The sequence below is a fragment of the Ruegeria sp. CDSA241 genome, assembly GCF_059611265.1.
The window spans coordinates 1-113,290 of sequence record NZ_JBXWPF010000015.1 but is presented as its reverse complement, the minus strand read 5'-3'; the positions used below and the strand labels follow the sequence as shown (position 1 = coordinate 113,290).

General features: G+C 57.3%; 111 protein-coding genes, 1 pseudogene and 1 riboswitch (1 of these 113 cut by a window edge). Of the genes and pseudogenes, 41 read left to right on the top strand and 71 right to left on the bottom strand.

Annotated elements, in window-relative coordinates:
• From AC2FJV_RS14550 to AC2FJV_RS14525, 6 genes are all read right to left on the bottom strand, one after another.
• On the bottom strand, positions 1–49 hold the start of the coding sequence (locus AC2FJV_RS14550) for a D-lyxose/D-mannose family sugar isomerase (protein WP_496694342.1). It extends 638 nt beyond the left edge of the window; 49 of the gene's 687 nt are visible here — the first part of the coding sequence; it begins with the start codon at positions 47–49; its stop codon lies beyond the left edge, outside the window.
• Positions 46–1,323, bottom strand: coding sequence for an MGH1-like glycoside hydrolase domain-containing protein (locus tag AC2FJV_RS14545; RefSeq protein ID WP_142640341.1), 1,278 nt, complete (start codon positions 1,321–1,323; stop codon positions 46–48). The genes AC2FJV_RS14550 and AC2FJV_RS14545 overlap by 4 nt, the downstream gene beginning before the upstream one ends.
• A gap of 12 nt (positions 1,324–1,335) precedes the next feature.
• Entirely contained in the window at positions 1,336–2,376 is a 1,041-nt protein-coding gene (locus AC2FJV_RS14540; protein ID WP_142640342.1) for an ABC transporter ATP-binding protein, read from the bottom strand.
• Positions 2,377–2,399: 23 nt separating this feature from the next.
• Positions 2,400–3,236 (bottom strand): carbohydrate ABC transporter permease, encoded by an 837-nt coding sequence (locus AC2FJV_RS14535; protein ID WP_221929508.1) that lies wholly within the window; start codon positions 3,234–3,236, stop codon positions 2,400–2,402.
• Entirely contained in the window at positions 3,233–4,078 is an 846-nt protein-coding gene (locus AC2FJV_RS14530; protein WP_142640343.1) for a carbohydrate ABC transporter permease, read from the bottom strand. Before AC2FJV_RS14530 ends, AC2FJV_RS14535 begins: the two co-directional genes overlap by 4 nt.
• 77 nt (positions 4,079–4,155) lie before the next feature.
• The gene (locus AC2FJV_RS14525) at positions 4,156–5,424 is read right to left on the bottom strand and encodes an ABC transporter substrate-binding protein (protein ID WP_496690237.1); all 1,269 of its coding nucleotides are present in this window, start codon (positions 5,422–5,424) and stop codon (positions 4,156–4,158) included.
• A gap of 210 nt (positions 5,425–5,634) precedes the next feature.
• Here AC2FJV_RS14525 and AC2FJV_RS14520 point away from each other — a divergent pair, with 210 nt between their 5' ends.
• Positions 5,635–6,645 (top strand): LacI family DNA-binding transcriptional regulator, encoded by a 1,011-nt coding sequence (locus tag AC2FJV_RS14520; RefSeq protein ID WP_142640345.1) that lies wholly within the window; start codon positions 5,635–5,637, stop codon positions 6,643–6,645.
• Positions 6,646–7,259: 614 nt separating this feature from the next.
• Here the strand turns inward: AC2FJV_RS14520 and AC2FJV_RS14515 are convergent.
• The 5 genes from AC2FJV_RS14515 to AC2FJV_RS14495 all read right to left on the bottom strand — a co-directional run bounded on the left by AC2FJV_RS14515 (position 7,260) and on the right by AC2FJV_RS14495 (position 11,774).
• Positions 7,260–8,279, bottom strand: a complete 1,020-nt coding sequence (locus AC2FJV_RS14515; protein WP_496713990.1) for an alpha/beta fold hydrolase — start codon at positions 8,277–8,279, stop codon at positions 7,260–7,262.
• A gap of 3 nt (positions 8,280–8,282) precedes the next feature.
• A complete protein-coding gene (locus tag AC2FJV_RS14510) occupies positions 8,283–9,722 on the bottom strand; it encodes a glutamine synthetase family protein (RefSeq protein WP_496713989.1) in 1,440 nt (479 codons plus the stop codon).
• Between the two features lie 103 nt (positions 9,723–9,825).
• A complete protein-coding gene (locus AC2FJV_RS14505; RefSeq protein WP_108859955.1) occupies positions 9,826–10,224 on the bottom strand; it encodes a cupin domain-containing protein in 399 nt (132 codons plus the stop codon).
• A 4-nt stretch (positions 10,225–10,228) separates the two neighbouring features.
• Positions 10,229–10,663: a lactoylglutathione lyase gene (gloA, locus tag AC2FJV_RS14500; RefSeq protein ID WP_085823161.1), complete on the bottom strand. Its 435-nt coding sequence runs from the start codon at positions 10,661–10,663 to the stop codon at positions 10,229–10,231.
• 19 nt (positions 10,664–10,682) lie between these two features.
• Positions 10,683–11,774, bottom strand: coding sequence for an aromatic ring-hydroxylating oxygenase subunit alpha (locus AC2FJV_RS14495; RefSeq protein ID WP_142637313.1), 1,092 nt, complete (start codon positions 11,772–11,774; stop codon positions 10,683–10,685).
• A 434-nt stretch (positions 11,775–12,208) separates the two neighbouring features.
• Between AC2FJV_RS14495 and AC2FJV_RS14490 the strand changes: the two genes are divergently transcribed.
• Positions 12,209–12,745 (top strand): Lrp/AsnC family transcriptional regulator, encoded by a 537-nt coding sequence (locus tag AC2FJV_RS14490; RefSeq protein WP_282027507.1) that lies wholly within the window; start codon positions 12,209–12,211, stop codon positions 12,743–12,745.
• Between the two features lie 196 nt (positions 12,746–12,941).
• On the opposite strand, the gene AC2FJV_RS14485 is transcribed toward AC2FJV_RS14490, so the two are convergent.
• The 5 genes from AC2FJV_RS14485 to AC2FJV_RS14465 all read right to left on the bottom strand — a co-directional run bounded on the left by AC2FJV_RS14485 (position 12,942) and on the right by AC2FJV_RS14465 (position 16,895).
• Positions 12,942–13,460 carry a tyrosine-type recombinase/integrase gene (locus AC2FJV_RS14485; RefSeq protein WP_496713988.1) on the bottom strand — a complete coding sequence of 173 codons (519 nt, stop codon included), beginning with the start codon at positions 13,458–13,460 and terminating at the stop codon, positions 12,942–12,944.
• 225 nt (positions 13,461–13,685) lie between these two features.
• Entirely contained in the window at positions 13,686–14,132 is a 447-nt protein-coding gene (locus AC2FJV_RS14480) for an Arm DNA-binding domain-containing protein (protein WP_496713987.1), read from the bottom strand.
• Between the two features lie 288 nt (positions 14,133–14,420).
• On the bottom strand, positions 14,421–14,819 hold the full coding sequence (locus tag AC2FJV_RS14475) for a (deoxy)nucleoside triphosphate pyrophosphohydrolase (protein ID WP_142637315.1): 399 nt from the start codon (positions 14,817–14,819) through the stop codon (positions 14,421–14,423).
• On the bottom strand, positions 14,816–16,042 hold the full coding sequence (argJ, locus tag AC2FJV_RS14470) for a bifunctional glutamate N-acetyltransferase/amino-acid acetyltransferase ArgJ (RefSeq protein ID WP_496713986.1): 1,227 nt from the start codon (positions 16,040–16,042) through the stop codon (positions 14,816–14,818). The genes AC2FJV_RS14475 and argJ overlap by 4 nt, the downstream gene beginning before the upstream one ends.
• Positions 16,043–16,046: 4 nt before the next feature.
• Complete coding sequence (locus AC2FJV_RS14465) at positions 16,047–16,895, bottom strand: peptidylprolyl isomerase (RefSeq protein WP_496713985.1); 849 nt, start codon at positions 16,893–16,895, stop codon at positions 16,047–16,049.
• Positions 16,896–17,071: 176 nt separating this feature from the next.
• Between AC2FJV_RS14465 and secA the strand changes: the two genes are divergently transcribed.
• The 3 genes from secA (at position 17,072) to AC2FJV_RS14450 (ending at position 22,398) form a co-directional block, all read left to right on the top strand.
• Positions 17,072–19,789: a preprotein translocase subunit SecA gene (secA, locus tag AC2FJV_RS14460; RefSeq protein ID WP_496713984.1), complete on the top strand. Its 2,718-nt coding sequence runs from the start codon at positions 17,072–17,074 to the stop codon at positions 19,787–19,789.
• 100 nt (positions 19,790–19,889) lie between these two features.
• Complete coding sequence (locus tag AC2FJV_RS14455) at positions 19,890–20,816, top strand: hypothetical protein (RefSeq protein WP_496713983.1); 927 nt, start codon at positions 19,890–19,892, stop codon at positions 20,814–20,816.
• Positions 20,817–20,841: 25 nt separating this feature from the next.
• Positions 20,842–22,398, top strand: coding sequence for a phosphate ABC transporter substrate-binding/OmpA family protein (locus AC2FJV_RS14450; RefSeq protein WP_496713982.1), 1,557 nt, complete (start codon positions 20,842–20,844; stop codon positions 22,396–22,398).
• A 3-nt stretch (positions 22,399–22,401) separates the two neighbouring features.
• Here the strand turns inward: AC2FJV_RS14450 and radC are convergent, their stop codons facing one another.
• The 13 genes from radC to dnaK all read right to left on the bottom strand — a co-directional run bounded on the left by radC (position 22,402) and on the right by dnaK (position 34,002).
• Positions 22,402–23,157, bottom strand: a complete 756-nt coding sequence (radC, locus tag AC2FJV_RS14445) for a RadC family protein (RefSeq protein ID WP_271950544.1) — start codon at positions 23,155–23,157, stop codon at positions 22,402–22,404.
• A gap of 35 nt (positions 23,158–23,192) precedes the next feature.
• Positions 23,193–23,927, bottom strand: a complete 735-nt coding sequence (locus AC2FJV_RS14440; RefSeq protein ID WP_271950546.1) for an ABC transporter permease — start codon at positions 23,925–23,927, stop codon at positions 23,193–23,195.
• Positions 23,924–24,652 (bottom strand): ABC transporter ATP-binding protein, encoded by a 729-nt coding sequence (locus AC2FJV_RS14435; protein ID WP_281995836.1) that lies wholly within the window; start codon positions 24,650–24,652, stop codon positions 23,924–23,926. Before AC2FJV_RS14435 ends, AC2FJV_RS14440 begins: the two co-directional genes overlap by 4 nt.
• Positions 24,649–25,323, bottom strand: coding sequence for a thiaminase II (gene tenA / locus AC2FJV_RS14430; protein WP_281995835.1), 675 nt, complete (start codon positions 25,321–25,323; stop codon positions 24,649–24,651). The genes AC2FJV_RS14435 and tenA overlap by 4 nt, the downstream gene beginning before the upstream one ends.
• Complete coding sequence (locus tag AC2FJV_RS14425) at positions 25,320–26,255, bottom strand: ABC transporter substrate-binding protein (protein ID WP_142637333.1); 936 nt, start codon at positions 26,253–26,255, stop codon at positions 25,320–25,322. Before AC2FJV_RS14425 ends, tenA begins: the two co-directional genes overlap by 4 nt.
• A gap of 19 nt (positions 26,256–26,274) precedes the next feature.
• The gene (locus tag AC2FJV_RS14420) at positions 26,275–27,240 is read right to left on the bottom strand and encodes a ThiF family adenylyltransferase (RefSeq protein WP_496713981.1); all 966 of its coding nucleotides are present in this window, start codon (positions 27,238–27,240) and stop codon (positions 26,275–26,277) included.
• On the bottom strand, positions 27,237–27,833 hold the full coding sequence (locus tag AC2FJV_RS14415; protein ID WP_496713980.1) for a thiamine phosphate synthase: 597 nt from the start codon (positions 27,831–27,833) through the stop codon (positions 27,237–27,239). Before AC2FJV_RS14415 ends, AC2FJV_RS14420 begins: the two co-directional genes overlap by 4 nt.
• Entirely contained in the window at positions 27,830–28,594 is a 765-nt protein-coding gene (locus tag AC2FJV_RS14410) for a thiazole synthase (RefSeq protein WP_142637339.1), read from the bottom strand. Before AC2FJV_RS14410 ends, AC2FJV_RS14415 begins: the two co-directional genes overlap by 4 nt.
• A gap of 2 nt (positions 28,595–28,596) precedes the next feature.
• Complete coding sequence (gene thiS, locus AC2FJV_RS14405) at positions 28,597–28,791, bottom strand: sulfur carrier protein ThiS (protein ID WP_496713979.1); 195 nt, start codon at positions 28,789–28,791, stop codon at positions 28,597–28,599.
• Complete coding sequence (locus tag AC2FJV_RS14400) at positions 28,775–29,752, bottom strand: FAD-dependent oxidoreductase (RefSeq protein WP_281995830.1); 978 nt, start codon at positions 29,750–29,752, stop codon at positions 28,775–28,777. Before AC2FJV_RS14400 ends, thiS begins: the two co-directional genes overlap by 17 nt.
• Positions 29,749–30,552 (bottom strand): bifunctional hydroxymethylpyrimidine kinase/phosphomethylpyrimidine kinase, encoded by an 804-nt coding sequence (gene thiD, locus AC2FJV_RS14395; RefSeq protein ID WP_281995829.1) that lies wholly within the window; start codon positions 30,550–30,552, stop codon positions 29,749–29,751. The genes AC2FJV_RS14400 and thiD overlap by 4 nt, the downstream gene beginning before the upstream one ends.
• Before the next feature lie 47 nt (positions 30,553–30,599).
• Positions 30,600–30,706: riboswitch (TPP riboswitch) on the bottom strand.
• 165 nt (positions 30,707–30,871) lie between these two features.
• Positions 30,872–32,020 (bottom strand): molecular chaperone DnaJ, encoded by a 1,149-nt coding sequence (dnaJ, locus tag AC2FJV_RS14390; protein ID WP_142637347.1) that lies wholly within the window; start codon positions 32,018–32,020, stop codon positions 30,872–30,874.
• 74 nt (positions 32,021–32,094) lie between these two features.
• Positions 32,095–34,002, bottom strand: coding sequence for a molecular chaperone DnaK (dnaK, locus tag AC2FJV_RS14385; protein ID WP_281973405.1), 1,908 nt, complete (start codon positions 34,000–34,002; stop codon positions 32,095–32,097).
• 211 nt (positions 34,003–34,213) lie between these two features.
• Here dnaK and AC2FJV_RS14380 point away from each other — a divergent pair, with 211 nt between their 5' ends.
• The gene (locus AC2FJV_RS14380; protein ID WP_142637351.1) at positions 34,214–34,816 is read left to right on the top strand and encodes an alpha-ketoglutarate-dependent dioxygenase AlkB family protein; all 603 of its coding nucleotides are present in this window, start codon (positions 34,214–34,216) and stop codon (positions 34,814–34,816) included.
• Here AC2FJV_RS14380 and AC2FJV_RS14375 read toward each other — a convergent pair.
• Positions 34,813–35,634 (bottom strand): ABC transporter permease, encoded by an 822-nt coding sequence (locus tag AC2FJV_RS14375; protein WP_142637353.1) that lies wholly within the window; start codon positions 35,632–35,634, stop codon positions 34,813–34,815. The genes AC2FJV_RS14380 and AC2FJV_RS14375 overlap by 4 nt on opposite strands.
• A 122-nt stretch (positions 35,635–35,756) precedes the next feature.
• On the opposite strand from AC2FJV_RS14375, the gene cysQ reads away from it, so the two are divergent.
• From cysQ to AC2FJV_RS14340, 7 genes are all read left to right on the top strand, one after another.
• On the top strand, positions 35,757–36,554 hold the full coding sequence (cysQ, locus tag AC2FJV_RS14370) for a 3'(2'),5'-bisphosphate nucleotidase CysQ (protein WP_281995827.1): 798 nt from the start codon (positions 35,757–35,759) through the stop codon (positions 36,552–36,554).
• Positions 36,554–37,354 (top strand): 3-deoxy-manno-octulosonate cytidylyltransferase family protein, encoded by an 801-nt coding sequence (locus AC2FJV_RS14365; protein WP_281973403.1) that lies wholly within the window; start codon positions 36,554–36,556, stop codon positions 37,352–37,354. Before cysQ ends, AC2FJV_RS14365 begins: the two co-directional genes overlap by 1 nt.
• A gap of 48 nt (positions 37,355–37,402) precedes the next feature.
• Positions 37,403–38,386 (top strand): UDP-glucose 4-epimerase GalE, encoded by a 984-nt coding sequence (gene galE / locus AC2FJV_RS14360; RefSeq protein ID WP_496690223.1) that lies wholly within the window; start codon positions 37,403–37,405, stop codon positions 38,384–38,386.
• On the top strand, positions 38,346–39,440 hold the full coding sequence (locus AC2FJV_RS14355) for a glycosyltransferase family 2 protein (RefSeq protein WP_496713978.1): 1,095 nt from the start codon (positions 38,346–38,348) through the stop codon (positions 39,438–39,440). The genes galE and AC2FJV_RS14355 overlap by 41 nt, the downstream gene beginning before the upstream one ends.
• A 146-nt stretch (positions 39,441–39,586) precedes the next feature.
• Positions 39,587–40,573: a glycosyltransferase family 2 protein gene (locus AC2FJV_RS14350; RefSeq protein WP_142637363.1), complete on the top strand. Its 987-nt coding sequence runs from the start codon at positions 39,587–39,589 to the stop codon at positions 40,571–40,573.
• Entirely contained in the window at positions 40,570–42,270 is a 1,701-nt protein-coding gene (locus AC2FJV_RS14345) for a DUF5927 domain-containing protein (protein WP_496713977.1), read from the top strand. Before AC2FJV_RS14350 ends, AC2FJV_RS14345 begins: the two co-directional genes overlap by 4 nt.
• A gap of 6 nt (positions 42,271–42,276) precedes the next feature.
• Positions 42,277–43,722 (top strand): nodulation protein NodH, encoded by a 1,446-nt coding sequence (locus AC2FJV_RS14340; RefSeq protein ID WP_496713976.1) that lies wholly within the window; start codon positions 42,277–42,279, stop codon positions 43,720–43,722.
• On the opposite strand, the gene AC2FJV_RS14335 is transcribed toward AC2FJV_RS14340, so the two are convergent.
• The 8 genes from AC2FJV_RS14335 to hslO form a co-directional block, all read right to left on the bottom strand.
• Positions 43,706–44,224, bottom strand: a complete 519-nt coding sequence (locus AC2FJV_RS14335; protein ID WP_142637369.1) for a L,D-transpeptidase family protein — start codon at positions 44,222–44,224, stop codon at positions 43,706–43,708. The genes AC2FJV_RS14340 and AC2FJV_RS14335 overlap by 17 nt on opposite strands.
• A 57-nt stretch (positions 44,225–44,281) precedes the next feature.
• Entirely contained in the window at positions 44,282–45,067 is a 786-nt protein-coding gene (locus AC2FJV_RS14330; protein ID WP_271950705.1) for an ion transporter, read from the bottom strand.
• Positions 45,068–45,087: 20 nt separating this feature from the next.
• The gene (locus AC2FJV_RS14325) at positions 45,088–46,317 is read right to left on the bottom strand and encodes a class I SAM-dependent RNA methyltransferase (protein WP_271950581.1); all 1,230 of its coding nucleotides are present in this window, start codon (positions 46,315–46,317) and stop codon (positions 45,088–45,090) included.
• 38 nt (positions 46,318–46,355) lie between these two features.
• Positions 46,356–48,188 (bottom strand): ABC transporter ATP-binding protein, encoded by a 1,833-nt coding sequence (locus AC2FJV_RS14320; protein WP_496713975.1) that lies wholly within the window; start codon positions 48,186–48,188, stop codon positions 46,356–46,358.
• Entirely contained in the window at positions 48,185–50,023 is a 1,839-nt protein-coding gene (locus AC2FJV_RS14315) for an ABC transporter ATP-binding protein (RefSeq protein ID WP_281973395.1), read from the bottom strand. The genes AC2FJV_RS14320 and AC2FJV_RS14315 overlap by 4 nt, the downstream gene beginning before the upstream one ends.
• 190 nt (positions 50,024–50,213) lie before the next feature.
• Positions 50,214–51,365 carry a CCA tRNA nucleotidyltransferase gene (locus AC2FJV_RS14310; RefSeq protein WP_496713993.1) on the bottom strand — a complete coding sequence of 384 codons (1,152 nt, stop codon included), beginning with the start codon at positions 51,363–51,365 and terminating at the stop codon, positions 50,214–50,216.
• Entirely contained in the window at positions 51,365–51,970 is a 606-nt protein-coding gene (locus tag AC2FJV_RS14305) for a CoA pyrophosphatase (RefSeq protein WP_496690243.1), read from the bottom strand. Before AC2FJV_RS14305 ends, AC2FJV_RS14310 begins: the two co-directional genes overlap by 1 nt.
• Complete coding sequence (hslO, locus tag AC2FJV_RS14300) at positions 51,954–52,931, bottom strand: Hsp33 family molecular chaperone HslO (RefSeq protein WP_142637378.1); 978 nt, start codon at positions 52,929–52,931, stop codon at positions 51,954–51,956. The genes AC2FJV_RS14305 and hslO overlap by 17 nt, the downstream gene beginning before the upstream one ends.
• 76 nt (positions 52,932–53,007) lie before the next feature.
• On the opposite strand from hslO, the gene AC2FJV_RS14295 reads away from it, so the two are divergent.
• Positions 53,008–53,451 (top strand): NUDIX hydrolase, encoded by a 444-nt coding sequence (locus tag AC2FJV_RS14295; protein WP_496713974.1) that lies wholly within the window; start codon positions 53,008–53,010, stop codon positions 53,449–53,451.
• Here AC2FJV_RS14295 and AC2FJV_RS14290 read toward each other — a convergent pair.
• On the bottom strand, positions 53,448–54,719 hold the full coding sequence (locus AC2FJV_RS14290) for a PP2C family protein-serine/threonine phosphatase (RefSeq protein WP_246097238.1): 1,272 nt from the start codon (positions 54,717–54,719) through the stop codon (positions 53,448–53,450). The two genes, AC2FJV_RS14295 and AC2FJV_RS14290, sit on opposite strands and share 4 nt — an antisense overlap.
• Positions 54,720–54,875: 156 nt before the next feature.
• Here AC2FJV_RS14290 and AC2FJV_RS14285 point away from each other — a divergent pair, with 156 nt between their 5' ends.
• Positions 54,876–55,199, top strand: coding sequence for an Hpt domain-containing protein (locus tag AC2FJV_RS14285; protein ID WP_496694365.1), 324 nt, complete (start codon positions 54,876–54,878; stop codon positions 55,197–55,199).
• A 125-nt stretch (positions 55,200–55,324) separates the two neighbouring features.
• On the opposite strand, the gene ilvA is transcribed toward AC2FJV_RS14285, so the two are convergent.
• Both ilvA and AC2FJV_RS14275 read right to left on the bottom strand, forming a co-directional pair.
• Positions 55,325–56,551: a threonine ammonia-lyase IlvA gene (gene ilvA, locus AC2FJV_RS14280; protein WP_142637386.1), complete on the bottom strand. Its 1,227-nt coding sequence runs from the start codon at positions 56,549–56,551 to the stop codon at positions 55,325–55,327.
• A gap of 57 nt (positions 56,552–56,608) precedes the next feature.
• A complete protein-coding gene (locus tag AC2FJV_RS14275; RefSeq protein WP_496692608.1) occupies positions 56,609–57,370 on the bottom strand; it encodes a hypothetical protein in 762 nt (253 codons plus the stop codon).
• A gap of 141 nt (positions 57,371–57,511) precedes the next feature.
• Here AC2FJV_RS14275 and AC2FJV_RS14270 point away from each other — a divergent pair, with 141 nt between their 5' ends.
• From AC2FJV_RS14270 to msrA, 3 genes are all read left to right on the top strand, one after another.
• Positions 57,512–58,738, top strand: coding sequence for an argininosuccinate synthase (locus tag AC2FJV_RS14270; protein ID WP_496713973.1), 1,227 nt, complete (start codon positions 57,512–57,514; stop codon positions 58,736–58,738).
• A gap of 147 nt (positions 58,739–58,885) precedes the next feature.
• The gene (locus AC2FJV_RS14265) at positions 58,886–59,167 is read left to right on the top strand and encodes an SCP2 sterol-binding domain-containing protein (RefSeq protein WP_496703247.1); all 282 of its coding nucleotides are present in this window, start codon (positions 58,886–58,888) and stop codon (positions 59,165–59,167) included.
• A 96-nt stretch (positions 59,168–59,263) separates the two neighbouring features.
• The gene (msrA, locus tag AC2FJV_RS14260; protein ID WP_496713972.1) at positions 59,264–59,935 is read left to right on the top strand and encodes a peptide-methionine (S)-S-oxide reductase MsrA; all 672 of its coding nucleotides are present in this window, start codon (positions 59,264–59,266) and stop codon (positions 59,933–59,935) included.
• On the opposite strand, the gene AC2FJV_RS14255 is transcribed toward msrA, so the two are convergent.
• Both AC2FJV_RS14255 and AC2FJV_RS14250 read right to left on the bottom strand, forming a co-directional pair.
• Positions 59,932–60,801 (bottom strand): ribokinase, encoded by an 870-nt coding sequence (locus AC2FJV_RS14255; RefSeq protein ID WP_496713971.1) that lies wholly within the window; start codon positions 60,799–60,801, stop codon positions 59,932–59,934. The two genes, msrA and AC2FJV_RS14255, sit on opposite strands and share 4 nt — an antisense overlap.
• Positions 60,802–60,804: 3 nt before the next feature.
• Complete coding sequence (locus tag AC2FJV_RS14250; RefSeq protein ID WP_142637398.1) at positions 60,805–63,060, bottom strand: NADP-dependent malic enzyme; 2,256 nt, start codon at positions 63,058–63,060, stop codon at positions 60,805–60,807.
• A gap of 160 nt (positions 63,061–63,220) precedes the next feature.
• On the opposite strand from AC2FJV_RS14250, the gene mutS reads away from it, so the two are divergent.
• A complete protein-coding gene (gene mutS / locus AC2FJV_RS14245) occupies positions 63,221–65,833 on the top strand; it encodes a DNA mismatch repair protein MutS (protein WP_496713992.1) in 2,613 nt (870 codons plus the stop codon).
• Between the two features lie 32 nt (positions 65,834–65,865).
• Here the strand turns inward: mutS and AC2FJV_RS14240 are convergent, their stop codons facing one another.
• Both AC2FJV_RS14240 and hrcA read right to left on the bottom strand, forming a co-directional pair.
• A complete protein-coding gene (locus AC2FJV_RS14240) occupies positions 65,866–66,429 on the bottom strand; it encodes a nucleotide exchange factor GrpE (protein WP_142637400.1) in 564 nt (187 codons plus the stop codon).
• A gap of 10 nt (positions 66,430–66,439) precedes the next feature.
• On the bottom strand, positions 66,440–67,504 hold the full coding sequence (hrcA, locus tag AC2FJV_RS14235; protein ID WP_281995819.1) for a heat-inducible transcriptional repressor HrcA: 1,065 nt from the start codon (positions 67,502–67,504) through the stop codon (positions 66,440–66,442).
• A 112-nt stretch (positions 67,505–67,616) separates the two neighbouring features.
• Here hrcA and rph point away from each other — a divergent pair, with 112 nt between their 5' ends.
• Genes rph through AC2FJV_RS14215 form a run of 4 tightly spaced genes read left to right on the top strand, consistent with a single transcriptional unit; the run spans position 67,617 to position 70,442 of the window.
• Positions 67,617–68,330 carry a ribonuclease PH gene (rph, locus tag AC2FJV_RS14230; RefSeq protein WP_496692602.1) on the top strand — a complete coding sequence of 238 codons (714 nt, stop codon included), beginning with the start codon at positions 67,617–67,619 and terminating at the stop codon, positions 68,328–68,330.
• On the top strand, positions 68,327–68,941 hold the full coding sequence (gene rdgB / locus AC2FJV_RS14225; RefSeq protein WP_496713970.1) for an RdgB/HAM1 family non-canonical purine NTP pyrophosphatase: 615 nt from the start codon (positions 68,327–68,329) through the stop codon (positions 68,939–68,941). Before rph ends, rdgB begins: the two co-directional genes overlap by 4 nt.
• Positions 68,931–70,085, top strand: a complete 1,155-nt coding sequence (hemW, locus tag AC2FJV_RS14220) for a radical SAM family heme chaperone HemW (RefSeq protein WP_496690204.1) — start codon at positions 68,931–68,933, stop codon at positions 70,083–70,085. The genes rdgB and hemW overlap by 11 nt, the downstream gene beginning before the upstream one ends.
• Before the next feature lie 3 nt (positions 70,086–70,088).
• A complete protein-coding gene (locus tag AC2FJV_RS14215; RefSeq protein ID WP_142637410.1) occupies positions 70,089–70,442 on the top strand; it encodes a YbaN family protein in 354 nt (117 codons plus the stop codon).
• Here the strand turns inward: AC2FJV_RS14215 and AC2FJV_RS14210 are convergent.
• The 7 genes from AC2FJV_RS14210 to AC2FJV_RS14180 all read right to left on the bottom strand — a co-directional run bounded on the left by AC2FJV_RS14210 (position 70,432) and on the right by AC2FJV_RS14180 (position 77,799).
• Positions 70,432–71,328, bottom strand: a complete 897-nt coding sequence (locus tag AC2FJV_RS14210; RefSeq protein WP_496713969.1) for a ParB/RepB/Spo0J family partition protein — start codon at positions 71,326–71,328, stop codon at positions 70,432–70,434. The genes AC2FJV_RS14215 and AC2FJV_RS14210 overlap by 11 nt on opposite strands.
• Before the next feature lie 19 nt (positions 71,329–71,347).
• On the bottom strand, positions 71,348–72,151 hold the full coding sequence (locus AC2FJV_RS14205) for a ParA family protein (protein ID WP_142637414.1): 804 nt from the start codon (positions 72,149–72,151) through the stop codon (positions 71,348–71,350).
• Positions 72,144–72,758: a 16S rRNA (guanine(527)-N(7))-methyltransferase RsmG gene (gene rsmG, locus AC2FJV_RS14200; protein ID WP_142637416.1), complete on the bottom strand. Its 615-nt coding sequence runs from the start codon at positions 72,756–72,758 to the stop codon at positions 72,144–72,146. The genes AC2FJV_RS14205 and rsmG overlap by 8 nt, the downstream gene beginning before the upstream one ends.
• On the bottom strand, positions 72,755–74,623 hold the full coding sequence (mnmG, locus tag AC2FJV_RS14195; protein ID WP_281973387.1) for a tRNA uridine-5-carboxymethylaminomethyl(34) synthesis enzyme MnmG: 1,869 nt from the start codon (positions 74,621–74,623) through the stop codon (positions 72,755–72,757). Before mnmG ends, rsmG begins: the two co-directional genes overlap by 4 nt.
• A gap of 12 nt (positions 74,624–74,635) precedes the next feature.
• Positions 74,636–75,922, bottom strand: coding sequence for a tRNA uridine-5-carboxymethylaminomethyl(34) synthesis GTPase MnmE (gene mnmE / locus AC2FJV_RS14190; RefSeq protein WP_496713968.1), 1,287 nt, complete (start codon positions 75,920–75,922; stop codon positions 74,636–74,638).
• A gap of 31 nt (positions 75,923–75,953) precedes the next feature.
• Entirely contained in the window at positions 75,954–77,225 is a 1,272-nt protein-coding gene (gene rho, locus AC2FJV_RS14185) for a transcription termination factor Rho (RefSeq protein ID WP_142637421.1), read from the bottom strand.
• Positions 77,226–77,349: 124 nt separating this feature from the next.
• A complete protein-coding gene (locus tag AC2FJV_RS14180) occupies positions 77,350–77,799 on the bottom strand; it encodes a CopD family protein (RefSeq protein ID WP_496713967.1) in 450 nt (149 codons plus the stop codon).
• Between the two features lie 404 nt (positions 77,800–78,203).
• On the opposite strand from AC2FJV_RS14180, the gene AC2FJV_RS14175 reads away from it, so the two are divergent.
• The 4 genes from AC2FJV_RS14175 to dnaQ are packed head-to-tail and all read left to right on the top strand — an operon-like array spanning position 78,204 to position 80,938.
• Positions 78,204–78,803, top strand: a complete 600-nt coding sequence (locus AC2FJV_RS14175; protein WP_142637605.1) for a Maf family protein — start codon at positions 78,204–78,206, stop codon at positions 78,801–78,803.
• The gene (locus tag AC2FJV_RS14170) at positions 78,800–79,633 is read left to right on the top strand and encodes a shikimate dehydrogenase (RefSeq protein WP_271950622.1); all 834 of its coding nucleotides are present in this window, start codon (positions 78,800–78,802) and stop codon (positions 79,631–79,633) included. Before AC2FJV_RS14175 ends, AC2FJV_RS14170 begins: the two co-directional genes overlap by 4 nt.
• The gene (gene coaE, locus AC2FJV_RS14165; protein WP_496713966.1) at positions 79,630–80,223 is read left to right on the top strand and encodes a dephospho-CoA kinase; all 594 of its coding nucleotides are present in this window, start codon (positions 79,630–79,632) and stop codon (positions 80,221–80,223) included. Before AC2FJV_RS14170 ends, coaE begins: the two co-directional genes overlap by 4 nt.
• Positions 80,216–80,938: a DNA polymerase III subunit epsilon gene (gene dnaQ / locus AC2FJV_RS14160; protein ID WP_496713965.1), complete on the top strand. Its 723-nt coding sequence runs from the start codon at positions 80,216–80,218 to the stop codon at positions 80,936–80,938. The genes coaE and dnaQ overlap by 8 nt, the downstream gene beginning before the upstream one ends.
• A 26-nt stretch (positions 80,939–80,964) precedes the next feature.
• On the opposite strand, the gene secB is transcribed toward dnaQ, so the two are convergent.
• Together secB and AC2FJV_RS14150 are read right to left on the bottom strand one after the other, a co-directional pair.
• A complete protein-coding gene (gene secB / locus AC2FJV_RS14155; RefSeq protein ID WP_142637430.1) occupies positions 80,965–81,462 on the bottom strand; it encodes a protein-export chaperone SecB in 498 nt (165 codons plus the stop codon).
• A gap of 54 nt (positions 81,463–81,516) precedes the next feature.
• Positions 81,517–82,017, bottom strand: a complete 501-nt coding sequence (locus AC2FJV_RS14150; RefSeq protein WP_496713964.1) for an FxsA family protein — start codon at positions 82,015–82,017, stop codon at positions 81,517–81,519.
• Positions 82,018–82,125: 108 nt separating this feature from the next.
• Between AC2FJV_RS14150 and AC2FJV_RS14145 the strand changes: the two genes are divergently transcribed.
• The 3 genes from AC2FJV_RS14145 to AC2FJV_RS14135 are packed head-to-tail and all read left to right on the top strand — an operon-like array spanning position 82,126 to position 84,403.
• Positions 82,126–82,785 (top strand): Tim44/TimA family putative adaptor protein, encoded by a 660-nt coding sequence (locus AC2FJV_RS14145; RefSeq protein WP_496713963.1) that lies wholly within the window; start codon positions 82,126–82,128, stop codon positions 82,783–82,785.
• A complete protein-coding gene (mltA, locus tag AC2FJV_RS14140) occupies positions 82,782–83,816 on the top strand; it encodes a murein transglycosylase A (RefSeq protein ID WP_496694370.1) in 1,035 nt (344 codons plus the stop codon). The genes AC2FJV_RS14145 and mltA overlap by 4 nt, the downstream gene beginning before the upstream one ends.
• Positions 83,816–84,403 (top strand): Smr/MutS family protein, encoded by a 588-nt coding sequence (locus AC2FJV_RS14135; RefSeq protein WP_271950630.1) that lies wholly within the window; start codon positions 83,816–83,818, stop codon positions 84,401–84,403. Before mltA ends, AC2FJV_RS14135 begins: the two co-directional genes overlap by 1 nt.
• Here AC2FJV_RS14135 and AC2FJV_RS14130 read toward each other — a convergent pair.
• The 3 genes from AC2FJV_RS14130 to hslU form a co-directional block, all read right to left on the bottom strand.
• Entirely contained in the window at positions 84,400–85,617 is a 1,218-nt protein-coding gene (locus AC2FJV_RS14130; RefSeq protein WP_496713962.1) for an MFS transporter, read from the bottom strand. The genes AC2FJV_RS14135 and AC2FJV_RS14130 overlap by 4 nt on opposite strands.
• Positions 85,617–86,711 (bottom strand): alpha/beta hydrolase, encoded by a 1,095-nt coding sequence (locus tag AC2FJV_RS14125; protein ID WP_142637442.1) that lies wholly within the window; start codon positions 86,709–86,711, stop codon positions 85,617–85,619. Before AC2FJV_RS14125 ends, AC2FJV_RS14130 begins: the two co-directional genes overlap by 1 nt.
• A gap of 97 nt (positions 86,712–86,808) precedes the next feature.
• The gene (gene hslU, locus AC2FJV_RS14120; protein WP_142637444.1) at positions 86,809–88,116 is read right to left on the bottom strand and encodes an ATP-dependent protease ATPase subunit HslU; all 1,308 of its coding nucleotides are present in this window, start codon (positions 88,114–88,116) and stop codon (positions 86,809–86,811) included.
• A gap of 180 nt (positions 88,117–88,296) precedes the next feature.
• Here hslU and AC2FJV_RS14115 point away from each other — a divergent pair, with 180 nt between their 5' ends.
• Positions 88,297–89,538 carry an MFS transporter gene (locus AC2FJV_RS14115; RefSeq protein ID WP_496713961.1) on the top strand — a complete coding sequence of 414 codons (1,242 nt, stop codon included), beginning with the start codon at positions 88,297–88,299 and terminating at the stop codon, positions 89,536–89,538.
• A gap of 14 nt (positions 89,539–89,552) precedes the next feature.
• Here the strand turns inward: AC2FJV_RS14115 and hslV are convergent, their stop codons facing one another.
• Positions 89,553–90,104, bottom strand: a complete 552-nt coding sequence (hslV, locus tag AC2FJV_RS14110; RefSeq protein WP_142637447.1) for an ATP-dependent protease subunit HslV — start codon at positions 90,102–90,104, stop codon at positions 89,553–89,555.
• Positions 90,105–90,302: 198 nt separating this feature from the next.
• Between hslV and AC2FJV_RS14105 the strand changes: the two genes are divergently transcribed.
• Complete coding sequence (locus AC2FJV_RS14105; protein ID WP_142637449.1) at positions 90,303–90,497, top strand: DUF1127 domain-containing protein; 195 nt, start codon at positions 90,303–90,305, stop codon at positions 90,495–90,497.
• Between the two features lie 160 nt (positions 90,498–90,657).
• Here the strand turns inward: AC2FJV_RS14105 and trxA are convergent, their stop codons facing one another.
• From trxA to regB, 8 genes are all read right to left on the bottom strand, one after another.
• Positions 90,658–90,978: a thioredoxin gene (gene trxA / locus AC2FJV_RS14100; protein WP_271950641.1), complete on the bottom strand. Its 321-nt coding sequence runs from the start codon at positions 90,976–90,978 to the stop codon at positions 90,658–90,660.
• 60 nt (positions 90,979–91,038) lie between these two features.
• A complete protein-coding gene (gene addA, locus AC2FJV_RS14095; protein ID WP_496713960.1) occupies positions 91,039–94,398 on the bottom strand; it encodes a double-strand break repair helicase AddA in 3,360 nt (1,119 codons plus the stop codon).
• The gene (gene addB / locus AC2FJV_RS14090; protein ID WP_496713959.1) at positions 94,395–97,322 is read right to left on the bottom strand and encodes a double-strand break repair protein AddB; all 2,928 of its coding nucleotides are present in this window, start codon (positions 97,320–97,322) and stop codon (positions 94,395–94,397) included. The genes addA and addB overlap by 4 nt, the downstream gene beginning before the upstream one ends.
• Positions 97,315–98,001 carry a nucleotidyltransferase family protein gene (locus AC2FJV_RS14085; protein ID WP_496713958.1) on the bottom strand — a complete coding sequence of 229 codons (687 nt, stop codon included), beginning with the start codon at positions 97,999–98,001 and terminating at the stop codon, positions 97,315–97,317. Before AC2FJV_RS14085 ends, addB begins: the two co-directional genes overlap by 8 nt.
• Complete coding sequence (locus AC2FJV_RS14080; RefSeq protein ID WP_496694375.1) at positions 97,998–99,002, bottom strand: aminoglycoside phosphotransferase family protein; 1,005 nt, start codon at positions 99,000–99,002, stop codon at positions 97,998–98,000. Before AC2FJV_RS14080 ends, AC2FJV_RS14085 begins: the two co-directional genes overlap by 4 nt.
• Positions 98,999–99,472 carry a tRNA (adenosine(37)-N6)-threonylcarbamoyltransferase complex ATPase subunit type 1 TsaE gene (tsaE, locus tag AC2FJV_RS14075; RefSeq protein WP_496713957.1) on the bottom strand — a complete coding sequence of 158 codons (474 nt, stop codon included), beginning with the start codon at positions 99,470–99,472 and terminating at the stop codon, positions 98,999–99,001. The genes AC2FJV_RS14080 and tsaE overlap by 4 nt, the downstream gene beginning before the upstream one ends.
• A 41-nt stretch (positions 99,473–99,513) precedes the next feature.
• Entirely contained in the window at positions 99,514–101,019 is a 1,506-nt protein-coding gene (locus AC2FJV_RS14070; protein WP_496713956.1) for a PAS-domain containing protein, read from the bottom strand.
• A 63-nt stretch (positions 101,020–101,082) separates the two neighbouring features.
• Positions 101,083–102,477 (bottom strand): sensor histidine kinase RegB, encoded by a 1,395-nt coding sequence (regB, locus tag AC2FJV_RS14065; protein WP_142637465.1) that lies wholly within the window; start codon positions 102,475–102,477, stop codon positions 101,083–101,085.
• Between the two features lie 92 nt (positions 102,478–102,569).
• Between regB and AC2FJV_RS14060 the strand changes: the two genes are divergently transcribed.
• From AC2FJV_RS14060 to AC2FJV_RS14050, 3 genes are all read left to right on the top strand, one after another.
• Entirely contained in the window at positions 102,570–103,190 is a 621-nt protein-coding gene (locus tag AC2FJV_RS14060; RefSeq protein WP_142637468.1) for an SCO family protein, read from the top strand.
• A gap of 86 nt (positions 103,191–103,276) precedes the next feature.
• Positions 103,277–103,831 carry an ActR/PrrA/RegA family redox response regulator transcription factor gene (locus tag AC2FJV_RS14055; protein WP_142637470.1) on the top strand — a complete coding sequence of 185 codons (555 nt, stop codon included), beginning with the start codon at positions 103,277–103,279 and terminating at the stop codon, positions 103,829–103,831.
• 358 nt (positions 103,832–104,189) lie between these two features.
• Positions 104,190–105,266 carry a CapA family protein gene (locus tag AC2FJV_RS14050; RefSeq protein WP_496694378.1) on the top strand — a complete coding sequence of 359 codons (1,077 nt, stop codon included), beginning with the start codon at positions 104,190–104,192 and terminating at the stop codon, positions 105,264–105,266.
• Positions 105,267–105,272: 6 nt separating this feature from the next.
• Here AC2FJV_RS14050 and AC2FJV_RS14045 read toward each other — a convergent pair whose 3' ends face one another.
• Positions 105,273–105,872, bottom strand: coding sequence for an HD domain-containing protein (locus tag AC2FJV_RS14045; RefSeq protein ID WP_496694379.1), 600 nt, complete (start codon positions 105,870–105,872; stop codon positions 105,273–105,275).
• 204 nt (positions 105,873–106,076) lie between these two features.
• On the opposite strand from AC2FJV_RS14045, the gene AC2FJV_RS14040 reads away from it, so the two are divergent.
• The 4 genes from AC2FJV_RS14040 (at position 106,077) to AC2FJV_RS14025 (ending at position 109,260) form a co-directional block, all read left to right on the top strand.
• On the top strand, positions 106,077–106,394 hold the full coding sequence (locus AC2FJV_RS14040; RefSeq protein WP_142637476.1) for a hypothetical protein: 318 nt from the start codon (positions 106,077–106,079) through the stop codon (positions 106,392–106,394).
• 101 nt (positions 106,395–106,495) lie between these two features.
• On the top strand, positions 106,496–107,884 hold the full coding sequence (gene ahcY, locus AC2FJV_RS14035; RefSeq protein ID WP_281995843.1) for an adenosylhomocysteinase: 1,389 nt from the start codon (positions 106,496–106,498) through the stop codon (positions 107,882–107,884).
• Between the two features lie 13 nt (positions 107,885–107,897).
• The gene (locus tag AC2FJV_RS14030) at positions 107,898–108,647 is read left to right on the top strand and encodes an extensin-like domain-containing protein (protein ID WP_496713955.1); all 750 of its coding nucleotides are present in this window, start codon (positions 107,898–107,900) and stop codon (positions 108,645–108,647) included.
• Between the two features lie 271 nt (positions 108,648–108,918).
• Positions 108,919–109,260: a DUF2853 family protein gene (locus tag AC2FJV_RS14025; protein WP_271950663.1), complete on the top strand. Its 342-nt coding sequence runs from the start codon at positions 108,919–108,921 to the stop codon at positions 109,258–109,260.
• Between the two features lie 204 nt (positions 109,261–109,464).
• Here AC2FJV_RS14025 and AC2FJV_RS14020 read toward each other — a convergent pair whose 3' ends face one another.
• From AC2FJV_RS14020 to tsaD, 4 genes are read right to left on the bottom strand one after another with little or no spacing between them, the layout of a single operon-like run.
• Positions 109,465–109,887 (bottom strand): EVE domain-containing protein, encoded by a 423-nt coding sequence (locus tag AC2FJV_RS14020; RefSeq protein ID WP_496713954.1) that lies wholly within the window; start codon positions 109,885–109,887, stop codon positions 109,465–109,467.
• Positions 109,887–110,156, bottom strand: coding sequence for a YciI family protein (locus AC2FJV_RS14015; protein ID WP_142637484.1), 270 nt, complete (start codon positions 110,154–110,156; stop codon positions 109,887–109,889). The genes AC2FJV_RS14020 and AC2FJV_RS14015 overlap by 1 nt, the downstream gene beginning before the upstream one ends.
• Before the next feature lies 1 nt (position 110,157).
• The gene (locus AC2FJV_RS14010) at positions 110,158–111,120 is read right to left on the bottom strand and encodes an NAD(P)H-dependent glycerol-3-phosphate dehydrogenase (RefSeq protein ID WP_142637486.1); all 963 of its coding nucleotides are present in this window, start codon (positions 111,118–111,120) and stop codon (positions 110,158–110,160) included.
• Positions 111,117–112,214: a tRNA (adenosine(37)-N6)-threonylcarbamoyltransferase complex transferase subunit TsaD gene (gene tsaD / locus AC2FJV_RS14005; RefSeq protein WP_496713953.1), complete on the bottom strand. Its 1,098-nt coding sequence runs from the start codon at positions 112,212–112,214 to the stop codon at positions 111,117–111,119. Before tsaD ends, AC2FJV_RS14010 begins: the two co-directional genes overlap by 4 nt.
• Before the next feature lie 97 nt (positions 112,215–112,311).
• On the opposite strand from tsaD, the gene AC2FJV_RS14000 reads away from it, so the two are divergent.
• Together AC2FJV_RS14000 and AC2FJV_RS13995 are read left to right on the top strand one after the other, a co-directional pair.
• Positions 112,312–113,025 (top strand): uroporphyrinogen-III synthase, encoded by a 714-nt coding sequence (locus AC2FJV_RS14000; RefSeq protein ID WP_496694383.1) that lies wholly within the window; start codon positions 112,312–112,314, stop codon positions 113,023–113,025.
• Positions 113,026–113,079: 54 nt separating this feature from the next.
• Positions 113,080–113,290: pseudogene (locus AC2FJV_RS13995) on the top strand (hypothetical protein); the annotation flags it as partial.

Below are 113,290 nucleotides of genomic sequence, written 5' to 3'. Positions count from 1 at the left end.
TGAACTCATCTGCTTGGGCCATGATCTCATTGATGCGCGAACGCTTCATGCTGGCACTTTTTGGTTTTTGAGGATTTCGATCACCATGGCAGCGGTCCAGGTAAAATCTCCACCACCACAGGGCTCGCCGCTGTTTGGGTCATAGTATTCTGCAAAGCCACTTTTCTCGATGAGGCGCAAACTGTCAGCCAGGATACGCTGCGCCATGGCCCCCTGCTCTGACCGACCTAGGCCTTCGGCAATCAAATAATTCACGATTAACCATGTCGGTCCGCGCCAATAGCGCAGGCTGTCAAAAGCGCCATCTATTGGGTCGTGACTGGGCACCAGATAGCCGCATCGCTCAGCCAACAAAGCGATCCGCCGTGCGAGCGCATCAGCTCGCGCATGAGGGACATCGGCAATTGCCGCGAGCAACCCACCAATCGAAGGTGTGTCTTGCAGATGACCAGCAGCGCGGTTGTAACACGTGTATTGCCCAAGCGTCGGGTTCCATAGGCTTTCCAGTGCCGCACGACCCTTCGTGGCCATCGCGCGGGCCTCAGAGGCCATCGAGGGATCGCCTAAGAACTCGGCCAAATCCGCAACATCGTCGCAAGACCGTATCAGGATGCCGTTAAAGCCTGGGTCAACGAGGCAAAATGGCGAGGCATCGTGGAGCTTCGCATTATCCCATCCAAGCCCTCGGAAGTACTCGACCAGCCAGATATAGCACTTGTATTGCTCGTCCGACGGGCGGTGATCTGGGTTGGCGTGGGTCGTATCCCGTCGCGTAAATGGCGCGATACCCTCGATCGGCACGGCGTCCAGCCCTTCATCCCAATCCACAGAGTTGTCTCGGCCAGACTCCCACGGGTGAATGATTGCGACCAGTCCCGTGCTTTTGGGATCGCGGTCGCGGTAGAACCATTTGTGCCATGCATGGACCTTGGGCAGGAGCTTGGCCAGACGCTCGCGCGCGACTGCTTTGTCTTCAGTCCGATCATAAAGCTTGCGCAACGCAAAACCCGCAACCGCTGGCTGGGTGATTCCAGTCGTGGGCACATCTCGCCTTGTTTGCCAGACGTTAGGACCTGGGAAATATCCATCATCTGGTTCGTGGAAAATGATATGTGGCACCATACCATCGTCCCACTGATGGGCCATAAGAGTCTCGACCTCGACCCAGGCCCGATCCATGTCGAAATGCGAAAAGCCAAGCGCGGACAAAGCACTGTCCCAGTTCCATTGGAAAGGATAGAGGCCATGGGTAGGAACGGTGTAGGTGCCCCTATCATTTCCTTCCATGACGCCTCGGGCCTGATCGATCAGAGCTTGGCTCATCCTGTTTCTCCCTTAAGCGACGGCCAGAGTGGTTTCGGAGTCAAACCAACGCCCCCGTCCCTCTTGCGGTGCCAGCGTAAGTACGTCACCAGGTTTCACGCTGAGCTCACTGTCCAGAACTGCGCGGAACTGGTGTCCGTCCACGTCACAAGTCACAAGTAAATGTGCGCCCAAAGGCTCAACAACCTTGGCTCGCGCTCCAAACCCCTGATCTGCAATGCGCAGATCTTCCGGGCGAATGGCCCATTTCAGATCCTTGCCATTTGCAGGACCGTCAAGGTTCTGCCCGGCAACTGTCCAGCGACCAGAGCCCGCAGCTTCAGCGGGGAGGAAATTCATAGGCGGATTGCCGATGAAACTGGCCACAAACTCGGCCGCTGGATCCCGATACACCTCGATGGGCGAGGCTGCCTGCACAATCTTGCCCTGATGCATGACGCTGATCCGGTCAGCCATGGACATGGCTTCGACCTGATCGTGGGTCACATAGATGGCAGTGGTCTTGCTTTCTGCCAGAACACCCTTCAGCTCAGCACGCATTTCCATCCGCAACAGCGCGTCGAGGTTCGACAGCGGTTCGTCCATCAGGATCACGTCCGGCTCCATTGCCAAGGCACGGGCAACTGCAACCCTCTGGCGCTGGCCGCCCGACAACTCGCCCGAATAGCGCTTTAGGAGTTGCTCGATATGCATCAAACCTGCGGTGCGTTCGACCCGGCGCTTGACCTCATCATCCGGCAGTTTTTGCATCCGCAGCCCAAAGCCAATGTTCTCGAACACAGTTAGGTGCGGAAACACCGCATAGTTTTGGAATACCATCGAGATGCCGCGATCTTTGGGCGACAGGTGATCCACCCGGCGGCCACCGATCCAGACTTCGCCGGTTGTCGCTGTCTCAAGTCCGGCGATGATACGCAAAAGCGTAGATTTACCACAGCCCGAAGCCCCCAGAAGGACCATGAACTCCTGGTCTGCGATGGTAAGGTTGATGTCATGCAGAGCTTGGTAGGACCCAAAGTTCTTGGCGACGTTTTTGATCTGTATTTCAGCCATAACAGTTTCCTTTCAGCCACCGCTCAGCGGTTGGCGATGCCCCACATGGCAAAGAGATATTTGCGCACAGCGAAGATGAAAATCAGCGCAGGCACCACGAGGATGAAGCCGCCTGCAAATTTCAGGTGCAACGGGGCCTCGCCCAGTGTCTGCAACAGGAATGCGGGCAACGTGCGGTTTTCGATGGTCAGCACGGCGGCTGCGAACACTTCGTTCCACGAGATTACAAAGGCGAAAATCGCCGAGGCCGTGATCCCCGGAAGTACCAAGGGCAAGATCACCTTGGTAAAGGCAGTCAGCCGTGTGCAGCCCAATGTCCAAGCCGCCTCTTCCAGCTCAAGCGGTATGCCTGAAAAAAGCGAAAAGGTGATGAGCACCGCGAAGGGGATCGCCAACGTTGTGTGAACCAGCGCCAGACCAAAAGCCGTATCATCCAAGCCCGTACGGATGAAGAGAACTGCCAAGGGCAGTGCCAGAAGCGGCAAGGGAAAGGCCCGTGTCAGCAAGATCAGCAACCGGAACAGCTCTTTCCCACGGAAGTCGAACCGCGATAGGGCGTAGCCCGCGGGGGCTCCGATGGCGATGGACATCACCATCGTCATCAAAGCCACCACAACCGAGTTCCACAGCGCCCTCAGCATCCCCTGGAACCCCATGAAGAATTCCAGGGATCCCATATTGAACTCCGGGATGAAGCTCTTGGGGAAACTGTTCACCGTATCCGGTGAGGACATTGTGTTCACGAACAGCAGGTAGAGCGGTATAATCACCCAGGCACACAGCAAGATCACCCCTGCTCGGTAAAGCCCCCTTCCCGCCTTGCGGGTGTCAGGGGCTACGACGTCTGCTACAGCCATCATATCGTGGCTCCTTTCGGGACGCGCAGAGCGCGCATGATGATCAGAGTGAAGACGATAGAGATAATCAGAACGATGATCGCCAGCGCTGCTGCTGCCCCACTATTTTGCAGGTCAAACTGATAGGCGTAGATCTCGCCCATAAGCACCGGGAAGATCGTGCCCCCAAGAGCTGCAACCACGGCGAAGACCTCGAAGGCCAGGATGACGCGCAGGACCAGGGCCGTTTGCAGCGACGGGCGCAATAGCGGCAGGGTGATACGCGTGAACTGTTTCCAGCGCGAGGCGCCAAACACATCCGCAGCTTCGTAGTATTCCTTGGGGATCAGGCCGATGCCCGCCACAAGGATCACCAGCATGATCGCAGTTGCGCGCCAAATCTCAGCAAGCATAATCGCCAGGAACACTACCCACGGTGTTTGATAACTCAGCAAACTTACAGGTTGGTCAGTGACACCAAGCCCGACCATCATCGAGTTCAGGAAACCCGACTGCTCGAAGATCGCCAGCCAGATGATACCGGCGGCAAGATCAGAAATACCCAGCGGAATGGTCCAAATATACAGAACCAGATCACGGCCCTTTTCCATTTTCGTGACCATCGTGGCCATCAGAAGTGACAGCGCCAGCTGGATCGGTACCACGGCCGCGGCCAGAAGAAAGGTGTTCTTCATCGAGATCGGGAACTTCCAGTAGCTCACGACCTCGCGAAAGTTATCCAGTGAAAAGCCGTTCCCTGTTCCAAAAGCCTGCTGCGCAACCAGCGCAAACGGATAGAGGAAAAACAGGCAAAGAAATAGCGTCACCGGGAGGATCAGAAAATAGGGCAAAAGCCGCGCTTCCATCGGACCACTCCTTTAAATTGGGATTTTGCTGGGGGAGCCGGGCCACAGCTTCGGCGGCCCGGCAGTCAGGGAAGGTCTTATTCGACCGGGCAAGCACCTTCCGATGGTGCATCTGGTGCCCAGCAAGGCGCGCCAGTTTCAGTCATGATCTTTTCCAGCTGTTTCTTTTGATCTTCCAGAACCCGCTCGATGGGCTGACCAGCCAGAACAATGCGCTCGAACGCATCTACGTAAACACGATTGAAATCCCCACCCATGCTACCCAGACCTGCAGGCAGCAGGCCAGGATTAGCATCTGGTGAGCCGCTCATCGTGGCAACCGCTTCGCCGGCAGCTTTGACCGAAGGCGGCAGATCGTCTGGCAGTTCGACTTCAACCACAGGGAAGAAGTTTGTGGCCTTCAGGGTCGCAATCTGTGTTTCGGGCTGCATCAAATAGGTCACCAACGCTTTGGCACCTTCTGCATCTGGCGCGGTGCGTGGGATGGCAACACCTGCCAGAACAGGCATGAAGCCACGGCCGGTCGGACCAGCAGGCGCCGGGAAGGCAACAAAATCGTCAGGACGCTCATTAAACGCCTGTGCAAGGCGCGAGGTGTGGTCGAAGACGATCCAGGCATCGCCGTTCAACAGCTGTTCCTGCATGAACGAGAAGTTGGTCGATGCAGGGTTTGTATGGCTCCACAGCTCTTTGAACTTCTCCCATGCTGTCACAGCCTCGGGCGATGCAAATGTCCGCACGACACCATCAGTGTAGGACGGGTAGAGGTAGCCTTGGAAGAAGCGGTGTTTTAGACCCTTGGGTCCTGCAGGAAAGCCGAATTTCTTCTGGCCAGTTGCTTCTTCTACATTCGCCGCCCATGCGATCAACTGGTCATAGGTCAGCGCATTGATGTCCGCACCTTCAGGCAGGTATTGCAGCGCTTCCTTATTGGCGGCCATGATGTAGCTCGCTTGCATCCAAGGCATGTAGTGCAGGCCGTCAGTTCCCAGCTTGGCCAGATCATTGAAAGTGTCTGAGGCCGACATGACGCCAAGATCACTGAGATCCATTAGGTCATCAGGGTTCATCGCCGAGAAGTTGCCGTGCAAAGAACCCAACAAGTCAATGCTACCCGAGCCCGCTTGTAGTTCAGCTTGCAAACGCGTCAGCCAAGGGCCGTCTTCGTTCGGCTGGTAATCCACTCCACCATCGAAGCCACCAAGAACCTCGGTCCGCATAGCCTGCGCTTCTTCGGCTGGCCGGGCCTGGGTCGACCAGAACAGAGTTTCAGCTTGCACGGTGACAGCGCCAACAAGCATGGCCACACCGGACACGGCTCCCGCCAGCTTCGAATGAATAGACATGTTTTCCTCCCTATGTCTGAGGTTGTCCAAAACCAGGCAACCTCCCTCCCTCGCCGACAACCTTGGATCAGTCGAGGGAGAATGCAGTTACTATGATATATCGTTGTATCATGAGTCAAGCCTCTTGCCGCCAAGCGTTCGTCATAAACTGCTTGCCATTTGCAAAACCGCTTGCGACTTTAGGCAAACGTTATACCAAGACTGTGACCCATGACGAAAAAACCCACCTTATCCAGCGTTGCCAAAGAAGCGGGTGTGTCGGTTCCAACCGTCAGCCAGGTTATGCGTGACACTGGTCGAATTTCAGAGAAGACCCGTCAGAAAGTCCTGAGCGCAGCCAAGCGTCTGCGCTACGTCCCAAATCAAGCGGCGGCCGCAATGCGATCGGGCGACAATCGCGAAATCGGTTTCATCATTAACAAATTGGCCAACCCGTTTAACGCAGAGGTTGTCAGCGGCGCTGTCGACTTGCTCGAAACCGAAGGTTTCATGGTGTCGGTCCTCGATGCACAAGGAGACCTTCAGCGTCAGGACCGCCTCCTGGAAGCCTGCATCAGATTTGGTCGCCGTGGTTTGATTTGGGTGCCGGCGCTCGACACGAACGAGGACGCTATGGAGCTTCTGGAAACCCACGGTGTTCCCGCTGTTACTTTCATGCGCAAGGTATCACAGTCCCTTGATCACGTTGGTGTTCTAAACACAGAGGCTCTTGCTCAAGCCACACAGCATTTGATTGATTTGGGACACAGGTACATCGCCTATTTTGGCGGCACCGAGCAAACGTCGGTGCGCGAGGAGCGCATCGCCGGTTACCTTAGCGTTTGTGAAAAACTGGATGGCGTGCGCCCAATAATCTGGCCATGTGAGGAGACCAAGCGCGCCGGATTTGACGCTGTCGCAGCGCTCCGTCACAAACACCCCGAGGTGACAGGCATTGTTTGTAACGGAGATGTTGTAGCGCTTGGTGCCTGCTTCGGCTTGATCCAGTCAGGTTTGAAACCCGGACATGATTTTTCGGTAGTAGGCTTCGATGACATCGAGGATGCTGCCGTCTCGACGCCCGGCCTGACAACCATGGCGATCGACCCGAAAATGTTAGGCAAGCGATTGGCCGAGATCCTTCTGGACCGAATGCGAACACCCGAACTTCCAGTCCGTCATTTCGAGTATTCTGCGGTCCTGAAAGTGCGGGGAACATCCGGAGAAGCCCCAGAAATATAGAGACACGGCCTGAATTCCTACCGAAATCACTAGGCTCCAGACTCATTGATTTACAGCCAGTAGCTGCGATGGCGCTCTTGATGGGCACGATTACCCTGGCTCGTCTGACGGAATCCGAAGAAGAGGCAGACCGAGTGCTGGAAGCAGGGCGCACAGCCATAGGTTTGCTTCAGGATTATTGGCCGAAAGAAAGATCCTAACTGTGGCAGAGTATCCCGAGAATTTGACGGCTATGTTGTGGTTTGCCGTCACCCGCTGTTCGACAATGCTGCAAGGTGCACGAACGGCAGCAATGCGCAGGCTGCGCTGCAGCGTCGAGTGGTGAGGCAAACGGCTGGTTTGGGCCGTACAGGACAGGGTTTATCTTGGCTAGGCGAGTCATTCTGCGCCGCATCCGACGGTAGCAGTGAGTCCAATGTTTCGAATTCCGCGACTGGCATCGACGTCTGTTATGCGCAGTAATGCGGACTTGGCAACATCGAACGAATTACCCAGAGCGTAACTATAGCTAATCCACTGCGGTTGCAGTTCTGTTGCCGAATTGCTGCCCTTCACTTGAAGGAATGTACCAGTCGCTAATGAATGAGTACAATCTCTCATTTATTTACCAGGTCTTATTCTTCTAAGAGCTCGCGGATATTAACGTCCAACTGTGCCGCAAAGCCTTTGTCGTTACCAGGATTGGCGGCGCAATGACCCCATGGCGAGTCGTAAGGACGGAAGATGGCGTTAGGCATGTGGTGGGCCTCAATTTCATTGTCTTCAGGAGGGAAATAGAGGTCCTGAGTGCAGGGCATCAGGATGGCACGCGCCTTGATGGCACCCAGCGCCAGTTTGTAATCCCCATTGTAAAGTGGCCCGGCAGAGATGTCGCCAGCCTGCCAGGTGGCAAGCTTGGCCAGTAGATTGTTGGCATCCCAGCTCTGTACATGGTCCTGTTCCCAATCTTGCATCAGCTCTTCAATGGATTGGAATCCAAGCTGCTCATAAAGCCTCTCACGGTAAAAGGTCTGAGAGAAAGCCCAGCCTGCGTAAACCCGACCGAAGGCTTTGAGCCCGGCCTCGGGCGGGCTGTCATAATTGCCGCCGTTCCAATTCTGGTCCGCGCAAAGGGCGGCCTTGACCCCTTCGAGGAAGACAAAATTATGCGTTGAGGTTTTGGCCGAGGCGCAGAAAGGCAAGATCGCTTGTACCATATCCGGGTATTGCGCCGCCCATTGATAGGATTGACAGCCCGCCATTGACCAGCCGGCGACCAGCGCGATCTTTTCGATGCCGAGGTGATCTTGGATCAACCGATGCTGCGCCGCGATATTATCCCACATCTGCACCAACGGAAATCGCGGGCCGTCTTGAGGGGAGGGCGTATTCGAGGGCGAAGACGAACGGCCATTGCCGAACAAATTTGGACTGACGATGAAGTGGCGGCTTGGGTCAATAGCGCGACCGGGGCCGAAGAACCCTTCGTTCCGAGTATTTGTCCCCGTGTAGAAGGTCGGTAGGACGATGACATTGTCGCGGGTGGCCGACAACGTGCCGTAAGTTTGATAGGCAAGTTTGGCGTCGTGCAAAACCTGACCCGATAGAAGCGGGAAGTCTCCAAGGTCGAATGTCCTAAACTCATCCACGACCATCTTTCAGTACAGCCTCAGATACTCTTGCACTTCCCAATCAGTGACCGATTGGTGATAGCGCTCCCATTCGTCGTTTTTGTACTCGATATAGGAGTTGCGCATCACGCGCCCCATCACATGTTCGGCCATCTCGTCATGACGCAGAGCCTCAATAGCGTTGAACAAAGTTCGCGGAAGCCTGCGTATACCGAGCTCGGCAAGCTCGGATTCAGTCTTTGAGTACAAATCAAAATCTGTTGGTTTGCCCGGATCGATCTTGTTTTTGATGCCTTTTATTCCGCAGCTCAAGTGCATCGCCATCGCGAGATAGACATTCATTGTCATGTCACAGGCGCGATTTTCGATGCAGTGGCGGCTTTGCGGAAGGCGGAACTGGGCGGATCGGTTGTTGAAGCCATAGGTGATATTTGTCGGGGCCCATGTGACCGTGCCGCCTTCAAAGCCGCCAACACGTGGCACCAGACCGTTATAGGAATTCACCGTCGGACAGGTGATCGCGGTGATTGCTTCTGCATGCTGCATCAGTCCGCCAACTGCCCAGCGGCTTTCGTCACTCCAATCGCCATCCGGCGTTTCGAAAATGTTCTCGCCCGGACGGCTTTCATGCTGCATCGACATGTTGATATGCGCGCCAGACCGCCAATCGCCCACTGTCGGTTTCGGCATGAAAGTGATGAACATCCCGTGCTTTTTTGCGACTTCTTTCAGGGTGATGCGCAGGAATGCCAGCCGATCAGACATTTCCAGCATGTTGGTGTAGTGGAAATCCAGCTCGAACTGCGAATACGCACCCTCGGCCACCACGTCATGCAGGTTCCAACCCAGACCCTCGATGATGTCGATCATGTCTTTCAGAAACGCCATCGAGTCGATCGAGTATTCAACGTCATAGCCAAACGCCTGACGGCGGGGCCGAAGGCCGCTTGCAGGGTCGTCGTCAAACGCCTTCACCGGCTGACCGGCGTCGTCGTATTTCATCACAATGAATTCGGGCTCGACCCCAGCATAACCTGTGTACCCTTCCTGCGCAGCCTCGTGCATGGCACGTTTCAGGGCCTGACGCGGGCAGACATTATAGGGCGCATCTTCCCAGTAGAGGTCCGAGAAGATGATCGCCATCGAAGTATCCCACGGGCAGACATAGACGGCATCGAGATCCGGCACTACGACCTGATCGCTGTCGGCAGGGCTGAGTTCGGGCACGTAAGAAATCGAATGCACCGCAAATTGCGGTCCTTTCCCGATGCATAGCGGTTCAAAATCACTCATCGGTACGGGTTTGGTTTTTGGAATACCGTGCAGGTCAATCCAGGCGGCCATCACGTATTTGACGCCAGCCTCCTCCAGACGTTGCCGTACCTCTGCGATACGCGGGCGGTTACGCTCGACAGCGTCATGGATAGTCTCGTAGTAGATGCGGGTGCTGGCATTGTCCTTGGGCATTCGGCGTTCTCCCATCGAATGGCAATCAGATTTGGTTCACCGAGGGTGATCCCTCAGTGTTGGTGCTGGTTTCGGTTGTTCTGTCGCTCAGCGGTTAAGATGTTCAGCCGGGGACAAAATCGTCAGGGTCGATGCCCGGAACCTGCGTGATCCCGGCAAGCTGTTTCCAGTTGTGAGGGTAGGCGGCATAGAAGATCACGCATTTGCCGTCCGACTCGTAGGAGATGTGGTTGTCCTTCGGGACAAACAGCACATCACCACGATTGCAAACATAGCTTTTGCCGTCGCAAACCAGTCGGAACGTGCCCTCAAGGCAATAAATGATCTCGTCGCAGGTCAGATCCCACGGCACCTTGATGTTGTTCAGGACGTTGATACCGCCGCACATGGACTTGCTGAATTCGCTGGTCACCATCGGTTTGATGTAAGTGTCGCTGTCGCCCATCGAGTCGTAGCGATTTTGAACCAGATCGAATTTGAAAAGTTGAGGTGTGTCACCCATTTGGTCAGCCTTCCTGTGCCAGGTGTTTCAGTATGGATTCGTTCAATTCGACCTTGTAACCGTCAGGGTCCTCGCAAAAGGCGATGACCCTTGTGCCGTTTTTCATTGGCCCCGGTGGGCGGGTGATGTTTACGCCGGCCGCAGCCAGCTGTTCGCACGCGGCATAAACATCTGGCGTTTCGATGCAGATGTGACCCCAGCCGTCGCCTTTGTCATAAGGCGTGCCCTGATCCCAATTGGCGGTCAGCTCCAGCGTGGGAAACTCGGCCTCGGGCCCATAGCCGATAAAGGTATTGGTGAATTTGCCTTCGGGGTAGTCCGTGCGCCGCTGCACTTCCATACCCAGAATTCCGCAATAGAAATCCAGTGACTTCTCCATGTCGGTGACCCGCATCATCGTATGGGCCAGACGAAACCCTTTGGATATGGACTTGTTCATCGATATTGTTCCTTCTTGCTTAAGTACCGGCCACGTCGCGCTCGATCAGATCCTGAAAGGCGCGGACGCTGTCCTCCCAAGCGGGCGACAACAGGCCCCCATCCTCGGCGACCGGGGATTTGCGGCCCTCAAACATGCGTTCAACCATCTCGTGATCTTCCTTGTGGACATCCCACCAAAGGTTTCTGAGGGCTTGTACTTCCTCGGCGCTCAGTTCCTGGCCTTCTGTCGTGTAAAGTGCTCGGTACTGGCGCATCTTTCCGGGACCAATGGGCACGTTCAGATATACGCCCAGCTGATCCGGAAAATAGCGGCCCAGAATGAAATTGGGGTACAGGGTCAGATAGCGAGAGCTGACCCCCAGACTGCCGGATGTGCCCAACTCTTCGTTCAGATCCACCGCGCTGCCGATGCAGGTGCCATCGGTGATTGTATAGTGGTTTTCCAATGGTTGATCAGTGGTTGAGGCATGGACAAACTGAACGTGGTAGGGCTCGATAAAGTTCTCCATGATCAGCTTCCAGTTGGTGCTAATCTCACCAAAGTCGAGCAGGCCAATTGGTTCCACTCTGGTGAAATCCATCCCCTCCAGCCGGCTAATCAAAGGCGCGGCATAGTCTTCGAAATCAGGCGCGTTCCCATCCAGATTGACGAAGATCCAGTCATGCCAGACATGGGTGCGTACAGGCTTGAGGCGATGATTTTTGATGTCAAAGCCGTCGAACTCCTGCTTGCCGGTTCCGGCAAAATGCGGCGCAGCCCGCAAGCGGCCATCCAGATCATAGGCCCAGGCATGATAGGGGCAGCGGATCAACTTGCCGACATTCTTAGGCTTGTCGACCAATGTCATACACCGGTGCAAGCAAACATTGTGAAACACCTGGATGTCGCCGTCACGACCGCGCACCGCCAGCAGTGGTAAGTCTGCGCAGGTAACCGGATGAGCATCACCGGGGTTAGCCATCTGATGGGCAAACCCGATGAACACCCAGTTCTTGGCCAGGACAGTCTGGCATTCCCGCTGCCAGAACTCTTCGCTGCGATACGCCCCGGCGGTCAGCCCGTGCTGAGGCCCTCCAATGGCCTGAGTTCTATCCTCGGCAATTGTCATTTGTCCTCCCTTCGACACTGCCACCTGCACCCGTCGGTCCAACGACAGGCGCATGGTTTTACCGTTTCTCGCGGTCTTCCTACTTGCGGACTCTGTCCCGCCGCGCCGGGAACTGAAGTTTCGACTGCGAATATCGCATTAGTCGCCTAACATTCTTTCGATTTTCGCGAATATTCTGGGATTTTGGGGCACGAATCAGAAATAATCTGGTCAAAAAACGGCATGGAAGTGCGAATTTCGAATAACCAGGTCGTGTGGATTGCGAGAGCCGCAATTTCAGCGGGATTTTACAGAAAATTTGGCAATAGGCCCGCGTCACGGTCCTTGGAAGCTGCGGTGTCGAGGGCAAAAGATGTCGTTTTCTGCACTTCCTGCCACAGAATTCTTAAGAGAGAATTGCGAATTTCGATGTCCTCACCTAGTCTCAGCTACGAATGCAGCAATCGAGCATCGGGTATATGGCAGTCAAAAAGCAATCAAACGTGCGCGCCTCCGCACAGAGCATTAGGTCCCCAAAGGATGACTTGAACCAGCAGATCATCCGGCTGTTGCAGCAAGATGGTCGGATGGCTTTTTCGGAAATTGCACAGCAGTTGAATGTGTCCGAAGGAACCATCCGCAACAGGGTGAGTGGTCTGCGAGACAACAACATGTTGCGGATCGTTGCGATGTCGGATCCGGTGGCCACAGAATACACAACCGACGCGATGATCGGGTTGAATGTGGCCGCTGGCGTGACCCCACGCCAGGTGGCGAAGCGCCTTGAAAAGAACCCAAGGGTTGTTTTCATCCTGTGGGTCGCGGGACGTTACGACCTGATCATTGAACTGGTCAGTGACGACGGTGACGCATTGAAGGAATTTCTAGAGCATGAAATCCATGCGAGTGACGATATCGCCAATGCCGACGTTATGCCGGGGCTGAAGAATTTCAAGAATCAGTTTCTGCTAAAGCAGGATGTGAAGGAGTGAAGAGGAAGAAGCCGATCGCTGACGTTTCTAATGCGAAAGGGTTTCAACAGGGTTTTTGGGGAGATGTTCAGCGCCGATCTTAATGCCGACCCCGACAGCCATCCGTCTTCCGAACTGCGCGAACGATGTTGTCTAATATTTCGCTTTGAATATCAGATCCTGCAGCGAGTTACCGCTTGGGCTTCGGGCGGACGGTTCAGAAATCATCATGGATGCTTTCTTCCTCGCCGGTTACATAACGAGCCCATTCGTTCATGATTAGTCGACGTTGCTCCAGATAATCCGTCCTGCGATACGCCCTTTCGAACTGACTTCCTGCAACATGGCCAAGGCTGGTTTCTGCGACTTCCCTTGGCGCATTGGTTCGGTCCGCCACCCAATCCCGAAAGCTGGATCTGAACCCATGAGGCCTATATGGCAAACCTGCCTTGCGCATATGTTGCCCCATCGTCATATCCGAAATCACTCCTTTGCGAAGGCCGGGGAAGAGAAAACCATCACGGTAGAAGGGTTTGGTGAGGTCAACCACGCGCTGGGCTTCGCCGGACAAAGGCACGCGAAAATCCGCCGTTTGGCCTAACCGGCCCTTCATCTGATGCGCAGGGATTGTCCAAATGTCATCTTCAATTTGATCGTATCTCATAAAGTGGAGTGGACCTGAGCGGGCTGCCGTCGGGATCAGCATCCGCAGGGCCAGATTGGTTGTCGTGGGCACTTCTAGGGTTCTGTAGAATTCTGGAACGTCAATCCACGGCATGGCAGCAATGTGTTGTGGCGTATGCCTAGATTTACCAAGAAGCGCTTTGGCTTTTTCGGTGGCTTGCAAATCTACGTCCAACCCTAGCGCCGCAGCGTGCCTTAGAGCGATGCTGAGGCGATTAATGGCTTTCCGGGCAGTTTTCTCCCCCTTTGGAGTGCCAAATGGGCCTCAGAGCGTCTCTTATGTCGATCTGATCGATATCTGAGCCGGGGATCTACCCAGTTTGGGTAAGACATGTAGTTCTAGAGGAGAAAACCAGCGCCCAGCTTTACCGTCGCCTTTGAGTTCGCCCTTCCGACTTTCGAACGCGTCCAATGCGACATCCGCCAAACAATGTAAATTGCGTTCAGCCTCACGCCGTTGTTTTTCGCGTTCTTTGATTGGATCAAGACCCTTCCGGGCAAAGGCGCGCCACTGTTCCGCGTGTTCTCTTGGTTCTTTGAGCGATACATCTGCAATGGACCCAAGGCCCATTTCACGCCTGCGACCGTGTACCGTGATCCTGAGGAACCATTGCCCGCCGTCATCTTGGCGCTTGTGTAACCACAATCCGGCACCATCGTTGTGCTTACCGGGGCCTGCTGCCTTCACCGCTGCGGCCGAAAGTTTACGGATAGGCCGCGCCATCCGTCCACCCTTCTATCCACCTTATTGTCTGCGGTATCCTGCTATATCCTGACACATAACGGAATAGCTAAAGTCTTAGGGTGTTGGTTTTTATAAGAAAGTGGAATGTCGTGGGGTATGGTGGTGTAAGGTCTAAATGCATCTCCTGGGCACCAAACTCCAAACATCTCCCTACTTTTCAAGCGATTGCGCTCGTGCGTTTTTCCGTTTCTTGCCTGCGCCTAAGCGCTGCAATAGGTTTAAATCGCGCTCTGAATTCCAGCGTCCAGACAAGATCGAACCGGGACCCTAAAGCCAATCCCGCAAAATCGGGATCAACGGCACATCTGCCGCAGGCATCGGGTAACTGCGCAGATCATTCGCACGCACCCATTTCAGCGCCTGTCCTTCCTTCGATTGTGGAATGCCCTCCCATTTGCGGCAGGCAAACAGCGGCATCAGCAGGTGAAAATCATCATAGCTGTGGCTGGCGAAGGTCAGCGGCGCAAGGCAGGAGGACCATGTGTTGATACCCAGTTCTTCGTACAGTTCGCGGATCAGGGCGACCTCGGGCGTTTCGCCGGGTTCGATCTTGCCGCCGGGAAACTCCCACAGGCCCGCCATGGATTTACCTTCGGGGCGCTGCGCCAGCAGCACCCGGCCCTCAATGTCTATCAGGGCGACCGCAGAAACCAGAACTGTTTTCACGACCGGTAATCCGCGTTGATCTCGATATAGCCATGGGTCAGGTCGCAGGTCCAAACGGTGGATTTACCCGCGCCCAGCCCCAGATCGACGCCGATTACAAGGTCCTGAGCTTTCATGTATTCGGCGGCGTCTTCCTCGCGGTAATCGGGACTGACCCAACCTTTTTCGGCCACAAGGATGTCTCCGAAAGAAATGCTCAGCAGGTCACGGTCGGCAGCTGCACCCGATTTTCCGATGGCCATGACGACGCGGCCCCAATTCGGGTCTTCGCCCGCAATGGCGGTTTTTATCAGTGGTGAATTGGCAATCGCCAATCCATGCACCTTGGCGTCGGCATCGGTGACAGCCCCGGTCACACGAATTTCTACGAATTTCGTGGCGCCCTCGCCATCGCGTACCACTTGTTGGGCAAGGTCCAGCATCACGGTTTCCAAAGCCTCGGCAAAGGCGGCATTGCCTGTCGCATCCACCCCCGAAGCCCCAGTAGCACACAGCAGTAGGCTGTCCGACGTCGAAGTGTCGCTGTCGACGGTGATGCAGTTGAAAGTGCGGTCGGTTTGCGCACCCAGCATCTGCTGCAGCGCGGATTGCTCGACCTGGGCGTCGGTGAAGATATAAACCAGCATCGTCGCCATATCAGGCGCGATCATGCCAGAACCCTTGGAAATCCCCGCAATAGAGACCGTTTTCCCATCAATCTCGACCTGCGCCGAGGCTCCTTTCGGAAAGGTATCCGTGGTCATGATGGCCCGCGCTGCATCTTCGATTGCGTGGCGACTGAGGCCGGATTTCAGGGCCTCAAGCTGCGCCACGATGCGGTCATGCGGCAAGGGTTCACCGATCACACCAGTTGACGAGGTAAAAACCCGTTCGACCGGTACGCCTGTGGTCTTGGACACTGCTTGCGTCACCTCGGCGACCGAGCTTTGGCCATAATGCCCGGTAAATGCATTGGCATTGCCCGAATTCACAAGGATCGCCGCCGGCCCGTCACTTGGCCCGCCGATCTTGTCCTGACAATCCAGCACGGGTGCCGCGCGTGTGGCCGAGCGGGTAAAGACCCCAGCCACTGATGTGCCCGGATCCAAGACCGCCAGCATAACATCAGTGCGGCCTTGATAGCGTATGCCGGCTTCGACGGTCGCAAAGCGCACACCGTCAATCGCGGGCAATTCGGGAAACGCCGCCGGAGCCAGCGGAGAGACTTTAGTGATCGAGGCCAAGGGGTTACTCCTGAATCAGGTCCAACTGACGCACGATGCCCGGGGTCACATCTTCGAGCGCAGGACGTTCGATCTGTGCAGCCTGGGTCAATTCGCCGATACGGGCCTGAATAGCTTCACTTTGCAAATCCTGTGCCAGCTCGTCGCGTACCGCATCAAGTGCGGGCGCTTCGGATTTGCGCTTGTCATTCAGAATGATCACGTGCCAGCCGAACTGTGTCTGCACCGGGTCCGACACCTGATCCTTCTCAAGCGCGACAACGGCGGTTTCAAACTCGGGAACCATCTGCCCCTTGCCGAACCAACCCAGCACCCCGCCATTCGGGCCGGAAGGACCGGTTGATTTTTCTTTGGCCAGCTCGGCAAAGTCGGCGCCATCATCCAACTGAGCCTTAAGGTCTTTTGCCTCAACCTCGGTCTCGACCAGAATATGGCTGGCATTAAACTCATCTTCGCCTTCAAACTCGGCAAAGCGCGCATCATAGGCGGTCTGAATGGTTTCTGCCGTTACAACTTCGTCGATCAGGGCATTTACGGTCTGAACCGCCAGCAAAGACCGCGTCTCGTTCTCGATGGCCAAGGCGTTCAGATTGCTCAGCCCTTCTTGCTCCTGGCCCAGCAACTGCTGCTGAATCAGCTGCTCGATGATGAAATCATACAGAACATCATCTTCGACCTGCTGGTAGTTGGGGGGCAGTGTCGCAACTGTTGCGATCACATGCGCCAGAGTGATTTCTTCGCCGTTTACGCGGGCGACCACCGTGCTGGCACCGGGCTTGGTTTCGGCGGCCAATGGCAGCGCCATCACCGTTGCAAGGGCCAGCGATGGCAGAAAAGTGAGGCCTTTGGGCATGGAATCATCCTATTTCTTTGCCACGGCAGGGCGCAGCGTTGACACTCTGGAACCTGCCGCTTACATCGCTTTGAAGCCTTGGACAGGGCCGCCTTTCACCCCCCGTATCTATGGGTTGCGCGCAAGGTGGGCAAGCCTGTCAAAACCAAGACAAGAACAGATCCGCTGGAGTGAACATGCTGGGACTCGGAACGCTCGCCAAAAAGGTGTTCGGAACACCGAACGACCGCAAGATCAAGGCGACCCGCCCCCTGATCGAACAGATCAACGCGCTGGAACCCGAGTTCGAGAATCTGTCGGATGACGGCCTGATCGCAAAGACCGCCGAGCTGCGCAAACGTGCGCTGGAAGGCGAAAGCCTGGATGATCTGCTGCCCGAGGCGTTTGCCAACGTACGCGAAGGGGCAAAACGCGCGCTGGGCCTGCGTGCCTTTGATGTGCAGTTGATGGGCGGCGCCTTCCTGCATCAGGGCAATATTTCCGAGATGAAAACGGGTGAAGGCAAGACATTGGTTGCGACCCTCCCCGCCTATCTGAACGCGCTGACCGGTAAGGGCGTGCATGTGGTCACGGTGAACGAATACCTGGCCAAGCGCGACTCGGAATGGATGGGCAAGGTGTTTGCCGCCGTGGGCATGACCACCGGTGTCATCTGGTCAGGGCAGCCCGATGCCGAGAAAAAGGCTGCTTATGCCTGTGACGTGACCTATGCCACCAACAATGAGCTGGGTTTTGATTACCTGCGCGATAATATGAAGGCGGAACTGGATCAAATTTACCAGAAACACCACAATTTCGCGATCGTGGATGAGGTCGACTCGATCCTGATTGACGAGGCGCGGACGCCGCTGGTCATTTCCGGGCCCTCCGAGGACCGGTCGGACCTGTATACCGCGATTGATGCGCTAATCCCGTCATTGGGAGAAGATCACTTCACGCTGGACGAAAAGTCCCGGAACGTGACCTTCACGGATGAGGGTAACGAGTTTCTGGAGCAACAGTTGATTGCCAACGGCCTGATCCCAGAAGGCCATTCGCTGTATGATCCTGAAAGCACCACGGTCGTTCACCACGTGAACCAGGGCTTGCGCGCGCATAAGCTGTTTACACGTGACAAAGATTACATCGTGCGGGACGGCAATGTCGTTCTGATTGATGAGTTCACCGGTCGCATGATGCCAGGTCGTCGCCTGTCGGAAGGTCTTCATCAGGCCATCGAAGCCAAGGAAAACGTGCAGATCCAGCCCGAAAACGTAACATTGGCCAGCGTGACGTTCCAAAACTATTTCCGCCTGTATGACAAGCTGGGCGGCATGACCGGCACCGCGCTGACCGAGGCTGAGGAATTTACCGAAATCTACGGTCTGGGCGTTGTCGAAGTACCAACCAACAAACCGATCGCGCGTCTGGATGAGGACGATCAGGTCTTTCGTACCGCAGCCGAAAAATACGGCGCCATGATTGACGAGACAAAGGAAGCCCAGAAAAACGGACAACCGGTCCTTCTGGGCACCACGTCCATCGAAAAGTCCGAATTGCTCAGCCAGATGCTCACCAAAGAGGGTATCCAGCACAATGTTCTGAATGCCCGCCAACACGAGCAGGAGGCGCAGATCGTTGCCGATGCGGGCCGATATGGCGCAGTAACCATCGCCACCAACATGGCCGGCCGCGGTACCGACATCCAGTTGGGCGGCAATGTGGATATGAAGGTTCTGCAGGCGCTGGAAGAAAACCCCGATGCCGACCCGGCCCAGTTGCGCGCCACCGAAGAGGCGCGCCATGCCGAAGAAAAGGAAAAGGTTCTGGCCGCAGGAGGCCTTTACGTGATGGCCTCGGAACGCCATGAAAGCCGCCGCATCGACAATCAGTTGCGGGGCCGTTCGGGCCGTCAGGGCGATCCAGGCCGCACCGTGTTCTATCTGAGCCTTGAAGACGATCTGATGCGTATCTTCGGATCCGAACGGCTCGATAAAGTACTGACCACACTGGGCATGAAGGAAGGCGAAGCCATCGTCCACCCCTGGGTGAACAAATCGCTGGAGCGGGCGCAATCCAAGGTCGAAGGTCGCAACTTTGACATGCGCAAGAACGTTCTGAAATTCGACGATGTGATGAACGACCAACGTAAAGTGGTCTTCGGCCAGCGGCGCGAAATCATGTCCGCTGACGATCTGTCCGAAATCGTATCAGACATGCGTGAACAGGTGATCGACGATCTGATCGACGAATATATGCCGCCGAAATCCTATGCTGATCAGTGGGATACCGAGGGTCTGCACGAGGCGGTTAAGGACAAGCTGACCATTGACGCCCCGGTTCAGGACTGGGCCGCCGAAGAAGGCGTGGATGACGAGCAGGTGCGCGAGCGCCTGATCAACGCCGCCGACGAGATGATGGCGCAAAAAGTGGCCGCGTTCGGCCCCGAGAACATGCGCAACATCGAAAAGCAGGTCTTGCTGAACACGATCGACAGCAAATGGCGCGAACATCTGCTGACGCTGGAACATCTGCGCTCGGTCGTGGGCTTCCGCGGCTATGCCCAGCGCGACCCGCTGAACGAATACAAGAACGAAAGCTTCCAGCTGTTCGAATCCATGCTGGATTCGTTGCGCGAAACCGTGACCCGGCAACTGTCCCGCGTGCGACCGCTGACCGAAGAGGAACAGCGCGAAATGCTGACCCAGATGCAAGCGCAGCAGGCACGGGCGCAGCAGGCGGTAGATCAGGCCACTGGTCACGCCGAAGCGGTGGCCGAGGCCGAAGCCTCGGGTGATGCGCGGCCTGGATTTGTCGAAGACGACCCGGCAACTTGGGGAAACCCGTCGCGCAACGACAAGTGCCCCTGCGGTTCAGGCAAGAAGTTTAAGCATTGCCATGGCCGGTTGACCTAACGTCACCACAATCGAGACACAATGAGTCCGCCTCACGGCCACATATTAGCCGTGATTCAACTGCAGGGTGCGAATCGCTCCTTCAACTGGGGAGGGTGTCTTGTTTGTAATTAAGAACTACGTAACCACTGGCGGCACCGTTGCTTGTGCATTGGCCATTGGCTACCTCATGCAGAACGGAACCCCTGCGCAACCGCGAGGGGAGCGGGCTTCTGTTGATGTGGCATCAGTTACGGATCAGGCTTCAATCATCCCCGGGTTAAGCGAAGTCGTTCTGACCTCATCTGCGCCGGTTCGCGGAACAAGCGAAGAGACCGGGTCCGACAGCCGTTTTATCGAATCCAGTCGATCAGAACCTGTCAATCCCGTTGACTGCACCCTCAGTGCGCGGGCTACTGCCGTTCCCGGTGCTGCCGCCCGGCTGGTCGTCAACGCCCCCTGCCACAGTAATGAATCCGTGGAAATTCACCATAGCGGTATGACAGTCACACAGCGCACCGACGCAGTAGGGCGCATGGACATGACAATCCCGGCCCTGTCAGAATATGCGATCTTTCTGATCTCGTTTGAAGACCAGCATGGAACAGTAGCAACTACCCATATCGCCGACATTGCCAATTACGAACGCATTGCCCTGCAATGGCAGGGTGAAACTGACCTGCAAATTCATGCGCTAGAATTCGGGGCCAGCTATGGCGGCAATGGCCATGTCTCGGCTGAGACCCCGACCGAAGGCGCCGGACAGGTAGTGCGTCTGGGCAATACCGGAACCGGGGACATGAAAAACATCGAAATCTATTCGTTCCCTGCCGGTCTTTCCAACCAAAACGGATCGATAGAAATCACTGTCGAAACCGAGGTGACTTCAGAAAATTGCGGGCGCGACCTGAACATCCAGTCGCTTGAATTGCGGGATGATCGGTTGAGATCAAAAGACAGGACGCTGAGTTTTCCTGAATGCTCCCGCACCGGAGAGTTTCTGGTGTTGAATAATCTCTTCCAAGACCTGACAATCGCCGCAAACTAAATCCGCAGGCAGGCTCGGGCATCTTATGACATTCTTTCGTGTGGCAGCGGCTGCACTGGCTTCCGTTACAATCGCGTCGGGCGCACAGGCGCAAGACATCTCGCTTAGATCGCATGACGGCAAGGTCGAAGTCACCGGTGACCTGCTGGGATTTGACGGCGAGTTCTATCGCGTGGCGACACAATTTGGCACGCTGACAGTTGATGGGTCCGGTGTGACCTGTACCGGACCTGCCTGCCCAAGCCTGACCGATTTTGTGGCTGAAATCCGATTTGCCGGATCTTCGGTCATGGCGGAAAAAGTCCTACCAGCGCTGATTGTTGGCTTCGCACAGCAGCAAGGGTTGTCGGCGACCCCAAACAGGCTGACCACCAACACATTTTCTTACGAACTGCACCAACCCGGGCGGGCAGCACCGCTGGGTCGGTTCTTCTTTGACGCAGGGAACACTGAGCGCGGATTTAGGGCGCAAGCAGAAAACCAGGCTGATATTGTTCTGGCGTTGCGCGAAATCCGACCCGAAGAGGAGCAAGCCGCACAAGCGGTAGGCCTTGGCGATCTGACCCGCACCCGCCGGGCCCGCGTCATCGCGCTTGACGCTTTGGTACCAATCGTTGCCAACTCGAACCCGTTACAGCAAATCTCGCTTGCGGAATTAACCCGGGTGTTTTCGGGCGAGATTACGAGCTGGGCCGAGTTGGGCGGGCCCGATGCGCCAATTTCACTGCACCTTCCGGAAGCCGGTTCGGGTCTGGCCCAGAATGTCGAAGACAGGCTTCTGGCACCCTCCGGCACAGCCCTTTCCGAGGCGGCCATTCGGCATGACCGCAGTACTGATCTGGTACGTACCGTTGCTGCGGATCCCTTTTCAATAGGTGTCGCAAGCCAAGCCGAAGCCAGCACCGCGCGTGCCCTGCCTTTGACCGGCGGGTGCGGTCATGCGCTGGCGGCTACTCGGCAGTCAATCAAGACCGAAGATTATCCGCTGACCTCACCTATGTTTTTATACCTGCCGGACAGGCGATTGCCGCGTTTTGCACGTCAATTCCTGGCCTACACCCAAGGAATCGAGGCGCAGATGGCAATACGCGAAGCTGGCTTTGTCGATCAAACCCCCGAGACTATGGGTCTTGGGGTGCAAGGGGATCGACTTGCCAATGCTATCGCGTCGGGCGGATCAGAAGTTGGTTTGGAGGAACTTCAGCGGCTGGTCGAGATTTTCAGACCCATGTCCCGCCTGTCACTGTCCTTCCGGTTCGAGCCCGGTTCCTCGCGCCCGGATGCGCAGTCACGGTCCAATATCCGACATCTTGCCCTTCTTTTGGAATCCGGGACCCTCGATGCCCGAAAGCTTAGGTTTGTCGGCTTCAGCGATGGCGAAGGGGCAGCGTCAACCAATGCGCGGATCGCATTGTTGCGGGCAAAAACCGTTCGCAATGCCGTATTGGCCGAGATTGAAACCGCTATCGGGGACAGCGTCGAAATCACGGTCGACGCCTTTGGCGAGGCCATGCCCATGGCCTGCGACGACACGGAATGGGGCCGCAAGGTCAACCGCCGGGTCGAGGTCTGGGTTCAATAGCAGCTACAGATAACCCTCGGACCTGAAGCTCAGCTCGTTCGACTTTCCAATGATCAGATGGTCATGCAGCGTCAGGCCCAGTGCCAGGCAGGCATCCTGAATTCGGTTGGTCATGTCGATATCCGATTGCGACGGGGTCGGGTCACCTGACGGATGGTTATGCACAAGTATCAACGCCGAGGCATTCAGCTCCAGCGCCCGTTTGGCAACCTCACGCGGATAGACAGGGACATGATCCACCGTGCCCTTGGCCTGTTCCTCATCAGCGATCAGCACGTTTTTGCGATCCAGATAGAACACACGGAATTGTTCGGTCTCACGATGGGCCATGGTGGTGTGGCAATAGTCCAGCAATGCGTCCCATCCGGAAATCACATGTCGCCTCATCACCCGTGCGCGGGCCATGCGATGGGCGCAGGCCTCAAGGATTTTCAGATCGGTGATCACGCTATCCCCGACGCCTTTGATTTGGCGCAGCCGTTCCTCGGGCGCGGTCAGCACCCGATTGAAATCGCCGAACGTTTCCATCAGCGCACGCGCCAGCGGTTTCACATCCTGCCGGGGGATTGAACGGAACAGGACCAGTTCCAACAGCTCATAATCCGGCATGGCGGCGGACCCGCCAGACAGGAACCGTTCGCGCAGCCGCTTGCGATGATCTTTGATGTAGGAGGGTAACCGACCCGTCGGCAGCGGCTGCGCGGGAGCTTCGTCTGTATCGAATAGCATTGGGGCTTCGGAAAAGGCGTCCTGTGTCATGCTCTCAGCCTGACGCAGAATCGGTTTCCAGATGGTTAACGCACCTCACCTGCCATGCGGGCAGTGGCGCGGCGGACAACCATATGCAACACGATGGAAAACACTCCCAAGGTCAGCATCGCGGCGAACATCAGATCGGTCTTTGCACGGCCATTGGCCAACAGCATCAAATATCCCAACCCTTGCGACGAGCCGACCCATTCACCAATCACCGCCCCGATCGGCGCATAGACGGCGGCCAGCCTCATCCCCGACGCCAGCGAGGGCATCGCCGCCGGAATGCGGATATACCACAGCACTGCACGCGGACTGGCCTGCATCGTGCGCGCAAGGTCCAGATAGCCCTGCGGCGTCCGCATCAGCCCATCGAAGAAAGACGAGGTGATCGGGAAATAGATGATCAGCACCGCCATCGCGACCTTGGACCAGAGGCCATAGCCCAGCCAAAGCGTCAGCAACGGGGCCAGCGCAAAAACCGGCAGAGCCTGCGTGAACACCAGCATCGGCTGTACCAGCACGCGCGCCGCCCGCGAATTGGCCAGTTGCAGCGCAGTGACCACACCCAGAACCGTCCCAAAGGCCAATCCAATCACCACTTCGACCGCAGTGATCCAAGTGTGTTCGGCGATCAGCCAACGGTTCTGCCACCAAGTCTCGGCCACCACGGCGGGGCTTGGCAGGATGAACTTAGGCAAGCCGGTCGTCCAGACAATCCCCTGCCAGATGGCAATCGCGAACACGGTGGCTGCAAGGGCTGAGAGATATTTCATGCGACCGCCTCGCGCAGCAAACGCAACAGCGCACCTTGCGTCTCAAGCGTCTCAAGGTCGTCCACATGGCGCGGGGCAGGTGCATGCGGCGGCTCACAGGGGGTCAGGCCCTGCTGTGTCATCACCATGATGGACTGGCCCAGCCGGGCGGCCTCACCCGGGTCATGTGTCACCAGCAAAACGGTCCGGCCCTGCAACGCCTCGACCGCCAAGTCCTGCATATCGGCCCGAGTGCGGGCATCCAGCGCCGAGAACGGCTCATCCAGCAGAACAATCGGGCGATCCTCCATGAGCGTGCGGGCTAAAGCGACGCGTTGGCGTTGGCCGCCCGACAGTTCGGCGGGTTTCTTGGTCATATGATCCTGCAATCGCATGCGCTGAATCAGACGGTTGCGCCGCTCCAGATCGACCGACTTGCCCCGAAGCCGCGCACCTAACGAGACATTCTGTGCGACCGTTGCCCAGGGCAGCAGCAGATCATCCTGCGCCATATAGGCCACGCGGTCCTGCATCGGAGCACCATCGCCGGCGGTGATCTGCCCGGTGAACACGGCACCTGTATCAAGCCCGGCAATCAGACGTAGAATTGTGGTTTTACCGACGCCCGATCCGCCCAGCAGGCAAGTCCACTGCCCGGCCCCAAGGGTCAGGGTGAGCGGCGCGAACAGGGTCGCTCCGTCAATCGTGGCCGTGCCTTTGATGCTCAGATCGGGCGCCGGGGTCATGGGGTCAGGCCCATTTGCCAGAAGTTGACTTCTAGCTCGGTTGCCGTGCGGAAGGTCTGGCACAGGCGATCCCAGCGCGGCGAGGCTGCAAAGTCCTCACCAATACGCCGTGTTAGAGCCTGATCGAACAGTTCTCCAACCGCTTTGCATGCGCCCTGGTAGTCGTCGCTGGCATAGGTATTGATCCAATCACGATAGACCTCGGATGTAGCTTCAGAGGCCAACCGCGTGCCGATTTCGCCATAGCCCATCACACAAGGGGTCAGAGCCGCCAGCAGGTCCAGCAAATCACCGCTATACCCGGCCTCAAGCACAAAGCGTGTATAGGCCAGGTTTTCGGCGCGTTCAGGGGTTGCGAACAGCTCCTCATGGGAAATCCCAGCCGCCTCACAGATACCGATATGCAGCTGCATTTCCTCGGCGACCAACGCATTTACCGTGGCCACGGCGGTCAGCATTTCCGAATGAGTCTCGGACTTAACAACCGCCAGTGCCCAAGCACGGGAAAAATGGATCAGGAACACATAGTCCTGTCGCAGGTAATGCAGGAACGCCGTGCGCGGCAGCGTTCCGTCTTTCATCCCTTCCACAAAGGTGTGGCGAGTGTAATCCCGCCACGGTCCCTGCGCGGCATCCCGCATCAATGCGAAAGCTTTGCCGTAATTGCTCATTGCGCGGTCACATCGATGGCAATGTCGCTGACCGGGTTCAGGCTGTCGATCATGCCGCTGTTCTTCAGGAACTCCTCGAACCGCGCATAGCGACCCGCATCAAACGCCGCCGGACGCAGCGCGAACCGGGGAAGCGTGTCGACCCAGGCACGGGCATTCAGCTCATCCTTCAGCTCGGTCGAGGTGGCCGCGAAGATTTCCCAGCTCTTTTCCGGGTTGTTGACGATATACTGGGTCGCTTTCTCGGTCGCGGCCAAGAAACGGGCGATTTTGTCGGCATCCATCGTATCGGGATTGGCGACATAAATCAGCTCGTCATAGGGTGGGATGCCTTCCTCTTCGATATAGAAACAGCGACCCGCGACACCTTCGATATCCATCTGGTTCAGCTCAAAATTCCGGAACGCCCCGATAACTGCATCCACCTGACCGGTCATCAGCGACGGCGACAGCGAGAAGTTGACGTTGACCATCTCAATCTCATCCAGACCGATATCATGCTGCCCCAGCAGGGTTGTCAGGATCGCCTCTTCGACACCGGCGACCGAGAAACCGATTTTCTTGCCCCGCAGATCGGCCAGCGACTTGATCGGGCCATCATCCAGCACCAGCAGGCAGTTCAGCGGGGTGGCAACCAGCGTGCCGACCCGTTTCAGCGGCAAGCCCTCATGGATTTGCAGATGCAGCTGAGGCTGGTAGGACACTGCCAGATCGGCCTGACCAGCGGCCACCAGACGCGGCGGCGCGGAGGGGTCCGCGGGCGGAATGATTTCAACCTCAAGCCCCTGGTCGGCGAAATAGCCGTTTTCCTGTGCGACGATAATTGGACCATGGTCAGGGTTTACAAACCAATCCAACAAGACGGTCATCTTATCCTCGGCCCAGGCCGGCGCGGCAGCCAGCAGGGCGATTGCAGCGATCAGTTTCTTCATGTTTCGCGGTTCCTTCTGTTCACGAAGTTGAGGCTGCGACAAGAACAATCTCGCCCGGCCAATTCGGTTGAATTCGTTCGGCAGCGCGCCAGGCGCGCAATCCGGTAGCACAGCACAATGCCAGTCTTTTGCCCTTATTAGGGTCGATATCGCTCAGATCATCCGGCGATATCCGTTGCGCGTCAGGATGTACCGGGCGCGGGGATTCCTCGGCGCTGCGCAGCTCGATGATATGGTCATCTGTCGTCAGCTGCCCGGCCGAGAGAAACCGGAAACAGCTGTTCGGTTCGGGCGCATTATCAAAGCGGAAGGCCGTGCTGCGGAGTGTCCGTCCATCGTACTGAACCATCTGACCCAGCACCGAGGGCGTCAGCCCAAGGATCAGGTTCAGCGCCATCTGTGCCTGCATCGCGCCAATCGTCCCGACGACCGGGCCCAGAACACCAGCGGTGGCGCAGCTTGCCCCGCTGTCCGGCGCGTCGGGAAACAGCGCGCGCAATGACGGCGCGCCGCCGCAGAAACCTCCGACATAGCCCGACAGCCCAAGCACCGAGGCGCTGATCAGCGGCTTGCCCTGCGCCAAGCAAGTGTCCGAGAGGATATAGCTGGCCGCATAGCTGTCTGCGCAATCCAAGATCACATCCGCCTGAGCAACCAAGTTGCCAGCATTTTCGCTTGTTAGAGCCTGTTTTTTGCCGCTGACGTCTATGTCCCCATTGATCGCCTTGCACCGTGCCGCCGCACGCTCGGCCTTGGGGTGTCCGCAATCCGTCTCAGAAAACAAGGTCTGCCGATGCAGGTTGGACAGCTCAACCTGATCCCTATCCAGGATCGTGATCTGCCCGATCCCAGCCCCGGCCAGCAACGGCAGGACCGGGGCGGCCAAACCGCCCGCACCCACCACCAGAACACGGGCCGAGGACAGGCGCGCCTGCCCTTCGGCCCCAACCTCTGGCAACAGCGTCTGACGAGCATATCGGCTCATCTGGTGACCTCGATCCATTGACTCAAACGCGCCTCGGGGTTGGTATTCAGGGTAATATCGGTCACGACCGAGACGATATCCGCCCCAGCCTGCAGGACACCTGGTGCACGCTCGACGCTCATCCCGCCGATGCCAACCAGTGGAGTATCACCAACGCGCGCTTTCCATTCTGTGACGCGGGGCAGACCCTGCTGCTGCCATTTCATCTTTTTCAGGATGGTGGGATAGACCGGGCCAAGCGCCACATAGTCGGGGTCCATGGCCAGCACGCGCTCTAACTCATCATCATCATGGGTGGACACGCCCAGTTTCAAACCCGCCTTGCGGATGGCAGTCAGATCGGCCTCGTCCAGATCCTCTTGCCCCAAATGCACCCAGTCACAGCCGGCGTCGATGGCCGCCTGCCAATAGTCATTGACCACCAGAACTGTCCCATTTGCGCGGCACAGGTCACGCGACTTGGCAATCTGGTCACGCACCACATCCATGGGCTGGTCCTTGACCCTCAGCTGTACCAACTTGATGCCCAGCGGCAGCATCCGGCGCAGCCAGTCCGAATGATCGAAGATCGGATAAAACCGGTCGAGTGTCATGACAGAAACGCCTTTCCGATAACCGGGGTCGAAGGTTCCGCCATATCGCGCGCCTCAATCGGGTCGGCCTGATGGGCCAGTTGCCCGGCCTCGATCGCGCGGGCCATTGCGCGGGCCATCAAAACGGGGTCCCCGGCGCGGGCCACAGCAGTGTTCAGCAGTACAGCGTCATAACCCAGCTCCATCGCGTGGGCGGCGTGGCTGGGCAGGCCGATGCCCGCGTCAATCACCAAGGGCACATCCGGGAACTCTGCCCGCATCGCCCGCAGGGCATATTCATTGTTCAGCCCCCGCCCTGACCCGATCGGCGCGCCCCATGGCATCAGCACCTCACACCCGGCGGCAAGCAGCCGTTCGCCAACAATCAGATCGTCGGTCGTATAGGGAAAGACCTGAAACCCGTCGCTGGTCAGAATGCGCGCGGCTTCGACCAGCTGGAACACATCCGGCTGCAGGCTGTCGGTATGGCCGATCAGTTCCAGCTTGATCCACTTGGTATCAAAGACCTCACGCGCCATATGGGCGGTGGTCACCGCCTCTTTGACCGTGTGGCATCCGGCGGTGTTGGGCAGCACCAACACGCCCAGATCGCGGATCATCTGCCAGAATGCTTGCCCCGCCCCGGATTCACGGCGAAGCGAGACCGTGGCAACACCCGCCCCGCTTTCGCGAAAGGCCTGCTCCAGAATAGCTGGGCTGGGATATTGCGCCGTGCCCAGCATCAGCGGGTTGGCCAATGTGGTTCCGTAAAAGGATTTCATCCTCAGCCCCCCTGCATCGGCGCGACGATTTCGATCCGATCCCCTTCAACCAAAGCATGGGCAAAACGCAGCCCCGAGGGCACGAAATCTTCGTTCACCGCAGTGGCGACACGGCCCGAGTAGCCGCATTCCATCAGCAATTCCGATAAGGTCTCGGCCCGCACCTCGCGCGGCTCGCCATTAAGCACGATCTTCATCGACCATCTCCGAATGTTTGTGTTCAAGTGCCAGATCGGCAACGCCTTGGGCCATCGCCGGTGCCAGCAGGTACCCGTGGCGGTACAGCCCGTTGGCGTAAATCGTCCCGCCCCGACGCCGGATCCGAGGCAGATTGTCGGGAAAGGCCGGGCGCAGATCGACGCCGATCTCTAGCACCTCGGCCTCGCCAAAAGCGGGGTTCAACGCATAGGCCGCGCTGAGCAGTTCCAACATCGAGCGCGCGGTGATGCGGGTTTTATCCTCGGATTCAATCATCGTCGCGCCCAGCATGTAGATGCCATCGCCACGCGGCACGATGTAAAGCGGCATCCGGGGATGCAACAGGCGCACGGGCCGGGTCAGCGTCACATCAGGGCAGCGGATCACCAGCATCTCACCCTTTACGCCCCGAAGATCAGACAAGGCGTCCCGCGCCTGAAGACCACGGCAGTCAATCGCGTTCTCCAACCCAGCAGGGGCGGGTTCGCGATGAAAGGCAACGCCCCGCGCGATAAGATCGTCGAACACATCCTGCAGCGCCTTGCGTGGGTCTATATGGGCTTCGTCCTTGAAATACAGACCGTTGCCGAAACCATGTAGATCAGGCTCTAATGTGGCTAGTTCCTGCTGATTTACCTCATGATACCCCTGCGTTCGACGACCAAACCGACGCAAATCCGGCAAGTCGCGCGCACCGCAAACGACCAAAGTACCGCGCTGATGAACCTTGGTCCGGGTCGCCCACCAGTCAAAAGCACCCTGCCCCAGGCGCAAGACCGGCTCTTCGGCATTTTCGAACTCGCACCACGGGGCCAGCATTCCCCCGGCCCACCAAGAACAGCCATGCGGACCCGGCAGGCCGGCGGGGTCAAAGACCTGCACCCGTGCGCCGCGATGGGCCAATTCGGACGCAACAGCCAAACCGGCCACGCCTGCCCCTATGACAGACCAGATCCTCACGCTGGCCAGACCCGATGGAAATGATGCACCGGACCATGGCCCCGGCCCACGCACAGCCCATCAGCCTGGGCGATAGCGCCTTGCAAATAAGCATGTGCCTCTGCCACGGAATCCCGCAAGCTCAGACCTTTGGCCAGCCCGGCGGATATGGACGAGGACAAGGTGCATCCGGTCCCATGGGTGTTCTTTGTATTCCGGCGCTGCGCCGTGAATTCATCCACCAAACCCGAGCCGTCAACCAACAGATCATGACATATCTCGCCCTTACCGTGCCCGCCTTTCATCAAAACCGACGCGGCACCCTTTGCGCAAAGGGCCAGCCCCTGAGCCACCATTTCATCCGGAGACTGCGCTTCGTTCTGCTCAAGCAGCCGCCCAGCTTCGGGCAAATTGGGTGTCAGGACGGTCGCGCGTGGTATCAGAAGGTCCGTCAGGGTCTGGATCGCGTCACCGGCCAGCAAAGCATCCCCGGATTTCGCGATCATGACAGGGTCCAAGACAATGGGTCCCGCATAGCCTGACAAGGCATCTGCCACGGTCTCGATAATCTCGGGGGTTGCCAGCATGCCGATCTTGATCGCCCCAACATCCAGATCGCTCAGCACCGCGTCGATCTGTGCGCGGATCACATCAAGGGGAATGCCATGAACCGCCGTCACGGCCCGGGTGTTCTGCGCAGTCACTGCCGTAACAACGCTAGCCCCGTAAACGCCCAGCGCCGACATCGCCTTGAGATCGGCCTGAATTCCGGCCCCGCCTCCGCTGTCGGACCCTGCAATGGTCAAGGCAATAGCTGCCATGTCGTTGCTCCATCTTCTAGGGGCAACAACGGAGGATGGAAAACGTCTGTATTCATAAGACCGTTCCCTCCGCCGGAATTGCCCGGATCAGGTTCGATGGGTTGATGCAGCTGCACCTCTCAGCCTTGCGAACAAGGCACCCCAACGGTTGCGCGGACCATCTCAGGAGCGGCGACAATAATCAAGCGGAGATTTGCGAGGCTCTGCCTCGCGCTCCGAGGTATTTTTAGCCCGATGAAGAGCGGATCACCTGCTTCATCTGGCCCTAAATACCTCGGGGGAGTCGCGGGGGCAGCGCCCCCTTTTTTGGGAAAAGACTTCAGCCCTTCATCCCGTCCCAGAAGGATTTGACGGAGGAGAAAAAGCTGTTGGATTCCGGGTGATTGTCTTCACCCAGGTCGTCGAACTCGCGCAGCAGCTCTTTCTGGCGGCTGGTGAGGTTTACCGGAGTTTCCACGGCCAGCTCGATGAACATGTCGCCAACACCGCCGCCGCGCAGGGCTGGCATGCCCTTGCCGCGCAGTCGCATCTGGCGACCCGATTGGCTGCCCGCTGGAATCTGCACACGCCCGCGGCCACCGTCGATGGTCGGAACTTCGATCGAACCACCAAGCGCGGCTTTGGCCATGCTGACCGGCACGCGGCAATAGAGGTTCACGCTGTCACGCTCGAACAGCCTGTGATCTGAGACCTCTACAAAGATGTATAGATCACCCGGAGGGCCACCGCGCATTCCAGCCTCGCCTTCACCGGCCAGACGAATGCGCGTGCCGGTTTCGACACCGGCTGGAATGTTAACTGACAAAGCGCGTTCTTTTTCAACACGGCCCGCACCCTGACAGGATTTGCAGGGGTTCTTGACGATTTGACCCAGGCCCGAACAGGTCGGACAGCTGCGTTCTACTGTGAAAAAGCCTTGTTGCGCACGCACCTTGCCCATACCCGAACAGGTCGGACAGGTGGTGGGCTCAACACCGCCTTCAGCCCCAGATCCGTCGCAGGACGAACAGGCAACCGCTGCCGGGACATTGATGGTTTTCTGCTGACCTGAATACGCCTCTTCCAGCGAGACGCGCAGGTTATAGCGCAGATCCGAACCGCGTGCGGCACGACGTCCACCGCCCCCGCCCCGTTGGCCGCCCATGAAATCGCCGAACAGGTCGTCGAACACATCCGAGAATGCACTGGAAAAGTCGCCCTGACCAAAGCCAGCGCCAGGTCGGCCACCGCCGCCCATGCCATTTTCGAATGCAGCATGACCGAACCTGTCATAAGCCGCCTTGCGTTCAGCATCTTTCAGGACGTCATAGGCCTCGTTCGCTTCTTTGAACTGTGCCTCTGACTCCGGATTGTCCTTGTTGCGGTCGGGATGCAATTCTTTGGCTTTCTTACGAAAGCCTTTCTTGATCTCGTCCGCTGATGCACCCTTGGATACGCCGAGCACATCGTAATAGTCGCGTTTTGACATCAGTATTTCCTTCTGCCTCAACGTAATCGGGCCGGCCCGGTGACCGGACCGGCCCGAATTGGCCCGGTTACCCGTTAGCTACGCTTGTCGTTGTCCAGATCTTCGAACTCGGCATCGACGATGTCATCCTCGCCAGGTGCAGCATCCGCAGCGGCAGGTTCATCTTCGCCGTCTTCAGCTTGCGCTTTGTAGATGGCTTCGCCCAGCTTCATGGCCGCTTCGGTAACGTTCTGGATGCCCGACTTGATCTTGTCGGCATTCTCGGTTTCCAGCTCGTCTTTCAGCGCGGCAATCGCCAGCTCGATGGCTTCGATGGTTGTTGGATCAACCTTGTCGGCATGTTCTTCCATCGACTTTTCTGTCGAGTGGATCAGGCTTTCCGCCTGGTTCTTTGCGTCGACCAGCTCGCGGCGTTCTTTGTCGGCCTCCGCGTTCTCTTCGGCGTCCTTGACCATCTTTTCGATGTCCTCGTCGGACAGGCCGCCCGATGCCTGGATGGTGATCTTCTGCTCTTTGCCGGTGCCTTTGTCCTTGGCCGAAACCGAGACGATGCCGTTGGCGTCAATGTCAAAAGTCACCTCGATCTGCGGCATGCCGCGCGGTGCTGGCGGGATATCTTCGAGGTTGAACTGACCCAGGATCTTGTTGTCCGCAGCCATTTCACGTTCCCCTTGGAAACAGCGAATGGTCACGGCGTTCTGGTTGTCTTCGGCGGTCGAGAAGACCTGAGACTTTTTCGTCGGGATCGTGGTGTTGCGGTCGATCAGTCGGGTGAACACACCACCCAGCGTCTCGATCCCCAACGACAGCGGTGTCACGTCCAGCAAAACAACGTCTTTGACGTCACCCTGCAGAACACCGGCCTGAATAGCGGCGCCCATGGCAACCACTTCGTCCGGGTTCACACCTTTGTGCGGCTCTTTACCGAAGAATTTAGTGACCTCTTCGATCACTTTCGGCATCCGGGTCATACCACCGACCAGAACAACCTCATCTACATCGCCAGCCGACAGGCCAGCATCTTTCAGAGCAGCCGCGCAGGGCTTCATCGACTTCTTGATCAGATCACCAACCAGCGATTCCAGCTTGGCACGGGTCAGTTTCATGACCATGTGCAGCGGCTGGCCGTTGGCGCCCATCGAGATGAACGGCTGGTTGATTTCGGTTTGTGAGGTCGAGGACAGTTCGATCTTGGCTTTTTCCGCAGCTTCTTTCAGACGCTGCAGCGCCATCTTGTCCTGGGACAGATCGACACCGTGCTCCTTTTTGAACTCATCCGCCAGGTAGTTGACGATGCGCATGTCAAAGTCTTCACCACCCAGGAAGGTGTCGCCATTGGTCGATTTAACCTCGAACAACCCGTCGTCGATTTCCAGAATGGTTACGTCGAAGGTACCGCCACCAAGGTCATAAACCGCGATGGTTTGGGTTTCTTCCTTGTCCAGGCCATAGGCCAGAGCGGCAGCTGTCGGTTCGTTGATGATCCGCAGCACTTCCAGGCCGGCGATTTTACCGGCATCTTTGGTCGCCTGACGCTGTGCGTCGTTGAAATAGGCCGGAACGGTGATGACGGCTTGTGTGACTTCCTCACCCAAGTAGCTTTCAGCGGTTTCCTTCATCTTGCCCAGAGTGAAGGCCGAAATCTGGCTTGGGGAGTACTTTTCACCGCGGGCTTCGACCCACGCGTCGCCATTGCCGCCATCAACGATGGCGTATGGTACCATTTTCTTGTCTTTTTCGACTTCGGCATCATCCACACGACGACCGATCAGGCGTTTGACGCCAAAAACCGTGTTGTCGGGGTTGGTGACCGCCTGGCGTTTCGCAGGCTGACCGACCAGTCGCTCATCTTCGGTGAAGGCGACGATCGAGGGCGTGGTCCGCGCCCCTTCGGCGTTTTCGATGACCTTCGGCTGCGAACCGTCCATGATGGCAACGCACGAGTTGGTGGTGCCGAGGTCAATCCCGATTACTTTTCCCATATGTTCAATCCCTTTCTCTTCAAGGCGATGTCCCGAGGCCCGACCCGTTATGGCATCTGGCCCCGATCTGATTTGCGCAATGGTCCTACACCATCGCGCGTCCCGGCGTATATAAGGACGGGAACAGGGGCCTGCAAGCATTCACAAATGCAGGTTTTCAGGAATCTGCAGCCTTTTTAGCAAGGTTTTGGCAAGGATTGAGGAATCTAGAATGGCGCGGCTGCTTTTACGCGGTTTTGAAATCAGGAAAGCTTACCTTGACGGAGCTGCCCAGGCACAGCTGATCACGCTGTTGCGTCCGATTCTGAAATCAGCACCTTTGTTCCGCCCGACCACCCCTTCGGGCAAGGAAATGTCTGTTCGCATGACCTCGGCCGGGGCGCTGGGTTGGGTCACTGACAAGAACGGGTACAGGTACCAGCCGCACCATCCAAAGGGTATGGAATGGCCCGCCATTCCAGACTGCATTCTGGATATCTGGCGCGATCTTGCCAGCCCCGAACGTGACCCCGACTGTTGCTTGGTCAACTACTATGGCGAAGGGGCGCGAATGGGCCTGCATCAGGATAAGGACGAGGCCGATTTTTCCTGGCCGGTCCTTTCGATCTCATTAGGTGACGACGCGTTGTTCCGCATTGGCAACACGACCCGAGGGGGCAAAACGGAATCGATCTGGCTTGGCTCGGGCGATGTTGTTGTGATGGGCGGACCCGCGCGCCTAACCTATCACGGGGTAGATCGCATTCGTTTCGGGTCTTCAAAACTGTTGCCAAAGGGCGGGCGGATCAACCTGACCTTGCGCGTGGCGGGTTAACGGCGTGCGCTCCAGCTTTGCGACACATGCTGGCGGGTAAAGAAAATTCCAAGCAAGCCGATCAACAACAGAGCCAACCCGACCCAGACAGGATATTCCCAGTTGGTATTGCGCGGATAGTAATTCCGAAAAACGAAACCCCGACACTGGTCGATAATGTGAAACAACGGATTCCAGGCGAACATGGTCAACATGAACCCGCCCAGCGCATTGCCGACGAACATTTTTCCCGAGAACACCATATTCAGGCGCCGGTAAATTGTGCTCATGATCGTGGCAGTGGTCGGAAACCAGGGCTTGATCGCCATGAACACCACGCCGACCGCACAGCCCGTGAACCAGGCCAGCATCAGCATGGCAAAGGCGCCACCGGGCTCCTGAATTTCCAGCGGAGCAACCGATACGCTGTAGACAAACAGGATGATGACGATTGTCAAAACCTGAGTATACAGCGACCCGAAAGCGGCAGCCATAAGCACGACCATCATGTTCATCGGCGAATGCAGCATCATCGGGTTATTACCCGTGTCCAATCCGGAAACCGAACCGACGGCTTTAATGTGCGTCAGAAACAGGAAAACCCCAGACAGCAGATACAGAATGAACTCACCCCGGATTTTGGCAACGCGCGCGCCAAGAAGGGACATGATCACGTAAAACACACTCACCAGCACCAGAACCTGGAAAATATTGATAAGCACCGAAAGCACAGCATTGCTGTGTTGAGATCGGACATTCCGGACCACGGCGTGAAACACCAGTTCCGCCGTCGTAAACGCACCGCCTATAAGCGACCGGTTTCGCTTGTAATAAAACACCCGAAGCGTCTTTCCTGTATTATTGCCTGCAATCTGGCACGAAATTCTTGCCGTTCCGTAACCAGCACAGCATAAGGCCGTCAGGTTATTCGATCAACAAATCACAGGAACGGAGCTTTTTTGTGACCTATGATGCCCTCATCCCCGTCATCCGACGTCTGGCCCTGGAAGCGGGCGATACGATCATGGACATCTATAACTCGGATGGGTTTGACGTGAAGGTCAAATCCGATGCCAGCCCCGTGACCGAAGCAGATGAGGCCGCCGATGCGCTGATCTCGGCCGGTCTGCGCGCGGCGTTCCCCAATATCCTGCTAGTGACCGAGGAACAGGCCGCCTCGCATTCTGAAAAAGGCGATACGTTCCTGATCGTTGATCCGCTGGATGGCACCAAAGAGTTCATCAACCGGCGTGGCGATTTCACCGTTAATATCGCGCTGGTCGAAAACGGTACCCCAACGCGCGGCGTGGTTTATGCGCCAGCCCGCGGCCGGATGTTCTATACTTTGGCCGACGGGCAATCGGTCGAGGAAACCGGCGCGCTGGACAAGGATCAACCCGGCGCCGTGGCTCCGATTTCGGTCTCTGATCCAGACAATTCCGCGCTTTTGGTCGTGGCCTCGAAGTCACATCGTGACCAGGCGACCGACGATTACATCAACAAATATCAAGTGCAGGACAGCAAAAGCGCGGGCTCGTCGCTGAAGTTCTGCCTGATTGCGACGGGCGAGGCAGATATCTATCCCCGCGTTGGCCGCACGATGGAATGGGATACGGCAGCAGGTCACGCCGTGCTGACAGGTGCGGGCGGCAAAGTTGTCCGGTTCGACAATCATGCGCCGCTGACCTATGGCAAGGACGGCTATGCAAACCCGTTCTTTATCGCCTACGCTCCGGGTGTAGACCTGAAGGAGGCCTGATGTCCGTTCTGATCGCCATTCCCGCCCGCTACGCCTCGACCCGGTATCCGGGCAAACCCCTGGTGCCGCTCACCGGGGCCAGTGGCAATGCAATGACTCTGATCGAGCGGTCATGGCGCGCGGCCAGTTCGGTCTCGGGCGTGGACCGCGTTGTGGTTGCCACCGATGACGACCGCATTCGCGAGGTGGCCGAAGGGTTCGGGGCCGAGGTTGTGATGACCTCGGAAACCTGTGGCAATGGCACCGAACGCTGCGCCGAAGCGCATGATGTGCTGGGCGCAAGCTATGACATCGTGGTGAACCTGCAGGGCGATGCACCGCTGACCCCGCATTGGTTCGTCGAAGATCTGATCACCGGTCTGCGTGCCGCACCCAAGGCTGGGGTGGCCACTCCGGTTCTGCGCTGCGACGGCGATGCGCTCAACAGCCTGCTGAATGACCGCAAACACGGGCGCGTCGGTGGAACAACCGCCGTTTTCGCCGCTGATCACGGCGCGATGTATTTCTCGAAAGAGGTCGTGCCCTTTACTTCACAGGCTTATGCGGGCGGGGAGGAAACGCCGGTGTTTCACCATGTCGGCGTCTATGCCTACCGCCCTGACGCGCTGGCGGCTTATCCGTCCTGGCCTGTCGGTCCATTAGAGCAACTGGAAGGGCTGGAACAGCTGCGTTTCATGGAAAACGGGCGTAAGGTTCTGTGTGTTGAAGTCGAATCCAAAGGCCGCCAGTTCTGGGAACTAAACAATCCGCAGGACGTTCCCAAACTTGAAGAGATGATGGCCGCGATGGGGCTGGACTGAGTGCCGCAGGCTGTCGCACCCTGAAAAACCGGAATAACGGGATCTGATATGACACATATCCTTGTAACCGGCGGTGCCGGATATATCGGATCCCATGCCTGCAAGGCACTGTCTCGTGCCGGGTACACACCTGTCACCTATGACAACCTGATCACCGGTTGGCAGGACGCGGTCAAATTTGGCCCGTTCGCACAGGGTGATCTGCTGGACCGGGCGCGCCTGGATGAGGTTTTCGCCAAGTATCAACCCGCCGCCGTGATGCATTTCGCAGCGCTCAGCCAGGTGGGCGAGGCGATGTCGGAACCCGGAAGATACTGGTCGAACAATGTCACTGGTTCGCTGACCCTGATCGAGGCCGCGGTGGCGGCTGGATGTCTGGATTTCGTGTTCTCATCGACCTGCGCCACCTATGGCGAACATGACAATGTGGTGCTGGACGAGAACACGCCACAGCAGCCGCTGAACGCTTACGGCGCCTCCAAACGCGCGATCGAGGATATCCTGCGTGATTTCCAGGCCGCTCACGGGATGAACCATGTGATTTTTCGCTATTTCAACGTGGCTGGCGCCGATCCGGACGGAGAAGTAGGCGAATTCCACCGCCCCGAGACCCATCTGGTTCCGCTGATGTTGGATGCGATTGACGGCAAGCGCGACGGGCTGACTGTGTTCGGAACCGACTATGACACGCCCGATGGCACCTGTATCCGCGATTACGTGCATGTCTGCGATCTGGTTGACGCGCATGTTCTGGGGCTGCGATGGCTGGAACAGGGAAAGGACAGCCGCGTTTTCAACCTGGGCACGGGCTCTGGCTTTTCGGTGATGGAAGTGATCGACCAGTCGAAATCCGTCACCAATCGCGCGGTGCCCTATACCATCGGCCCGCGCCGCACCGGAGATTGCACCAAGCTGGTTTCGGGCTCGGACAGGGCCGGGCAAGAACTGGGCTGGTCCCCCAAAAGGTCCGTGTTAGAGACGATGATTGCCGATGCCTGGCGCTGGCATCAGAACGGGCATTACGACAGATGAGGGCCGCGTGAGCGATACCCTGCCGCCAATCGGATGGGTGCAACGCTATCGCTTGCGCCTGAAACGCAGGCGGCTGTTGTGGCGATCCTTTCGCAGCCGCCATCAGCTAACCCAACTGGTCGACCAAACCGACCAGATACGCCCGGGTGCGATACTGGTCTTTACCACCCTGCGAAATGAAATCACGCGCCTGCCCTGGTATTTCCATCACTACCGGACGCTGGGCGTTGATCATTTTCTGATCGTGGACAACGGCAGCGATGATGGCTCGGTCGCATATCTGAAAGATCAACCGGATGTATCCTTGTGGCAAACCGATGCCAGCTATCGCGCCTCACGATACGGGCTGGATTGGCTGACCTGGCTACAGATGCGATTTGGTCACGGCCATTGGGCTTTGATGGTGGATGCGGATGAGTTGCTTATCTATCCCGAATGGGACAGCCATCCGCTGCAGGATTTGACCCAACAGCTAGAGGTGCAGGGGCGCGACGCTTTCGGAGCCTTGATGTTGGACCTGTACCCCAAAGATCAGCTCGGCACACAGCCCTATGACCCCGGAACCGACCCGACCGAAGTTTTGGGCTGGTTTGATCCAGGCCCGTTGCGCGCCAAACGGCAATCGCCGCTGGGCAATCTCTGGGTTCAGGGCGGTGCACGGGAACGCGTGTTTTTTGCTGACCGGCCCGAGCGGTCACCAACTTTAAACAAAATACCGCTGGTACGCTGGTCGCGGCACTATGCTTACGTGAACTCCTGCCATTCCGCCCTGCCCCGAGATTTGAACGCCACCTATGACGGACCGGGGAGCCACGGCCCTTCGGGCGTGCTACTGCACACAAAGTTCCTGCCCGAGGTGGTCATCAAATCAAGAATCGAGAAAACCCGAGAGCAGCATTTTCACGACCCGGCGGAGTTCGACAGCTATTATGATGGCATAATTAACCGCCCGATCATGTGGGATCCACAATCGGTGGAATATATCGGATGGCGCCAACTGTGTGAGCTTGGCTTGATGGGCAAAACTGACTGGAAAAACAACGTTTCGGACTAACTACTTTTAAATGCGTTGCTTCATTAGATGGTAAAGTGGCATAAAATGGCATTCGCCCGGCTCCACTCTGGCTTGTTCAGGCCCCGGGTATGCTCGCGTATTAACAAAGGTTGGGCAGTCGCGTGAGCCTGTTGGATTCATACCGAATGAGATTGCGGCGCAAGCGCCGCCTGTTGCGTTGCGTTCGCAAACGGCGCGAATTAGAAGCGGTTTCCGACAAAACCAACGCCATTCAACCCGGTGACATCCTGTTGATGAGCGTGGTGCGAAACGAAAAAATCCGCCTGCCCTATTTTCTGGAATATTACCGAAAACTTGGCGTTGATCGCTTTTTGTTTGTGGACAACAACAGCGACGACGGCACACGCGAGTTTCTGAGTAGTCAGCCGGACGTATCGGTCTGGCAGTCCAACGGCAGCTATAAGCGGGCCACATATGGCACTGATTGGTCGAACTATCTGCTGCGCAAATACGCCGATGGGCACTGGGTTCTGACGGTCGATCCGGATGAGTTCTTCATCTATCCGTTCTGCGACACGCGGCCCATTCGTGCCCTGACCGACTGGCTTGATGGCTGTGCCGTCCGCAGTTTCGGCACCATGCTGATCGACATGTACCCGCAGGGCCCGGTAGATGCCGAACCCTATCGTGAGGGGCAAGACCCCTTCGAGATTGCCCGTTGGTTCGATGCCGGGAATTATGTGATCAGCAAAAACCCTGAATACGGGAATCTCTGGATACAGGGTGGGCCGCGCGCCCGTGTCTTTTTCCGCCAGGCTCCGGAAAAGGCGCCTGCGTTGAACAAGATACCGCTGGTCAAGTGGGACCGTCGATATGTCTATGTCAGTTCGACCCATTCGCTGCTGCCACGCGGGCTGAACCAAGTCTATGACGATTGGGGCGGCGAAAAAACCAGCGGGGCGTTGCTGCATGCCAAGCTGATCAACACCCTGGGTGACAAGGCACATGAAGAAATGGAGCGGCGTCAGCACTATCGCGGGTCCGGCGAATATCGCGCCTATGCCGAAGGGCTGAACGACCGTCCGGTGTTTTGGTGCGACCGGTCCGAGGCTTATATCAACTGGCGACAGCTTGAGATTCTTGGCCTCATGTCGAAAGGGAACTGGGCATGAGCAGCCTTGGCGTCATCATGCTGGTGCATGCCGCTCTTCCAAGGGCGCAACAGGTCGCGCGCCATTGGGCGGCATCCGGCTGCCCGGTGGTGATCCATGTCGACCTCAAGGTTGCGGACACTGTTTTTGATGGCTTTGTAGCCTCCTGTGCGGACGAACCTCTGATCCGGTTCTCGGAGCGCCACACCTGCAACTGGGGCGGTTGGGGCATTGTTGCAGCCTCGCAATCAGCGGCTGAACTGATGCTGGAGGCCTTTCCCGAGGTACACCATATCTTTCTGGCCTCGGGCGCCTGCCTACCGCTACGGCCCGTCGATGAGCTGGTCACATATCTAGCGGAACGGCCCCGTGTCGACTTTATCGAAAGCGCGACAACAGCTGATGTAAGCTGGACGATTGGCGGACTGGATCAGGAACGATTTACGCTGAGATTTCCGTTCTCGTGGCGTAAACAGCGCAAATTGTTCGACGCTTACGTAAAGCTACAGCGGACAATCGGGATCCGACGGCCGATACCCGAAGGTCTGGTGCCACATATGGGCAGTCAATGGTGGTGCCTGACCCGTCAAACGCTGTCGGCCATTCTGCAAGATCCCAAACGCAAAACATATGACCGCTATTTCCGGCACGTCTGGATTCCAGACGAAAGCTATTTTCAGACCCTAACCCGGCTTTATTCAACACATATCGAAAGTCGCTCCCTGACGCTGTCCAAATTCGATTATCAAGGTCGCCCGCATATCTTTTATGACGATCATCTACAGCTATTGCGACGGTCGGACTGTTTTGTAGCACGCAAGATCTGGCCCCAGGCCAATCGGCTTTATCAGGCGTTTCTGACCAACCAGGCACAGGCGATGAAGCCTACTGAACCCAACCCGGGCAAGATCGACCGGTTGTTCTCGAAAGCGGTCGAGCGCAGGACTCGAGGCCGGGATGGCCTGTATATGCAAAGCCGCTTTCCCCGCCACGGCAGCGAGAACGGACTGACGTCGTTCCCCTATTCGGTATTCCAAGGGTTTACCGAACTGTTCGCAGATTTCGAGCCCTGGCTGTCGGAAGCCACCGGAACAAAGGTCCACGGTCACCTCTTCGGTCCCGAACGTGCGGAATTCGCCGGCGGGGCGCCTCTGGTCAACGGCGCATTAAGCGATTGTGCCAGCCTGCGGGACTATAACCCTACAGCGTTTCTGTCGAACCTGATCTGGAATACTCGGGGCGAGAGGCAGTGCTTTCAATTTGGCCCCACGGATACGCAGGATATCAACTGGTTTCTGGCGCGCGACAGAAATGCGCAGATTTCCGTTGTCACAGGCGCCTGGGCCATTCCCCTGTTCCGTTCGAATGGAAATTTCGCGGATATCCGTAACGAAGCCGCCCGCCTGCAACAAATCGAGACCAAACAACTTGAGGTTTTAACTTCGGTCTGGACCAAGGCCAAAGTGCGCACTTGGTCGCTGGCCGAGTTTGTGGAATCTCCGATGGAGCCTCTGCAATCCATTCTGGAAGAAACCGGATGCCAGAACCCCAGCCACCTGACCCAAGCCCCTACGATGGTCGACCTGTCTGGGTTCGGGAAGTTCCTTCAAAACCTGAAGAACCAGGGTATGCACCCTTATCTTATGGGAGATTTTCCAGCCGATGACATTTTTGGCCGGCAACTCAGGCCTTATCGAAAACCATATCTGGTGCAATAGCGTTTCATGTCATCCAAATTCGACTATTTCGTAATACTTGCCGCCATGCGGACCGGATCGAACCTGCTTGAGGCAAATCTGAACGCATTGGAAGGCGTCTCCAGCCATGGTGAGGCCTTCAATCCTCATTTCATTGGCAGGCTAAAGGGGGACAGCCTGCTGGGCGTCACTCTCGAAGAACGCGACAATGACCCTAAAACCCTGCTGAACGCCATCCGATCAGCTGAGGGTGAAATGAACGGGTTTCGCTTTTTCCAGGGCCACGATCCGCGTGTGTTAGAGCCTGTTTTGGATGACCCGAGTTGCGCCAAGATCATTCTGACGCGCAACCCTCTGGACAGCTATATCTCGTTGAAGATCGCGCGCGAGACCAAGCAATGGCAGCTGAAAAACGTCAAGCGGCGGCGCACCGAGCAGATCGCCTTCAACCCTCGTGAGTTCGAAACCTATCTGGACCAGCAACAGGCCTTTCAACTGACTTTGCTGCATCATCTTCAGGCCAGCGGGCAAACCGCCTTTTTCATCGCTTACGACGATCTGAACCGGCTCGACAGCCTGAACGGCCTGGCGGCCTGGCTTGGGGTATCGGGTCGGTTGACCACGATCGACGACACGCTCAAACCCCAGAACCCTGAGCCGGCCTTGTCCAAGGTGACAAACCCTGATGAGACCGAACAGGCCTTGTCGCGCATCGACAGTTTCAGCCTGCACAGAACTCCGAATTTTGAACCCCGGCGTGGCGCGGCCGTTGCGACCTATGTCGCCACGCCGAAAACCCCGTTAATGTATCTGCCCGTGCGGAGCGGCATCGAAGGGGTTGTGAAGCAATGGATGGCTGCGCTTGATTCAATCAGTGCGGATGACCTGATCACTGATCAAAACCGCAAAAAGACCCGCCAGTGGTTACAGGATCATCCGGGGCATCGCAAATTCACCGTGGTGCGGCACCCGCTGGTACGCGCACATTCGGCCTTTTGTTCCTATATCCTCAGCACCGAGCCCGGCGCCTATCTGAAAATCCGCAATATGCTGCGCAACCGGTTCAAGCTTCCGATCCCCGGACAGTTACGCGCTGAAAACTACCCCATCGAGCAGCATTATGAGGCATTCTCGGCTTTTCTGACTTTCCTGCGGCAAAACCTGGCGGGACAAACCCCTGTGCGCGTTGACGGCGTTTGGTGCAGTCAGGCGCAGGTGTTGGAGGGCGTAGTCGGTTTTGCCCTGCCGGATCTAATCCTGCGCGAGGAAGAAATTGCAACTGCCCTGCCGTATCTGGCGCGGCGGCTGGGTCATGACAGCCCGCCCGCGCCCGGCAATACCAGACCAGATATCCCGTTTTCACTGAGCGATATCTATGACACCAAACTTGAGGCGCTGGCGGCCGAAACCTACCAGCGCGACTATATGCAATTCGGGTTTGACGTCTGGAAGCCGGCTACGGGCGCAGCGTAATCACTGTGCCGCGATTCACCATCGCATAGATCTCTTCGATCTCTTCATTCTTGACAGCGATGCACCCTGCCGTCCAATCCGATTGCTTCTTGGCACGCTTTTTCTCGGACCGGGTTTTCGGCTCGCCGTGGATGAAAATGTCACCGCCCGGATCAACGCCCGCAGCCTTGGCCTCTGCGATATCCTTCGAATCCGGATAGGAAATCCCCAGCGACAGGTGATAGCGGCTTTTGGGATTGCGCCGGTCGATCAAATAGGTGCCCTCTGGCGTGCGGCCGTCGCCGCGTTTTGTTTTGGTGCCATTGGGGGCAAAGCCAAGATCGACCTTATATTCCTTGAGGACATGTTCATTGTGCAGAAGATAAAGCTTCCGCGCGCTTTTGTTGATGACCATAGAGGTCACCTCGGGGCCATCATAGGCCAAAAATCTGGGGTTGGCCGAGGCGCAGGCCGAAAGACCCAGCGTAGCCACAGCACCCATTCCAAATGCTCGACGATCCATGTTTAATGCCTGCTTCTGCTTTTTTTGTGATTATGCCAGAAATCCAGAAAACTGAAATCACTTTTTGCTGTTCGACTGCTCAAGCAAGCGGCGTTCGATGGATTCCAGCCTTTCCAGCACCTCATCACGATAGGCATCGGTTTTCACCTCATCCTCGGCGTGATGGGCATCCTGCATTGAATTCACAATCAGACCAACCAACAGGTTCACCACTGCAAATGTCGTAACCATGATGAATGGCACAAAGAATATCCACGCATAGGGATAAACCTCCATCACCGGGCGCACGATGCCCATGGACCAGCTTTCCAGCGTCATGATCTGGAACAACGTATAGGCCGACAGGCCCAAATCGCCAAACCAGTCCGGAAATGTGCCCGAGAACAGCTTGGTCGAGATTACCGCGCCGATGTAAAACAGAATCGCCATCAGCAGGAAAACGCTGGCCATACCCGGCAAAGCTGAGATGAAACCCTCGACCACCCGACGCAGCCGTGGCGCGACTGAAATTACCCGCAACACCCGTAGGATCCGCAGCGCCCGCAGCACCGACAGACCGCCGGCGCTTGGGATCAGAGCGATGCCAACAACGATGAAGTCAAACAGGTTCCAACCATTGGTAAAGAACCGGCGCCCTGTGGCGACCAGTTTCATCGCAATCTCGGCCACGAAAATCGTTAGGCAAAGGCTGTCCAACACCACGATCAAGGGACCCGCGGCCTCCATCAGCGTCGGTGAGGTTTCCATGCCGAGCAGGATGGCGTTGAAGATGATGACACCTGTGATGAACCGACCGAAGGTCGGGTTTTCAGTGATATCATGCAGGCGCTGGGCAAGCCCCATTCTGAAACTCTCCTGTTTGGTCATGATGCGGGGTTCAGTGCAAACCGCGCGGCAAGTTCCGTGTGTGACGACCATCGAAATTGGTCCACCACCTGTACCCATTCAAGGGTATAGCCTGCGTTAATCAGGTTTTTTGCATCCCGCGCAAAGGTCACGGGGTTGCATGAGACATAGGCGATGACCGGGGGCAGCGCTTGCGCCAGCTCGGCCACCTGCGCCTCGGCCCCGGCGCGGGGCGGGTCCAGGACAACCGCGTCAAAGTTCTTCAGCTCATCAGGCATCAATGGGCGGCGGTACAGGTCGCGCGCCTCGGTCGTGACCCGTTTCAGACCTTGCGCGCGACGCCAGCCTTGATCCAGAGCGGTGGTCATCAGGGCCTCACCCTCAACCGCGTGTACTTCGGCGTCCTCGGCCAGTGGCAATGAGAATGTCCCGCAACCCGCAAACAGGTCCACAACCCGCTTGGCGCCCTTGGTTGCCTGCAGAACTGCCTGTAATAGAGCCTGTTCTCCGTCCTTCGTGGCCTGCAGGAATGCCCCTGGAGGCGGCACGACAGCCGCCACGCCAAATCGCTGAATCGGGGCGTGACGCGAGGCGATCACCTCGCCATCCCAGCTGAGCCGCGCAAGCCCATGTGCCTCGGTCGCCTGTGCCAGGGCCAGTTCCAATGGACCGTCCAGCGGTTTGCCGCCTTTGACGGCGACATCCAAACCGCCATCAGAAAGGGTCAGCGTGACCGCCAGCGCCCCTTTGCGGCTACCACCCAAAACGGCAAGCGCCTCAGCCACGGGGACGGCTGCAATCAGGGCCGGATCAAGCAGATGACAATCAGAGATTTCGGTAATCGTGTCTGAGGCACGGCCATGAAACCCGGCCATAGTGCCTTTTTTGGTCCGTCGAACCGCAATCGTAGCCCGTCGCCGTGATCGTTCCGGCGAGGTATGGATCGGCCGCATCGGGGCATCGAGCCCCTGCGCGGCCAGCGCGTTGCGCACGACCTCAACCTTCCAATCAGCAACGAAATCATCCGCGGCATGCTGTAGCTGACATCCGCCGCAGGCTTTGTAGTGCCGGCACGGTGCTTTGACCCGCTGGTCCGAGGGGGTCTCGACCCGAATGTCGCTCAGCACTTGACCAACCAATATCCCGCTGACCACCTCCCCCGGCAAGGTGCGGGGGGCGTAGATCGGTCCAGCGGCGATGCCGTCGCCCTGATGACCAAGGCGTAAAATGCTGTAATGCTGCGTCATGAGGGCCTGATAGCTGGGCTTTACCCACAACAAAACCCTTATTCGGCGGCGGCGGCCTGAATAAACCCGCCCGATTGGCGATCCCAGAACCGGGCATAAAGCCCGCCCTGCTCCAGCAAGTCGTCATGGCTTCCCATTTCAACGATCTGCCCTTGATCCAGAACGACAATCCGGTCCATCTCGCTTAGCGTCGACAGCCGATGTGCAATCGCCAATACCGTTTTGCCCTGCATCACCCGATGCAACGCGGTCTGGATCGAGGCTTCGACCTCGGAATCCAAGGCCGAGGTCGCCTCATCCAGCACCAGAATCGGCGCGTTTTTCAGGATGGCGCGTGCAAGCGCAATCCGCTGCCGCTGACCGCCGCTCAGTTTGACGCCGCGCTCGCCCAGATGCGCATCATAGCCCTTGCGACCATGGGCATCCCGCAGGCCAAGGATAAATTCATGCGCCTCGGCCTTTTGCGCCGCGGCGATCATATCGTCTTCCAAGGCATCAGGGCGGCCATATAGGATATTCTCGCGCGCCGAGCGGTTGAACATCGCAGTTTCCTGCGTGACCATTCCGATTTGACTGCGCAGACTGTCCTGCGTCACCTGTGACACATCCTGCCCATCAATCCGAATTGCGCCGCTTTCCCCTTCATAGAGCCTGAGTAGAAGCGAAACGAGCGTAGATTTCCCCGCACCCGATGCCCCGACGATACCCAGCTTTTCGCCAGGATGTACGGTCATGTGCACGTCGGTCACGCCGCCGATGTCACCGCCATAAGCAAAGCTGACATGGTTAAACTCGATCTGACCTTCTGGCACGCTCAGCCTAGCTGCCCCTGCCGCATCCTCGACCCGGTCACGCTTGGCTAGCGTCTTCATGCCATTCTCGATCTCGCCGACATTGGCATAAAGCCCCATCAGCGTGAAACTGACCCAGCCTGTCATCTGCGAAATTCGCACGGACATCGCGCCCGCCGCAACGATATCACCAGCGCTGGCCATCCCGGACCGCCACAGCAGCAAGGTCACCCCCAGCAGCAGCACGGGCAACACCCCGGCCAGAACCATCAGTATGAACCTAAAACTGGCGGAGAGCTTGCCAAAGGCCAGCATCTTGTGGCGCAGATCGACCATCGAGTTTCGGGCCGCCTGATCCTCGAACTCGGAATGGGCGAACAGCTTGACGGTTTTGATATTGGTGATCGTGTCGACCACCTGCCCCGACACCATCGCCCGCGCCCCGGCCCGCGCCGCTGAGCGTGCCCGGATGCGTGGCAAATACCAGCGGATCAGCAGGAAATACACCGCCAACCAGGCGGCGAAGGGCAGCATGACCAGCAGATGAATAGATCCTAACAAAAGCAAAGTCCCTGCCAGAGACGCCAGCGCAAAAACCATTGCGCTTATCGTCTCGGACACGACCGAGGCCATCGCGTTCGAAGTTTGCATCTGTTTCTGAGCGATCCGCCCGGCAAAATCGTCGTCGAAATAGGTCACAGACTGACCCAAAGTCCACCGGTTCAGCTTGGCCAGAACCAGGGGCGGGATATTGGGCATGACAATATAGTTGTTGGAAAAGGCCGAAAGACCAAACAGCGCCGGTCGCAGCAGCATGAAAAATGCGGCGACCCCTCCAATTATCCAAAGATTGCCCGCCGTCAGAACCCCATCCGGCCCGCTTTCGTTTGCCATGTCGATCACCAGACCCAGCATCCAGGCGGTTCCGGCCTCCATCGCCCCGGCAGAGGCCGAAAACACGGAGGCGACAAGGATCATCGGCCAAGCTCCGGACAGGCACCAGCGAATGAACGCCCCCAGCCTTTGCGGCGGGGGCGTTTCGGTGGGTTTGAACGGATCTATGAGATCGGCAAGTTTCACTCAGCTGCCTCCGTGTTCAGGAAGCCTCCAGATTGCCGTGCCCAGAACTGGGCGTAAAGCCCGCCGTGTGACAGCAATTCGGAATGGGTGCCCTGCTCGACGATCCGGCCGCCATCCATCACCAGGATGCGATCCATTTGGGCAATGGTGCTGAGGCGGTGGGCAATCGCGATCACGGATTTGCCCTGCATCATGCCATAGAGCGTTTCCTGAATCGATGCTTCGACCTCGGAATCCAGCGCCGAGGTCGCCTCATCCAGCAACAGGATCGGCGCGTCCTTCAGGATCACCCGCGCCAGCGTCACCCGCTGCCGCTGACCACCTGACAACTTCACGCCCCGCTCGCCCACATGCGCATCATAGCCGGTACGCCCCTTCGGGTCCTGCAGGTCAAGGATGAACTCATGCGCCTCGGCCTGTTTGGCCGCGGCAATCATCTGCTCTTCGGAAGCCTCGGGGCGGCCATAGAGGATATTGTCGCGCACCGAGCGGTGCAGCAACGCGCTGTCCTGTTGCACCATACCGATATGGATGCGCAAGCTGTCCTGAGTGACCCGGGCAATGTCCTGATCGTCGATCAAAATGGCCCCCTGCTCCACATCGTAGAACCGAAGTAGGAGCTTAACTAGGGTCGACTTACCAGCTCCCGACCGTCCGATCAGACCGATCTTTTCGCCCGGCTCGATGGTCAGGTTGATATGGTCCAGCCCGCCGGTCTTGCGACCGTAATGATGCGACAGATCACGAACCTCGATCTTGCCGTTGGACAGATGCAGGAGTTTGGCCTGCGGCGCATCCAGCAGGTCGATCGGCTGAGCGATCGTCTCCATACCTTCGGCAACGACACCAAGCTGGCGGAAAAAACTGGTCAGCGCCCACATGATCCATCCGGTCATCGCGTTCAGGCGCAGGGTCAGGGCTGTGGCCGCCGCGACCACACCGACCGTAGCACTACCCTGCATCCACAGCGCAATTGCCCAGCCCACCACACCAACGATCAGCAACCCGTTCAATGCAACCAGAACCGCATCCATAATGGTGAAAATCCGCATCTCAGCCTGAAAGGTACGGCGGGTTTCCTCGATCGCTTCGCGCGCATAATCCAATTCCTGTGCTCCATGGGCAAACATCTTTACGGAATGGATATTGGTATAGCTGTCCACAACCCGGCCCGTTACGGCCGAGCGCGCGTCTGAGGCCGCCTTCGAAGCCGGTCCCACCCGCTGCACCGTCCAATGCACCAGAAACCCATACAGCACGAGCCAGATCAACAACGGCAACAGCAGCCGGGCATCAGCCGTCATCAACAAAATGGCTGCGCCGATCAGGTATGCCAGCGAGAAGGAAATCGCATCAAACACCTGAAACACGGCCTCACCCGCAGCGGGCGGCGTCTGCATGATCCGGTTGGCAATGCGGCCTGCAAAATCATTCTCGAACCAGCCCACCGATTGCCGCAACACGTGCTTATGCGCGCGCCAACGGATCAGAGTGCCAAAATTCGGCAGGATCGTGTTGTTGAGCAACAGCACGTCAACGACATGCAGCATGGGTCGCAGCAGCAGCACAAATAGCGCCACCAGGATCAGTTCCGTACTATGGGTCTGCCAAACTTCGTCCGGCGGGGCGGACAGCAAGTCAACAACGCGACCCATATAATAGATCAGACCGACCTCAACCGCGGCCACCACGACCGAAATCAATCCGGCCCAGAAGAACACCCGCATAAAAGGGCGGGAATAGTTCAACATAAAGGGCCACAGCCGTGTCGGCGGCGTGTCGGTTTCTTCGTAGTCGACAAAAGGGTCGACGAGATTTTCGAAATAGCGAAACATAGAGAGTGCTCCGATTGAGCAGATAACAAGTCATGCGAAAAAAGATGGCGCCAGAACACCACCCCTACGGGTCAAGTGTTATGGCTTTAGCCGAACCAGATCCCGTAATACATTCGCATCCCTCCATTCATGTTACAGGCGCAAGAAAACACAAACGATCCGGCTTGTCATCCCCTTTTGAGACTTCAATTTACTCGACCAGCAACTCGGAGCGCGTCAGGGTGAAACCCGAGGCGATCCAGCGCGCCTCGAGCTCGGCCAGTTTCTTGCCCAGCGCCGGGCCGGTAAAGTCAGGGATCAGGTCAGCGGCCCGCACGGGAAAATCCGCTGCTGCCCCGTCCCGGAGCGCTTGCCGCTTATCCTCGGACCAGGGCTGTTCCAACAAAGCACAACGCAGCAGAACTTCGTGCAGGCCGTCCTCTTCGCCATAACGGAACCCAAGCTCGGCAGTGCCCGCGGTTCCCGCGGCCTCATCCCGCATCCGTGTCAGGCGTTGCATCTGGGCCTTGCTCAGACGCAGGGTCTGGGCAATCTCAGGCGTGGCGATGGAGGAAAGTCGCCGGACCGGCTCGGGCTTTGCCCCAGCCTGCTGTTCCAAGGCGATCAGCGGGGCAAGTGATCGATCCTCAACCCCCGGCAATATCTGTGTCAGAACGCCCGTGCTGCGCATGGCAGCGACCGAAGGCGCAGGGTCAGGCGCGGTCAGCAATTTCATAAACTCGGCCCCAACCCGTTCGCGCGACAGGCCTGCCAATCCGTCCAGATTGGTTGAAATGGCCGACAGCGCTTCGGGATCAAACCCGGCTTCGGCATCCCCATACCAGGCGTGAAACCGAAAATAGCGCAGAGACCGCAGATAGTCTTCGCGGATGCGATGCTGGGCGTTGCCTATGAACCGAACCTTTCGGGCCTTTAGATCGGACAATCCATTCAGCGGGTCCAAAAGCGTCCCATCCGGGCCGGCATACAGCGCGTTCATGGTGAAATCGCGCCGCCTGGCATCTTCATCAACATTGTCCGAGAACGCCACAACAGCTCGGCGGCCATCGGTTTCGACATCTCGCCGGAAGGTCGTGATCTCATGCGGGATGCTTTGGCTGACAACGGTTATCGTGCCATGCTCGATCCCAGTTGGGATGGCCTTCAACCCCGCCGCCCGCGTCAAATCCAGCACCTGCTGGGGCGGAGCGTCCGTGGCAATATCCAGATCCGAGACCGGCGCCCCCAAAAGCGCGTTGCGGACGCAACCGCCGACGAAAAGCGCCTGAAAACCGGCATCGATCAAAACGGCGCAGACTGTCTGGGTTGCCGGATTTGTAACCCAGCTTTCTGATAGCTTCATCATTCACTCACCCGCGCAGCCAAGCCCCGCAACATCCGGGCCGTAGCCCCCCAGATGTAATAAGGGCCATAGGGCACGGTGAAATAATACCGCCGCTGGCCCCGCCAGCGACGCGACTCAACGATATAATTCGCAGGGTTTAGAACATGCGCAAGTGGGACTGAAAAAACTTCGTCAACTTCACCCGGCTCAGGAATTGGGTCGAACCCGTCTCGTAGGATCGCGACAACCGGGGTTACGACAAAAGACGTCACGGTTTCATGGGTAGGCAAATGCCCGAGAATTTCAGGCATATCCGAGGAAAGGCCAATCTCTTCCTGTGCTTCCCGCAGGGCGGTTGCGGTTACATCCGGATCAGTCTCATCCTGTTTTCCGCCGGGAAAGGCGATCTGGCCGGGATGGTGTTTCAGCGCCGATGAGCGCTTGGTCAAAAGCAGGCGCGGGGCCTCATTCGTCACAAGAATCGGAACCAGAACCCCGGCTGGACGCAGCTTGCGCCCCGCTGGCAAAACCGCATCAGGGTTCAGATCGAAATCACTGGACCCGTTGCCGGGGCGGCTCAGGGCCGCCCGCAGCTGTTCTGTTGGATCAGGCTTCACCGGCATCGAAGCCAACGGTGACGGGGTCCAATACGTAATGGGCACCACAGAACTGACAATCGGCGGTGACCTGGCCTTCGGGAGTTGTCATCTTTTCGATGTCGCGCGCCGAATAGATCGACAGGCTTTGGCGCACGCGCTCTTCCGAGCAGGTGCAGCCGAACTGAACCGATTGCGCATCATAAACACGTGGCTGTTCTTCGTGAAACAGCCGGATCAACAGGTCGGTTGGCGCAATCGAAGGACCGATCAGTTCAAGGTCATCAACAGTATCCAGAAGGATATTGACGCGCCCCCAATTTTCACCTTCCTCACCGTCAACCAGATCATCCGCCGACAGAATCTGACCGTCACCCTCTGCATTGGCTACAAATGGTGACGCTTTGGGCATGTGCTGCAGCATGATGCCGCCTGCGCGCCAGTGCTCACCGACGCCAGGTTCAGTTGATTTGCCGAAACTCAGTGAAAACCGCGTCGGCAACTGTTCGGACTGTGCGAAATACGCCTCAGCGCATGCGCTGAGAGAGCCGCCAGCCAGCGGTGTGATCCCCTGGTAAGGCTGCGTGCCCTCGCCCTGGTCAATCATGATGGCGAAATAGCCTTCACCCACCTGATCAAACGGTGTGGAATCGGTCAGGCGGTCCGGGTCAAAACTGGCATAGGCGCGGATGCGGGCCAGTTCGCCCTCGGCCTGCGGAGCGTAGTAATCGGTTGCGATCATCCGAACGGCGCCTTTGGACTGAACCTGAAGCGACAGCTTCCAGCGCAGCGAGACGGTCTGGCCGATCAGAGCAGTCAGCAAGGCCATCTCGGCCACCAAAGCCTCGACCTTTTCGGGATAGTCGTGCTGTTTCAGAATGCCATCCAACACTCCGTCCAGCCGCGCCACACGTCCGCGCATATCCGGTATATCAAGTTGAAAGGGCAGGACGGTGTCGTCCCACGCGATTTTTGTTCCAAGAGACATGGGGTTTCCTTAAACGCCACAGATTGGCATACCGCCAGCATATAGGTCGAAGATTTCGGGTTGTAAGGGGCCATACATGATCAGACGGTTCGGTGAAACCCCACAAGCGGGGCGCAAATACACACGACGTGTGGGTGTATACGCATTGTTGCCTCGAGGACGACATCTGTTGCTGACCTGCCAGACAGAGCCCGGCCCTGATCTGCAGTTGCCGGGTGGCGGTATTGACCCGGGCGAATCGCCCATCACCGCCCTGCATCGCGAAGTCTTTGAAGAAACCGGCTGGTTGATTGCCAGCCCGCGGCGGGTCGGCGCCTTTCGCCGTTTCACATACATGCCCGAATATGACCTGTGGGCCGAAAAGGTCTGTTTGATATATCGAGCCCGCCCTGTGCGCCGCATAGGTCCACCTTCAGAGCCATTCCACGAAGCCCTTTGGCTGGACAGTGCGGATGCCGCGCAGATGCTGGGCAACAGCGGCGACCAACATTTCGCTTCGGGACACCTGATGGGGCTTTAAGGCCCGCTGTATTCAAAGAAAACCGCAGATACGTCATCATCCATACCCTGGTCCGGATCCATGGCCTGTGTCAGCCGCCAGAACATATCGTCCAGAAATTCGGGCCCGCTGAGATCGATGGCACAATCCGTCACCATTCTGCACAGCCCCTCTTCTTCCAGCAGGGATCCATCCGCCATCCGGCATTCCGTGAACCCGTCTGAATATAGCAACAGCTTGTCACCGGGCTTCATGTAGGTATCGGTTCGCTGAAACGTGACATCCGGCAACAGTCCGATGGGCAAACCACCTTGCCCCAGATACTCGGTCCCACCATCCTGTCGCAACAACAGCGGATGCGGATGCCCTGCCTGCACCATCTTGAGATGTCCGTTTCGCAGGTCGATAATGGCATAGACCATGGTAAAATACTCTTCGACGCCAGCATCGGCCATAAGGCGGGAATTGAGCATCTCTGCCACCTGATCAGGTGGTAGCAATGCGTAAAATTTATCGAACCGCTTTTCCATCGCCACGTTCTGATCGAAATGTTTGCTGGACAGATACCCGCCCAGCCGTGCTGTCATCATCGCCGAGGTGATGCCGTGGCCGGACACATCGATGCTGTAAAACCCCACTCGGTTGACCCCCGGTGAAAACATTCCCACCAGATCGCCACCGATATGCCCACAAGGTTTCAGCAACATGCTGATACGCGACCTACCGAAATCACGCGTGAGTTCGGGGACCAAAGATTCCTGTATCTTACGCGCCTGAATCAGGTCTTTGTCGATCGCATCATGGACCACTTTCAGTTCTTCGAGCGCGGTCTCGATCATTCGGTTCTTATCAGACAGCTCACGCTGCATATCCAATATCCGTGCGCCCGCAGATATGCGCGCCCGCAATTCATCGGCCTCAAGAGGTTTGATCAGAAAATCATCCGCCCCGGCATCCAGTCCGCGCGCAACCTCCTGCTTTTCGCTTTTTGAAGTCAGAAGGATGAAATAGCTGTATTCGTCATTCTCCAGCGCCCGAAATGCCTGACAGAATTCCAGCCCGCTCATCCCCGGCATGACCCAGTCGCTCAGGACCAGATCGGGGGACATGGCAGCACAGATTTCGATGGCGGCCTCTCCGCTATCGGCCTCGAGCACCTCAAAGCCCCATTTCTTCAGCGAGGCCACAAGGATGCGACGTTGCAGACGACTGTCATCAACGACCAGCACCTTGCGAATCGCACCAAAATCCAGCTCTGCCTTTGTTTCTGCCTGACTGACCTCTGCCACCTGACCCTCAGCTCTGCCACACAATGCGGAACGGGACGACCCTAGCGCACGGCTGTTTAACATCCTGTGAAGGTCGTAAATGCATCCATCTTAACCACGGATTTACCAACGGCCTGTAGTGATAATCGGGTCGTTATCTTTAGGGAAAGGATGGCCATGATCGACTGGTCCTGGGTCAGACAGCTGCGGGACGAGGTCGGCGCCGACGAGTTTGACGAGGTAGTGGAAATCTTTCTCGATGAGGTGCAACAAGGCCTGGAGCATTTGCTGGTCGATGATGATCGGTCTGACTTCGAACAGCATCTACACTCCTTGAAGGGCAGCGCGCTTAGTCTGGGATTCAGGACATTGGCCAGGCTCTGCCAGGATGGTGAGCGCCATTCGGCACAGGGTCAGGCCGCAACCGTCGATATCGCCGAAATAGTCGGCACATTCCGGACCTCAGCAACGGAGTTTCAGGCAGGATTGAACGAGCTCTGAGCGGCGCCGTACAGGCAGCAAACAGGTACACTAGCGATGGGTGACAACCCGGCCCCGTATATTGTCTGTTTCAAACGCAGCTGATCCATCGCCGCGACAGACAACATTGCAGTATGGTCATTTGCTCAGATCACAAACTGGGCGAGGGTCTCGTCCTCGGTGATATCCGTAAAAGTGAACCCGGCTTCATCCAGATGCGCGAACAGACGGGCAAAGTTTTCGGGCTTGCGGGTTTCGATACCAATCAGAACCGAGCCGAAGTTACGTGCCGATTTCTTCATGTATTCAAACCGCGCAATGTCATCCTCGGGGCCAAGGATGTTCAGGAACTCTTTCAATGCGCCAGGGCGCTGTGGCAAGCGCAGGATGAAGTATTTCTTCACCCCCAGATAGCGCTGCGCGCGTTCCTTGACCTCGGGCAGACGTTCGAAATCGAAGTTGCCGCCAGAGGTTACGCAGACAACGGTTTTCCCTCGGATAAAACTCTGAATATCGCTCAGCGCCTCAATCGCGAGGGCCCCGGCGGGTTCCAGAACGATGCCCTCGACATTCAGCATCTCGATCATGGTTGTGCAGATGCGGTCTTCGGACAGGACCAGAGCATCCGACAGATGACGGGATTTCAGCAATTCGAACGGTTTTTCACCGATCCGACCAACTGCAGCACCGTCAACGAAATTGTCCACCTGATCCAATGCCACCGGATGTCCTGCTGCCATTGCCGCGTGCAGACAGGCACCGCCTTTGGGTTCCACAAACAGGCAATGGGTCCGATCGCCAAACCACGTAGCCACGCCCGCAGACATGCCGCCACCGCCTACTGGCAAAAGGATGTGGTCCGGCAACCCACCCAACTGCGCTTCGATCTCAACCGCAAGCGAGGCTTGCCCCTCGATCACATCAACATCGTCAAAGGGCGACAGAAAATGGCCGCCCTGTTCGGTGCACCACGCCTGCGCGGCGGCCAACGTGTCATCGAAATAGTCGCCGGTCAGATGAATCTCGATATTGTCGCCGCCGAATATACGAGTTTTCTGGATTTTCTGCTGCGGCGTCGTCACGGGCATGAAGATCACACCCTTCACATCCATGTGCTTGCACATAAAGGCCACGCCCTGCGCATGATTTCCCGCGCTGGCGCAGACAAACAGGTTCTGTCCCTGCTGTTTGCGCATGGCGTTGAACGCACCGCGGATCTTGTAGGACCGCACCGGGCTGAGGTCCTCACGTTTCAGCCAGATATCGGCCCCGAAACGATCAGACAGATGGGCATTGCGCTGCAGAGGCGTCACCGGAAACACAGAGCGCATCGCCTGTTCGGCAGCGCGGGCGCGGGTCATGAAATCACTCATGCCGGTTTCCCTGCCCCATCATCGCTGAAAGAGCAAGGGATACATATGTGTACGAGTTCAGGTCAGCTGGCGCTTTTCAACGAACACGCCGTACATGGTGGTCAAGATACTGACATTGATCAGCGGCAAAACCAGAACCCCAAAGAACAGTGAGAGCAAAACACCCAGAACCGGGATGAAAGCGAGCGCTGTAAAGACCAACTGGACCACGACCTGGAACACAAAGCTTACAAGCAAAAGAACGATGATCGCGCCACCCGCACCGGCGGTGTTGTTCCAAGCTTGCCCAAGTGTCAACGGTTGCCCAATCGCTGCTGCGGGCAGGATTATGGACAAACGGTAGAAGCCGATGATGAGGAAGACGACAAGGACAATGACAAACACAACTGACAATGCTCCACCGCCCAGCGCTGAAAGTACCGCGCCTGCCGGCAGGAACGCGATGGCCATCAGGATACCCAACAGAAGAACCCGCCCGAAATAGGCCAGAATTCTATCGAACCGGAAGGTTGGGAAAATACCTCTTGGATATTCCTCAAGCAGGACAAAGCGGTGCCACGACACCACAATCCAGAACATCGTCACAAATATCACGACCATAAAGCCCACTAGGAAGCCAATCGCCGATCCGCTCGAAACGCCCGCAGGTAACTCTCCGGTGGTTGTATTAAGTTGATCCAGCGGAACGTCCAATACAAAAAACAGGGCGACAATCACCGCTGTCGCAACCAAAGATGGCCCGAACGTAATCTGCAAAACCTGTTTGAGATTCCCAAAAACCATCCGCACCGAATGTGCAAAAATCTTCCAACCCAACATCTGAAATCTATCCCTTCAACCAATCCTTGTTTTCTTTCCTTCTGTTTCACCCCAAATCCCGACCTGCGTCAACGCAGATAACTTGCCCCCGCGTTCAAAACCCGCTAGGGGCCAGTCGTTCTACGCATAAAGGGAAGTCAGATGTCCGCGCCCAAGAAAGTTGTTCTGGCCTATTCCGGTGGCCTTGATACCTCGATCATCCTGAAATGGCTGCAGACCGAGTATGGTTGTGAGGTCGTAACCTTCACCGCCGATCTGGGTCAGGGCGAGGAGTTGGAGCCCGCCCGCAAGAAGGCCGAGCTGCTGGGGATCAAGCCTGAAAACATCTATATCGAAGACATCCGCGAAGAATTCGTTCGCGATTTCGTTTTCCCTATGTTCCGCGCCAATGCGGTCTATGAGGGGCTGTATCTGCTGGGTACTTCGATCGCCCGCCCTCTGATCTCGAAGCGTTTGGTCGAGATTGCCGAAGCTACCGGTGCTGATGCTGTGGCCCACGGCGCGACCGGTAAGGGCAACGATCAGGTACGGTTCGAACTGGCCGCTTACGCGCTGAACCCTGACATCAAGGTGATTGCCCCGTGGCGCGAGTGGGACTTGTCCAGCCGCACCAAGCTGCTGGAATTTGCCGAGGCGAACCAGATTCCGATCGCCAAGGACAAACGTGGCGAGGCGCCGTTCTCGGTTGATGCCAACCTGCTGCACACCTCATCCGAGGGCAAGGTTCTGGAAGACCCCGCCGATATGGCGCCCGATTACGTCTATCAGCGCACGGTCCACCCCGAGGACGCGCCGAATAAACCAGAATTCATCGAGATCGGGTTCGAAAAAGGTGACGCGGTCAGCATCAATGGCGAGGCGATGAGCCCGGCCACCATCCTGACCAAGCTGAACGAATATGGCGGCAAGCACGGCATTGGGCGTCTCGATCTGGTCGAAGGTCGCTTTGTTGGCATGAAATCGCGCGGTATCTATGAAACACCGGGCGGCACAATCCTGTTGGAAGCACACCGTGGCATCGAATCCATCACCATGGATCGGGGCGCGATGCATCTGAAAGACCAGCTGATGCCTCAATATGCAGAGCTGATCTATAACGGTTTCTGGTACTCGCCCGAGCGCGAGATGCTGCAGGCCGCCATCGACAAATCTCAGGATCATGTCACCGGCACGGTGCGCGTGAAGCTGTACAAAGGTTTGGCATCGACCGTGGGCCGCTGGTCGGAACACTCGCTGTATTCCGAGGCGCACGTGACCTTCGAAGAGGATGCTGGTGCCTACGATCAGAAAGACGCTGCGGGATTCATCCAACTGAACGCCCTGCGCTTGAAACTTCTGGCAGCACGCGACAAACGCCTGTCGAAGTAAGACAGCTGAGATTTTGACCTGAAGACCCGGCAGCCCCTCAGGATGCCGGGTTTTTTATACGTCCATTTTTGCCACCTCCCGTCAGGTCACTCTTGCTCCACCGCAGGATATGTCTTTACCCAAGTCACAACACTGAAAGGATGGGGCATGTTGCAGGATATCGCAGAAGGTATTCAGAACGGTCTGAATGGCAAAAACTTTGATGGGTCGTTGAAATTCGATTGCGGTGATGCCGGTGTGATTGTTCTGGCCGACAATCAGGCGACGACGCAGGATCAGGACACGGATTGCACCATCCGTATCTCACAAGAGAACCTAACCAAGCTGCTGACCGGCAAGCTGAACCCGATGACCGGTATTGCCATGGGCAAGCTCAAGATCTCGGGCAATATGGGTGTGGCGATGAAGCTGGGGCAGTTGCTGGGTTAAGGCGATAAACTCGCCTCACCAGCGCGTGAGAACAGATGTCAGCGCGTTGCGCCTGAGGTTTTCCCAAGGCAGTCTGATCATGGAAGGAGACCCACCATGATCCGAACCACATATCTTGATGCAGTCAAGCCATGGCTTCTGTTTGCGCTGATCCTCATCGTCGCAATGCTGCGCGCCGCGCCTGCACCGGCTGCCGGAACCGAGACGCTGACCGTGGCCGGGGGGTGTTTCTGGTGCGTTGAATCCGATTTCGAATCCGTGCCGGGCGTGGTTCAGGCGGTCTCGGGCTATACCGGGGGCGCAACGGCGGACCCGACCTATGGCGAGGTAACCAAAGGCGGCACAGGCCATTACGAGGCGGTTCAGATTACCTTTGACCCGGCCCGTGTTTCCCGTGAAACCCTGCTGAGCCTGTTTTTCCGCTCGGTTGATCCCACGGATGCGGGCGGACAGTTCTGCGATCGGGGAGAGAGTTACCGCACAGCGATTTTCGTCTCTAATACAGGCGAAAAGGCGTTGGCCGAGGCTGCAAAATCCAAAGCGCAGAACGTCCTGCGTCAAACGATTGTCACCCCGATCCTGCAACAGGACCGGTTTTACCCGGCCGAAGCCTATCATCAGGATTACTATAAGGGCGAAAAACTGGTCTTTACGCGGTTCGGTCCCAAACGCCAGCGCAACGCCTATAAGGCCTATCGCAAAGCCTGCGGTCGCGACGCCCGCGTCAAACAGCTGTGGGGCAGTGACGCGCCCTTTGCCGGGTCTTAATCAAAGCGCGCTTCGCGCACTTCTTTCAGATCAGGAATGACATCCGCCGTACCGTGCCGTGTCACCATCAACGCGGCAGCCCGGTTTGCCTGCAATATTGCCTGCTCCATCGGCATGCCACGATCTATTCCTGCCAGAACGTAACCTGTGAACGTATCGCCCGCACCAGTTGTGTCCACCGCCTGAACCTTGTGAGCCAAAAAATCCGAGGTCGTCCCCTTATGATGATATCGCGCGCCCTTTGATCCGAGGGTCACAATGACATGCTCTATCCCCAACTCGGACAGGCCCTGCCCGGTTGCCTGCCGCAGCTGCTCGGCCTCGACCTCATTTAGGATCAGGAAATCCAGATACGGAAGAACCGCCCGCACTGCATCGGCTTGAAAAGGGGCCGCCGCGTAACAGACAGTCAGCCCCATTTCGCGGCCCATTTTTGCGGCTTCGACCTGCAAGTTGGTTTCGTTTTGCGTCACAATCAGATCACCCTGATCCGCCGATGACAGCGCCTGGCCCAGTTGATCTGACGTAATTGCATGATTTGCGCCTTGAAACAGGATGATATTGTTTTCACCCTCGGCGTCTACGGCGATAATGGCGTGCCCGGTAGGATCTGAAACCTCGGCAATCCACCGGGTATCGACGCCATATTCGGTCAGCCTGTCACGCGCCCAGCGCCCGTCGGGCCCTATGGCCCCAATATGCGCCACCCGCGCGCCGGCCCGCGCGCCGGCGACGGACATATTCGCGCCCTTGCCGCCCAGAAACCGATCCAAACGGTTGGCCGAAAGCGTCTCACCCGCGCCCGGCAGGTGTGGCACATCATAAATCATGTCTGCGTTGATCGAGCCTAGATTCCAGATTGTCATGGCTTAACCAATATCGCAGGAGGCCAGAATGGCCATGTTCAGAATGTCATTGGCCGTCGATATGGTCGAACAGATCTGAATCGGCTTGTCGATGCCCGACAAGATCGGGCCGATCACCGTGGCCCCACCCATTTCCTGCATCAACTTGGTCGAGATCGAGGCCGAATGCCGTGCTGGGACAATCAGGATATTCGCCGGTCCGGTCAGGCGCTGGAACGGATAGTTTGCCTGCTGGTCGACATTCAGCGCCACGTCCACCGTCATTTCACCTTCGTATTCGAAATCTACGCCACGCTGATCCAGAACGGCAGGAGCGCGGTGCATCTTTTCGGCCCGCTCCGACACCGGGTAGCCAAACGTCGAAAAGCTGACAAAGGCAACGCGCGGCTCCAGCCCCATATGGCGGGCAACGGCTGCTGAGCGCTCGGCGATATTGGCCAGATCGTTTTCGTCCGGCCATTCATGGACTAGAGTGTCGCCGATCAGCACGATCCGCCCCTTGTGCAACAGCGCCGTCACACCGGCCGCGCCACGGGCCGCATCTGCATCGAACACATGGTTGATCCGATCCAGCACATGCGCCGATTTACGCGTCGCGCCCGAGACCAAACCGTCGCCATGCCCATGTGCCAGCATCAGCGATGAAAACACATGCCGGTCGCGCGCGGCAAGTCGATGAATATCCTTTCGATCAAAGCCTTTACGCTGCAGGCGATCGTACAAAAAATCAGAATAGGTATCGAGATGCGCAGTGTTGGCGGCATTCACGACCTCCAGCTCACGCACAGCATCGCCCAGCCCGGCCTCTTCCAGCTTTTGCTTGACGTCATCCGGGCGGCCTACGACCAGCGCCTTACCAAAGCCCGAGCGTTGATACATCACCGCAGCCCGCAGCACACGCGGATCGTCGCCCTCGGCAAAGATCATTCGGCTTTGCGCCTGACGGGCCCGCGCGTTCAGGCCGCGCAGAATGCTGGCGGTCGGATCCATGCGGGATTTCAAGCTCAGCTCATACGCGTCCATGTCGATAATCGGGCGCCGCGCCGCGCCGGTATCCATCCCGGCCCGCGCAACGGCGGGCGGAATGCGGTGAATCAGGCGCGGATCGAAAGGTGTCGGGATAATATAGTCGCGCCCAAAGGTCAGCGACTTACCATAGGCCATCGCGACCTCATCAGGGACATCTTCGCGCGCGAGGTTGGCCAGGGCGTGGGCACAGGCAATTTTCATCTCGTCATTGATGGCGCGGGCGTGGATATCCAGCGCACCGCGGAACAGGTAGGGAAAGCCCAACACGTTGTTGACCTGGTTCGGATAATCGCTGCGCCCTGTGGCGACGATGGCATCAACGCGCACTTCGTGGGCCTCTTCCGGCGTAATTTCCGGATCGGGGTTTGCCATCGCAAAAATCACCGGGTTATCGGCCATGCTGGCGACCATATCCTGCGTCACAGCCCCTTTGACCGACACGCCCAGAAAGACGTCTGCGCCTTTCATGGCGTCTTCCAGCGTACGCAGATCTGTGGTGATCGCATGGGCCGATTTCCACTGGTTCATGCCCTCGGTCCGGCCCTGATAGATCACGCCTTTGGTGTCACAAACGATGCAGTTCTCATGCCGCGCGCCCATCGACTTGAGCAGTTCGATACACGCTATCCCAGCAGCCCCGGCACCGTTCAGAACAATCTTCACATCTTCGATCTTCTTGCCCGAGATACGCAGCGCATTCAGCAGGCCCGCCGCACAGATCACCGCCGTGCCATGCTGATCATCGTGGAAGACGGGGATATCCATTTCTTCCTTCAGGCGCTGTTCGATGATGAAACACTCGGGCGCCTTGATGTCTTCCAGATTGATGCCGCCAAAGGTTGGCCCCATCAGTCGCACGGCGCGGCAGAACTCATCCGGGTCTTCGGTGTCCAGCTCGATATCGATCGAGTTTACGTCAGCGAAACGCTTGAACAGGACTGACTTGCCCTCCATCACCGGTTTTGAGCCCAGCGCGCCCAGATTACCAAGACCCAAAACCGCCGTCCCATTCGAAATCACGGCGACCAGATTTCCCTTGTTGGTATAGTCATAGGCCGTTTCTGGATTTTCCGCGATTGCTTCACATGGAACAGCCACGCCGGGGCTGTAGGCCAGCGACAGGTCGCGCTGCGTCGTCATGGGAACGGTGGCTTGTACCTCCCACTTGCCAGGAGTTGGGTCCAGGTGAAAGGCCAGCGCCTCTTCGTTGGTGATCTTCGCTTTGGGCATTTGATACGTCGTTTCTCTGCAACTACGGGGCTTCTGCCTCATAGCGCAGGCACGCGCGCGCCTCAACGAGAATACTTTTGCCTTTCGCACCAGATGGCGGATTTGTAAGGTCGCGACCGAACGCCGTCAAAAGGGATCAACCTTGTCCACAGTCACGCCGATGATGGCGCAATATCTCGAAATCAAAGAGGCCCATGCCGACGCCCTTCTGTTTTACCGGATGGGCGATTTCTACGAGATGTTTTTCGAGGATGCCGTCAACGCCGCCGAGGCGCTGGACATCGCCCTGACCAAACGCGGCAAGCACAACGACGCCGACATCCCGATGTGCGGTGTGCCGGTCCATGCCGCCGAAGGGTACCTGCTGACGCTGATCCGAAAAGGCTTTCGCGTGGCCGTTTGCGAACAGATGGAAAGCCCGGCGGAGGCCAAGAAGAGAGGCTCTAAATCAGTGGTAAAGCGCGGTGTTGTCCGACTGGTGACACCCGGAACACTGACTGAGGACGCGCTGCTAGAGGCTCGCCGCCACAACTTTCTGGCCTGTTATGCCGAGGTGAGGGATGAAGCGGCGCTTGCCTGGGCCGATATCTCAACCGGGGCGTTTCACGTGATGCCTTTGACCTCTGTGCGCCTAAGCCCTGAACTGGCCCGGCTGGCCCCGTCGGAGCTGATCGTGGCGGACGGGGCCGAACAGGTCCTGCACGAACCTGCCCGCGATCTGGGCATCTCGCTGACGCCCATTGGCCGCGCCAGTTTCGACAGCACGGCGGCTGAAAAGCGCATCTGCGCTTTGTTTCACGTGGGCGCGCTGGACGCGTTTGGAAATTTTGGCCGGGCCGAAGTGTCCGCTATGGGCGCATTGATTGACTATTTGGAGATCACGCAAAAAGGCAAATTGCCCCTGCTGCAAACGCCGCTGAAAGAATCCGAGGACCGCGTGGTGCAGATCGACGCCGCAACGCGCCGCAATCTGGAGCTGACCCGGTCGCTGTCTGGCGGGCGCGCCGGATCGCTTTTGTCGGTGGTTGACCGTACAGTCACGCCGGGCGGCGCGCGGTTGTTGGAACAGCGCCTGTCCAGCCCCTCGCGCAATCTGGATGTGATCCACGGGCGGTTGGATGCGGTAAGTTTTGCAGCCGATGACAGCCTGATCGCCCAAGATCTGCGCGATGCCTTGCGCAAAACCCCCGATTTGGACCGCGCCTTGTCGCGCCTGTCGCTGGAACGCGGCGGTCCTCGCGATCTGGCCGCCATCCGCAACGGGCTGGCGCAGGCTGCAACCATAGCCGAACTGTGCAATGCCGGAGATCTGCCGGTATTGCTGGCCACTGCGGTGCAAAACCTGACAGGGTTTGATGATCTGCTGACCCTGCTGGATGAGGCGCTTGTGGCCGAGCCACCTCTGATGGCGCGCGACGGCGGCTTCATTGCCCCCGGCTATGACGCGGAACTGGATGAGGCGCGCACCCTGCGGGACGAAGGCCGCTCGGTCATCGCCGGGTTTCAGCAGAAATATTCCCAGCACACCGGCATCACCTCGCTGAAGATCAAGCATAACAACGTGCTGGGCTATTTCATCGAAACCACGGCCACACATGCCGAAAAGATGTTGAACCCGCCGTTCTCCGAAACCTATATCCACCGGCAAACCACGGCCAATCAGGTGCGGTTCACGACAGTAGAACTGTCCGAGATCGAAACCCGTATCCTGAACGCCGGAAATCATGCTTTGGAGATCGAAAAGCGGCTCTATCAAAGGCTTTCTGATGAGATTCTTACCCGTGCTGCGCAACTGAACCAAGCCGCGCGCGGGCTGGCGGAACTGGACCTAACCACTGCGCTGGCCGATCTGGCACGGGGCGAGAACTGGTGTCGCCCGCAGGTCGATGCCTCTCGTGCCTTTGATATTCAGGGCGGGCGGCATCCGGTTGTTGAACATGCGCTGCGCCAACAAAGCGGTGACGCGTTTATCGCCAATGATTGTGATCTCAGCGCCGAAGATGGTGCTGCAATCTGGTTGCTGACCGGCCCCAACATGGCGGGTAAATCAACCTTCCTGCGGCAGAATGCGCTGATCGCCCTGCTTGCACAGATGGGCAGCTATGTTCCAGCCGAACAAGCCTATATCGGTGTAGTCAGCCAGCTGTTCAGCCGTGTCGGGGCATCTGACGATCTGGCCAGGGGTCGGTCGACCTTTATGGTTGAAATGGTCGAAACCGCCGCCATCCTCAATCAAGCCGACGATCATGCGCTGGTCATTCTGGATGAAATCGGACGCGGGACGGCCACCTATGACGGGCTTTCCATCGCCTGGGCCACGCTCGAACATCTGCACGCCGCCAATAAATGTCGCGCGCTGTTTGCAACGCATTATCACGAGCTGACCGCGCTGGCCGGAAATCTGGAAGGTGTCGACAACGCCACCGTTGCGGTCAAGGAATGGGAGGGCGAAGTGATCTTTTTGCACGAGGTTCACAAAGGCGCCGCAGACCGGTCCTATGGTGTCCAGGTGGCGCAACTGGCTGGCCTGCCGGCATCCGTTGTCGAACGTGCCCGCGTTGTGCTGGACCAGCTGGAGAAAACCGAACGCGAAGGCGGCAAGCAAAAGGCTTTGATCGACGATCTGCCGCTGTTCTCGGCTGCCCCGCCGCCACCGCCTCCCCCAAAAGCTTCACCCGTTGCGGATATGTTGGGTGAGATCTTGCCGGATGAGCTAAGCCCGCGCGAGGCATTGGACCTGATCTATAAATTGAAAGAGGCGGCCAGATCCTGACCGCCTCAATAATTGAATGATATCTTAAGCGCTTAGCTTGCCGGCGTGGACGACACACCCACCTGCGCGGGGCGCAAGAGCCGGTCGTACAGCATAAAGCCTTCTGCAGATACCTGGATGATGTCACCGGCGCGTGTTCCGGGCACGGGGGCCTCGAACATCGCCTCATGCACATTGGGGTCAAACCGATCGCCAACTTCTGGCGTGATCACCTGAATCCCGTGTTTCTGAAACACGTCCTTCAGCGCGCGCATGGTCAGTTCAACACCTTCCAGCAAAGCGCCTGCGACCTCTTTCTGCTCGTCGGTTGCGGCCTCAAGCGCGCGTTTCATATTGTCATAGACCGGCAGCATGTCACGGGCCAGTTTCGAGCCGCCATACTGTTCGGCATCGCGCCGTGCCTTGTCGCCGCGCTTGCGCGCGTTTTCCGCATCGGCCAATGCACGCATGAATTTGTCTTTGTAGTCGTCGCGCTCGGCGCGCAGCTCATCCAGCTCCAGCGCTTCTTCGCTGATCTCAGCAAATTCATCTGCCAGCTCTTCGGCCTCGGCCGTTGCGATATCGTCCAGAAAATCTTCGTTCTTGGGCTCTGCCATCTCTTACCCTCTAGCTCCGGTCGGATATCAGTTTGCCGACCAGTTGCGCCGTATAATCCACGATCGGCACGATCCGTCCATAATTCAGACGTGTGGGCCCGATGACCCCAACCGCACCGATTATCTTACGATCAGCGTTCATATATGGAGACACCACCAAAGAGGAACCCGAAAGTGAGAAAAGTTTGTTCTCAGACCCGATAAAAATACGCACACCTTCGCCTTCTTCGGTCAATTCCAGAAATTCGGCGATGTCGCGCTTGCGTTCGAGGTCGTCAAACAGGGTGCGAATGCGCTCCAACTCATCTGCTTCGCCACGTTCACCCAGCAGATTCGCCCGCCCTCGGACGATCAAACGAGCCGAGTCGCCATCATCCCCGTCCCATGCGGCCATGCCGCTGTCGACCATTTCACGGGCCAGCACGTCAATTTCCTGTTTCCGCGCATCGATCTGGGTCAGCATCTGACGGCGAACCTCGCTGATTGTGCGGCCCTCGATCAGGGCGTTCAGAAAATTCGCCGCTTCCCGCATCGAGCTGGGCGTTTGCCCGGGTGGCGGCTTGAACAGCCGGTTTTCCACCTGACCGTCGGAAAAGACCAAAACCACCAGGGCCCTGTCATGCCCAAGCGACACAAATTCGATATGTTTGATTTCCGCTTCGTGTTTCGGCGTCAAAACCAGTGAGGCCCCTTGTGTCACGTGTGACAAGGCCGCACCGACACGGTCAAGCATCCCGCCGACATCCCCCGAGTTAGCGCCCAGTGTGTCGTCCAGCTTCTGCCGGTCATCCGCGCCCAGATCACCGACCTCCAGCAATCCGTCCACGAACATCCGTAACCCGTGTTGCGTCGGAATCCGCCCCGCACTGACATGAGGGCTGTCGAGCAGGCCCAGAAACTCAAGATCCTGCATCACATTGCGAACCGTCGCCGCACTGACTTTTTCCGACAAAGTGCGCGTCAGGGTACGGCTGCCGACAGGCTCACCGCTATCCAGATAGCTTTCGACAATCAGCCGAAACACCTCGCGCGACCGGTCATTCATCTCGTTCAGAATTTTGCTTGCGTCACTCATCGGCAATCCTCTGCTGGATGGCCATTAAATAGCAGGTAGGCGAAAGGTCAATCAGGGTTGCATCCTGACGCTGCGGGGCGGTATCCCCAAACCAGCAAACAAAGGAATTCCCATGCGACCCTCAGGACGTGATCTAAACGAAATGCGCGCCGTTTCAATCGAAACGGGATTTACCAAACATGCCGAAGGTTCCTGCCTGATTAAGATGGGCGATACCCATGTGTTGTGCACTGCCACGATCGAAGATCGCGTGCCACCGTTCATCAAAGGTTCGGGCCTGGGCTGGGTTACCGCTGAATACGGCATGCTGCCCCGTGCGACCAATACACGGATGCGGCGCGAGGCTGCCAGCGGTAAGCAGGGTGGTCGTACCGTGGAAATCCAGCGTTTGATCGGCCGTGCCCTGCGTGCAGGTGTCGATCGAGTTGCCTTGGGTGAACGCCAGATCACCGTCGACTGCGATGTGATCCAGGCCGATGGTGGCACCCGATGTGCCTCGATCACAGGCGGTTGGGTTGCGCTGCGTCTTGCGGTCAACAAGCTAATGAAAACGGGTGACGTGATCTCGGACCCGCTGGTTGACCCGGTTGCAGCTGTGTCCTGCGGTATTTACGCCGGTCAACCGGTGCTGGATCTGGATTACCCCGAAGACAGCGAAGCCGGCGTGGACGGCAACTTTATCATGACCGGGTCCGGCAAATTGATCGAAGTTCAAATGAGCGCGGAGGGCTCGGTCTTTAGCCGCGTTCAGATGGATCAACTAATGGATCTGGCTGAACAGGGCGTTAGTGAACTGGCTGCTGCGCAAAAGGCCGCCACCGCATGACCCGCAAGTTCGACGGCGATAGGTTGCTGGTGGCCACGCATAACAAAGGCAAGCTTGAGGAGATGGCACATCTGCTTGAACCCTTTGGCGTCACTGTTATCGGCGCCGCTGACATGGACCTGCCTGAACCGGAAGAGACCGAGGATACATTCGTCGGCAATGCCCGGATCAAGGCCCATGCCGCCGCCAAAGCCACCGGCCTTCCTGCCCTGTCGGACGATTCCGGGATCACCGTCGACGCGCTGGATGGCGCGCCAGGCGTATATACCGCCGATTGGGCAGAAACCGGCAATGGCCGCGATTTCCTGATGGCGATGACACGCGCACATGAGGAGCTTGAGGCGAAGAACGCCGCCCATCCCCGCACCGCACAATTTCGCTGCACGTTGGTTTTGGCCTGGCCCGACGGGCATGATGAGGTGTTCGAAGGCATCGCCCCCGGTCACTTGGTCTGGCCCATTCGCGGTGCGGACGGCTTTGGTTATGATCCAATGTTTGTGCCCGAGGGTCATGACATTACCTTTGCCGAGATGGATCGCTGGGAAAAGAACAAGATCAGCCATCGCGGTCGCGCGGTTGAGATGTTCGTGAAAGGCTGTTTTGGCGGATGATTGGCGCAATGGGGGCTTTGGCCTGTATGTGCATTGGCCCTTTTGCGAGGCCAAATGCCCCTATTGCGATTTCAACAGCCATGTTTCAAAAAATATAGATCAAAAACAATGGCTTGATGCATATCTGGTCGAGCTGCGCCGTAGCGCTTCCGAAACCCCCAACCGTGTCCTGAACACCATCTTCTTTGGCGGCGGCACCCCGTCTCTGATGGATCCCGAAACCGTCGCCGCAGTGATTGATACCGCCCGCGCCCTTTGGCACCCCGCCAATGACATGGAAATCACACTTGAAGCCAATCCCAGCTCGGTCGAGGCGGGACGGTTCGCAGCCTACCGGGAAGCAGGCGTCAACCGTATCTCAATGGGGGTTCAGGCGCTGAATGATGACGATCTGCGCCGGTTGGGCCGCATTCACAGCGTGGCCGAAGCGCGGGCTGCTTATGACATAGCCCGTCATTGTTTTGAACGGGTCAGCTTTGACCTGATCTATGCGCGGCAACATCAAACCCTTGATGCCTGGCGCGCAGAGTTGACCGAAGCCCTGTCGATGGCGGTCGATCACCTGTCGCTGTACCAACTGACCATAGAAGACGGAACCGCCTTTGGTGATCGCTATGCCGTGGGCAAGCTACGCGGCCTGCCCTTGGATGATAGCGCCGCCGATATGTATCTGGCCACGCAAAAGATCTGCGAGGCTCATGGTCTGCCCGCCTATGAGGTATCGAACCACGCCCGCCCCGGCGCGGAATCACAGCACAATCTGATCTATTGGCGCTATGGTGACTATGTCGGCATTGGCCCCGGCGCCCATGGACGGATCACCCAGAATGGCCAGAAATACGCGACTGAAACCTATCTGAATCCGCAGCGGTGGTTGGACGCGGCTTCCTGTGGTAGCGGAGAGAAAGAACGCGCCGCATTGTCGCGTGAAGATCAGGCAAGTGAATACCTTATGATGGGCCTTAGGGTTACCGGCGGGCTAGATATAGATAGATATATGGGAATATCAGGCCACCCCTTACCACAAGACCCATTGGGCCATCTTCAGGATATCGGCATGGTTCAAATGCTGGATGGTAGACTGATGGCCACAACCGACGGGCGTGCCGTCTTGAACGCGGTGATCCGCGAACTTTTGGGGTAGACCATGCAATATCTGTGGGCAGGGCTTGGATTGTTATGTGTCGGGCTGGCCGCTGTTGGGGTGGTACTTCCCCTACTACCAACGGTTCCATTTCTGCTACTCGCCGCCTTCTTCTTTGCCCGCTCGTCTTCACGGCTGCATAGCTGGCTGATAACGCACCGACTGTTTGGCCCAATGATCGTCGATTGGCAGAGTTCAGGCGCGATTCGTCCGGCCGCAAAAAAGGCGGCCACCCTGTCGGTCACCGCTGTATTTGGATTATCGGTCATGATGTCTGCGCCGTCTCATGTCCTGATCATCCAGGCGATTGTACTAGGCGGCGTGATGTTCTTTATCTGGACCCGCCCTAGCGGCTGAGCTTGGAACAAAGATCATCCAGTTGATCCAGGTTCTCATAGGTCAGGACCACCTGCCCCGTTTCCGAGCCCGCTTTGTGATTGATCGCCACTTTCATCGCCAGAATCGCGGAAAGATCCTTTTCCAGCGCCCGGGTATCCGCATCTTTACCCGCATTCAGATCCCGAGACCTTGGTGCCGGTCGGGCCGCATCCCCCTGCTGTTGCTTCTTCACCAGCGCTTCCGTTGCCCGCACCGACAGCCCATCTTTGACAATTTGCTTTGCAAGGTCCGAGGCATTCTCGGCCGTGATCAGCGTTCGCGCATGGCCAGCCGATAATTTTCCTTCTATTACAAGGGTTTGTACATCCATTGGCAGGGACAACAGGCGCAGCAAATTGGCAATATGACTGCGGCTTTTGCCCAATGCTTCAGCCAGCTTTTCTTGCGTATGACCAAAGCGGTCCATCAGCTGCTTATAGCCGGCCGCCTCTTCCACCGCATTCAAATCCGCGCGCTGAATGTTTTCGATAATGGCGACTTCCAGAACCTCAGTGTCATCAAAATCGCGAACGATAACGGGGATATCATGCAACTGCGCCATTTGCGCCGCGCGCCAGCGGCGTTCACCCGCGACGATTTCATAATCGCCTTCGGCAATTTCTCGGACGATCAGAGGCTGAATGATCCCCTTCACTTTGACCGAAGCGGCAAGCTCATCCAGATGTTCCCGGGCAAAGGTGCGGCGCGGCTGATTTGGGTTTGCGTGAAGCTTTTCGATTGGAATCGTCAGGTCCGGCCGCCGTGAATCAGTTGGCACGCGTCCCTGGGGCTCTTGTGTGACATCTGCCATCAACGCCGAAAGCCCGCGACCCAACCCTCTTGGTTTTGATTTTCTGGCTGTCACAGGGTCCTCCTAGTACCGCTCAGACTGCGGTTTTATTGTTCTTATGCATGACTTCCCGGGCCAAATGCCGATAGGCCATCGCGCCCAGAGACCCCGAGTCATATTGCAAAACCGGCAACGCGTATGACGGAGCCTCACTGACCCGCACATTTCTGGGTATTTTGGTTTTAAATACCATCTCACCCAGATTGTCACGTGCGTCTTTTTCGACCTGACGGGACAAGTTGTTGCGGTTGTCATACATAGTCAGCACAACACCTTCGATTCTGAGGTCTGGATTCGCAGTCTGTCGCACCTCGCGAATGGTCAGCATGAGCTGAGACAAACCCTCTAATGCGAAGAACTCGCTTTGCAATGGCACCAGTACGGAATGCGCTGCGACCATCGCGTTTACCGTCAGAAGATTCAGCGATGGCGGACAGTCAATCAGGACGAAATCCAGATCGTACTTATCAATAGCAGTCTGGCGTAACGCGTCATGCAGTAAATAGCTGCGTTTTTCGTTCGAAATCAGTTCGATATCGGCGGAACTGAGGTCTACCGTAGCGGGGACAACGAGAATACCTTCAATCTCCGAGTCCTGAACGACCGCATCCAAAGGCGCATCATCCAGAATCAGATCATAAGTTGTCCAATCTCGATCCTCGACGCCTAAACCGGTTGAAGCATTTCCCTGTGGATCCAGATCAACCACTAAAACCCTGCATCCGGCCTCGGCCAGGCCTGCTGCCAAGTTTATGGCTGTTGTCGTCTTCCCAACTCCGCCCTTCTGGTTGGCTACCGCTATGATCCGGGGGCCTGAGGGACGAGATAGATCAACCACGTGATACTCCTTTGACCTTGAGGATGACGGCTTGGGGTTCTGTTAAACTTGTAATCGGATCACAGGTGAAATTCCATTCTTCCTGCGCATCCTGTACCTCTTTTTTCCAGCTTACACCTTTCGGCAACAAAGCGACGCCAGAATCGCCTAAATGTCTGTCACAAAAAGATAATAATACCCCGAGATCTGCCAAGGCGCGGGCAGACAAAACATCTGCATTCAGGGGGTCCACCGCTTCAATGCGTTTCGCCACCACTTTACAGTTTGCGCCACATTCCCGGGATACATTGCGTAAAAACGCAGATTTTCGCTGATCGCTTTCAACAAAGGTAAATTTTGCGTCTGGCGCTTCTTCAATCGCCATGATTGCACAGACCATACCAGGAAACCCGCCACCACTTCCAATATCAACCCAATGCGAAAAGTTCTCGGCACATCGAAAAACCTGAACGGAATCCAAAATGTGCCGTGTCCAGATTTCGGACAAGCTTTTGCGCGATACGAGGTTGATTTTCGGGTTCCAGCGCTCGACAAGGGCAACATATGTTGCCAGTCGATCAAATGTTTCACGTGAAACATTCAGACCGTCAAACAGCTCTTCCTTCATGCTTTGCGCACCCTCTGATCTCGGCGAAGCTTGGCCAACACCAAAGTCAGCGCTGCCGGCGTCACACCCTCTATCCGGCTTGCCTGCGCTACATTCTCGGGACGGGCGTTGGACAACTTCTGCTTCATCTCTGACGACAGCCCATCCAATGCGAAGAAGTCAAAATCACGCGGAATCTCATAGGCTTCATCGCGTTTCATCGCTTCGACATCACGTCTTTGCCGCTCGATATAATTCGCATACAGCGCATCGCGTTCCACTTGCTGCCGAATGCCTGATTCAACGTCCTGCAACTCAGGAATCAAGGGAACAAGGTCCTCAAAGCTCACATCAGGAAAGGCCAAAATCGCCATACCATCGCGGCGATTGCCATCCTGATTGACCTTGATACCAGCTTCTCGCACTTCTTTCGGAGTATAGGTATGATCTGTGAGCTTCTTTTTTGCAGCCTCCAACTTCTCCATTTTTTCAGAGAAGTGCTTGCGGCGCGTCTCGCTTACGCAACCTAGGCGTATGCCAATAGGTGTCAGTCGTTGGTCGGCATTATCGGCGCGCAAAGACAATCTAAACTCTGCCCGTGAGGTAAACATCCGATAAGGTTCCGCCACTCCGCGAGTAGTCAGGTCATCGACCATGACGCCAATATAACTGTCGGAACGCGTGAAATGGATTGGATCCCGACCCGAGACCTGAAGGGCAGCATTGAGGCCAGCCACCATTCCCTGAGCTGCAGCTTCCTCATATCCTGTGGTGCCGTTAATCTGACCCGCAAGATATAGTCCTGGCGCCTCAGGCAACGACAGTGATGATGTCAGAACGCGAGGATCTACGTAGTCATATTCGATGGCGTAGCCAGGTTGGAGGATCTCTGCCTTTTCCAGCCCCTTAATGGATCTGACATAATCGACCTGAACATCCTGTGGCAGTGAGGTAGAAATTCCATTCGGATAGATTGTGTGATCATTCACACCTTCTGGCTCGAGGAAAATCTGATGAGATTCCTTATCCGCAAACCGCACAATCTTATCTTCGATCGAAGGGCAATATCTGGGGCCTATACCGTCAATATGTCCCCCATACATCGCCGATCTGGAAAGATTCTTTTCAATGATCTCATGTGTTCTGGCATTGGTATGCGTAATCCCGCAAGAAATCTGCGGTGCCACCACCCCCATCGAAAGGAATGAGAACAGCGTAGGTTCATCATCGCCGTCCTGACGTTCGAGACCTGACCAATCAATCGTCCGACCATCCAGCCGGGGCGGTGTCCCCGTTTTCAAGCGTCCTAGCGGCAGGTTAAGGCGATCCAAACGCTCGGCCAGCTTTACCGAGGGACGGTCCCCCATACGCCCGCCAGGGCGCGATACGTCACCAATGTGAATAACGCCTCTCAAAAATGTCCCAGACGTCAGGATCACAGCGCCGGCCCGTATTTCAGACTCATCCGCCAATCGAATTCCGGTAACAGCAGGTCCATTCACCAGGAAATCTGTCACCTCGCCGACTACGACGCTGAGGTTCGGCTGTGCCGTGGTTTCTCGCTGCATCGCAGCTCGGTACAAAGCCCGGTCTGCCTGCGTTCTGGGCCCCTGAACTGCGGGGCCTTTACGGCGATTCAGCAAACGAAACTGAATTCCCGCCTGGTCTGCGACGCGCCCCATCACCCCGTCCAACGCGTCAATTTCGCGAACAAGATGCCCTTTGCCGAGGCCCCCAATAGCGGGGTTACAGGACATTACGCCGATATCAGTGGCCGACAGAGTCACAAGGGCGGTAGTCGCACCCATCCGGGCGGCCGCATGGGCCGCTTCTGTTCCGGCGTGGCCCGCTCCGATAACGACGACGTCAAAATCCGAATGTTTCACGTGAAACACTCCTTACTTTCCCAGGCAGAAGCTTGAGAATATTTCATCCAACAAGTCTTCTACACCAATTCTGCCAACCAGAGCTTCCAAAGCGCGGATCGCGGTCCTCAGTTCCTCGGCTGCGATATCATACAGGTCGGGACCTGATTCCAGAACAGCGATTGCAGCACTAAGTGCATCGCGCGCTGTGATCAGCGCTATACGATGCCTTTCACGCGTGGCGATACCATGGGTAGTAGTTCGATCACCCAAAACACGCGATATGTTGGAAATCAACCGATCCACACCCTGCCCGGTTTTCCCTGAGATTCCTTCATCAGAACTGTTTCTCAGATCGGATTTCGGAAGAACCTGAATATCTCCCTCCAACAGCTGAACGCCCAGCTCTTTTGGATCATCAGTCAGAAATACGCGCAGATCGGCGGCCTCGGCGCGCTTTTTGGCCCGCTCAATTCCCAGGCTTTCGACGTGATCGTCGGTTTCCCGCAAGCCCGCTGTATCCAACAAAGTAACGGGAAGTCCCTCAAGGTCCATTCGAACTTCAATCACATCGCGCGTAGTGCCGGCATATTCCGACGTGATCGCTGCATCGCGACCGGCCAGAGCATTCAGCAATGTCGACTTTCCGGCATTTGGCAAGCCAACAATCGCAACCTCGAACCCGGTTCGAATGCGTTCAGCAATACGAACCCCTTCAGCTTCACGTTGTAGATCTGCAATGACACCTGTGATCAACTGGCGCACTTCAGGGGTAACATCGGTTGGCACCTCTTCATCGGCAAAATCAATCACTGCCTCAAGCAGCGATGCGGCGCGAATCAAATCGCGCCGCCAGCGTTCAGCCAAATTCCCAAGCTCTCCGGCCAGAATGATCTGTGCCTGCTTGCGTTGAGCTTCTGTCTCAGCGTCGATCAGATCGGCAAGGCCCTCGACCTGTGTCAAATCCATTTTGCCGTTTTCCAAGGCACGGCGGGTGAATTCCCCGGGATCGGCCAGGCGCAAACCGTCCATGTCCGCAAGGCAGCGCATGACGGCGTTGACCGCCGCTGTACTGCCGTGAATCTGTAGCTCTGCCACGTCTTCGCCAGTAAAGCTGGCCGGGGCCTGGAAGGTCAGAACTACCCCATCATCCAGGCGCGATCCGTCTTTGCCATACAGGCTGCGCACCCGCATCCCGCGGGAGGGCAAAGCAGCACCGGAAAGAGCAGCCGCGGCAGGATGCGCCAAGGGGCCCGAGAGACGGATGACCGCCACCCCTGCCTTGCCTTGCGCGCTGGCCAAGGCGAATATCGTATCCATTCGACCGCCTCGCTTGCGTCCAGGACCTGTGTCAGGTGTTCATCGAATCGAAGAACTCGCCATTTGTCTTGGTCTGTTTCAACTTGGACAACAGGAACTCGATCGCATCGGTAGTGCCCATCGGGTTCAGGATACGGCGCAGAACAAAGGTCTTGGCCAGATCACCCTTATCGACCAGCAAATCCTCTTTCCGCGTACCGGATTTGAGGATGTCGATAGCCGGGAACACGCGCTTATCTGCGATCTTACGATCCAGAACAATTTCCGAGTTACCGGTGCCTTTGAATTCTTCGAAGATGACTTCGTCCATCCGGCTGCCGGTATCAATCAGCGCAGTGGCGATGATGGTCAGCGAGCCGCCTTCTTCGATATTCCGTGCCGCACCAAAGAATCGCTTAGGCCGTTGCAGAGCGTTTGCATCCACACCGCCGGTCAGAACCTTACCCGAGGATGGAACCACGGTGTTAAATGCCCTACCAAGTCTTGTGATCGAGTCGAGAAGAATAACAACATCTCGTTTATGCTCGACCAAACGCTTGGCTTTTTCGATAACCATCTCAGATACGGCAACGTGGCGGGTGGCGGGTTCGTCAAAGGTCGACGACACGACCTCGCCCTTCACCGAACGCTGCATGTCGGTCACCTCTTCCGGCCGCTCGTCGATCAGTAGGACGATCAGATAGCACTCAGGGTGGTTCTTTTCGATCGAGTTCGCAATATTCTGCAGGATCACCGTCTTACCGGTCCGTGGCGGTGCCACAATCAACGACCGCTGACCTTTACCTATCGGCGAAACCAGATCGATGACACGGGCGGACTTGTCCTTGATGGTTGGGTCTTCGACCTCCATCTTCAGGCGCTCATCCGGATAAAGCGGTGTCAGGTTGTCGAAAGCAACTTTATGCCTGGCTTTCTCGGGATCTTCGAAATTGATTTTGGTGACCTTGATCAGTGCGAAATACCGTTCGTTCTCGTCCGGCGCCTTGATATCACCCTCGACCGTATCACCGGTGCGCAACGAATGCTGGCGGATCATTTCTGGCGAGACATAGATATCATCAGGACCGGGCAAATAGTTCGCCTCGGGCGAACGCAGGAACCCGAACCCATCCTGCAGAACTTCAAGTACGCCATCGCCGCCCACGGTCCAGCCTTCATCTGCGCGTTCGCGCAGAATCTGGAACATCATCTCGCCTTTTCGCATGGTCGAGGCGTTTTCGATCTCAAGCTCTTCGGCCATCGCCAAAAGGTCTTTGGGGCTTTTGGCTTTCAGATCGGCCAGATTGAGGGATTCATTAGACATGATGATAAGAACCTTGGCCGCATGGATGCGGCTCGGACTGGAATTTCAATACGGAAGATACGCCGCCCGGACGGGCGTGTTACGCGATAAATAAGCGCTTACCTACAAAGAGTCAAATAGCTGCTCAGAACTTCAGAACGACCGCCAGAACGATGATAACCATCAAAATGGTAGGCACCTCGTTCATCATGCGATACTGCCGCCCAGTGAGCGTATTTCGGCCCTCTAAGAAGTCCTTTCGACGTACCATCAGCCAGTAGTGGAACCAAGTCATCGCAATCACTGCTGCGCCTTTGACCCAGGGCCAGGCAAAATCCCAGCCGACTATGCCTGGAGTGAATACCATGATCAGGCCGCAGGCCCAGGCCACGTACATCGCCGGGCGCATGATCACCCGCAGCAGCTTTTCTTCCATTTCAAAGAAGATCTCCTGCGCCCCGTTAACGCCTTGGGCTTTTTCTACGTGATAGACGTACAATCTAGGCAGATAGAACAAACCGGCCATCCAAGAGATCACGGCCATGATGTGCAGGGACTTCACCCAAGGGTAGATGGTGAAAAGAAGATCAGTCATTCCAGCTCCGGGCGTGGTTTGGATCTCTCCCTATAAAAAAAATAGGAAAAGAGAAAGGATGATGGTTTTGTAGGGAGATCAAATTCCGTGGATTACTTATTTACCCATCTGTTTTCCCCAGGTGGATAGTTTCACCCGAGAACTGGGTAATACTGTTGATTTCATAAAAAACAACAATAAAACAATATGTTATGATTATATAGGACGTAGAATTCAGGGGATAACTTGATGAATAAGCTGGGATATCCCGCTTGTCCCGATGTTCAAAGTTATCCTTGTCCAGACTGGACAGGGTTCGGGCGACTCATAGAAGTTTTCCGCGAAAACACCGGGCTTGCGTGTCAACAGGAAAACCATACAAACCATCCTTGAACGATCAACCATTTGCTCAGGGGGTTTTCCACATTTCTGTCCCCATCATATTGGCCTCGGGGTCATCCATTCGCGCGCAGTTGCTAGAGAATGCGGGCGTGCGGTTTACCGTTCAAACTGCACGCGTGGACGAAGAGACCGCCAAACGGGCTTTGCTGGCCGAAGAGGCATCTCCACGTGATATTGCCGATACTCTGGCAGAGATGAAAGCCCGCAAGGTCAGCGACAAGGTGCCGGGGCCGATGGTTCTGGGATGTGATCAGGTGCTGGATTTCGAAGGTCAGCTTTTGTCCAAACCGCAATCGCCCGAGGATGCGCTGGCGCAGCTCAAAGCGATGCGGGGCAAGCGGCATATGCTGTTATCCGCAGCCGTCATCTATCAGAATGGCGAGCCGATCTGGCGACATGTAGGCCAGGTGCGCCTGCGGATGAGGATGAGTTCGGACGCCTATCTACGCGACTATGTTGCGCGCAACTGGGACAGCATCCGCCACGCAGTCGGGGCCTATAAGCTTGAGGAAGAAGGCGTGCGGCTGTTCGCAACCATTGACGGTGACTATTTTAACGTTTTGGGTATGCCCCTATTGGAGCTGTTGAATTTTCTGGCGGTCAAAGGGGTGATTGATCAATGAGTGGCAAGCAGATCCCGCTGGCGGGTGTGATCGGGCATCCGATTTCCCATTCGAAATCCCCAATACTGCATGGCCATTGGCTGAAAACTTATGGCCTGGCCGGTCACTATATCCCCATGGATGTCGCACCGGATGATCTTGAGGCTGTTCTACGAACCTTGCCCAAAGCCGGATTTGTCGGGGCCAACATCACAGTGCCCCATAAAGAGGTGGCCTTGGATCTGGCGGATACGGCTTCGGACCGGGCCAGGCAGATCGGGGCTGCTAATACGCTTGTGTTTCAGCCCGACGGTTCGATCCATGCGGATAACACCGATGGGTACGGGTTCATGCAGAACCTGCGCAGCGGCGCCCCAGATTGGATTCCAGCGGATGGCCCCGCGGTTGTCTTTGGTGCCGGGGGCGCAGCGCGTGCGGTTCTTCAAGCGTTGGTCGATGCCGGTGTGCCCGAGATTTTGTTGACCAATCGGACGCGCTCACGTGCAGATCGCCTGAAGGAAGAGTTTGGCACGACCATAACGGTGGTGGATTGGTTGAAAGCGGGCAACGTGGTTGAAGATGCGGAACTTGTGGTCAACACAAGTTCGCTTGGGATGCACGGCCAGCCCGAGCTGCGGGTGCCTCTGGACGGGTTACAGCCCGGTGCCATAGTCACCGATCTGGTCTATGCGCCACTTAAGACACGTTTGCTGCAAACAGCAGAACAGGCGGGATGCACACCCGTAGATGGCCTTGGCATGTTGTTGCATCAGGCCGTACCTGGATTTGAAAGCTGGTTTGGGGTGCGCCCTGAAGTCACTTCTGATTTGCGTGCTGCGGTGCTGGGATGAGCTTTGCACTTGGCCTGACCGGTTCTATCGGCATGGGAAAAAGCACAACTGCCAGCATGTTCGTCGACGAAGGCTGTGCGTTGTGGGACGCAGATGCCGCCGTGCATCGGCTATACGCGCGTGGCGGGACAGCGTTCAAGCCGATGCAAAGGGCGTTTCCTGAGGCCATTATCGACGGCGCGGTTAGCCGGGAAGTACTGAAACGGTTCATTTCAGCAGACCCGGCGGCACTGAAAGCGATTGAGGCCATTGTTCACCCGCTGGTGGCGGCGGATCGAGCGGTGTTCCGGGAACAAGCCACCGCAGATATTCTGGTTTTCGATATTCCCCTGCTATTTGAAACCGATGGAGATGTGGCGATGGATGCGGTCGCCTGTGTCTCGGTCCCGGCTGACGAGCAGAAACGCCGCGTGATGGCGCGCGGTACCATGACCGAGGCGCAGTTCGAGCAGATCAAAGCCAAGCAGATGCCGAATGACGAAAAATGCGCGCGGTCTGATTTTGTGATCGTCACGGACAGTCTGGACCACGCCCGCGCGCAAGTGCAGGATGTGGTCAGACAGATACGGGCAGGGCTGACAGATGCGTGAGATCGTACTCGATACAGAAACCACAGGCTTTGATCCTGAAAGCGGCGACCGGATTGTGGAAATCGGTGCGGTTGAGCTTTGGAATCACGTCGCCACGGGCGAAACCTATCACGTCTATATCAACCCCCAACGGTTTATGCCCGAAGAGGCGTTTGGCGTGCATGGCATTGGCCCGGACCTGCTGGAACCGCCCCGCCCGGTGGAAAAAGGTCAGGTCACGCTGAAGGACAAGCCGGTTTTTGCCGAGGTTGGTCAGGGGTTTCGGGATTTTGTCGCTGACTCGAAACTGGTGATCCACAACGCGTCATTCGACATGAAATTCCTGAATGCCGAGCTAGGCTGGATGGGTCTGGCGCCGATCCCGATGGATCAGGCGCTGGATACGCTGGCGATTGCGCGCAAACGGTTTCCGGGCTCGCCCGCCTCGCTGGATGCGCTGTGCCGGCGGTTCAACATAGACAACTCGAACCGGGTCTTGCACGGGGCGTTGCTTGACTCTGAAATTCTGGCTGAGGTCTATCTTGAGCTGATCGGCGGACGTCAGCCAGATTTCGGGCTGTCGACCTCTGCGTCTTCTTCGGTTGGCGGAGCAGAAGAGTGGCGGCCATCGCCGCGCAAAGATGCCTTGCCGTCCCGGATCACCCGAGACGAACGCGCGGCGCATGAGAAGTTTATTGATAAACTGGGCGAAAACGCCCTTTGGTCCCGCGCCTGAGGTCACTCCGGCGCGGGGAAGGCTGATTAGGCCTGAGTCTTTTGCGTCTCGGCCTGACGACGCATCAATTCATTCCGGTACAGGCTGACAAAATCTATATTGTCCAGGTTAACCGGCGGGTATCCTCCATCGCGCGTGATGTCGCTGACGATGCGGCGCAGGAACGGGAACAGCATGCGCGGGCATTCGATCATCAGGAACGGATGCAGCTGGTCTTCGGCGACACCTTCCACATGGAAAAGGCCGCAATAATCCAGCTCGCACAGGAACAGGATGTCTTCCATGCCCTTGGCTTTGGATTTGAGGTTCAGCTTGATCGACACCTCGTATTGATGCTCAGCCGGGCGCTTTTTGGCGTCCAGATTGACCTGAACCGCGATCTCGGGCTGGACATCGCCAGACACGCCTTTTTGCGCCATCACGTTTTCAAAGGACATATCGCGAATGAATTGTCCCAGAACGCGCATCTGGATCTGGGGTGCGGTCTGGGCCGCGGTGTTTTCTTGGGCGCCGTCTTCGGCCATGGGTCTACTCCGAAACTGAAATTCGCCACTGCTTAGCAAGTTGGGCGAGGCACCTCAATGCTGGTGCGGCCCTTCGACCCATTTCGATGGCTTTGACGGGTTCTGACGGGGGCGAACCTCGGTGTATTCACCGTCGATCACATCGCCCTGGGTCGATGCTTGGGGCTCGGTCCTGAACTGCGTCCCGCCGCCCATCTGAAACTGCGTGATTGTGACCTTCGAGCGGAGATAACGGAATACAGAGACCCGGACGCCAGGGATTAACAGCGCAAATCCAACGGCATCGGTGAAAAACCCCGGTGTCAGCAGCAAGACACCAGACAGCAAGATCATCGCGCCATGGGCCAAAGGTTCGGTCGGGTCGTCAAGCTCTGCAAAGGATCGTTGCAGGTTTTCCAGCGCCATGCGACCTTGTGTCCGCACCAAAGCGGTACCCAGAACGGCCGTTAGAACCACGATCGCAAGGGTTGGCCACAGTCCGATTAGCCCACCAACCTGAATGAACAGGGCGATTTCGATGATCGGAACAAGTAAAAAAGCCAGGAACAGGTACATTTGCATTATCCTTTACTGCAGGTCGGGCGGTAGACTTGTCCCGAACTGTCACCTACATAGTGGCAAGAGGCCGTGTATACAAAGTCGCGGTCTGACCAAGAGGATGAAATGAACGAACCAATGATCCAGTTGCTGGTCCTGGCCGGAATTGCCGTTTTCCTGATCCTGCGCCTGAAAAGCGTACTGGGTACACGTGAGGGTTTTGAGAAACCCCCGCTTCAACAACAGTCCGAAGCCAATAAGTCGCGCCGTGATTTTGAGGTGATTGAGGGTGGGCCAGATCACGACATTACCGATCACGTGCCCGAGGACAGCGAACAGGCGCAGACCCTATCCGCTATGAAACGGATCGAGCCGGGCTTTTCGGTGGATGAATTTGTTCAGGGCTCTCGCGGCGCTTATGAGATGATCGTCATGGGGTTCGAAAAGGGCAATCTGGATGAAATCCAGCCCTTCCTGTCGGAAGAGGTATTTGAAACCTTTGTTTCGGTCGTTGCCGCGCGCGAGGATCAGGGGCTGACCATCGAGGCCGAATTTATCGGTGTGCGCGAAACCACACTGGCAGATGTGAGCTTTGACAAGGATACCAACCAGGCCGAAATCACCATGAAATTTGTTGGTGAGCTGACTTCGGCCGTGCGGGATCGTGGTGGCGATATCATCGAGGGCAACCCAAACACGGTTAAACGTCAAAAGGACAGCTGGACCTTTGCCCGCGTTATGGGCTCGGACGATCCGAACTGGCTGCTTGTTGCCACGGACGCATGATTGCAGCGTTTCGGTCGCTTTTCCTGGTGGCTGTCATGACCACCTCTGCCAGCGCCGAGGTGACACGATCCATACTGTCCTACGATGACCTGAATGGCTGGGCCGCCGATGATCACGGGGCGGCCCTTTCGGTTTTTCTGAACACGTGCGGTGATCTGGATGATCCGGACTGGCAGGCATTGTGCGGCGTGGCGCGCACCTATAAGCCCGATGCGGCCCGGTCATTTTTTGAGCTGTTCTTCCGTCCCGTTCTGGTCGAAGACGGGAAGGATGGCCTGTTCACAGGCTATTTTGAACCCGAACTGGACGGGTCCAAAACCAGATCGGAGCGGTATAAATACCCGATCTATAAAATGCCTCCTGAGGCGCGCGGAGCCGAAAAATGGTTATCCCGTCGCGATCTGCTGACCGGTGATGTCATGCAGGGCCGCGGTCTTGAAATCGCCTGGGTGGACGACCCAGTCGAGCTGTTCTTTCTGCAGATTCAGGGCTCAGGCCGTATCCGGTTGCCCGATGGGAGGGCGCTGCGGGTCGGTTATGGGGGCGCCAATGGGCATCCTTATCGTTCGATCGGGTCCGAACTGATCCGGCGCGGTGCCCTGGGTGCGCATCAGGTCAGTGCGCAGATGATCAAATCCTGGGTCCGCAAGAATCCCGAGGCGGGTACCGAATTGCTGTTTCATAACCCGTCTTATGTGTTCTTCCGCGAGGTGAATCGTGTTGCACCGGAATTTGGCCCTCTGGGTGCGATGAACCGTTCGGTCACTACCATGCGCAGCATTGCCGCCGATCCGGCATACACACCGCTGGGTGCTCCAGTCTGGGTCGAAAAGGACGGCAAGGATCCTTTGCGCAGGCTGATGATCGCTCAGGATACCGGGTCGGCCATCAAGGGCGCGCAACGGGCTGATATTTTCTTTGGAACCGGCGATGCCGCAGGGGCTGCAGCGGGGCGCCTGAAAGATCCGGGTCGCATGGTGGTACTGCTGCCGATTCAGCGCGCATATGCTCTTTTGCCGGACGAGTTCTGATGTCGCGCCGCAAATTGACCCCTGACGAAATGGATCTGTGGCGCAAGGTGACCAAACAGGCAGATCGCCTGCATCCCGAACTGCCGCAGTCGGTGCACCCCACCTCATTGCCCAAGCCGAAACCGACAAAGACCTTTAAGCCCCGGATCGAGGCGTTTGAAGTCGGGCAGAACGCGGCTGGCAGGGGTGTGCGGCATGTGTTGAAACCATCCGTTACCGAAGGGTTACGCGCCAACCCGGTGCAAATGGACAGCAAGGCTTTTGCCCGGATGAAACGTGGCAAGCTCCGGCCCGAGGGCAAGTTGGACTTGCATGGCTTGCGGATGGACACGGCCTATCCGGCGCTGGTGCGCTTTGTGCTAACCGCGCAGGCTTCGGGCAAGCGCCTGGTTCTGGTGGTGACCGGAAAGGGCAAAGATCGGGATGAGCCCGGCCCCATCCCCACTCCGCGCGGCGTCTTGCGCAATCAGGTGCCGCAATGGCTGTCCCTACCGCCCTTGGCACAGGCTGTGATGCAGGTGACGCCCGCGCATATCAGCCATGGTGGCGACGGGGCCTATTACGTCTATCTGCGCCGCAGTCGCTAAAGCGTGCGTGCGGCGCGGCTGATGCCAAGCCAGGTCAGCAGACAAACCAGCAGGAAGAATACGGCGATCCACAGGAACTGCGTGTCCAGCGGAACCCCCTGATCAATCAAAACGCCGGTCAGTCCGGGGCCAATCGCCGACCCAAGGACCATGACCGCCGTGGCCATGGCCTTGATCGCGCCAATATGACGGGTTCCATAGAATTCTGCCCAGAACGCGCTGGGCAAGGTGCTGTTTGCGCCGACGGTCAGCCCCAGAAAGACCAATGCAGCAACCGCACCCCCAATCGAGGTGCTTGCAGCCGCCAACATGAAGCCGATAGCTATTGGCACCTGATAAAAGGGCATCATTCGGGCGGTTCCCCATTTATCCAGCGCCCATCCCGCGACAAACATCGAGATCAGGGAAACACCTGTGTAGACGGGAAACAGCGCCACCAACTCGATATGTTGCCAGCCTTTGACCTCGGCCAGATGGACCTGATGAAAGAAGAAGGCGGTTATAAAGGCAGAAGGACCCAGCAAGGCGGGGGCCATGAACCAGAACAACGGGTTCAGCAAAGCGTCGGTGCGTGTCCAGTGCCGCCCCTGCATACCTGCCGCCGAGTACTCGCTGGCCAGACTTTGCGGTGTGCGCTCTTGCCGAAGCAAGCGCAGCAGAATCGGAATGCCGGTCACACAAATACCTGCCGAGATGATCCAGAGCAGGCGCCAATCCAAAAACACCATCGCAGCGACAAAGATTACGGGCAAAAGCGCTTCACCAACCGCAAATCCGACCGAGGCGATCGACAAGGCCTTGCCGCGCGTTGTGGTAAACCAACGCGCCATCGCGACCAAGGCAAGATGGGTGCTCATCCCCTGCCCGAACAGGCGCAACAGGAAGATCACCAGCGGTAGCAGGATCAGCCAGCGGTTCAACGCCATCGCTAGCGCCGCCACGGCTAGCCCAGCCAGGACAGCGGGGCCGAGCACACGCACCCGGAAGATATCCGTAAGCCCGCCCGCCCAGATCATGATGATGGCGGATGCGGTTGTACCCAGCGAATAGATCCCACCCCAGGCCCCATGGCTCAGCCCGAACGCCGCACGAATTTCGCCGGAAAAGATCGAGATGAAGAACGTTTGCCCAAAACCGGACAGAAAAGTCAGCAGAACTCCGGCGCCAAGCCATGAGGCATTTGCTTTCAGATAATGCCCCAGGTGAAAGGACATTACGGAGAGCTGACCTTGGCCTGCCCGGTCTCGGTCAGCTCAATCTCGGTCGCCCCGGTCGGGTTGCGGACCTCGGCGGGGGCGATCACGTCAATCCCGCGTTGCCTGCCAAAGGTACTGCTGACCCGGCGGGCGGAATTGATAATCGCCAAAAGCGCCGGAGAGGTTGCAGCCACGAAATGAGACGACCCGGCATCGCTGTTGAAGGCGGTCGTATCCAGAATACTGATCTTATATTCGGACAGCGCATCGGCCGAGCTGATATTTCCCAGACGTTCGCTTTTGGCGGTACCGCGCAGGCGTGCGGATATACTCAGCAGCCTGTCTTTGCGTGAGATCATCACAATGAACGGGTCAGGCAGCGTTTTGATGCTGTCCATCTGCGACCGGAACAGATCGACATCCAGATCCGGTGCGATCAGAACAACCCCTTCGATATTCCGATGCGACCAGCCCGGTTCGCGCAGCTCGGCCTGCCGCATCATCTCCATCGTCAGGGCGGTGCCCATGGAATGCGCCACAAGGATAACCCGATCGACCCCCATTGATTTCAGCTGGCGAACAGTTTGTTCCAGACCATCACGGGCGAACAGCATGCTGTCGATGTCATAGGCATAGCCATAACCCGTTGCCTGGCTTGGCCAGGAATAGACCATGGTTTCACCCGGTATTTCCAGATCATGTTCCAACTGCGCGGCGCGGAACACTGTTTCCGACTGGGTCGTGTTATAGCCGTGGATAAAGATCGAAACCTCGTCCACACCTCTTAGTCGCGAGGCAAGGCCCTGGGGTCCGGCAAGCTCGTCTTCATCAGCCATCACGAACTGATTTTCCGGGTCCGGGTCGGCATAGGAAAAATCCAATGTCCCGGGTGTGTGATTGGGTGGAATCGAGACCGTCATCTCGAGAAATTGCAGCTGATCGCTGCGGCGGTACCCATAGGATCCGTCCGCTTCGCGCGCGCGGGTGGTTGCTGCGTAAATGGTTTTGGGCGTGCCAATGTCCAGTGCCGAGGGCACGGTTTGAGATACGGTCCGGTCGACACATGCGGCAAGCGTTGCCGCAGTCAGGACAAAAATAATATAGCGCAGCACCTGTCGCCCCCTAAGGAATTTGCGCACACGCTACTCTATTCTGATCCCAGGTCCAGCGGGGTCAATGACGCGGACCGGCAAAAACCGGCTGGAGATATTACAGAACGTAACGGCTGAGGTCCGTAGACTTTGTCAGCTCACCAAGATTGTCGTCAACGAACTGTGCATTCACGGTGATTTCCAAACCGGCCTGATCGGGGGCTGTGAAAGACAATTCCTCGAATACGCGCTCCATCACGGTGTAAAGTCGACGTGCGCCGATATTCTCGACACTTTGGTTCACATCCGCTGCGATTTTCGCCAGGGCTGCGATGCCGTCCTCAGTAAAGCTGACCGTGACATCCTCGGTGCCCATCAAGGCAGTGTACTGGCGGGTCAGCGCGTTGTCTGTCTCGGTCAGGATGCGGACGAAATCCTCTTCGGTCAGTGCGCGCAGCTCGACACGGATCGGCAGGCGCCCCTGCAGTTCCGGCAACAGGTCGGACGGTTTGGCAATATGAAACGCGCCTGAGGCAATGAAAAGAATGTGGTCGGTTTTGACCGGCCCATGCTTGGTGGAGACGGTTGTGCCTTCGATCAGAGGCAACAGGTCACGCTGCACCCCCTCTCGGCTGACATCACCGCCGCGTGCGTCCGAACGGGCGCAAACCTTGTCGATCTCGTCCAGAAACACGATGCCGTTCTGTTCAACCGATTCCAGCGCCGCGCGGTTTACGGTTTCGTCATCCAACAGTTTGTCGGCCTCTTCTCCGATCAGCATGTCATAGCTTTCGGCGACGGTCAGGCGTTTCTTGACGGTGCGCCCGCCAAACGCCTTGCCGAAAATATCGCCCAGATTCATCATCCCCATCTGACTGCCGGGTTGGCCAGGGATATCGAACATCGGCATCTGGCTTGAGGTATCCGTCAGTTCCAGCTCGATCACTGTGTCGTCCAGCTCTCCGGATTTGAGCTTTTTGCGGAACATCTCGCGGGTGCCCTCACGCGCGTCTTCCCCGGCAATGGCAGTAATCACCCGGTCTTCGGCGGCCTGATGGGCCTTGGCTTTGACGTCCTCACGCATGAATTCACGGGTCTGCAGGATCGCGGCATCGGCCAGATCACGCACGATCTGTTCCACATCGCGGCCAACATATCCAACCTCGGTGAATTTGGTGGCCTCGACCTTGATGAAGGGTGCGCGGGCCAGCTTGGCCAAACGCCGGCTGATCTCAGTCTTGCCAACGCCGGTGGGGCCGATCATCAGGATATTCTTGGGATAAACCTCATCCCGGATGTCATCAGCCAGTTGCTTGCGCCGCCAGCGATTACGCAGCGCCACGGCGACCGCGCGCTTGGCATCCTTCTGCCCGATGATAAAGCGATCCAGTTCCGAGACAATCTCGCGCGGGGTCAGGTCGGTCACGGGGGCAGTCCTTTCGGTCGGCATAAGTTGGCTGCGGTCTAGGTAATCACCGCAACGGCGAAAACAACAGCGGCAGCGTTGGTTAGCAATGCCCCACCCGGTTTGCAAATGCTTTCCATAGGTAAAGCGCCCGACCTCTGGTACAGTGATTTCAAAGCGTTGAGGGCCCGGAGCGCGGAAATGACCAAGATTGCCAAGATCACCCTGCTGTTTGTCGTGTTTGTCGACCTGATCGGGCAAGGGTTGGTCTTTCCGATCATCAACTCACTGATCATGGAGACGAAATCGGGGTTCCTGCCTGAAAACACGGCCATGGGCACCCGGCATTTCTACTACGGCTTGGTGATTGGCTGTTTCTTTCTGTCCTGGTTTCTGGGCGTGGTCTATGTCTCTAAGGTTTCAGATTCCATTGGTCGCAAGAACGCGCTGCTAGTGTGTCTGGGAGGGGCATTGATAGGTTATGCGCTGACCATCGCCGCGCTGTATTTCAACAGCCTGCTGCTGTTGATTGTCGGCCGGTCGATCACCGGGTTTACGGCTGGCAACCAGCCTATCGCGCAGGCGGCAATGATTGACGGCAGCACCGATGCCGCTGACCGCGACCGCAACATGGGCTATATCGTGACAGGTGTCAGCTTTGGCCTGGTTGGCGGTCCCATTATTGGCGCGGTCCTGTCGGACTCGGCCCTGCTGGGCAGCGCGGCGACGCTGAAAACGCCATTCTACGGCGCCTTTGTTCTGGTATTGATCGCCATTTTCCTTGTCGCCGCGTATTTCAAGGATACCCGGACCGAGCGTGAGCCCTTTGTCTTTCGCCCCCGCGATATCACCGACAGCCTGATAGCGGTGCGCGAACATCCGATGGTTCTGAAAATCATGCCGGTCTATGGCCTGTTCATGATCGCCAATGTGACCTTCTATGTGTTTGTCGACAACTTCCTGACCAGCGCATTTGGATACGGGGTCATCGGCGGCAGCATGGCCATGGTCGTCATTGGGGTTGCGCTGGCCTTTTCCAGCACCTTCCTGGTCAAACCTGCGCAGGAACGGTTCAGTAAACACCAGATCATCTATGTCTCACTGGTTGTGATGGTGATCAGCGGCCTTGGTTTCGCCTTCAGCCCCAGCGGTGTGCTGAGCTATGTCCCGGTCTTTTTCTTCTATTTCTTCTTTGGCGTCTCATACCCGACACTGCTGGGCCTGTTTTCCTCCAGTGTCAGCGACACCGATCAAGGCTGGGTCATGGGGGTGACCACGGCTGTCTTCTGTTTGGCTGGGGGCGTCATGTCCCTGATCGGCGGCGGGTTGATGAGTATCGACATCCGACTGCCCTACTACATCGTGATCTTGACCGCCCTGTTGGGGCTGGTCGGGATGCATATGCGGTGGAAGGGCAAAGAGATCCGAGAGCTGTTGGCCTGAGACAGTTCTGCGTCTTAGATCGTCTCAACCGTGAGATTGCCATTGGTATAGACGCAGATATCGGCGGCGATGGCCATGGCTTCGCGGGCGACTTGTTCCGCCGGTTTGTCGCCATCCATCATCGCGCGCGCCGCTGCCAGGGCAAAATTGCCACCCGATCCGATGGCAGCCACGTTGTGTTCCGGCTCCAGCACATCCCCTGCCCCGGTGATCACCAGCAGATCCTTGCCATCAGTGACGATCAACATCGCCTCAAGCTTTTGCAGGTATTTGTCGGTGCGCCAGTCCTTGGCCAGCTCGACCGAGGCGCGCGCCAGTTGGCCGGGCGTGGCCTCAAGCTTGGTTTCCAGACGTTCCAGCAGGGTAAAGGCATCGGCGGTTGATCCGGCGAAGCCTGCGACAACCTCGAACCCGCCGGGTGACAGGCGGCGTACCTTGCGCGCGGTCCCTTTGATCACGGTCTGGCCCAAGCTGACTTGCCCGTCCCCGGCAATGACCACCTGCCCGCCTTTTTTGACGCCAATAATGGTTGTGCCGTGCCAACCGGGAAAGTCGCTGTCTGCCATGGGGGCCTCCGTTTTCGCCTGCTGTTCTATATGGGCCGGTCTCATCCGCAGCGCAACAGTTCACAACTTGCTTATAAGATATGCAAAAAACGCAAATCGGGGCTGTAAAACCAGCAATTGTGGGACTCAGTTGAAAATCCTACATGAGGCTCACAACCGACAACGGGTCGGCTGTTTCTGTTTATAAGGAATGCGCAAATGGCAACTACCGCAAATATCCATGCGCCGCTCGGAGCAGCTACCATCCTGCATGTAGTGGACGCGTTTTTTGGCGCTTTTGAAAAAGCCGCCGATTGGAATGAATCCCGCAAAACCCGCAATGCCCTGTCGGCTCTCAGTGATGAACAGCTGGACGATATCGGCCTGTGCCGCGCGGATATCACCACCCTCTGATCCACGAGAATTCGTGAATTCAAGATAAGCCGCCCGGGTCTGGGCGGCTTTTTCTGCGCAGCTTTTTCCAGTCAGACAATTCAGGCGGAAGCGCTTTGCCCCAGATACGAAAAAAGGCGCCCCGAATAAGGCGCCTTCAAACGTTGTTTCCCGAACCGGATCAGAGCGCTTCTTCGATCCAGCTTTGCAGCGCGGCTTTCGGCGCGGCGCCTGCGCGGTTCGAAACGACCTGACCATCCTTGAAGATGAACAGCGCCGGGATGCCACGTACGCCCATGGCGGCGGCAGAGTTCGGGTTGCTGTCTACATCGACTTTGGCGATCTTGACCTTGTCGCCATATTCAGCCGCCAACTCTTCCAGAGCGGGTCCGATCTGTTTACAGGGGCCACACCATTCGGCCCAGAAATCGACAACTACGGGGATGTCGGAATTCTTGACTTCGGCGTCAAAAGTATCGTCGGTAACAGCTACGGTCGACATATTCTGTCTCCTGAATGGGGAATGCTTGGTCACTGAAACTAGGTGTCGGGTATGCCAAGGTCAAGGCGTCAGCGCACGGGTCAGCGCAGCTTTCACCAGATCGTGTGGCAGCCACATCAGCTGGGCTGTTCGGGTCCACAGAATTGCAGTTCTGACTTCGCGGTCCGGATAGATCTGCGACAATGAATCAGCATAGGCACCCATCTGTCGCAGCAGTCCTTCGGGGCAGGTTGCTGCATTGTCTGGAACTGTCATATTCGATTTAAAATCAATTACCTGGACGTCCGTTTTGGTGACGATCACCCGATCAATGACACCATGGATACGCCGCCCGCCCAGATCGGCCGTTACCGGGACTTCGGCCAAGGTATCGGGGGCGAACACGGCCTTCAGGCGATCCGCCGTCAACACATTTTGCGCCTCGGCCAGCAATCCTTGCCGCTCGGCCTCACGCATATCGGGAAGAACCCGCGCGCAAAGCTGCGGCCAGTTCTCAGGAAGGACCCGCGGCAAATGCTCCAGCAGCAGGTGCAGGCGGGTGCCGCGCAGCTTGGCGGCCTCTTCATCCTGGCCCATGTCCCCGGGCAAGGCCTTGGCCCCGCCCAGATCAGACGGGCTGAGGATTTCCGGCGCCGCATCAATGGCGGGGGCGGAATTCAGGAAGGTCGGCGGCAATTCGCTGTGGGCATGAACGGCGCCTGTGTGTTCGATAAATTCCGGATCATGCCAATCTCCGTGCGACAAGCGCAGGATCTCACTGTTGGGCAGAGCTGTTGCCCCTGCCCGCGCCATAGCCGCCTGCACCAGTTGATACCAACTGGTTCCGTCCTTGCCGACATCCCCTGCCGCACCGACGATTAGCCACTTCTCTGCACGGGTCAGCGCCACGTATAACAGGCGCAACCGTTCATTCTCTTCCCGTTCGCGCGCTTCGGCTCGCGCCTGCGCGATCAGCGCCGGGGACGCGTCTGCCGGTACTTTCCATAGTGGCTTAGCATCCGTCACCATGATCTCGGCATCGCGCGGGGCTTGCCGTCTGCCGGTATCCGGCAGGATCACGATGGGGGCTTCCAACCCTTTCGATCCGTGCACGGTCATCACGCGGATCATGTTGCCGACACCGCTCATCTGCCGTTTGATCTCCAGATCGTCCGTCTGCATCCAGACCAAAAAACCTGTCAGGCTTGGAATGTCGGTGCGTTCATAGGCCAGCGCCTGTGACAACAGCGCGTTGATGCCGTCTTCGGCCTCGGGGCCCAGCCGACCCAGCAGCAGGCGCCGCCCGTGATGACGGGTCAGAATCCGCTCGATCAGGTCATATGGGCGCAGAAAGTCGATTTGGCTGCGTAGGTCATTCAGAATGGCTAGCGTCTCGGGAAACTCCTCGGCCCGATTTCGCAGCGCTGCCCAAAGGAATTGCTCTTGTCGCCGATGTGCCAGATCAAAAAGCCGCTGTTCGGACCAGCCAAACAGAGGCGATTTCAGTACCGTGGCCAGCGACAAGCTGTCCTCGGGCGTGGCCAAAAAGCTCAGCAGAGCCGCCAGGTCCTTGACCGCGAGCTCGGCTCCGACCTTCAACCGGTCAGCCCCTGCAATCGGCAGTTCGGCAGCCTTGCAGGCGCGGATGATCTCAGCAAACAGGTCCGAGCGGCGCTGGACGAGGATCAGAAAATCCCCCGGCTGTACCTTTCGCCGGAAGAAACTGCCCGGTGCCTCGCCATCTTCGGGGATGGTTTCCCCCTGTTCGATCATATCCCTGATCGACTGTGCAATCTGCTCGGCCAGAACAACGGTATGGTGGCGCGCACCAGGGCGGTCCACCGGGTCGGTCCATTCGGTATCTTCCTCGTCTTTGACTTTTTCGACCACCGGCCACAGGTCGACGCGCCCTGGCAGATCGGACTTGAAGGCGCGGTGCTGGCTTTCTTTGTGAAACCCGGCCTCGGCATGGTTTTCGAACAGAATATCGACCAGAGACAGAATGGCGCTGGAGGAGCGGAACGAGTACTCCAGCGTAGAATCCCACAGTTTAGAGCCTGATTCTTCCAGTTTCCGCCCAAATTCGGCCTGCATCCTGTCAAAGGCCTGAGGGTCGGCCCCCTGGAAGGAATAGATCGATTGTTTCTTGTCACCCACCACGAAAATAGTGCGCTCAATCCCGGACCGGGCCCCCTCCCCGCTGGTGAATTCCTGCGCCAACTTTTCGACGACGTCCCATTGGTCCGGGCTGGTATCCTGGGCCTCATCCACAAGGATATGGTCAATCCCGCCGTCCAGCCGGTACAATACCCAAGACGCTACCGCCGGGTCGTTCAGCACGTTTCGGGCGCGCAGGATTAGGTCGTCAAAGTCCAGCCAGCCGCGCAGTTGCTTGCGCCGCTCATATTCTGGCAGAAAGGCCAATGCGAACCGATGAAGCGCCAGCGTTTTGCGGGCCGCAACCAGTGCAAGCCGCTGTTCACGCGCGGCTTCGATGCGCAACATCAACGCATCTAGCTGTGGCATCTGACCCGCCAGAACACCTTCGCGCAGGGGTTTGGTCGGGAAAGCGTTAATCTTGGCGGTAAACGGGTCCTTGGCCGCCTTTCCGGTCAGAAATACATCTTCAAGCACCGGCAGCGCACTGATATCGGCGCGGGTGAAGGCCGCAAGCCTGGTGGCTGCCTTGGCATTATTCCCACCGCTTTCGGTCAGTGCGGGCAGGACGCTGCGGACAAGTTCGACCTCGCCCCCCAAAAACACCTGACCCAGCAAGAGCTGTTCGTCAAAATCGGCGGGCAGATTGAATTGCTGCAAAACCTGCGACCAATCGACGGTCTGCGTAAACAGATTGCGCTTTTGCGTGATGGCGGCGGTCAGTGTTTCGAACCCCGTATCGGTCACAAAACGGGCGACATCCCCGATCAGATTGGCCATATGGCCTTCGGCAAAATCTTCAACGATTTCTTCGCGCAGTAAGGCCGCGGCCCGATCTTCCATCTCGGTGAATTGCGAGCTGACCCCGGCCTCAAGTGGGAAACGGCGCAGCAGCGAGGCGCAGAAAGAGTGGATGGTCTGAATCTTCAGTCCGCCGGGCGTTTCGATCGCGCGGGCAAACAATGTGCGGGCCTGTGCCAGACGGTCCGGGTCAATCGCACCCTGAACACCCAAATCGGTCAGCTGGGCCAAAAGTGGAGCATCCCCCAGCATGGCCCATTCACCAAGGCGTTTGAACAGCCGGTTCTGCATCTCGCTGGCTGCAGCCTTGGTGTAAGTCAGGCAGAGGATATGTTGCGGCTGCACCCCGTCCAGCAACAGCCGTGCCACCCGGTCGGTCAGAACCCGCGTTTTGCCAGATCCTGCATTGGCCGCCAGCCAAGTCGAGGCATCGGGTCGTGCGGCCTGCACCTGTCGTTCGGTTGCGTCGTTGCGGGCGCTCATTTCAGGTCCTCGGGGGCGCTGTTGCTGGTTCGGTCCCACTCACCGAAACGTGCTAGATGATCATAGTCCCCGATATCGGTATCCTTGTGAAGCATCCGGCGCGAAGTGAAGCCCTGATTAGGCTCTAAATATGAGGAAATCAGCTGTTTCAGCTCAGCCAGGACCTTGTCGACCGGCTCTTTGGTCAGAGGCGCGGGCACCTCTTTATAGGTGCCGCCCGTGCCGATAAAAATTGCTTCGGCCACAGGCAGCGGGTCAAACCCTTCGATCCCGCCCTGCTCGGCTATTGCGGCTTCGATCAGCAACTGTTTGTCAAACTTGGCCTGCTGACTTTCGGTCGGAGGTGCACCGGTTTTATAATCGACCAGCCGCAGCGCTCCGCGGCTGTTCAGGTCAATCCGGTCGGCGCGCCCGACTATGGTGAAATCCAGCGGACTGAGCGCCAGCTTCATCGCGGCCTCAAAAGCCACAGGCCCACCATCGCTGCGCCTGGTGGTCTCGGCCCGCAGGAAATCATCCGCAATCCGTTCCAACCGCGCGAGCCATAATTTGCGCGCTGTGGACCATGGGACATGCTGGACCAGCAGGCTTTCGGCGCGTTTCAAAAAGCTTTCGCGCGTCAGCAAGGCCGTGTCCAGCACGCTGTCCTTGACGAATTGCTCCAAAATCTCGTGGATCACGATCCCGCGCAGCAGCGCATCCGGGGCCTGAACCAAAGGGTCCAGTGGTTTCAACCGCAGCACATGTTTGGCGTAGATCGCATAAGGATCACGGATCAGGCGCTTGATCTCTGTGACGCTCAGGCGGCGCGGGCGCGACCCGACCGGAGGGCGCGGAGATGGGCGCGGTGCCGCCTTGATTTCTGGAGCGTATTCAAGTTGTTCGGACCACCCCAGATATTGCCGCCCTCGGCCGCGCATTTCTACAAGGGCGGTTTGGCCACCCTGTTCTGCGAGGCCACTCAACAGGTTGGTTAACCGATTCAACCAGCGGGAAGGAACGGTTTCGGCATCGTCGGACCGGGTCGACCGGGTCAGCCAGACCTCGGGCGCGCCGATAGCCTGCTGGAAGTCATGTGCCGACAGGCCAATGCGCCGCTCTGGCAGCAACAGCCCGGCCTTATCGCGCATCTGCCGGTTCAACCAGGGATCGGGCGCGGGCGCCTCGGGCCAACTGCCCTCGTTCAAACCGCCAAGGATTAGCAAATCGGCGCCCTGCACCCGGGCCTCGAGCGTGCCCCAGATCATGATCCGGGGGTGTGGCGCGTCGCGGTCGCGGACCTCTTCTCCGGCCAGCAAAGCACCCAGCAGATCGGCAAAGTCATGGGCGGTCATGGTGCCGCCATGCTGAGCCTCATTTCGCAGCTCGGTCACAACCGCCAGCGCCTTTTGACCGGCGTTCTTGTCCCATAGGGTGCCGGAATCGCCGGTGTTGCCCGCGGAAATGGCCTGAGCCAACCCGCAGAGGCGATCAACCCAATCCGCCAGTGGCAACTCATCAGCAATTTGCTGGTCGCAGAAATGCTGCACCAACCAATGGACCCAGCCTTCGGGCACCTCTTTGCGGATGGCAAATGCCGTCAGGCTGGCGGCATCCGGGAATGGCGGCCCGTGGCGGCGCAGGTCCAGCTCCAGATCGCGGGTGTGCAACAGATGAGAGCCACGCTCGCCCCCGTCATGGCAGAGCGGATGTTTCAGCAGGGTCAACAGTGCTTCGCCGTCCAATCGACGCGCGAACAGGGCCGCGACATGGCGCAGGAACCGTCCGGGCGGGGACAGTTGCAGCGGCAGGCCAGCACTGTCATCGGGCAGGATGTCCCACCGGTCCAGCGCAGCGCTGACCTGACGGGTCAGCATGCGGTCGGGGGTGATCAGAGCGGCGGTCTGGCCGGTTTCAGCCGCCTCTCGCAAGCGGAGCGCTATGGCCAGGGCCTCGGCCCGAGGGGACTGCGCCTCGACCAGGGTCAGGTCTTTTGTTGCGCCATGCAGATCGGTCAGTTGTGGACCTTCGGACATCCACGCATCCGTGATCGGGGCAGGGCGTAACGCAAGCGATATCAGCTTGTTACGGGCGGGTGAGGGTGGATTGTCCTGGGTCCAGGCTGTGATTTGATCCGGGCTCTGCCCAAGCTGGTTCATCAGTTTCCGGAACCGGTATTGCGGGTGATCCTCAGAGGTTAACGCCGCATCCAGCTGAGCCCAGACCTGATCGGGCTGGTCAAAGTCAAAACCCGGCAGGATCAATGCGCCCTGCGGCAGGCAGGCAACGGCTTGCATCAGCATCAGTGTCGTTCCTCGTGACCCCGTCGAGCCGGCAAGAATGACCGGGTGCTGAGGTGGATCCACTCGCCAATGTTTGACTAGGTTCTCGACCACGCGGCGCTGCCGGGCCTGCGTGTCCAGGATGTCGTCTTCTGTGTCGATGAACTGATCCGCAATCCCGATAAACGCCTGCGCGCGGGCCCAATGCCCGGACATGTCGGTGACATCTAGCCGCCGGATCGCTTCGGGTGAAACGCCTTCGCCCTGCATCTCATCTATCAATGCGGCCAGACTGTCTGACAGGTCAAACAAAGACGAGCGCGCCGCCAGATCCGGTTGTTGATCCAGCAGCTTCGAGACCAGCTGCGTCAATTCCAGCCGCCGTCGCAGGGGTGGGATTGCGGGTGGTATCTGCGCCAGATTCACGCTTTCACCCAGATCAGTCACCAGTGATAGGCGCGGCAACAAACAGGCAGGGCCCTGGTCGAACAGCTCACGCACCCTGCGAGCCATACGCCGCGTGTTAACAACCAGCTCCACTCGGGCCAAAGCCTCGGGCGGAAGAGCGGCACAGCGATTTCTCAACCCCCGGACCAGCGCCTTTGGAAAATCCACACCCGAAGGTACGGCAAAGACGCGGGGCAGGGGTGAGGGGTCAAACATCCGCCAACAGACCTTCAGCAAGGGCGATCCCTTCCGGATGGCCAACATCGCACCAGCGGCCGGGATAGGTTAGGGCAAACAGCCGGTCTTTCTTTTGCATCCGATCCCAAAGCAAGTTCAGCGAAAACACCTTGTCTGGAATTTCGACCAGCCCTTCCGTCTTCATGATCTGCGCACCTCCGTAGATCAATCCGGGGCCGCGGGTAATCCGGCCCGTTTCATCAGCAATAAAGTCCCCGGCCCCGGCATGACCAATCGCCTGCGCGGTCGGGATGCACATTAGCAATGCGTCCATCAAATCAGGATTCCAGGCGGCCCGCAGCATTGTCAGCGGGTTCGGGCCGGACCATATGGCATCTGAATTCAACGTGAACACTGAATCAGACCCTAATAAGGGCAAAGCTGCCCGTAATCCGCCCCCAGTATCCAGAATGTCGGGCTGTTCGTGTGAAACAAATACGCCTTTCGGTGCCAAATGCGCCTCAAGCTGATCCGGCAGATAGTGCAGGTTGGCCACTTTGCGAACCGACCCAAGCGCGTCAACCAGATCCAGCGTATAGTCGATCAGCGGACGCCCGGCTACCTCGATCAGCGGCTTGGGGCGGTTCAGGGTCAGGGTGCCCATGCGGGTGCCGAACCCGGCTGCGAACAGCATGACGGCATTGGGGGGCTGGGTCATCTCTGTATGAGCCTGTTCAGGTTTTCGGGTGTCGGCGCGGGCAGAGCCACGCGCAGCAGGTCGGCAACATTCACCAGCGCCGGGTGATCCAGATCCCGCATCAGATGGCCCCACGCAGCGGGGATCAAATCGACATAATGGGGTTTGCCATACTCGGTCGCAAGCCGTGTAAACACACCAAGAATCCGCAGATTTCGCTGGGCCCCCAGCACAGCATAGGCACTGCGGAAATCATGATCGTTGACACCCGTAGCCGAGATATAGTGGCTGACCATCCGCATTTCCGTACCCGGCGTCACTTTGCGGCGCACATCCTGAAGCAAAGACACAAGATCATAGGCAGGATGGCCCAGCATGGCGGTCTGAAAATCCAGCAATCCAACGCGCTCAACCCCTTGGCGGTCAGGGAGCCAGATCAGGTTTTCCGCGTGGTAATCCCTTTGGACAACAACTTTGGTGCCGGATGTTTCTTGATGCAGGATATCAGCAAATCGGTGTTCGAACCGATCCTGTGCATCCCGGTCATATTCGCCAAGAACCCCTTGGGCGTATTTGGTGAAGGATAGGGCCGCCAGTTCGGTCATCAGTGCCGGGCCGTAAGATTGCAGCGACAGGGTAGGGGCCTCGTGCAACTTGATCAGGACATCTGTTGCCGCCTCGTATAATTCCCGCTCCATATCGGGATGTTTGACCAGAACCCGCGCGAATAGGTCATCGCCAAGGTCTTCCAGAAGAAGAAACCCATATTGCGTGTCTTCGGCGTAGATCTGTGGGGCGCTTAGCCCGATAGATTGTAAATGCCGGGCCATCCGTACGAAGGCTTCGACCGGTTCCGCCTGCCCCGGGGGCGAATCCATCAGAACAGCGGACTTGCCCGTGACCGGGTCGGTCAGGCGCTCGTACCGGCGGTTCGAGGCATCCCCCGCCAAAGGCTCTCGGCGGGCCTTGGACCACGGCGTGTGTGAAATCAGAGCTTCGGCAAGGACGGCGCGGTTTGTCATTCGCTGACCTCCAGTTTTTGAGCCCATTTTTCGTCGGTCCATGTGAGGGTGATGTGGCGCATATCCAGCATGTCCGGGTCTGTTTCAAATGTCATCGTCAGGGCAGAACCGGGTGTCAGCGGGCCCAGTTTCTCGGGCCACTCAATCAGGCAGATCGCTTGCTCCATCGCTTCGGCCAGCCCAAGCTCTTCGACTTCCTCCACCGCGCTCAGCCGGTATAGATCGCAGTGCCAGATCTCACCTTTACGGGTGTCATAGACCTGAACCAGCGTGAATGTGGGCGAGGGCACATCCTCGGGCCGGGTCATCAGCGATTGGATCAGACTGCGCGCGAAATGGGTCTTACCGGTTCCGATCTCACCCTGCAGCAGCAGGATGTCGCCCGGATGCAGAATTGCGCCCAGCCGACTGGCAAATTTGGTCGTATCTTCGGGCGAATTCAGGGTGATCCTGAGGGGTGGTAACGTCATGGCGCCACAATGGCCCCACGCTGGATTGGCTGCAACCCGGTTCAGGCGCTGATTTGCTGTATCTCGTGCTGTGGCAACGCATTGTGCGTGGCAAAGCGAATGATGGTGGCCCCGTTTTGCAATGGGCAGATGGTGCAGTACAGATCGGTTCCGTTACGCATCTGGATTCTGGCTGACCACTCAGCCCGGCTGTCCCGCATTTCCACGAAATCCCGGATTTCACCCAAAATCGGAGTGGCCGTGCAATGTTTCTGCCAGTTGCGGGTCACGTCCAGAACCGTGTCGGGTTCAAATCCGGCACCATCGGCTTCACCCCATAATTTCTGATAGGCATAATTGGTGAAGGCCAAGGTACCGTCATCACCGAAAACGGCAACCGCGTCGGCCAGCTTATCCAGGATGGATTGCATCAAATCCATTTCCGCCCGAAAGCGGCGGGTCAACGTGATCTCGGCCGTGATATCTTCGAACAGAAAGGCCACCGCACCATCCGGGTGCGGGCGGCCGCTGACGGAATAGACCGAGCCGGATGGCAGCGACCATGTTTCCTGGTAATTTCCGTCTTCTGCTGCCTCCAGCAGATCGTTCATCTGATTACGCCAGCTGCGATAGTTCTTGGGTTCCGGCATCATGTGCTGATCGCGCAGGCGGTCAAAGAAACTGGACAGGTTGGGGCGGCAGCTCAGGAAATCCGGGGGCAGGGTGGTCAGGTCAATCAAGGCGGGGTTGAACAGGGCAAGCTGGCGATTTCTGTCAAAAATGGCCAAGCCGATGGACAGCTGTGCAAAGGTTTTGGTCATCGTCTGTACGAATTTTCGCTGCGCTGTCTCGGCGGCGACGATGGCGTTGATGTCCACAGCGTAGCATAGGCTGCCTTCCGGGTGGTCCACCATCGTCAGGTCAAACCAAAGCTTGTTTGCACTGTCTTCGGACGAAATGAATACACGGGTCTTGGCGCTGATACGCGCGCCATTTTCGGGCCCGGGAAAAAGAGGTGCAGTCAGGTCGGTATCGCCACCGCGCACTTTGCGGACAAGCGAGACATAGGCGGCGTTGCACCAGCGGATCTTGTTTTGATAATCCAGATGCCAGACCGGGTAGGGCGCCAGTTCCATCGCCAGGCGGATCGGATCGCTATTCTCGCGCAATACGGTTCTGGGGTAATCAGAGCTTTCCCGCAGCTGTACGCGTACGACCCCGTCGATCCATTCGCACAAAACGTCCCGCTCGACCGAACAATCAATGGCGGGGATGATAAGATTCCCTTCGTGCCTGACGCGTTCAGGGGTTTCAGGAAAGCCCGGAAAATCTCGCTGCAGCAGCCGGCGCAGATCTGACCAGTCGCGCACAGCCTCAAACCCTTCCAGAGCTATGTCTGTGTGGCTGATCAGGCGGTCACCGTCGAACAGAAACACGACATTGAACAACGAGGCCGGCTCGGACAGGCCGAAATTGTCACTTGTCTGCTGACGACGGGGCAAAAGCCATTGAACCGCCAGACTGGCAGACACCACACTGATGACGGCCAATATGATCCAGTCGACCATGTGCTCTCCCGCGGTGAATTCACGGGTATAGCTATGGGTGGAAATGGTTAACGGGGTCTTAACTCAGACTTGGATATGCTGATTTACACCTGAAGGAACGGGGGTGTCGCCGGTCTGTGCATCCACAAGTTTTCGCGGCCAAGATACCCGGACGATGGCCCCTATACGTTCGGGATTGTCCGACAAGGTCTGATATGGATCAGAGCCATTGGCGAAATCCAAATGCGCACCGCTGCGTTCCAGCAGGGTTTTTGCGATGAACAGGCCCAGGCCCATACCTTCATATTCCGGCCGGGCCCGCTTTTCCGATTCTGCCCGCCGTCGGCGCATGAACGGATCCCCGATCCGGCCAATCATTTGCGAAGGATACCCGCGGCCGTCATCCATGATGTTGATCGTAATCCTTTCGGCTGTCCATTCCGCTTCGACCCAGACGTTGCTGCGCGCGAAATCCACAGCATTCTGGATGAGGTTGCGCATTCCGTGGATGATCTCAGGTTTTCGCAGGATCGAAGGCTGTTGAACATCGCCATCCCCGACCGGACCTTCGGCAAAGTGTACCTGCTTGCCGCGGTTGATATGTGGCTCGGCGGCCTCATGGATGACAGTGGACAGGGGGGCCTGTCTCAGGTGGAGGTCGTCTTTGCCAGCCCGCCCCATGTCGCGCAGAATGTCGCGGCAACGATTGGCCTGTTCGCGGATCAAGGCGGCGTCTTCTTTCAGGTCAGGGCGGTCGTCCAGCTCTTCGATCAGTTCGGCACTGGTCAGTTTGATTGTTGCCAGAGGTGTTCCAAGTTCGTGCGCGGCGGCGGCGACAACTCCACCAAGATCGGTCAGTTTCTGTTCACGTGCGAGGGCCATATGCGTGGCCGACAGCGCTTGAGACATCGACTGCACCTCAGAGCTTACGCGGTGGGAATAGGCCCCCAGGAAAACGATCGCGATAACGATGGCAGCCCAGTTTCCGAACAGAAGGATATCGGGGATCTCAAGATCCACACCGCCATCCGTGTGCAGGGGAAGGTGAAATTCGGCTAGCAGCGTGGTCAGAATGATGGCCACCGTACCGATGATCAGCGTTGACCGGGTGCTCATGACATTGGCAGAGATCGTCACAGGACCCACCAACAGCAAGGCGAACGGATTATTGAGGCCTCCGGTAAGGTACAGCAGGATGGTCAGCTGCAACAAATCGAACAACACCATCAGAAAGTTTTCGAACTCGGACAGGCGTTTGTTGCGTGGAAAGACAAGAATCGCCGTCAAGTTGCCCATGACCGAAATGCCGATGGCCAGATAGCACAGCGTCACATCCAACTGCACATCATAGGTCTGTTGCGCCACGGTGATTGCGGTGATCTGGCCAAAGATGGCCACCCAGCGCAGCAGGATCAGCGTCCGCAGGCGAATCCAGCTGCGTTCCTGACCAGGCCAAAAAGTGATGTTGGAATCTGCCATTGGTCCATTATGTCCTGTTGCATCGGCTGTTCATCTTGATAGGTGTCCCGGCCGGAACGATCAACAACTCCTCTATCGTCAGGTAAGATGCCATGGTCCGTCTATACGCTATCCTTGCAACAGTTGTTTTGGCCGTAGGTCTGGGGGCCATGTGGCTGCTGACGCGCGGCGCAGGCTCGGACGACAAATTCGCGCAGTGTCGGTCCAGCCAGATCGCAGGGGGTACGGCCACCATTGGCGGGCCCTTCGAACTGATCAACGGCAAGGGCGAGACTGTGACCGACAAACAGGTGATAACCGAACCTACGCTGGTCTACTTCGGCTATACCTTCTGTCCGGATGTTTGCCCCTTTGACATGTCCCGCAATGCCGAAGCGGTGGATATTCTGGCCGAACGCGGACAATCGGTGACGCCGCTGTTTATCTCGATCGACCCGGATCGCGATACACCCGAAGTTATGGCCGATTACGCCTTTAACCTTGGTGGTAAGACCATCGCCCTGACCGGCACGCCCGAGCAGGTCAAGGCCGCCAGCAAGGCCTATAAGACCTATTATAAGGCCCATGACAAAAGTGATGAGTACTATCTGGTTGATCACTCGACCTTTACTTATCTGGTCACACCCCAGGACGGGTTTATCGAATTTTTCGATCGCAATGACACAGCCGAGCAGATGGCTGACAAGGTGGGCTGCTTTCTGGACAAGATCTAGAACGCAACGGTCTGTTTGACCTTTGCAATGGCGCTGCTATTACTCATGTTTAAGCCAACGGCGTGAATTAGCGGAAAGAATAGAATATGGCGGACAGCTCTGACCTCGATATCGGCCCGGATAAATCGCTGTTATTGGTGGATGATGACGAACCGTTTCTGAGACGTCTGGCCAAGGCCATGGAAAAACGCGGGTTCGAGGTTGAAACCGCGGGCTCTGTCGCCGCTGGCCGCGCCATTTCCACAGCCCGCCCGCCTGCATATGCGGTTGTTGACCTGCGGTTGGAGGATGGCAACGGCCTGGATGTGGTCGAAGTGCTGCGCGAAAAGCGCCCCGACAGCCGGGTTGTGGTTCTGACCGGGTACGGCGCTATTGCCACCGCTGTGGCCGCAGTCAAGATTGGTGCCACCGACTATCTGTCGAAGCCCGCCGACGCCACCGACATCACCAACGCATTGCTGGCCAAGGGCGACGAACTGCCCCCGCCGCCGGAAAACCCAATGAGCGCGGATCGCGTGCGCTGGGAGCATATCCAGCGGGTCTATGAGCTGTGTGATCGCAACGTCAGTGAAACCGCGCGACGCCTGAACATGCACCGCCGGACATTGCAACGGATCTTGGCGAAGCGCAGCCCGCGATGAGATCGTGAGTATAGCTTGCGCATACCAGGCCAGAACTCATGAAGCCGGAAAACCGAATTGAGTCTCGACAGGCGGCTATCAAACATATGCTTTGTCGCGGCTGATGGACCGCCACCCCTGAAGACTTTAATTTAGTGTCTGTTAACCAATTTGTGTTGTCGTTAAGTTCAATATTTATATTGTTCCGAACAAATAGTTGAGATGTATCGAAGTGTCGCCGCTCCCTAATACGCCATACGAAAGCCTCCGTATTTCCAACCCTGCCCTTAAAGTCATTGTCTCTGTTGTCACCTGGGCAGCAGAGAGATTTGGGTTTTGGGCGCGACCACGAAAGGGCGCTGCGGGTGAGCTCTCCGAAATGAACATTTTGGACAACCTGTACTGGGTCTATAAAAGTAAGAACCCCATTCAGCAGCCTGAAGCGGAGCTGGATCAGTCCGGGTTTATGACTAAAACGGCCGTACGACTTTCAACCGCTGGCATCAGTGACACATCAAATTCGGTCACTCTGAGCTTTGCCGGGGACATTCTAAGAACCCACAGGGCCAGTGTCGCAAAAGATCAAGTATATGCTGAGATTGAAGATCTATTGTTTCAGGACGATATTTTGGTCGCCAACTACGAGTCACCTGTAACGACACAGCCCTTGATTGACGAAGTGATCGGGGACGCTGGCCCGCCGATCGAATGTGCGTCGGAAGAACAGTTCGATGCTTTGACCAGCCATAACGAGAGGTTCATTGATGTTTTGAACCTTGCAAACAACCATATTCTTGACATGGGTGTTGAGGGGCTTGAAACGACTCTGAACGTCTTAAGTGACAGAAATATCATGCAAATCGGCGTGAATGAGAGTTTGGCAGAAGCCACAGCCGTCAAAACGATCGAACGAAAAGGGATAAAGTTCGGATTTGCGTCCTGCGCTTTTGGTACCAACGGCCACGCGCTTCCTGAAGGTCAAAAGCAGAGCATCAATATCGCCAAGCTGACTTCAAAACATCAAGCGCCGGACACCACCCTTCTAAAGACACAGATTTCGAACGCAAAAGCGGCTGGCTGTGATCTGGTTATTGCGATTATTCATTGGGGTCATGAGTTCGAGCTGTTCCCGCGCCGAGCGCAGCAAGAGGCCGCACAGGACTTGGCCGAATTCGGAGCTGATCTTATCGTCTGCCACCACCCCCATGTCCCTCAGCCCATTCAACTGTATCGCACACAGACCGGAGATCGGACGGTGCCAATCGCCTATTCCCTAGGAAGTCTGCTGTGGGGTTTCGCCGATAGAGACATTGCCAGCAGTACGATTATGCAGATTGAAGTACAAAAGACTGAGGGCAAGGCCGAAATAACAAATCTGAAGGCGACGCCAGTGCGTTGGCATGCCCATGAGATTGACGGTAACGTCTTTCAGAAGGTGGCGCGATCAGAAGGCTGATAGTGGTCAGGGCCCAATCTCGGCCATCAATGCCGAATGTCTATGCGTATAGGCACATCTTACTTCAACGGGTGGCCGCAATTTGATCTGCAGCCCTTCCATAATAGCCCTGTCCGGGCGGCCGAAGAATTTTGTCGCCTCGGTCTCGGAAAAGCCCGCGATCTGGGTGGCTTCCATCCAGGCGCTGATCTTGTCAGCCTTTTTGATTTGCCGTTTTACCGTTTTAGGCACCGCAGCGGGCAGTCCAAACCGGATGTGGATTGCCGCAGTCAGCCGGTCATCCAGTGCGCCATAGTCGGGACCGACAGCGGATTTGACCGGAGAGATCATATCTCCGATCACGTATTCCGGCGCATCGTGCAACAGGGCCGCCAGCCGCCATTTGACCGGTGCCTTGGGGGCAATACGACCAAAAAGCTCTTCGACCAGCAGCGAATGCTCGGCCACCGAATAGGCGAAATCGCCATGTGTCTGCCCGTTCCAGCGGGCCACAAAGGCCAGCCCATGCGCGATATCCTCAATCTCGATATCCACCGGTGTTGGGTCCAGCAGGTCCAGCCTGCGCCCGGACAGCATTCTTTGCCATGCGCGGGGTTGTGTTGCCATTCTGCCATGCCTTGTGAAGTGGGACACATTAAATTCGCATTTTTGTGGTAAGCTGTACCTGTCAAGATCACCAGCTGCCAACTTTTTCTTGAGCAATCGTGCTTTGAACAAGCGCGCGGTGATACCGACATTTGTACCGAGGGGGGCGCATGCTCCTCCCGGTGTGCCCCTCTCGGACGTAACTCGTATCGAAAGGAGCTTGCTATGTTCAAGCGTTTGTTAGGAATTGCTCTGGCCTTTGGTATGGCCGCCACTGCACCGCCTGCCTTTGCCCAGCAAAGCTGTGCGTTGCGTGATCAACTGATTTCAACGCTACAGGACAATTATTCCGAGGAACTGGCCTTTGGTGGATTGCAAAAATCCCGTGGCTCGCAATCGGTGATGGAGGTCTGGACCTCTCAGGAAACGGGTAGCTATACCGTTTTGGTGACACGTCCGAACGGCATCAGTTGCATTGTCGCCGTTGGGACCGACTTTTTCCAAGCGATCCCCAAAATCAAGGTAGAGGGCATACCAAGTTGATTTTGGCGGCTTAAAACCCCGTTTCCGGCCATCTGCGTTGCCACGTCCCAAAAGGGATGCTAGGGCAACCCGGATTGAATTATACCGGAATGGAGCACCTGATGGCCGGGGACTATATCGTCAAAGACATTTCGCTGGCCGGGTTTGGCCGCAAAGAACTGGATATTGCAGAGACCGAGATGCCGGGCCTGATGGCCCTGCGCGCGGAATACGGTAACGCAAAGCCCCTGAAGGGCGCGCGTATTGTTGGGTCGCTGCACATGACCATCCAGACAGCCGTTCTGATCGAAACACTTGTGGCGCTGGGCGCGGATGTGCGTTGGGCGTCGTGCAACATCTTCTCAACCCAGGACCACGCGGCGGCGGCGATTGCCCAAGCCGGTATCCCGGTGTTCGCCATCAAGGGCCAGACTCTGGAAGAGCATTGGGATTATCTGGACAAATCCTTCCTGTTCACCGACGGCCCCAACATGATCCTGGACGATGGCGGCGATGCGACGCTGTATATCCTGCTGGGAGCTCGCGCCGAAGCGGGCGAAGACATTATCCCCGTACCGGGCTCGGAAGAGGAAGAGGTGATCAAAAAGCAGATCGCCAAGCGGATGGCCGCGTCCCCGGGTTGGTTCACCAAGATGCGCGACCAGATCCAGGGCGTGTCCGAAGAAACCACGACCGGTGTGAACCGCCTGTATCAGCTGGTGAAAGACGGCCAACTGCCGTTCCCAGCGATCAACGTCAACGACAGTGTCACCAAGTCGAAGTTCGACAACAAATATGGCTGTAAGGAATCGCTGGTCGACGGTATCCGCCGCGCCACCGACACTATGATGGCTGGTAAAGTTGCCGTGGTCTGTGGCTATGGTGACGTGGGCAAAGGCTCGGCCGCGTCGCTGCGCGGTGCCGGTGCCCGTGTGAAAGTGACCGAAGTTGATCCGATCTGCGCCCTGCAGGCCGCGATGGACGGGTTCGAGGTTACGCTGCTGGAAGACGAAGTTGACAGCGCGGATATCTTCATCACCACGACCGGCAACAAGGACGTGATCCGCATCGAGCATATGCGCGCGATGAAGGACATGGCCATCGTCGGCAACATTGGTCACTTTGACAACGAGATTCAGGTGGCTAGCCTGAAGAACCACAAATGGACCAACATCAAGGAACAGGTGGACATGATCGAGATGCCTTCGGGCAATCGTCTGATCCTGCTGTCCGAAGGCCGCCTGTTGAACCTGGGCAACGCCACCGGTCATCCGTCTTTTGTGATGTCGGCTTCGTTCACCAATCAGGTGTTGGCCCAGATTGAGCTGTTCACCAAAGGCGATCAGTACGAAAACAAGGTCTACATCCTGCCTAAACATCTGGACGAGAAGGTTGCACGCCTGCATCTGGACCGTATCGGCGTGAAGCTGACGCAGATGGACAGCGAACAGGCATCGTATATCGGTGTGAATCCGGAAGGCCCCTATAAGCCTGAACATTACCGCTATTGATTGCGGGTCAGGCATGACCAAACCTTCTGGACGCCGTCGGATATTGCATCTGGCGGCGTCTTTCGTTTTCTCAGCACTCGCCTTGGTGGTTTTGATGGGTGGGGGTGGCTACTGGCTTTTGTCCCACCCGCAATCACCGGTTCCGGACCACTGGAACCCTTTGCGAGATCTGACCATTACGGCTCGGGTCACGCCGGTCACACCTGTGCAAATGCGACGAGCTTTGGCCGATGAAACGCAGTGCAGGGCCGCATTGGCCGGGGCGGGGGTAAGCTTTTCCCTGGTCGAGGATCTGATTGTCGACGAGAAATGCGGAATAGCCGGGCGCGGGGTTCTCTCGGGCTTAACCACGGCCAGCATCAATGGCGTCGAGACCCGTTGTGCCACGGCTCTGCGATTGGCCATGTGGGAACACCATGTGGTCCAACCCGCCGCGCGCGAGATGTTGGACAGCAGGGTGCGCAGCTTGCGCCACCTGGGCAGCTATAACTGCCGGCGAATGCGCACCGCGCAGGGAAAGGACAGCGGTTGGAGCAGTCATGCCACCGCTGATGCCATCGATATTGTCGGGGTCGAGTTGGCAGATGGGCGAAGCCTGAGCCTGCTGTCGGACTGGACAACACCCGGACCCGAAGCAGATTTTCTACACCGGATTGGCCGGGGTGCATGCGAATGGTTTCGGGTGGTACTTGGGCCAAACTACAACCGGCTGCATGCGAACCACTTCCATCTTCAGGGACCGGGTTGGGGATATTGCAGATAACCACCGGTCGGTTAGCAGGTGCCATGTCGGCACGCTGCACTAGTTTCAACATTTTCCCGCTGCGCCCTGAATCCAAACCACCTGACCCTTACAGAAGGCCAGAATCAGGCATAGTTGTACGCGGAGTCTATCTGTGCTGCCATAATTTCGCTTACGGGGAATGACCAGAAATTTTCCCTTTGTGTAAACAGAACAACTGACTAACCTTCCGACACCTGTTCATAGGCGCATTGAAAATCGCAGCCAAAGCTGCTCAACGGGAGAAATATTCATGGGAAAACGCGACGAACTGATCGCCAAATACGCAGATGATCTGAAAAACAAATGCGGGATGGACCCCGACATGGACCTCTTGACCAAGGTCACGATCGGATGTGGTCCGGCGATTTATGACGCCGACGCGTCGACCGTGGCAGCAACTCAGTCAGGTGAAATTGAGACCGTCAAGAATAACTTCCTGATCAAGAAGCTGGGGCTTTCCGACGGTCCCGAGCTGATAGAGGCGATCAACAAAGCGCTGGAAACCTATGGCATGTCCGAGCGCAACAAGTATCGTGCTGTCGTTTACTATATGCTGACCAAGCATTTCGGCAAAGAGTCGGTCTATAGCTAAATCCGGGTTTCGACCAATCAGCGCCCGCCCGATCTGTGGCGGGCGTTTCCAATTTTAGGTACTTGTTGTTTGTGCCAAACCGGCCAAATGGGTTAGTGTCAGTTTGTGACCAGGACGGTCAGAACCGAAATTCTATACGCGTGTGGTGAGTCGGGAGCACGCGGGGTAGGGAAGGTTCTGCATCTGTCAGGACCTTCCCTTTGATCAATCCGCTTTCGTCTGCCCCAGATCGCAAATCACCTGCCATTCGGCATCGCTGACCGGTTGCACGGACAGGCGGGAGTTTTTGACTAAAACCATCTCATCCAGACGTTCGTCCATTTTGATCTGATCCAGCGTGACCGGGATGGTGAACGGGCGCACGGCTTTGATATCCACACATTCCCAACGCTCATCCTCGGTGGTGCTGTCTGGATGGGCTTCGGCGCAAACCTCAACAATGCCGACAATCGCCTTGTCTTTTTGCGAATGATAGAAAAAACCACGGTCGCCCACGGCCATCTGCCGCATGAAATTGCGTGCCTGATAGTTGCGCACCCCATCCCATTCTTCGCCCTCTGCGCCCTTGGCGACTTGCTGGTCCCAACTCCAGGTCGAGGGTTCGGATTTGAACAGCCAATACGCCATCAGCCGACCACCTTTTTCCAGACGATCAGATCAACTGACTGGAACAGTCCTGCATTGGCATAGGGATCATTGTCGGCCCAGTTTTGCGCCGCCGTCATATCCTCGACCTCGAGGATGATCAGTGATCCGATCATCGCATCGCCTTCCAGAAGGGGTCCGGCCTGGGCAACAACACCGGTTTCTTCGATATAGGCCAGATGGGCGGAACGGTTATCCAGCCGGGTTTGCAGCGCGTCGGGTTTATCCTTGGCGATAAGGGCGATCAGCATGTTATTCCTCCTTCAGGGGTCGGTTCAGCAGCCAGCGCATGGCTTCACCAACGCTGCATTTTCCGGTGCTTATTTCTGAAACGATTGTGCTTATGGGCATGTCCAGGTCTTCGGCCTTGGCAATTTTGGCCAAAGCCTTGGCCGTGGCAACACCTTCGACGGTTGTGTTTGTGTCAAAAGCATCCTGGCGCCCAAGCGACAGGCCAAATCGATAGTTCCGGGACAGTTCGGAACAGCAGGTCAGTACCAGATCACCCATACCCGACAGGCCCATCAATGTTTCAGGGCGGGCCCCGCGCATCAGCGCAAAGCGCTGCATCTCGGCAAAGCCCCGCGTCATAAGGGCGGCACGGGCGCTTTCGCCCATGCCTTCGCCAATGCAGGCCCCGCACCCGATGGCCATGACGTTTTTTAAGGCCCCACCAAGTTCGGCGCCGATAGTATCCGCGGTGCGATAGAGGCGCAGATTTGTGGTGCTCAATTCATGCTGCAGGTCACGGCCAATCGCATCATCCGCACAAGCGAGGGTCAATGCGGTGGGAAGGCCGCGCGCGATGTCGTTCGCAAAGCTTGGCCCGGTCAACAGCGCAGCGCGCGCCTCTGGGACGGTTTCACGGATAACGGAAACCGGCCCAAGGCCCGAGGTCAGCTCTATCCCTTTGCAGCAGGCGACCAGCGTTTTATCTCTGAGGGTAGCGGAATGCGCACACAACGCGCTCCGCAATTTCTGCATCGGCACGGACAGGAGGATGATTTCGCTTTCTGCCGCCAGATCAGCGTCCGAAGTAACCGTAATCGCCTTGGGCAAAGGTGCATTCGGCAGGCGCGCGCTGTTTACGCGATGGTTCTGCATCATCTGGGCCTGTTCCGGATCCCGAGCCCATAGCGTGACGGGGCCTTTCCCGGCCAGCGAAATCGCCAGAGCTGTTCCAAACGCTCCGGATCCCAGAACCGACACGCTCATGCTTTGGCTCCTTTTTTGCCGCTGCCCAACATGGCCGGGCTGGTTTGATCCAGAGGCCAACGCGGACGCGCGGTCAGGGTCAGATCATCGCGGGCACCAGTGCGGAAACGTTCAATTCCGGCATAGGCGATCATGGCGGCATTGTCGGTGCACAGGGCTAACGGAGGGGCGGTAAATCGGGCACCTTTTTCGACGCAGATAGACTCTAACACGGTACGAATGGCCGTATTTGCCGCAACGCCGCCCGCAACAGACACAACCGCCTCCGCAGGGCCTTCCAATAGGTAAAGGTCGATTGCGCGGCGGGTTTTCTCGGCCAAAGTGTCCACGATGGCCTGTTGGAACCCGGCGCAAAGATCGGCGCGGTCCTGTCGCGTCAGGCCACCTTTTTCGGCCACGATCTGGTCGCGCATTCGCATCAGCGCGGTCTTGAGCCCGGAAAAGGACAAATCGCAGCCCGGACGGTCCAGCAGTGGCCGCGGAAACCGGAACCGTTTGGGATCGCCCGTGCTGGCTTCGACCTCGACCAAGGGGCCACCGGGTTGCGGTAGGCCCAGCAGGCGGGCGGTTTTGTCAAAGGCCTCGCCCGGGGCATCGTCGATGGTGCCGCCAAGGCGGGTGAACTCCTCGGGCCCATGGGCAATCAGGTATTGGCAGTGCCCGCCCGAAACCAGCAGCATCAGGTAGGGAAACGCGATCCCGTCCGTCAGGCGTGGCGTCAGCGCGTGACCGGCCAGATGGTTGACTCCGATCAATGGCAGGCCCGTGGCGGCACTGATCCCTTTGGCGCACATGACGCCTGACATAACCCCCCCAATCAGGCCGGGACCGGCGGTTACGGCAATAGCGTCCATGTCGGCAAGGCCCAAACCTGCGGCCTCTAACGCCTGCATCACACAGATATCCAGCTTTTCCGCATGGGCGCGGGCGGCAATCTCAGGCACCACGCCACCAAATGCGCTGTGCAATTCGGTCTGGCCATAGACAACCGAGGACAGCACCTCGGCGGCTGTATCATCGGATTGGCGCACGACTGCGGCGGCCGTGTCATCACAGCTGCTTTCCAACCCGAGGACAGTAAGTGTTTGCACCATTGGCCTGATCCGTTACACCTTGGTTGCCAAGCGGGGTATCACCCTGCGCGGATGCAAACAATCCCAAGGCCGAAGGCGCCAACTGTTGTATTTGTTGATGACCCGCCCGCGCGCTGCGTCTGAAAGGTTCGTCGCGCAGTTGCCAACCCGCATCAGAAGCCGGGTAGAGGTTATTCATTCGCCGATTCTGGAAATCAAACCTTTGGCGGTGCAAGTGCATGCGGATGAAGCAAAGGGGCTGATCTTTACTTCGGCCAACGCCGTTAATGCGGCGACGTCTTTAGATGTATCTCGAAAGATGCCGGCCTTTTGTGTCGGTCCTGTTACCACCGGAACGGCCAAAGGCGCGGGCTGGGATGCCCGGATGGTGGGTGCTACCGCCGAAGAGCTGATTGCAAACCTGCTAAAGCACCGGCCCCAAAGCCCGCTGCTTCATCTTCGGGGGGAACACAGCCGGGGTAACATTGCTGAACGGTTGACTGAATCCGGTCTGGCTGTGCGTGAACAGCCTGTCTATAAACAGCACCTGTTACCGCTCACAGATCGGGCAGGCGCCGTTGCTGAGGGCAATGAACCGGTGATTGTCCCCATATTTTCACCCAGAACAGCGCGACAATTTGCCGACATCTGGGTGGGTTCGGCACCACTTTGGCTGGCTGCAATCAGCGAGGCCACGGCTGAACCCCTTTATTCCTTGGATTATGTCCGCCTGAAGATTGCCAAAGAGCCGACACCGAAGAAAATGCGGAAAGCCGTTAAAAAGCTTGTGAAACATGCGATGCGGGTTGAGGGCGGCGAGGCCACAGATTAACTTAGTCTGGTTAGTTGTTCAGGTTGTTTTGGATTCGAAAAGGGGAACATTGCGGTGGCTGGTAAGAAGAAAACCGATCAAAAGCCGGAAGATGACCCCAAGGCTGACGCAGTCGAGGACATTGTCCAGACCCCGGATGAGGCACCTGTTGACGATGCTGACCCCGTAGACGAAACGCCTTTCGAAGCCGAAGCCGAAGCCGAAGCCGAAGCCGAAGCCGAAGCCGAAGCCGAAGCCGAAGCCGAAGCCGAAGCCGAAGCCGAAG

Excerpts from the sequence above, each read along its gene's own strand:
- AC2FJV_RS14040 (WP_142637476.1), top strand. The coding sequence starts at position 106,077 with ATGTTCAAGCGTTTGTTAGGAATTGCTCTGGCCTTTGGTATGGCCGCC.
- AC2FJV_RS14130 (WP_496713962.1), bottom strand. The coding sequence starts at position 85,617 with ATGTCCTTTCACCTGGGGCATTATCTGAAAGCAAATGCCTCATGGCTT.
- AC2FJV_RS14425 (WP_142637333.1), bottom strand. The coding sequence starts at position 26,255 with ATGAAGAAACTGATCGCTGCAATCGCCCTGCTGGCTGCCGCGCCGGCC.
- AC2FJV_RS14530 (WP_142640343.1), bottom strand. The coding sequence starts at position 4,078 with ATGGAAGCGCGGCTTTTGCCCTATTTTCTGATCCTCCCGGTGACGCTA.
- AC2FJV_RS14380 (WP_142637351.1), top strand. The coding sequence starts at position 34,214 with ATGGCGCGGCTGCTTTTACGCGGTTTTGAAATCAGGAAAGCTTACCTT.
- addB (WP_496713959.1), bottom strand. The coding sequence starts at position 97,322 with ATGTTTGACCCCTCACCCCTGCCCCGCGTCTTTGCCGTACCTTCGGGT.
- secB (WP_142637430.1), bottom strand. The coding sequence starts at position 81,462 with ATGGCCGAAGACGGCGCCCAAGAAAACACCGCGGCCCAGACCGCACCC.
- AC2FJV_RS14480 (WP_496713987.1), bottom strand. The coding sequence starts at position 14,132 with ATGGCGCGGCCTATCCGTAAACTTTCGGCCGCAGCGGTGAAGGCAGCA.
- AC2FJV_RS14365 (WP_281973403.1), top strand. The coding sequence starts at position 36,554 with ATGTCCGTTCTGATCGCCATTCCCGCCCGCTACGCCTCGACCCGGTAT.
- AC2FJV_RS14435 (WP_281995836.1), bottom strand. The coding sequence starts at position 24,652 with ATGACCCCGGCGCCCGATCTGAGCATCAAAGGCACGGCCACGATTGAC.
- AC2FJV_RS14510 (WP_496713989.1), bottom strand. The coding sequence starts at position 9,722 with ATGCCCAAGGACAATGCCAGCACCCGCATCTACTACGAGACTATCCAT.
- AC2FJV_RS14115 (WP_496713961.1), top strand. The coding sequence starts at position 88,297 with ATGACCAAGATTGCCAAGATCACCCTGCTGTTTGTCGTGTTTGTCGAC.
- dnaQ (WP_496713965.1), top strand. The coding sequence starts at position 80,216 with ATGCGTGAGATCGTACTCGATACAGAAACCACAGGCTTTGATCCTGAA.
- AC2FJV_RS14305 (WP_496690243.1), bottom strand. The coding sequence starts at position 51,970 with ATGCCGGTGAAGCCTGATCCAACAGAACAGCTGCGGGCGGCCCTGAGC.
- regB (WP_142637465.1), bottom strand. The coding sequence starts at position 102,477 with ATGGCAGATTCCAACATCACTTTTTGGCCTGGTCAGGAACGCAGCTGG.
- AC2FJV_RS14060 (WP_142637468.1), top strand. The coding sequence starts at position 102,570 with ATGGTCCGTCTATACGCTATCCTTGCAACAGTTGTTTTGGCCGTAGGT.
- secA (WP_496713984.1), top strand. The coding sequence starts at position 17,072 with ATGCTGGGACTCGGAACGCTCGCCAAAAAGGTGTTCGGAACACCGAAC.
- galE (WP_496690223.1), top strand. The coding sequence starts at position 37,403 with ATGACACATATCCTTGTAACCGGCGGTGCCGGATATATCGGATCCCAT.
- AC2FJV_RS14410 (WP_142637339.1), bottom strand. The coding sequence starts at position 28,594 with ATGAAATCCTTTTACGGAACCACATTGGCCAACCCGCTGATGCTGGGC.
- AC2FJV_RS14545 (WP_142640341.1), bottom strand. The coding sequence starts at position 1,323 with ATGAGCCAAGCTCTGATCGATCAGGCCCGAGGCGTCATGGAAGGAAAT.
- ilvA (WP_142637386.1), bottom strand. The coding sequence starts at position 56,551 with ATGAGTGATTTCATGACCCGCGCCCGCGCTGCCGAACAGGCGATGCGC.
- mnmE (WP_496713968.1), bottom strand. The coding sequence starts at position 75,922 with ATGGATACGATATTCGCCTTGGCCAGCGCGCAAGGCAAGGCAGGGGTG.
- dnaJ (WP_142637347.1), bottom strand. The coding sequence starts at position 32,020 with ATGTCAAAACGCGACTATTACGATGTGCTCGGCGTATCCAAGGGTGCA.
- mltA (WP_496694370.1), top strand. The coding sequence starts at position 82,782 with ATGATTGCAGCGTTTCGGTCGCTTTTCCTGGTGGCTGTCATGACCACC.
- AC2FJV_RS14080 (WP_496694375.1), bottom strand. The coding sequence starts at position 99,002 with ATGACAAACCGCGCCGTCCTTGCCGAAGCTCTGATTTCACACACGCCG.
- AC2FJV_RS14535 (WP_221929508.1), bottom strand. The coding sequence starts at position 3,236 with ATGATGGCTGTAGCAGACGTCGTAGCCCCTGACACCCGCAAGGCGGGA.
- ahcY (WP_281995843.1), top strand. The coding sequence starts at position 106,496 with ATGGCCGGGGACTATATCGTCAAAGACATTTCGCTGGCCGGGTTTGGC.
- AC2FJV_RS14275 (WP_496692608.1), bottom strand. The coding sequence starts at position 57,370 with ATGTTGGGTTGGAAGATTTTTGCACATTCGGTGCGGATGGTTTTTGGG.
- AC2FJV_RS14415 (WP_496713980.1), bottom strand. The coding sequence starts at position 27,833 with ATGACACTCGACCGGTTTTATCCGATCTTCGATCATTCGGACTGGCTG.
- AC2FJV_RS14495 (WP_142637313.1), bottom strand. The coding sequence starts at position 11,774 with ATGACAATTGCCGAGGATAGAACTCAGGCCATTGGAGGGCCTCAGCAC.
- AC2FJV_RS14330 (WP_271950705.1), bottom strand. The coding sequence starts at position 45,067 with ATGGGGCTTGCCCAGCGCCTGCATGATATCACTGAAAACCCGACCTTC.
- AC2FJV_RS14270 (WP_496713973.1), top strand. The coding sequence starts at position 57,512 with ATGTCCGCGCCCAAGAAAGTTGTTCTGGCCTATTCCGGTGGCCTTGAT.
- rph (WP_496692602.1), top strand. The coding sequence starts at position 67,617 with ATGCGACCCTCAGGACGTGATCTAAACGAAATGCGCGCCGTTTCAATC.
- AC2FJV_RS14085 (WP_496713958.1), bottom strand. The coding sequence starts at position 98,001 with ATGACCCAGCCCCCCAATGCCGTCATGCTGTTCGCAGCCGGGTTCGGC.
- AC2FJV_RS14520 (WP_142640345.1), top strand. The coding sequence starts at position 5,635 with ATGACGAAAAAACCCACCTTATCCAGCGTTGCCAAAGAAGCGGGTGTG.
- radC (WP_271950544.1), bottom strand. The coding sequence starts at position 23,157 with ATGACACAGGACGCCTTTTCCGAAGCCCCAATGCTATTCGATACAGAC.
- AC2FJV_RS14310 (WP_496713993.1), bottom strand. The coding sequence starts at position 51,365 with ATGAAGCTATCAGAAAGCTGGGTTACAAATCCGGCAACCCAGACAGTC.
- AC2FJV_RS14440 (WP_271950546.1), bottom strand. The coding sequence starts at position 23,927 with ATGAAATATCTCTCAGCCCTTGCAGCCACCGTGTTCGCGATTGCCATC.
- rsmG (WP_142637416.1), bottom strand. The coding sequence starts at position 72,758 with ATGAAGGAAGAGCTGTTTGACGGTCTGAATGTTTCACGTGAAACATTT.
- AC2FJV_RS14350 (WP_142637363.1), top strand. The coding sequence starts at position 39,587 with ATGAGATTGCGGCGCAAGCGCCGCCTGTTGCGTTGCGTTCGCAAACGG.
- AC2FJV_RS14240 (WP_142637400.1), bottom strand. The coding sequence starts at position 66,429 with ATGGCAGAGCCCAAGAACGAAGATTTTCTGGACGATATCGCAACGGCC.
- AC2FJV_RS14250 (WP_142637398.1), bottom strand. The coding sequence starts at position 63,060 with ATGCCCAAAGCGAAGATCACCAACGAAGAGGCGCTGGCCTTTCACCTG.
- AC2FJV_RS14340 (WP_496713976.1), top strand. The coding sequence starts at position 42,277 with ATGTCATCCAAATTCGACTATTTCGTAATACTTGCCGCCATGCGGACC.
- AC2FJV_RS14505 (WP_108859955.1), bottom strand. The coding sequence starts at position 10,224 with ATGGGTGACACACCTCAACTTTTCAAATTCGATCTGGTTCAAAATCGC.
- AC2FJV_RS14055 (WP_142637470.1), top strand. The coding sequence starts at position 103,277 with ATGGCGGACAGCTCTGACCTCGATATCGGCCCGGATAAATCGCTGTTA.
- AC2FJV_RS14180 (WP_496713967.1), bottom strand. The coding sequence starts at position 77,799 with ATGACTGATCTTCTTTTCACCATCTACCCTTGGGTGAAGTCCCTGCAC.
- AC2FJV_RS14540 (WP_142640342.1), bottom strand. The coding sequence starts at position 2,376 with ATGGCTGAAATACAGATCAAAAACGTCGCCAAGAACTTTGGGTCCTAC.
- hrcA (WP_281995819.1), bottom strand. The coding sequence starts at position 67,504 with ATGAGTGACGCAAGCAAAATTCTGAACGAGATGAATGACCGGTCGCGC.
- AC2FJV_RS14145 (WP_496713963.1), top strand. The coding sequence starts at position 82,126 with ATGAACGAACCAATGATCCAGTTGCTGGTCCTGGCCGGAATTGCCGTT.
- AC2FJV_RS14070 (WP_496713956.1), bottom strand. The coding sequence starts at position 101,019 with ATGGTCGACTGGATCATATTGGCCGTCATCAGTGTGGTGTCTGCCAGT.
- AC2FJV_RS14325 (WP_271950581.1), bottom strand. The coding sequence starts at position 46,317 with ATGACGCAGCATTACAGCATTTTACGCCTTGGTCATCAGGGCGACGGC.
- AC2FJV_RS14345 (WP_496713977.1), top strand. The coding sequence starts at position 40,570 with ATGAGCAGCCTTGGCGTCATCATGCTGGTGCATGCCGCTCTTCCAAGG.
- thiD (WP_281995829.1), bottom strand. The coding sequence starts at position 30,552 with ATGGCAGCTATTGCCTTGACCATTGCAGGGTCCGACAGCGGAGGCGGG.
- AC2FJV_RS14335 (WP_142637369.1), bottom strand. The coding sequence starts at position 44,224 with ATGGATCGTCGAGCATTTGGAATGGGTGCTGTGGCTACGCTGGGTCTT.
- AC2FJV_RS14525 (WP_496690237.1), bottom strand. The coding sequence starts at position 5,424 with ATGTCTATTCATTCGAAGCTGGCGGGAGCCGTGTCCGGTGTGGCCATG.
- rdgB (WP_496713970.1), top strand. The coding sequence starts at position 68,327 with ATGACCCGCAAGTTCGACGGCGATAGGTTGCTGGTGGCCACGCATAAC.
- AC2FJV_RS14030 (WP_496713955.1), top strand. The coding sequence starts at position 107,898 with ATGACCAAACCTTCTGGACGCCGTCGGATATTGCATCTGGCGGCGTCT.
- AC2FJV_RS14050 (WP_496694378.1), top strand. The coding sequence starts at position 104,190 with ATGAACATTTTGGACAACCTGTACTGGGTCTATAAAAGTAAGAACCCC.
- AC2FJV_RS14295 (WP_496713974.1), top strand. The coding sequence starts at position 53,008 with ATGATCAGACGGTTCGGTGAAACCCCACAAGCGGGGCGCAAATACACA.
- mutS (WP_496713992.1), top strand. The coding sequence starts at position 63,221 with ATGATGGCGCAATATCTCGAAATCAAAGAGGCCCATGCCGACGCCCTT.
- AC2FJV_RS14045 (WP_496694379.1), bottom strand. The coding sequence starts at position 105,872 with ATGGCAACACAACCCCGCGCATGGCAAAGAATGCTGTCCGGGCGCAGG.
- AC2FJV_RS14465 (WP_496713985.1), bottom strand. The coding sequence starts at position 16,895 with ATGCCCAAAGGCCTCACTTTTCTGCCATCGCTGGCCCTTGCAACGGTG.
- rho (WP_142637421.1), bottom strand. The coding sequence starts at position 77,225 with ATGTCTAATGAATCCCTCAATCTGGCCGATCTGAAAGCCAAAAGCCCC.
- AC2FJV_RS14515 (WP_496713990.1), bottom strand. The coding sequence starts at position 8,279 with ATGGTCGTGGATGAGTTTAGGACATTCGACCTTGGAGACTTCCCGCTT.
- AC2FJV_RS14170 (WP_271950622.1), top strand. The coding sequence starts at position 78,800 with ATGAGTGGCAAGCAGATCCCGCTGGCGGGTGTGATCGGGCATCCGATT.
- AC2FJV_RS14015 (WP_142637484.1), bottom strand. The coding sequence starts at position 110,156 with ATGCTGATCGCCCTTATCGCCAAGGATAAACCCGACGCGCTGCAAACC.
- hslV (WP_142637447.1), bottom strand. The coding sequence starts at position 90,104 with ATGGCAGACAGCGACTTTCCCGGTTGGCACGGCACAACCATTATTGGC.
- tsaD (WP_496713953.1), bottom strand. The coding sequence starts at position 112,214 with ATGGTGCAAACACTTACTGTCCTCGGGTTGGAAAGCAGCTGTGATGAC.
- AC2FJV_RS14215 (WP_142637410.1), top strand. The coding sequence starts at position 70,089 with ATGCAATATCTGTGGGCAGGGCTTGGATTGTTATGTGTCGGGCTGGCC.
- addA (WP_496713960.1), bottom strand. The coding sequence starts at position 94,398 with ATGAGCGCCCGCAACGACGCAACCGAACGACAGGTGCAGGCCGCACGA.
- AC2FJV_RS14355 (WP_496713978.1), top strand. The coding sequence starts at position 38,346 with ATGCCTGGCGCTGGCATCAGAACGGGCATTACGACAGATGAGGGCCGC.
- AC2FJV_RS14285 (WP_496694365.1), top strand. The coding sequence starts at position 54,876 with ATGATCGACTGGTCCTGGGTCAGACAGCTGCGGGACGAGGTCGGCGCC.
- AC2FJV_RS14420 (WP_496713981.1), bottom strand. The coding sequence starts at position 27,240 with ATGAGCCGATATGCTCGTCAGACGCTGTTGCCAGAGGTTGGGGCCGAA.
- gloA (WP_085823161.1), bottom strand. The coding sequence starts at position 10,663 with ATGAACAAGTCCATATCCAAAGGGTTTCGTCTGGCCCATACGATGATG.
- AC2FJV_RS14490 (WP_282027507.1), top strand. The coding sequence starts at position 12,209 with ATGCAGCAATCGAGCATCGGGTATATGGCAGTCAAAAAGCAATCAAAC.
- AC2FJV_RS14010 (WP_142637486.1), bottom strand. The coding sequence starts at position 111,120 with ATGAGCGTGTCGGTTCTGGGATCCGGAGCGTTTGGAACAGCTCTGGCG.
- msrA (WP_496713972.1), top strand. The coding sequence starts at position 59,264 with ATGATCCGAACCACATATCTTGATGCAGTCAAGCCATGGCTTCTGTTT.
- tenA (WP_281995835.1), bottom strand. The coding sequence starts at position 25,323 with ATGAGCAATTACGGCAAAGCTTTCGCATTGATGCGGGATGCCGCGCAG.
- AC2FJV_RS14150 (WP_496713964.1), bottom strand. The coding sequence starts at position 82,017 with ATGTACCTGTTCCTGGCTTTTTTACTTGTTCCGATCATCGAAATCGCC.
- AC2FJV_RS14000 (WP_496694383.1), top strand. The coding sequence starts at position 112,312 with ATGACCCGCCCGCGCGCTGCGTCTGAAAGGTTCGTCGCGCAGTTGCCA.
- AC2FJV_RS14255 (WP_496713971.1), bottom strand. The coding sequence starts at position 60,801 with ATGACAATCTGGAATCTAGGCTCGATCAACGCAGACATGATTTATGAT.
- trxA (WP_271950641.1), bottom strand. The coding sequence starts at position 90,978 with ATGTCGACCGTAGCTGTTACCGACGATACTTTTGACGCCGAAGTCAAG.
- hslO (WP_142637378.1), bottom strand. The coding sequence starts at position 52,931 with ATGTCTCTTGGAACAAAAATCGCGTGGGACGACACCGTCCTGCCCTTT.
- AC2FJV_RS14315 (WP_281973395.1), bottom strand. The coding sequence starts at position 50,023 with ATGTTTCGCTATTTCGAAAATCTCGTCGACCCTTTTGTCGACTACGAA.
- AC2FJV_RS14450 (WP_496713982.1), top strand. The coding sequence starts at position 20,842 with ATGACATTCTTTCGTGTGGCAGCGGCTGCACTGGCTTCCGTTACAATC.
- AC2FJV_RS14105 (WP_142637449.1), top strand. The coding sequence starts at position 90,303 with ATGGCAACTACCGCAAATATCCATGCGCCGCTCGGAGCAGCTACCATC.
- AC2FJV_RS14020 (WP_496713954.1), bottom strand. The coding sequence starts at position 109,887 with ATGGCGTATTGGCTGTTCAAATCCGAACCCTCGACCTGGAGTTGGGAC.
- AC2FJV_RS14025 (WP_271950663.1), top strand. The coding sequence starts at position 108,919 with ATGGGAAAACGCGACGAACTGATCGCCAAATACGCAGATGATCTGAAA.
- AC2FJV_RS14265 (WP_496703247.1), top strand. The coding sequence starts at position 58,886 with ATGTTGCAGGATATCGCAGAAGGTATTCAGAACGGTCTGAATGGCAAA.
- dnaK (WP_281973405.1), bottom strand. The coding sequence starts at position 34,002 with ATGGGAAAAGTAATCGGGATTGACCTCGGCACCACCAACTCGTGCGTT.
- AC2FJV_RS14135 (WP_271950630.1), top strand. The coding sequence starts at position 83,816 with ATGTCGCGCCGCAAATTGACCCCTGACGAAATGGATCTGTGGCGCAAG.
- coaE (WP_496713966.1), top strand. The coding sequence starts at position 79,630 with ATGAGCTTTGCACTTGGCCTGACCGGTTCTATCGGCATGGGAAAAAGC.
- thiS (WP_496713979.1), bottom strand. The coding sequence starts at position 28,791 with ATGAAGATCGTGCTTAATGGCGAGCCGCGCGAGGTGCGGGCCGAGACC.
- tsaE (WP_496713957.1), bottom strand. The coding sequence starts at position 99,472 with ATGACGTTACCACCCCTCAGGATCACCCTGAATTCGCCCGAAGATACG.